Below are 115,343 nucleotides of genomic sequence, written 5' to 3'. Positions count from 1 at the left end.
CAGTTTTTACTCCGTCTTCGTCTTCTACGAGCAGAATCGTCTCATTGCCTGTATAATTTTTTATACTTTCTTTTTCATGTAAAACATGCGCTTTGTCAAAAATTTGCGGAAAGTATATCCTGAAGCTTGTTCCTTTTCCGATCTCGCTGTAAACAGAAATGTGCCCTCCGCTCTGTTTTACTATTCCGTGTACAGTGGATAAACCAAGGCCTGTTCCTTTCCCGTATTCTTTGGTAGTATAAAAAGGTTCAAATATATGTGATAATACTTCTTGGGTCATTCCATGACCTGTATCAGCGACCTCCAGCTTGACGTAGGGGCCAGGATGTACTTCCGGGTGGATAATTGCATATTCTTCATCAAGCTCAACATTTTTTGTTTCAATAATAAGCAGCCCGCCTTTTGGCATAGCATCGCGGGCGTTTACGATAAGATTAAGAAGGACCTGTTCGATCTGAGCCGGGTCGACCTTAATGGAACCCAGGCTATTCTCAAGATTCAATTCGATTTTTATATTTTCACTTATAAGCTGACTGAGCATTTTTTTTATATCAGTTATCAACTCATTTAGGTTCAGGATCTTTGGAATGAGCACTTGTTTGCGAGCAAAGGCCATCAGCTGGCGTATTAATGATGCTGATTTTTCGCCGGCTTTTGTTATTTCTATCAGGTCCTGGCTTGCAGGATTGTCCGGGCCCAAGTCTCCTAAAGCTATATTACAAAACCCCAATATTGCAGTTAGTTGGTTATTGAAATCGTGAGCAATACCTCCGACCAGCCTTCCAATGGCGTCCATTTTCTGAGATTGCAGCAGCTGCTCGTGCAGTTTATTCTTTTCTTCTTCCGAATGCCTTTGTTCTGTGATATTTTGGAAAATAGCTAAAAAGTATCCTTTAGAAGAACTTAAAGTTGTTATATCCAGCCACTTATTTAAAAGATAAATTTCGGTTTTGAATTGTTCTGATTTTCCTGTCAAGGCCACCCTTCCAAAAACTTCAAATATCTCAGGGTTTGATTCTTTAAGGTAAGGCATAATTTCAGTTGTTTTTTTGCCGGTAATTTTTTTTATTCCGATAATTTCTTCAAAGGCCTTGTTGACATCTAAATATGTCCAATCCACTGGCTCGTTATGCCCGTTGTAAAGCATTTTACAGTTGGCATACCCCTCCCTAAGGTTGTCAATTAGCATAGAAGACCATTCCAAGGACGGTTTCAAATATACTTTCGATGGCTTTGTACTGAAATCATCAGGCATAGTTTTCCTTTTTAACCAGACATCGATAAAATAATATATTTAACTTGGCCGGTTCTTATTGGTATTGCGGATATTTCCATTTAAGATTTCATCGACAAATTGGTCGTCGAAACTTTTAAGAGCGTCTTTTAGTTCAAGGTTGTCTTGTAACGCAGTATCTACTTTTTTTTCGATAAAGTCGTCAAGGCCGGAAGAAACAGTGTTTTCTCCGTTATTTGTATTTGCTTCTTCCTCTTTGCTCAGGGCTTGATTAACAACTCTACTAAATTCATTTATATTAAAAGGTTTACAGAAGAAGTCTATGACGCCTAACCGAAAGGATGCTGCGATATTTTTAATTTCTTCCATTCCGGATATCATTATTACAGGCAAAGAAGCATCAATGATCCTGAAATTTCTTAAGGCCTCAATTCCATCCATTCCGGGTAGATTGATATCAAGTACTACCAGGCCGGGTAAGTTCTCTTTAATAAGCTTCAGTCCTTCTTCTCCGCTTTCTGCTGTTGTTACTCTACAATCGTTCTGCAAAGCTACAGATAAAGATTCTCTTACGCCACATTCGTCATCAATAATCAATACGTTTTTGTTAATCATTGAATAACTCCTTTTTTCAATTTTCTCCCTTACATAATAATAAGCAAAAAGATTACCAGTAATTTTTAAATACAAGCATTCTATTAATTGCACAAATCTTTATGCATTATGCACAAAGATAGTACAATTAATATGGTATAATAGTACAAAAAGCTTGATATTTAAAGCTTATTTATTAGTTAATATAAATAAGTATAAATTGGGTTAACTATTGGTAAACAGGCAGTTTAACTATAAAGGTGGTCCCGCTATTAGGTATGCTCTCTACACTTATTGTCCCTTCATGTTCTCTTACGATCTTGCGGGTTATAGATAGGCCTAAACCTGTACCTTTTGGTTTAGTTGTATAAAAAGGTTTAAAGAGTTTATTCAAAGATTCTTTAGGTATTCCGCAGCCTGTATCTGTAACTGAAACTTCAATAAATTGAGTATTATTCTTGTCTTCCATGAGTTCTTTGATAGAGATAGATAAACTGCCTCCTTTTGGCATAGCCTGTATGGAGTTCAATATCAGGTTCATAAAGACTTGTTTTAATTGTTCTGCGTTCCCTTTTACTTCCAAAGAAGTTTCGGGATACTGTTTTTTTAACGCTATATTTTGTTTATAGATCTCGTAATATAACAAACCTATCAATTCCTCAAGTACCTGCTTAATGTCCACCTTGCCGAATGAGACATTTAAGGTTTTATTAAAATGCAGCATATTCTCCAGCACGTTTTCTAAACGTTCTATTTCTTTTGGGATTATGCTGTTAAATTTTTCAACGAATAATTTATCATTGAATTTATCGTAAAGGAGCTGGCAGAATGTTTTTATGGAAGTAAGAGGATTTTTTATTTCGTGCGCTATGTTTGCCGCGAAAGTGTCCAAAGCTGAGAACTTATCTGAGGATAGAAGGTCCTTTTCCGTATCCATTATTTGTCTGTGTAATTGTGCATTCTCAACTGCGATGGCTGCTTGATTGGATATTGTTGTAAGGAGCTCTATATCTTCTTTTGTGTATTGGTCCTCGGATAATCTATAACCAAGATTTAAAATGCCCACTAAATTGCCTTTTGTGATGAGAGGCACGCATAAGGACATAGTCAACTGTTTTAAAGGCACAACAAAACTGTCTTGTATTTCATCCAGATAAACTATTTTCTTGTTTTTGGCAAGAAAAGAAATAAACTTATCATTTTTATCAATAGAAAAATTTAAAATAGCTTCCTTATCCATGCCCAGCTGGCTAATTGTACTAAAAACTTCTTTTTGTCTGTCAAAGAGCATTATAAATCCTTTTTGAACCTGCATTGTTTCTACGACCTGAGTAACCAATAATTCAAGCAAATTCTCCAGCCTGATTATGGAAGTCAGCTCTGCGCTTAGATTCGATAGGGTCTGATGATAATCATACCTGACTTTAAAGAATAATTTATCTATAACAAGCTGTATTTTTTCTCTCATCGGTAAAAACAGAACAGCTATGGAAAGGCCAGCTATTCCGTTGATGAACCAACTGCCAGAATGTCCTACTACTCCAAAAACAGCAGTTAAACCGCCTACTATAAGCGCATAAATACCTATTAATGATATAGTTAAAGTACCATAGATAGCGCTTTTTCGGATAATTACCTGAATATCAAGAAGCTGATGCTTAACAATAGCGTATGCCAAAATTGCAGGTGTAATGATATTTGCAAAACCTCCTATAGGGTATATTTTAAAACCAAAGGAGGTTAGTAGATTCATTGACCCGAAAAATGTACCTACCGAAATAGCTAAGAAAAAATATTTAAGCTGATTCTTGATTTTATATGATTTCGCATTTTTGTAACTGCGAAAGACGTGTAGTAATGAAAATATCATCCAGAAAACAAAGTTAATTATATAAAATTTATAAACAATATACGGCTGCGGATAATACTTCCAGCCAATCCACGTAAATTCCTTAACAAATAAGCCGTTAAGGCTTAAAACATATAATATAACTGCAAAGATATATGCAATATTAAGGGCTTTCTTTAATGTTAGGTTCTTGCTCTGGGTAAGAATAATAACAAAATGTAAAAATGTCGGAGGAATAAAAATCATACCGATAGAAAAGAACCGGGTATAATTATATGCAAATCTTTCGCTGGGTGCTATATGCAGGATAAATGCCCCCAAAATCCATAGAGTACCACATAAATTAAATATGGTGAATATCCTGTTAACTTTGTTAAACCGGTTATTGAGATATACAAAAATACATAGGAATGCATTAAAGATAAAAGATAGAAACCAGGGAATAGAATGTGGGTTAGCCTTACCGACAAAAAAAAGAGCGTATATAAATACTCCAATTGCAAGAGATATTCCGATGTATTTTGATACCTGCAGATATTTATTATTCATAATTCGGGTATTTATTTAATTAAACCTGACTATTTCCCGTAGTTTGCTGCGGGGAGGTTATATAAGACGTCTTATTGCACCGCATAAGCACGTATTTACTAAAGAGAATTATATCATATTATGTGAGTTTAAAAAAAGGATTAATTGACCATGCAGGAATTAATTGAAGAGATGAGTTTTCCCATTGCAGCATAATCGCCGGTTGAAAGAAAAGAATGAGTTTGATTAGCCAGTTCTCCTGGCGGTATTCTGGCATAATCTGCTATTAAAAGCGTGCTGTCAAATAATTGCGTAACCAAACCGCTGTTCTTTAATTTTTGAACAAACCTTGAAGTTTCCGCTCCAAGTTCCTTAAATGTTTTACCGTCTAATGAATAACCGGACAAATCGCGCCATAATAAAGGCGGGCATAAGTGATTAACCCTGTGGGTCATTGCTATTTTAAAAACATCTTCCCGATTTTTAATAGTAAATCCGTATTTTTCATATTCTCTTTCCCATCTTGTGCCTAAAATCAATGTTGGGAAAAATACAACAGTTGAATCCGGTTTAAGTTCGAGCAATAACTGCATCGTCTCCTCTTGTGTTACTGCGGTTTCCATAGGAGCAGGAACTATTAAACTCACAACGGTTTTAATACCTGCCTGCTTACATAAAATGACTGCACTTTTTATCTGTTCAACAGACACTTTTTTATCCATACATTCATTTAAAATCCTTTGGCTTCCGGATTCAACTCCGAAGGCGAGGGCAGAGCAACCTGACTTTTTTAGCAGCTCAAAAAAATCTTTTGACACGCCTCTCACATGCATAAAGGATGAATAAATAATAGACAGGTTTCTTTTAAGTATTTCTTGCGCAATGCTTTTCATAAAAGAAGGCGGTGTATTTGTGCCGGCAAACCTGAAAGCTCTGGCCTTGTATTTTTTAGACAGGTATTCAATTTGATCAACAAATTTATTCGCATCTCTTGTCACCCATTTTTTTTTGTCTTTTCTTGAATGTATGCAAAAACTGCAAGAATTTGGGCACCCTCTGCTTTCATCAACTAAAAAAACTTTTACTTTCTGGTCTCCTTTCATGGCAGGATAAACGTCTTCGTCATATACAGGCATAGGCAGTTCGTCCGGATTTTCTATCCATTTTACAGGATTAGTCAATATGCTGCCATTTTCTCTATAAATTAGATTCGGAATATCTTTAAGTTTTGTCTTCCCCTGCACATGCTCTGCCAATTTTACAATAACTTCTTCGCCGTCCCCGTACACCAAAGCATCAAACACGTCGGTAACTTTATAGATCATTTCCTTAAACCAATCGACATGCGGCCCCCCGCCGAAAATAGGGATATTTGGATGGTCTTTTTTTATCTGTTTAGCAATTATCATCGCACCATAAAATCCCAAGCCTGTCCACAATTTCATGCCGACAAAATCTATAGAGTTTTTGCCGATATAACTGCTTAATTCAATGGCAATTTCATTCATTTTCTCATGTTGAAAAGCGTCTATTTCGTCTTCCAATTTATGAAATTCGTATAAATCTTTTCCTGAAAGATTGTCTCCACTTTTTAAATTACTTGTTATTTTTATCAGTGCATCTTGATATAACTTATTATACTGATACGGAAATAAGTTATTTATAATATCTACTTTCGAATAATCCCAAATAATTGTAGAATGATTTGCTTTTATCAAACACGCAGCCAAATTAGCAAGGCCGTTGTCCGGCACAAAGCTGTATGGTTCATTAGGGTAGCCTGAAAAGTTTATCAATAGACTCTTTGTCGACATATTAAATTCCTGTCAGTTTAGAATATTTTTGTTTATACCGCTTACCATTCGGCTGATAGCCTGGTAATTACCTTCGCTGAAATACTGGTCATTTTTATCCCTGAATTCTCTTGTGGAAAGCCCTGCATAATGCGCTAAAAGAAGTATCTCATCGCTGGCTTGAGTTGTTAATCCTCTGCTTTCTAATTTCCGCACAAACTCTGATGTCTCTTGGGCTATTTCGTTAAACGGCTTATTATTAAGCCGGTAGCCGGGCATCGGTTTCCACAAGAATTGCGGATAATAGTTTTTTAAGTTAAAAACAATTGCATCTTTCCAGAATTGCCGCTCATCTGGAATGTTAAAATTATATTTCAATAAGTCATCTCCCCATTTTGTACCAGGGATAGGCGTAGGTAAACAGACAGTAGTTGAATCAAGGACAAGCTCGTTAAGTAAATTCAATGTTTCGTTTTTTGTTACCTCGGATTCAAAAGGTGCCGGCACTATAACGCTTCCTACGGTTGCTATGCCGGATTTCTTGCACAAGGCAACAGCGTTTTTGACTTGCTCCAGGGTTACGTTCTTGTTCATGCTTCTATTTAAGATTTCCTGGCTGCCTGATTCAATGCCAAAAAGTATAGCAAAACATCCCGAGTTTTTCAAAAGCTCAAAATCTTCCAGTTTACCCCCTTTAACAGCACAAAAGGTAGTGTATTGAAAATCTAATTTCCTATCTAATAGCTCTTGCGCAATAAGTTTTTTATGCACCGGAGGCGGGCTTGAGCCGGCAAAACGAAATGCTTTTATGTCATGTTTTGTCTTCATTGATTCCATAATATCAACAACTGTCTTGTGGTTGCGTACCCGTACCTTTTTCCCGCTTTTAGACGGATGGCAGCAGAAATTGCATGCATTCGGGCATCCTCTGCTTTCGTCAATAAGTATCACCTTAACTTTCTGGTCGCCTTTCATAGCTGGATAAATTTCTTCATCATATACGGGATAAGGTAATGCATTCAAATCTTCGATTCTTTTCATCGGATTGATTACCACTTTTGTGCCTGAACGATACAATATATTTGGTATCTCTTCAAGCCTTTTCTTTCCTTCAACAAATTCTGCCAGCATAAATATTGTTTCTTCGCCTTCACCGTAAGCGAGAACGTCAAATACTTTTGTTATATCAAATATTCTCGACATAAAAGCATCAACATGGGGCCCGCCTGCAAAAATAGGCAGCCCGGGCTTCTTTATTTTCAGGTATTGAGCAATCCTGACAGAACCTTCAAAGGAATCGCCTAAAAATAATTTTATACCGACAAAATCAACTTTATGAGACTCAATATATTCAAAAATTTCCTGCGCAATTTCAAGCATTTTATCATACTCATATTTTTCTATCAGGTTATCAATAAAGCGAAAAGCTTCCAAATCTTTTCTATCAGGATCAATTCCTTGTCTAATATGTATTTTTATTCTTTCCGTTATTTTTTCCAATTCATCTTTATATTGGTGAGGAAATATTCTCTTAACAATATCTACTGTAGAATAGTCTAATATCGTAGTCGTGTGTCCTTTAGCCAATAGTGCCCCGGCTAAAGAAGCAACTCCGTTGTCAGGAACAAAGTTGCGCGTTGAACGCGGATATCCACCGTAATTTATCAAAATACTTTTTGTAGACATAAAGGCCGCCTTGTAATTTGTCAATTATAGAATTATTAATTCTTGTTTATATAAATCGATATAAGTATGATAAGGGACATAGCCACCAGTTCTTTTACCAAGAAGCCTGAATACCGTTTCCATAGCTAACAGGCTGCCGGCCAATGCGCATATAGGGCTTAAGGTAGGTACATGGTGTTTTCCTTTATAAATGTCTTCTATCAATTCTTTTGGTATATAGTCTAAGGCAACCGGGCACATTTTATTTAGAGGGATCTGAAATTTATCAAGTCTGTTTTTGTCCTTGGGGACATTAAAATATTCTTCCATAGTCATGCCTTCGGGCGAGAACACAAAAAGAGGTGCGCCGAAGCCGACCGCTCCTGAAAGCAGAATAATCTTCCCTGTTTTTCTGGCCTTTGGGTATAACAACATTCTTGGTCCAAATATAAAAAATTCTATAGCGTCTATGACGAGATCGGTCCCCTTGAGGAATTCATTAACATTATTTTCCTTAATACCGTCGCCGAATTTATTGACAACTATGTCCGGGTTTATTTCTTTTACTAATTTTTCAATTACGTCTACTTTCTTTTTACCTATGGTTTCCTTTGTAGCTCCGAACTGCCTGTTAATATCGGTTTCGGAAAAACTTTCCGGGTCCGCTATTTTCAAATGCCCAATACCTAAACGGGCTAAACGTTCTGCAGGGAACCCTCCGACTCCTCCAACCCCTGCTATAGCAACTGTTGAATTTTGAAGTTTATCCTGTTCTTTCTCGGATATTAGTCCGATATTCCTGCTAAAGCTTTTGGTCATAATGTAATCCCTCTCTTATTAATTTCGCTAACTTTTGAACCATGTTCCACCGCGTAGGTGGCACCTAATTTAAATATTGTTTGTAGATATTAATTATATCCCATTTTTGCTATTTTCATTTCTAAGATTTTATTAAAGAATTGTTTAATAAAAATCAATGTATCAATGGGATCATACCCCATGTTTCTTTTTTGTATTCAATATATTGTTCACCTAATTCTGCTAATAATACTTTTTCTTCGATATACATACGCGCTACAATTAATGAAACCAGCACCAGTGATGTAGAAACTAAAGTATAATATGCATTAACAAACAAAGGTATCCCTACCAATTCCATTGAAGCTGCGAAGTATACAGGATGACGCAGATACTTATACGGTCCAGATTTTATTACCATATGGTTACTACGTATCTTTACATGTGGGCTCCAGTATTGACCCAAAGTTTTTGCTGCCCAAAGTTTAATAGGAATCCTAATCAATGTTATCAAAAGGCCCATCCCTGAAATAATAGAATCAATTGTTCGGTTTACCGAATAAAATTCACTCAGGCTGCTAGCAAGCACAAGAACAAAACCCATACTTAGAGCCGGCAATGTCCATTTTGCATAGGTTTTTCCTTTTTCTTTGTTTTTTTCTAAATAAAATGTTTCAAATAGATGAATAAGACCTACTAAGAATAGTACAATGGGAGCAATTAAAGTAAACTGCATGGATAAGATTCCTCCTTATAACGTTAAATTAATTATGTCTAGCTTGAATTTTATAATTTCTGTTATATTCGCTAATAAAATTATAAGCATTATCAAAAATATTCTTATATTCTTCCCTGCTTATATTGTCCATAAATTTATGATTTCTATATATGTCAGAATTAGTGTTCATTAATTCATTTTGAGACATTATTTTATTATTTACAATGTATTCAAAGGCCATTGTTCCAGGATTCGCCTTAAAAGAAGACAAATAAATCTCATTAGGGCCGACTTCTTTCATTAAATTCAGGGATTTTTCTATGTCATTTTTCGACTCGGTTGGAATCCCAATCATAAAAAATGTAGTAAGCCAGATACCATTGGACTTTATCAACTTTGAAACCGCTTTAATTTTTTCTAAATCCTCTTTCTTGTCTAAAAATTCCAATATTTTATCACTGCCAGATTCTACGCCAAGCGCAATCGCAATACATCCTGCTTTTTTCATAAGCCTGATTATTTTATCATCTAAACAATCCGCCCTGCTTAGACATATCCATTTTATTTTTATTCCTTCATCAATTATTCTTTCACATAAACTTGATACAAAATCCTTATTGACACTAAATGTATCATCATAAAAAGATATTTTTTGCGCTCCATACTTATCAACAAGCATTCTTATTTCGCCAATTATATTGCTAATATTCCTAATTCGAACATTCCTTCCCCATATTGCTGAGCTGGAACAAAAGGTACATTTCCATGGGCAGCCTCTTCCTATACCCATTACGGAATTTTTAGTAAAAAGATCGGGGAATTTGTTTTTATTTATGAGCAAGTGCCTGGCTGGATATGGTATTGTATTTAAATCATTTATTAAACCTCTATTTCTATTATGAATTATCTTTCCATCCAATTTAAATGAGAGGCCATCAATTTCACTAAAATTATCGCTTTTTTGATTTATTTTGTTAACCAGCTCTTTTAAAGTTTCTTCACCTTCGCCCCTTATAACAAAGTCTACATCATTGTTCATCAGAGTCATTTCCGAATCAATAGTCGGATGATGCCCTCCAAATACGATTTTAACATCAGGTTTCCATTTTTTGCAAATTTCTGCAACTTTCAATGCCGCTTTAAAAGTCATAGTTGTAACTGAAATTCCAACAATATCAGGTATATAAATATTTAATGTTTCAAATATTTCGTGCCATACAATATGGCTATCATTATTTAACTCAGCTTCAATTTTATGCATTTGGTAATTTGCCTTTAGGTGTTCTTCACTGTTTAAAGCTGCATTTAGTTCGAAATTATTTTCATTAGGATCCATATCTATGTTGTAAATATGAGCATCATAGCCCTCTTTTTCCAAAACAGCAGCCAAATACCCTAATCCTACAGGGAAGATTTGTTCTTGAATTCCGATAAGCCTTTTACTTGGCGGCAATACTAATAATATTTTCATTTGTATACCTCACATTTTTTCAAAAAAGATTTAGTGCCCAGGGGAAACTTGCTTTTGGTTCTGAATACTTTTTCATAACCATTGAAACATTGTTCCCGCCGAGGCCAAACGAGTTGATAAGCGCAGTATTTGTTTGATAGGTCCTCGGTTTATTTGGGGTATAGTCCAGATCGCACTCGGGGTCCTGCTCTTCGTAATTAATTGTAGGTGATATCTTCGAATTGTAAATCGATAGGGCTGTTGCTATTACCTGTATCCCGCCTGATGCTCCTAAAGCCTGTCCAACCATTGATTTTACAGAGCTGATTGGAATCTTATATGCATATTCTCCGAAAACCTGTTTTATGGCGCTGGTTTCTCTTTTATCGGAGACTTGAGAAGAGCTCCCGTGTGCATTAATATAATCCACATCAGTCGGCTTTACATTACTGTTATTTAATGCGATTTTTATCGCCCTTGCAGCATCCCGGCCGGTAGGTTCCATTTTTACCAAGTTATAACCATCATTGGTAACTCCATACCCCCCTATCTCGGCATATATTTTTGCTTTTCTTTTAACCGCATGGTTTAAACTTTCCAATATCACAATTCCGCAGCCTTCAGAAAGAACATAACCGTTTCTTTTTTTGTCAAAAGGCCTGCTTGCCGATCCGGGCCTGTCGCCGTTATTTTGACTAAGCACCCCTGATGCGCAAAATGCGTTAAAGACAAAAGGCACCAGCGGAGCCTCTGTTCCGCCTGATAGGAAAATATCCGCAGTTCCATTTTTTATATTGTCAAATCCGTAAACGATTGCTGATGAAGCTGAGGAACATCCTGTACTGAATGTATTATTCGGCCCCCTGATACCCAGTTCGGAAGCAACAGCGCCCACCGCATAACTGTTGCTGATTAGAGACACCGAAAACGGGTGAATTTTTGACCAGCCGCTTTCGCTGGAAACTCTCTGCTGTTTTTCGTCTACTTCTTTACCGCCGATTGTATTACCTATCGCTATGCCGATACGATAAGGATCCTCCAGTGAAATATTAATTTTGGCGTCTTCGATTGCCATATTAGAAGCGGCTAATGCAAACTGGGCAAACCTGCTTAAATGGTTAGCTGTTTTTTTCTCCATATATTCCTTAGGCTCGAAATCATCGATTTCTCCTGCTATGTTAGTAGGGCAGTCGTGAGTATCGAAACGAGAGACTTTTTTTATCCCGGATATACCCGAACAAGTCGATTTCCAGAAATTATCTTTCCCCACTCCGTTTGGAGCAATGATACCTAAACCTGTAATAACCACTCTATTACTCATCAACTCCTCCTACTGCTAACTTTTTTAATGATAAGGCAGGATGGACTCCCCTAGGATAGCTTTGAGCTATGTCGTGAGAACTTAAATTTACTAAAAGCGGTGACACCCTGTCCCGCCGCCTTACTCCGTACTTGTCCCACAACATCCATAAATCATTCATTCTTTTAAAAATAGAATCATAGGAAAATATCTTTCTTATTAACCAGTTATAGCCGTTTTGAAGTGCTTCAGGGCTCATTAATTTAGGATAAAAACAAACATGACTGTTATCATATTTAGACCAATCTTTATGAATGAGTCTATTTTCTTGTTCAAACCTGCTAAAAAGGCGTGTTCCCGGGTACGGTGTAAGAATATTTATTACAACCGAAGCTATCCCGGAGGACTCAATAAAATTCGCAGTTTTTTCGAATACGGATTCATCATCGAAATCACAGCCAACAATAAAAGAACCCTTTACCTCAATGCCATAGGACTGTATTTTTTCTATGTCATTAATATATTTGTCAGATTTATAGGCTTTGGCCTTATTAAGCTGCTTTAGATTTGCCTCGCATAAAGATTCAAATCCTATTATTACTTTTTTACAGCCGCTTTTTGCCATAAGCTTTAGCATATTTTCATCATGAGCTATATCAATTGAAGATTGAGCACTATAAGCAATATTATACGGAGTAATTCCTTCAACCAGTTCTTTCCCAAATTCTTTATGCCCGATTAAATTGTCATCAGCAAAAAAAATAAGTTTTTTCCCTTTTTTGGAAATCAACTCAATTTCCCTTAATATGCTTTCGATCGGTTTCCGCCGGTAACTTAACCCGGAAAATGCTTTTACGGAACAAAATTCACAGTCATAAGGGCATCCCCTTGTGGTCTGCAATGAAATTAGAGCGTATTTATCTGTATGGACCAGATCCCATCGCGGAAAAGGCTGGTTTGATAACTCAGGCCTGCTGGAAGACTCATAATATTTTTTTAATTTATTATTTTTAAAATCATCAACCAAGCCTGCCCAGGTATTTTCAGCTTCACCTATTACGACCGCATCTGAATGCTTGATCGCTTCTTGAGGCAACATTGAAGCATGAATTCCTCCAAGTACTACTTTTTTGCCTTTTTCTCTGAACAGATCCGCGATTTCATAGGCCCTTAAAGATAAATGAGTATTAGTTGTTATGCCTACTAAGTCTGCAGTAGAATTAAAATCTATATTTTCAATATTTTCGTCATTTATTTCCACTTGAACGTCTGGAGGGGTTAATGCTGCTAAGGTAGGCAGGGCCAGGGATGCAAGACTATGCTGTTTTTCTCCAATAATCAAAGACATAAATTCGTAATCCCAAAACTCCTTTTCTGTGGTCCCTGATTTGCTTTTAGGTGTTATTAATAGAATCTTCATAATTATTAAGTCGAGTCAATTTAAAAATTATTGTCTTTGAGGATAGACCTCTTATAAAAGATTTGATGTCAAAAAAAGCTATTGCAATTAAATTATGCAAATTTATTGCCATTAGCTTAAGAGAGGTTTTAATATAGGTAATAAGTAACTGTTTCTATGTTTTTTGTGCAAGGAGCACAAAAACGTATGCAAGGGGTTTGGCATCTATTTTGAATTGTGAAATTTGGGGCGGAGGTTTAAAACATTTATTTTATATATTAAGGCGTTCCTGTGAATGTTGAGCAGTTTAGCGGCTTTTGTTTGATTCCAGTTGGTTTTTTCTAATACTTTTAAAATAAAGCGTTTTTCAAACTCAGCACGAGCCTTTTTCAATGAATTCAGCTCCTGAGATGAAACAGCATTTTCTTCACTTAACAAAATCTCGAACGGTAAGCGCGTATGCGATATAGTATCCTCGCTGCCCAATGCTACCAGCCTTTCTATTATATTACGTAATTCCCTTACATTCCCGGGCCAGTTATATTTCATCATAAGTTGTAATGCTTCCTTTGATATCCCTTTAACATTTTTTTTGAGTATTTTGTTAAAATACCCGATAAAGTGTTCAATCAGCAAGGGTATGTCTTCTTTCCTGTCCCGGAGAGGCGGAACTAATATAGGTATAACATTCAGCCTATAATAAAGATCCTCCCTGAATTTCCCGTCTTTAATGGCTTTTGTTAAATCGATATTTGTGGCAGTGATTATTCTTGCCCCGATATTAATGGTTTTATTACCCCCTACCCGTGTTATTTCCCTGGACTCTATGGCTCTGAGTATTTTACTCTGTATATCAAGAGGCAGGTTGCCTATTTCGTCCAGGAATATCGTGCCCTGGCCTGCCAGTTCGAATTTACCAAGCTTTTGGACCGTGGCATCAGTAAAGGCCCCTTTCTCATGCCCGAAAAGCTCGCTTTCAACAAGGTTTTCCGGGATAGCTGAACAGTCTACTGCGATAAACGGCTTGTTTTTCCTTGTCCCGTTTTTATGGATCGCCCGCGCAACCAGTTCTTTGCCTGTGCCGCTTTCTCCGGAGATCAGTATCGTAGATTGATTCTGTCCTGCCTGCGAGATCAAATCGAAAAGCCCAAGCATTTGCTTACTGTTGCCCAGCATATTTTCAAATGTATATTGTTCTAACTCAGATTTTAAATAGATTATTTCCCTTGTCAGATCACGCTTCTCTAAAGCTTTTTGTATTACTGCCAATAAATCAGCTACTTCAAACGGTTTAGGGATATAATCGTAGGCTCCGGACTTAATAGCCTGGATAGCTGTTTTCACTGCGTTTACAGCAGTGATCATGATAACTTCGGTATCGTGGTTCTTTTTAACCTCTTTAAGTACCTCAATACCGTCCATATCAGGCATAAGAATATCCAAAAGAACAATGTCAACCTGTTCGCGGTTCAATATCTCCAGCGCTTCTTTTCCGCCGGCACTTAAAAGGACATTGTACTTATCCTTAAGAATAATATTGTAGGACTCTCTCATGTTTTCTTCATCATCAACAACAAGAATGGTTGCTTTGTCGTCCATTATTTTAGTCCTTTACATGTGTTTCCTGCAGTAGGAGACCGTTCTTCTTGAAATATTGATCCCGTACTCATCTCTAAGGATGTGGCAGAACGTTTTATCTGAGCAATCGATTTTATTATCTGTCATTATATTTCTGAGAATGTTTTTACAAACATCTATTCTGCTCGGGAAGAAAAAATTTAGAGGTCTTTCGGAACCGTCCGGTATTTGGATGCTCCTTCCGTAAACGGCCCTGCTCACTACACTTTCATCGATGTTGATTTCATGAGCTAATTCTCTTTGAGTACAGGGCTTTAGTTTGGAACCATTACCGGATACTAAATAATCTTCTTGTTTTTCAATAATAAAATCCAATATCTTTTGAATCGTTGATTTTCTTTTATTAATCAACTCCAGGTCTTTTAATAGTTCCGTAATTTTTTTGTATTCAATTATACTAAAAACTGATTGTTTTTTCAATGATTCAAGCTTTGAATAATTAATAACATAAGTCCCCTGCACAAATTTTAGTGAACAAAAAATTGTGCGTAATTTTCCTGAAATATTGTCTATTACAGCTATTTTATAGGAATTAATGCCCGGGCTGACAGTTATATTTGATGGAAAATAAAATTCCGACCGCACGGATAATTCATCGACAAGGCCTTTAATTTCTTTTACGTCAGGTTCAGGTATTTTACATTTTCTGCTGATCTCCCTATCTGATAAAAGCCTATCTTCGTCAAATAGAAAATACTTCTCAAAATTCTTTAATCCCAGTTTTTGTATCTTTGCTGCAGCCTTATTGTTTATCAGCGAGCCGATATCGTAAAACGTGCCGTCTTTTTCGAAATTGATCTTAAGTTCATTGGAATAGGACAAATAGTTGTTTCTGTGGAATTTTTTTAAACTGATTATTCTTTGGTCTCTGTCCTTGGAGAAGCACAGTTTTTTGAACAGCGGGTCATTTTCAACTTTATTGATAAAATCCACGAATTCTTTTTCGTCACTCTTCATAAACGCAGAAAAGCGCATCTTTTCATAGATATTCTGCTTTAATTTGGATCCGGTGCTTTGTTTTAATTTAATTTTCATTGGAGTAATATGGTTTGTATGGTAAGATTATACCATAATTTTTAAAATAAACTAAATCATACGCATAATTAAAATCAACATACTGGAAGATTTAGGCAAAAACTTGCTTTTTTGATGCTATTTTGATTTAATTTAAAAAAATAAGTTTTAGGAAGGGAGATATGAAAATTGAAGAAAAGATCGTAAAGATAAACAAATGTTTTATTAATTTCGTTTCCAATCCGGATAAGAACATTGACAGCCTTATCAACTTATGCGGCGAACTTATGAACGCAGACTATGCCCTATATAATGTCCTTGAAGATGATATGCTCGTTACCATTGGCAAGTGGAATGTGCCCGATGTTTCTAATCCCAGGAGCAAAGCAAAAGGCCATATATGTTATGACCTGATAAAAAACGAAAAAGATAAAATATTTATAGTAAACAACCTTTCTAAAACAAAATATAATTTAACAGATGCGGGCGTGAAAAAATTAAAACTGGAAACATATATAGGTCATAAAGTTGAAATAGGCAATAAAATAATCGGGACAATGTGCGTGCTTTATTGTAAAAGTTATGAAGTTAACGAAGATGATAAATTGATAATGGGGATAATAGCATCTGCCGTAGGTATTGAAGAGCTTCACAAACGTACCTTAAATGAAAAGGACAGATTCTTAAAAGAGCTTATTAGAAAAGAAAAGATGGCCGGCATCGGTACGCTTGCAGCGGGTGTGGCTCATGAATTCAATAATATGCTGCAGGTCATAAACGGGTACATTGAACGGGCAAAAAAAGCCAAAACATCCAAAGAGGTGGAAGAAGCTTTGTCAGTCATCACTGAAACTTCTGAAGAAGCGGTAAAAATAGTAAGGAACTTATTGGTATTTTCCAGGCAGGAAAGGATCAATATAGAGCTTTGTAATCTTACGGATCTGATAGATTTTGTCCTTGTGATCACGGGAAGGTTTTTGAAAAAGAACAATATTAGTATCATAAAAAAATATGAAAGCCCGTCTTTTACTGTTTCTGTTAACAAAGACGAAATGCAGCAGGTTTTTTTAAACTTAATAATGAATGCAAATGACGCAATGTCTCCAAACGGCGGTGACTTGATAATCAGTGTTTCTAAAACAGATGGTTTCATAGAGATATCTTTTTTTGATACGGGCAAAGGTTTGGACGAAGAAAGCCAGAAAAGGGTTTTTGAACCTTTTTATTCTACCAAGGGTTCCATCGGGAGCGGAACTGTGCCCGGTACGGGGCTTGGCTTGTTTGTTTCATACGGGACCGTGCAAAATCACGGCGGTTCAATAGAGATCAAAAGTAAACCGGGGCAGGGATGCGAAGTCATTATTAGACTGCCGAACGAAAATACAGGAATGTCAAGCCCGAAGAAAGATATTTAACCTTTCTCCCCAAATGAAGGCCATCCTTAAGATAGCAGGTATTATTTTTTTAATCTATTAGTTTGCATTGTACGGGTTAATTTATTATAATGTTCAACAAATCTATGATAGAAAGGGATATAAAAATGAAATGCTATTTAACGATGTTTTTTGTGCTATGTTTTTCTTTAGTAAGTGCTTTTTGCGAAACAGTAAATACGCCTGCCCCGGATTTCAAGCTGCAGGAATACGGCACTGAAAATAGTGTCGCCTTAAGCAGTTTAGTTGACAATAAAAACATAATAATCCTGAATTTTTTTGATTCCCACTGCGAGCCGTGCAAAAAAGAGATACCTAAATTGAACACTCTTTCTAAAAAGCATGCAAATCTCGCCAAGATATATATGGTATGCCTCGATGAAAAGCCGGAAAACGTCATGCCGGAGTATTTAAAACAGAATAAAGTGGAAATTCCGATATTGTCAGACCCGTTAGGGTACCGGGCCGGAGAAAAATACGGCGTGATAAAGTTCGGAGCTGCGGAAATACCACAGTTGTTCGTTATAGGCAAAGACGGAAGGGTTCATCGGCATTATAAAGGCTATCATGAAGATATAGAAGAGCTGCTTTCAAAAGATATTACAGAATTAAGCGCACAAACTTACGTAAAGCCGAAAGAAACGGCGATCGAGATCGTTTATGCGGGTAGTTCTAACGGCCTGCTTGAGTCCTGTGATTGCCCTCAGAACCCCTTCGGCGGGATCGTAAGGAAGGTAGCTGCTTTAAATAAAATAAAAAGTGATAACCCTGACGCTATACTCCTTGATTCAGGCGATTATTTGCCTCCAAGGCCAGATAAGGTATTAGCTGAATACAGTTGTAACATGATAAAGATGATAGCTTACGATATGATATCAGTAGGCGACCAGGAAATACTGCAGGGCATTGACTACTTAAAGGATAAAGCAAAAGAAATTCCGTTCTATTCTTCGAATTTGACCACCTGCGATGATAAAATGTGCTATCCATTTAACAAAGACAGGTATATTATAAAAAAAGTGGGCGATGTAAAGATCGGAATAATAAGCGTACTAAATCCTGAAATATTCTTTCTATTCCCGAAAGATAAGCTCAAAGACGTCAAGATACTTAATATGATGGAATATTTAAAAGATATTATCCCCGGCATAAAGAAGGAAGCGGATATCGTAGTGCTGGTTTCGCACTGCGGGGATGAACAGGATAACAAAATAGCACAGGATATAGAGGGTATTGATTTGATAATAGGCGGCCATTCTCAGACATTTAATAAGATACCACTTAAGGTAAATAATACTTTAATAGTACAGGGCGGGCAGAACAGCCACAGAGTGGGAATAATAAAGTTCAAGCTCGGCGATAAAAAGCAGATACTTTCTTATAGTAACGACTTTGTACTTTTAAATAAGGATATTGCAGGAGATCCGAAAGCAGTCGTTTTATTAGAAAAGTACAAAAAAGAACTTAAAGAAAAAGCCAAAGAATTAGTTAAATGAGATCTTTGTCCAAATGACTCCTGCAGGCAAAGCTCTTTGATTACAGCGAATAATAAATTCAGATTACAGTGATACTCCCAAAACCCCTGAATTACTGTCCCAGTAAAGGAAATTCCATAAACTTATATTATCCCTCCTCAGAAGTGGGATCTGTGCTGAAATATGAGATATATTAAAATATTTTATCTGCTTATTTTGCTCCCGGTATGTTCCTATGCCCAGCCTAAAATTTCCTTATCAAAGGCTTATTGGGAGCCCGGAAAGATAAATAAAGGGACTATTCTCACAGAAACCCTCGCTGTACGTAATTCCGGGACAACTGACCTGGAAGTATCGGCAAGAAGTTCATGTCCCTGCATTTCAATTACACCTTCAAAATCTGCCATAAAACCCGGCCAAAAATATGATTTTAAGATTTCTTTTGATTCAAGAGAACAATCCCTTGGCAAAAAGAGCGAATATATTTTCATTGATACCAATGACCCTGCCAACGAATCCGTGACCTGGCTTATAGAAGGCGAGGTAGTAGAAAAAATAGTGACCAGTGACCAGTTACCGGTTACCAGGGGACAGGAGACAGACAACAGACTTCAAACTTCAAAACAAGAAACAGAACATATACAAAATACTGGAAACAAAATACCTATCGAGATCTATTCCACTCCCGGATGTTCATACTGCAAAAAATTAAAAGAAACTATCATTCCCGGGATTTCAAAAAAATACGGCCTGGAATTTAAAATAACAGAATATATGCTTAATGTTAAAGCGAATTATGAAAGGCTTTTGTTTGTAGAAAATAAGCTTAAGAAGAAAGGCAACAAGCTGCCTGCGATCGTTGTCGCGGGTGAGATATTCGGAGGAGAGGCAGAAATCGAAACGGAATTTGAAAAGTACTTATTGACATTAAAAAATAATCCCGGACAGGCAAAACAGGTTTTGTTCATGCCCGATGAAAAGATAGTAAAGCAGGAAACGGCTGAAAGAATAAGATCTATGAAAGTTTTGCCCATAATAGCCGCTGCCCTAATAGACGGGGTAAACCCGTGTGCATTTGCAGGTATTCTTTTTCTTGTGGCATACTTGAGCCTGATACAGAAAAAGCCTTTTTTTGAGGTTTTCTGGACAGGAATGATGTTTATCTTTGGTATCTTTGTTGTTTACTTCTTAATCGGGCTTGGCCTTGCAAAAGTATTTGTCGCGCTTAGCGCCTTAAAATATGTATCAAAGACTCTATATATAGTTATGGGTTGCATTACTTTGGTACTTGCCTATTTTAGTTTCCAGGACTATTTTTCGCTCAAAGGGGCTGAGCTTGGAAAAGAGGCAAAGGTCACTCTTCAGCTGCCTATGTGGTTAAAGGTCAGAATGCATGATTTCATACAAAAATATGCCAATGTACGGTACTTGATACCCTTTGGTTTTTTTCTCGGCGTTGTAATTTCGTTTATGGAGTTTTTTTGCACCGGACAGATCTATCTTCCAACAATAATGTACATGGCCAGTATCCCTGAGTTGATAGCGAAAGCTTTTTTTTATCTTATAATCTATTCATTCGTTTTTATTCTCCCCCTGGTTTTCATATTCGTTACAGTGCTGATCAGTTCAAGGTCAGGAAGGATGCAGGCTTTGGGAAGAAAAGATGTGAGGCTGGTTAAGCTTTTAACCGGGATTTTGTTCCTGGTTTTATCGGTATTAATGTTTGTTTTCCTTTAGTGTATTTTAGTTTGATTGACATCATGGGTCTTTTATTATATAATCAAAAAAGAAGTGTATATATTAAAAAAGGGAGGGTATTATGCTTAAGTATTTAGTTTGTATTTTGCTTCCTGTATGTTTTTTATTAAGTAGTTGTGCAACAGACGGTTCAAAAAGCCGTGTATCGAAAGACGGTGAGATCGCAAGAGAATGGACCGAACAGGGGATCACGGACAATTTTATTTTTGCAACAGGCATAGGTGCCGCTGACCAGACGATGACGAGTAAGACGCAGAAAATGGCCACTTCCCGCAACGCTGCTATAGTTGGTGCTCAATATAACTTGTTGTCGCTGGTTAAAGGAGTAAAACTTGAAGGCGGTATTACGGTAGAAAAAGCCATGGAAACAGATTCCCTCCTTGCTACAAAGATAGATGCAGAAATAAAAGGCGCTGAAGTGGTAAAGTCGGAATGGACAGCAGATGACGGCTGCGTAACTACCATAAGGCTTCCCAAAACCAGGCTAAAATCAATGGGCCTGAATGTAAAAGATTTTAAATAAGATCACTTCAAGCTCAAACTTTTAGGGTTCAAAAGAGATTTAAGGTGAATGTGTTTTGTTCACCTTAAATCTCAAATTATTTTATTTGGGGATACTGAATATGCTTAGATTGAACAACGTTAGTCCGTTATTGTGTGCTTTTATTGCGTTTGTTTTAATTACATCAGGTTGTGCCTCAGGGCAGGTTAAAACTGCACCGCAGGGCTATAAAGTGGAAGTTGTGGAGGCAGAAGGTTTGGCCCCTTTGGGGGATGACTTAGGGCTGGCACGTAAAAATGCCATAAACGAAGCACAAAAAAGGGCCGTAGAGTCAGTTGTAGGAGTTTATGTATCAGCAGCTTCGCTCGTTTCCAAAGCCCAGATGCTCGAAGACAATATTACCAGCCAGACCGAAGGGTATATTCAGGATTACAAAATAATAAAAGAGAAAAAAGACAATGATTTTTACAAAGTAAGCATAAAAGCCTGGGTTAAAAGCGAAGATTTGAGCAAAAAATTATCGGAAATGGACGTTAATCCCAAGAAATACGGCAACCCGCTTATGTCGTTCTGGATTAACGAGAAGATAGATTCACAATCTCAAAACTCGCATCTGGCAGAACTAAGCCTCATGAAATCATTCGTAGATGCGGGTTTTGTGGTCTCTGACCAGAAACCGCAGGAATACTACTCAAGCGCTTCTGCTATTTTAAATGACAATACAGATAACCTGCAGAAGTTGAAAGCAGATATCGTGGTTATCGGAGATGCGGATTCGACGTTTAACACTGACCAGGGCCTCGGCGGATTGGTGTCTTACAGGGCAAACCTCTCTTTGAAGATACTTATGACCGCTACAAAAGAGATAATCACAACAAAGAACACAGTCGCAAGCGGAATAGACATCAACAAGCCAGCGGCTGCAAAAAAAGCTTTAGAAGAAGTGGCCCAAAAAGTTTCTATAGGCATGCCTGATGAAGTCTTGAAATACTTGAAGGAACGGGCATTCTCGTCGATCGTTATTAAGAACGTGAAAGACATTGCTCAGGTAAAAAAGATGATCAACAGCATAAAGACCTTCCCGACCGTGAAGGACTGCTGGGTCAAGAACTACTCCGAAGGCGTAGCTGTTATCTCTCTTGACCTGAAACGCGGTGCTTTAGACGAGGTTTCTAAGATGCTTACCATAAATGAAAATTTTAACATTAAGATAGCGAACAGCGGTAAGTACGAAATAGAAGCTGAAATTCTTTCTGAGAAAAAATAGATGTAGATGTATAGGAAATGCAAAATGCAAAATGAAAAATGCAAAATTAAGGTGTCCGCTTTGGCGGATTTATTTAAATTAATCCCGCAAAGCGGGATACCACTATTTTTCATTTTACAATTATCATTTTGCATTTAAGTTATGCCGCCTTGGGCGGCTATAACTTGAGGGGTTTTTATATGAAAAAACAATGTTTTTTGTCAATGTTTATCAGTATGATCGTTTGTATTTTTACAGCTGTTGCATTTTCTCAACAGCAGTATTTTGTAGGATGCATTGATAATATGCGCGGAGATGTTAAGATATTCAAAGCTTCAAAGAACTTATGGGTGCCTGCCCAAAAGCTGATACCTGTTGAAGAAAAAGATACTATAAAAACCGGAAAACTATCTTTTTGCCAGCTTATATTAGATGATGGATCTGCATTCAGGCTTGATGCAGACAGCCAGTTAAACCTTCAGGAGCTTAAGATCGAAAAAAAGAATGATGTAAAGGTACAGACTTACCATCTAAAAGTAGATTTTGGAGTGCTTCTTTCGGTATTCAACAAAAAAGGAGACCAGGGCGCAAAATTCAAGGTCCGAACTCCTATCGCAGTCATGTCTATAAGAGGCACGGATTTCGCTGTTTCAGTGAAAGGCAATAAGACCCAGGTCGGATTATTTGACGGAGAGATGGGTGTGGCAAGTTCTGAAAATGAAAACCAGGAAATCGCCCTTAAACCTGACCAGGAAGTAAATATCGCAAAAGGCAAAAGCCCTGAAAAAAGCGATTTTTTATCGTCAAACATGCAGAAACAAAAAGCACGCTGTCAGAAACTGAAAGAATTTGCCGAAGAGCAGCGCAAGAAGCTGAAAGAACATAATAATTATATTCAGGACAGGATAGCGCAGAGAGAGAAACACCTGAAAGAATGGGAACAGAAAAGAGAAGAAAAATTACACGGTACTCCGGCTAAAGAGGAACAGCAAGAAGAAGCAGTACCTGCAGAAAATGAAAATAAAACATCTGGAACCGTAGTGCCTCCAGCTAATGAACCGGCGGCAGTCCCCCCTTCACAGGAGAATATGGGTGGTGATAGTAAGACGGAGCAGAAACCTGCAGATGCGCAGGAAAAGAAATAGGAACCATTAAAAAACCCAACAGTTCCTTAATTACGGTGATTAGCTTCTTTAGATTACAGTGATTAATTGAATATAAAAAGAACCGCAGAATTTTAATATTTCTACGGTTCTTTTTTTGTCGCAAAGAAAATACTTTTTAAGTGTCGAAGTATCACTGTAATCGGAAGTTAATCACAGTAATCAAAGGCCGCTGAATCTTTTGAAAAAGAGGTCTTTATTTAAGGAAACTGTTTGTTACTAGTTTTTCCCCGCTGGCGATTATGGTTTTTGTATGTTTTAAAGAGGGTGACTCGCAGTAGACACGAATGACGGGTTCTGTGCCCGAAGGCCTTAGGAGCAGCCAGGAATCGTCTTCCAGGACAAACTCTATGCCGTCATAATCTTTTACCTGTTTTATTTTAAGGCCTGCTATTTTGTCCGGGGTTTTTAATTTTAAGGTTTGGACGAACTCTTCTTTTGTCCAAGCCGCATTTTTGGGTTTTTGAAAGTCAGTCCTTAAATATGAAGATGTCCCGTAATCTTTTTCTATCTCTTTGCGTATCGCAGACAAAGACTTCTTTGTTGCGGCAAGCATTTCTATAAGTACAAGCGAATTCAATACTCCGTCGCGCTCAGGCAAAAAATTGCCGTAGCCGTAGCCGCCGCTTTCTTCGCCGCCTATCAGAATATTTTCGGTTAATATCTTATCTGCTATATATTTAAACCCTACGGAAACTTCTTCCCATTCAAGGCCGAAATCCTTTGCTATACGCTCGCTCAAATATCCGAGAGATATCGTTTGGACGACTTTGCCTTTTAGGTTTTTATATCTGCAAAGGTAATAAAGCAGGATCGGAAAAACCAGGTGAGGCGGATAATAAGTGCCCCTTTCATCTACAACACCTATCCTGTCAGCATCTCCGTCAGTTGCAAGGCCGATGTCGGCTCCGTTCTGCTTTACGGATATTTTCAGGTCTGAAAGATAACCTTCTATCGGTTCCGGGTGCAGGCCGCCGAAATTAGGGTCTAAAACACCGTGTATTTCTATAGCCTTGCATTTAGATTTGTTGAATATCGAAGGGATATAGCCTACAGCGGCCCCATACATAGGGTCAGATATTATTTTTAAATATTTTCTTTTTATAAGTTTTAGGTCAACAAAAGAAGAAATAGCTTTAAGGTATACGGCTGTAAGGTCCCTGGTTTCGATACTGCCGGTTTGTGGAGTTATGTCCGGTTTGCTGCTTAAAAGCTCTTCGATCCTTTTTGTTGCAGAAGACGGGGCTGAGGACCCGTTGCGGGTTTTAAACTTTATCCCGTTAAATTCTGAAGGGTTATGGCTTGCGGATATGACTACCCCCCCGTCCGCCTTGCTTTTTACGATATTTAAGGAAACCGCAGGGGTTGAAAGGAAATCGCTGCTTAAGATAACGATGCAGCCGGCTTTTACAAGCTCATTACCTGCTGCTGCGGCAAAATCTTTTGAAGCGAACCTTGTATCATAACCGACTATCACCTTAGGAGCTGATTTTGTATTTTCTTTAAGGTATAGCCCTATAGCGCCAGCTACTTGTCTTACGTTATCAAAAGTAAAATCGTCGGCAATTATTCCACGCCAGCCGTCGGTCCCGAATTTTATAGCTTTCATTATTTTTCCTGATTTTATTTTGCTTAATTCTTAGAGCTTATCACTTAATACTGATTCTATTGTAATCGTCGTCAATGCGGACTACATCCGTGAGTTGAGGAGTGGAGACTTCTATCAACCGGCAGTCTTTCAGTGCTTGCATCCTGTGGATAGTTTTTGGAGGCAGGTGAAATGCTGTACCAGGCCTTATTATTCTTGTTTTAAGCTGATCAGGTTTTTTTCCGATTTCCAATTTTAAAAGGCCATAGTCTAACAGCATGCTTTCTTCTTTTAATTTATGGTATTGGAGGCTTGAACGGTGGCCTTTTCTTATTATAAGGATCTTGCCTGCATATTTTTTTGACAAGGCAAACCACAATTCTCTTCCCCACGGTTTTTTTACGACCTTAACTTTTTGCATGTAATTCATCCTTTTATTGTTTTTAATTAAGCCCGGCAGGAAACTCTGGAAATAAATGCCCTAATAGCAGGACTCCTAACACTGTGGGCATATTTCCGCCAGAGCATGAGCCATTATTATAGAAAAATATCACTGATTTGACAATAGCTTTCATTTTTGGTTTAATTTCTCATCATGAAAAATACAAATAAAAAAACACAAAGGCCTGGCTGGGACGAGTATTTTATGAAGCTGGCTTTCCTTGTCAGCGAAAGGTCCACTTGCTTGAGGCATCATGTCGGAGCAGTCATTGTTGCCGACAAAAAGATTCTTACAACCGGGTATAACGGCGCTGCTGCAGGGGTAAGGGATTGTCTTGAGCTCGGTTGTTTAAGAGATAAGCTGAAGATACCTTCAGGTACACGGCACGAGATTTGCAGAGCCATACATGCTGAACAAAACGCCATAATCCAGGCCAGCCTCCACGGGATAAGCATAAGACATGCAACTATTTATTGCACACATTCCCCCTGCATTTTATGTGCTAAAATGTTAGTCAATGCAAGAATTAAAATATTTGTAGCATGTCAGGGTTATGCAGACCCGTCTTTTAAAGAGCTTTTCAAGGAAGCCGATATAGAGTATAAACAAATGAAAATGCCGGACCTGAAAATATCTGTACTAGAGTAACCAAGCCAATACCGATGCGGGATCGGTACTGGTTAGAGTGTAAAGAGAGAAAAAAATGTATATAGAAACAAAGGTAAAAAGAAACTTCATGGGACGCTTTAACTATGGCGATGATTTGCTTGATAAATTAAATAGTTTTTGCAAAGAACATGGTATAAAAATCGGGGCTGTTCAGGTGATAGGAGCTGTCCAGAAAGCAAAGATGGGTTATTACAGCCAAAGCGAGAAAAAATATACCGGTTGCGTGGAATTAGATAAAAAACTTGAGATCGCTTCCTGTATCGGGAATGTTTCTCTAAAAGATGAAAAGGTTTTTGTGCATGCGCACATAGTCCTGGCTGATTATGACGGAAAGGCATTTGGCGGGCATTTAATGCCCGGTACTATAGTTTTTGCAGCAGAGTTTTTTATACAGGAAATGGAAGGAGAAGCTTTAAAAAGAGTCCCTGATCCTTCCACAGGCCTGCCGTTGTGGAAATGAGTAAGTTCGGAGACGAGAGTTCGTAGTTAGTAGTAAAAACGAATTTTTTTATTTTTATCTCCGAACTAATCACTCCGGACTATTGTTACTGCCAGGTTATCAGCTTCGGAATATACAGGACCTGGCCTTCATATTTTGGAAGTATCCTTACCACATAACCGCAGTGCCCTATTCTATCGCCTTTAATGACAGCTTCATAAACATATGTTCCGTCCTGAGATTTTTCCGCAAGTTTCATTTCATTAATAATGGTATCGCTCATTCTGTTCCTGGAATCAAGGTACCCGAAATAAACCTGAACGCTCACATCTTCAGGCACCAGGACGTCACCGAGTTGTACTTTTGCACGTATATTAAATGTTTTTCCAAGGATCAGTTCACTGTTGAGGTTATCTTCAACCTTCAAGATATTCATTTGCTGCCAGTTATCGCATGCCTTCTTTTTCCACTCTGCCTTTCTTTTTGCAGGTTCAAAACCGTTTGCAGCCAACTTCCAAAACCGGGAGTTTGACGGGTTATAGAACTTCCTTGTATATTCTTCTATCATGCGGTTTGTGTTAAAGCCCGGGCATATCGAGCTCATTGATAATTTCATTTTGCTCGTCCACCCTCTCGGCAATCCGTCGGGCCCACGGGAGTAGAATAACGGAATAATATCTTTTTCAAGGATATCATACATCGCTTTGCTCTCAAGTTCATCCTGATAATCGGTATTTTCGTATTCTTCTCCAGAACCTATGGCCCAGCCGTTGTCAGGATTGTAAGCTTCGCACCACCAGCCGTCAAGAACGCTGAAATTCAGCGTTCCGTTGGCTGCGGCTTTCATGCCGCTTGTACCTGATGCTTCATACGGCCGTCTCGGGTTGTTTAACCATATATCCGCGCCCTGTACCATATAATGAGATACGCTCATATCATAATTTTCAAGGAAAACGATCCTGTCGCGCAGGTCAGGGTCTCTTGCAATATGAATTATACTTTTTATAAGCTCTTTGCCCACATTGTCATTCGGATGAGCCTTCCCGCCAAAAATGAACTGGACAGGCATATTTTTCTTTGTAACCATTGATTTTAGCCTGTTTATATCCCGGAATATAAGGTTTCCTCTTTTATATGATGCGAACCGCCTGCCAAAGCATATCGTCAAAGCTTCTGGGTCTAAAACCTCTTCGGCAAGGTCTATCTCGCTTGGAGAAGCGCCCCTGTTCTGAAGCTGGCTTTTCAGCCTCTTACGGGCAAATGTTACCAGTCTTTCTCTTCTTCTTTCATGGCTTCTCCACAGTTCGGCATCAGGTATCTGCATTATCCTTTCCCAGATGCTTTGGTCTTCGGGCTCATCTTTCCAGGTCGGCCCCAAATACCTGTCAAAGAGCTGTGCCATTTCCCTTGAGATCCAGGTAGTGGTATGGATCCCGTTCGTTATATGGGTAATCGGGACCTCTGATTTGGGCAGTTCCGGCCATATGCCCGTCCACATGTTCCTTGATATCGTTCCATGTAACCTGCTGACGCCGTTTGCGGAATCAACCATTTTTAAAGCAAGTATAGTCATGCAGAATAATTCATTTAGATTTGCCGGATTTTGACGTCCCAAAGCCAGGAACTCTTCTTTTTTCAGCCCGAGTTTTTTATAGAGAGGCGATAAGTATTTGTCTACCAGAACAGGGTCAAAAGTTTCATTGCCCGCAGGTACGGGTGTATGAGTAGTGAAAACGCAGGAAATCCTCACAACTTCCGCAGCCTGTTCAAATGTGATCTTTTGGTCGGCCATTAAGGACCTGATTTTCTCAAGCAAAAGGAATGCCGAATGCCCTTCGTTTATATGTATAACAGAAGGTTCAATGCCGAGAGCTTTAAGCGCTCGCATGCCGCCGACACCAAGCATTAATTCCTGCTTTATGCGCATCTCTCTGTCGCCGCCGTATAACTGGCCTGTTATTTCCCTGTCTTCCAGCTTGTTCTCTTGAACGTCCGTATCTATCAAATATAGCGGGATGCGGCCTATTTGAAGCCTCCAGATCTGGGCATAGATCTTCCCTGTAGGGATTTCAACGAATATTTTTAAAGGATTCCCCTGCTGGTCCTTTTCAAGCATGAGCGGCATTCTAAAAAAATGATTCTCTACATATTCTTCCTGCTGCCAGCCGTCATAGCTTAGGTACTGCTTAAAATAACCGTATCTGTAAAGCAAGCCTACACCTACCAGAGGAAGCCCCATGTCGCTTGCTGATTTTATATGGTCACCTGAAAGTATTCCTAACCCGCCGGAATATAAAGGAAGGCTGTCGTGCAGGCCGAATTCTGTTGAAAAATAAGCTATTTTGCAGTTTTTGTTATCAGGAAATTCTTTTTCATACCAGGTTGTAAATTCCATGTATCGTTTCATGTCATGTTTTATATGGTCTAAATGCGAAACAAAACTGTTGTCCTTGGATAATTCATTAAGGCGCTCTTCCTTTATTGCGCCAAGAAGCTGAATAGGGTTGTGGTTCACTTCTTCCCATAAGTCAAAGTCTACACGCCGGAAAAGTTCAAGAGCATCGCTGTTTGACACCCACCAGAGGTTATAAGCTATCTCAAGCAAAGGTTTCAGGTTATCAGGCAAAGACGGGATGATCACATAGCCCTTGGAGTTTTTTACCGGGTACTTTTCAAGTTCCTGATTAAATAAATCTTTTTTCATAATTGTTATCTCCGTTTTAAATTGAGATTGCTGAAAAAACCCAACAATCTCTGATTACAGATTTTACTGATTAAGTCCAGTCACTGTTTCTGTATAATCTGATTTTATAATATGTGTAATCAGACCGTTGAGGACTTTTTCAAAGGCCTTAAACTGATAATTTCTATTGAATTATCAGTTTAATAGGCTATAATTATATTAGTAGTTTACTAAATTATATTTTAAATTTCAATTTTTTTCATAACATTTTCTTAAATTTTACATATAATTTACAATTATTTTATATATATTATATATATTTTTATTAATATAATACTATGAATATTTTTAAAAACCCAAATATTATCCTTATAGTTTCAATTTCCATAATATTGGTTTTTAATACATTTTTTCCTGTATTAAATTATTCCGTTGAAACAAATATATTAAACAGTGCAGTAAAATGCCAGGAAGCTGTCCTGGAATATCTTACATTTTCAACCATCCCTATCACAATAGTAAACCGTATTTTCATTAATGATAATCACGGAAACAGTGTTCAACCAAGTGCTTCCCGGCCGGCAAATAAAGATAATAAAAAAAATGAAAAGCAGACTCCTGACTCTACTTTAACAACTACAAATACCGACAGTGTAAACGGCAGGCTAAGTTCGATAAATAAAAAATCAATATCTCCCAACCTAAACTTTTCAGACAAAAAACTCTTGACTAGATTTGACTATAGGACACTGTATGACCCAGGGCCGGTGCAATTTTTGCTTATCTTGCTTTTATTATTTTTGCTTCTTCCCAGGAGCGGTATTGAAGCTTCAGTAAGATATTCTTGCTTGACAGCCTATAAGGCCAAACAGATTTATTCTGTTTGGTTTTTTTATTTATTCAAAAAGACCTGCAGGGAATTTTTCATAAAATCAGTTGCTGTATTTACCCTTGTTTGTTTTATTATTTCTTCGGTCCTGGGCCAGGGCTATGCATCTCTGGTACGGGATGTTAAGGAAACAAGCAAAATTGTCAGCAGTTTAAATGAGTTTTCTATTCCCTATACTACAGGAAGGATAACTGACGCATACTCTGCAAAAGGGGCAGGGGACGGCCAGGAAACAATAGTTGTAAACATACAACAGCTGCACAACCACCCGGAAGTAGAAAGGAATATTTCTAAGATATTGACCATAATCGGGGATAAATATAATTTGTCTAAGGTCTATGTTGAAGGCAGTACCGGGAGATTAGACACTTCCTGGGTCAGGCTTATCAAGGATGAAAAACTAAGAAAAACCCTCATCGAGAACCTCCTTGACACAGGTATGCTGACCGGAACAGAGTATTACTCAATAATAAAAGACAAAGATGACCTGCTTCTGGGCCTTGAAGATAAACAATTGTATGACAGCAATATAGCCAGGCTGAATAAAATATTCAATAAAAAACATGAGATAAAAATGAAGCTGCCGCAGATAAACGATGAGCTTTTTACGCTTCAAGAACAATATTTTAGCAAAGGCAATAAAAAACTCGAAAAGATACTGAAAAAACACAAAGACGGAAAGATAGCTGCGAAAGAATATTATGGAAAACTGCTATTCCTTGCTGGTAAATCCGGCCTTGACCTCCATGCTTATAAGAATATCAGGTCTTACATTGAAGTTAGTAAGGTGCAAAAAGACCTTAAGTATAAAAAGATAGGAGAACAGCTAAGAGAGCTCTTAACTACTCTGAAAAGTAAACTGCCTTACAGTACTTACAGGGCCTTAATGTCCAAAACAGAAAACATGTCGCGCCTGGACGAGCTTTATGCCTGCCTTATAAGGATAACAAAAGAATCCCAATTTGATATGGCAGTAAAATATAAAGAACTGGGACAGTTTTTTACCTATATTGAATTAAATAACAAGATAAACCCTGTTGAACTTGTGGCCGAAGAAAAGAAAATTATCAGGGAGCTTCACTTCAGAATGTCGAAAAACAGGTCGGAAGAGGAAGTGGTTTTTGTAATCGATTTTTTCAAGAACTCTATGGAAAATTATCTTGATAATAAAATGTCAGCTCGCGATTATGAGTATTTCAGGCAGAATATCGATGAATTCAGAAAAACCTGGGATAAATACATCGAAAATAATAATATTACCGGCCTTGATTCATATTATTCTTTATTTGACGAGTTTTATAATACAAATATTGAAAGAAATAATGTTTTTGTAAACAGGATACTCGGCCAAAATACCCCACTCTCCGGTTCCTCGGCAACCGAAAGTGGAAAAAATACGGACAACGGCATACGTCTTATTCCACAATGCAATCACTCCAGGGAAGTAATAGTATCTCTTGATAATGCAAAGGAGATAATCGTAATAGTTTCAGGCGGTTTTCATACAGAAGGAATTTCAGATTTATTAAAAAGCAAGAGAATATCATACCTTACAGTCACCCCAAATGTTACAAAAGACACAAAATTTTCCGAGTCCCTTTATAATGAATTAATAGCAAAACAGGCAAAAGAGGCAAGCGTAGCAAGTGCGGAATTCGGGCAGGAATCGGAATTTGTGGATAATAAACCCGAAAGCCGAAAGCCGAAATCCGCAACACAGGAAGGTACGATAGCGGGCAGGCCCATTACTGAAGAAATACAGGGGCTTACTGAACAAAGAGCTCTCCAAATAGCTTTTCAATATTACCTTATGGGTGCAGTGGCGTACGGCAATGATATGACGAATGTTCAGCTGGCAGACTACTTTAGTAATTTAGAAAATAACAGGAAGATCGGTTTAAAAATTAAATATGACGAAAAAGCATCCTGTTTTACAGTCAATTATGGTGCGCAATATAATTTTACGTATTCAATAAAAGATCTTGATAGGGAGCTTAGAAATACGGGTAAGAAAACTAAAAAACCTGATGTCAAAAAAACTTCCCATGTCTCTCCTAAAAATTCATTGATAATGGCGGGCGTATTAATAGGAGTTGAGGTGGTGGTGTTGGCGGGTTTTATTACTTTTTTTGGCGTGCTAAGCACAATCTCGGCACTGGCAGTTGCGTTGTTAGCCGGAATAATTGGCGGCACATTCATTAATTCAAAAAATAAATTTAGCAAGTATTTCGTGATAGCGCTGACAACTATTTCGCTTTTGTCTATACCCATTACCGGTGCGGCCTTAATGGTTTATCAGGCTGCTGCAATAGATAAAGCCCAAAGGCAAGCAAAAGAGGTGATCAAAGGCAACACAGAATCATGGGCTGAAATTGTGAAAAGGATCACCGAGACCAGGGAATTCCTTGAAAAAAAATACAAGTCAAGAGACATAAATTTTGAGGATGCACCTTTAGCCGGGTTTGCCTTTGTAAAGGCTGCTGAAAAAAAGGCAAGGATAATCTATATAGATTATCTGGCATTTTCATATCTGCCTGATTTTCTAAAAGTAATGATAGTCGAGTACCATGAGAAAGTCCATTTCAGGACAAAAATAGAGCTAATTGCTTATTTACGAGAGGCGGCTCTTTCCTTGCCAGCTTCAGTTTCTCTTATGCTGGGCTCCTATAATAATTCCGAGATGCTTCAGGGAAGAGTCCGCTCTTTAATGGGTAACACAGCCCTTAAACAGGATGAGGTATCTCTGGATATCAGAGATGAAATGCTTGCAAATATAAAAGATGCAGAGCTTAGGATTGTGTTTGAGGACAATGTGTCTCCCAGGCACGAATTCAAAAAGAAAAAAGACAAAAAAGGCAAGCAAGAAGTGATATTATATCTGAATAAAGATGACATAAAAGCTTTAGAGAACGAGAAAATATCTCCCAGCTTAGGCCTCTTCATAAAAAAAATAATCAATTCCGAAGAAATCCTCCCGCGTGCACCCCCTCTTAATGCAAAGGGTGACAGAGACAAAATAATAGAGTTTATTAAATCAGGTGAAATTCAACTTTATGTCTCAGACATTGACGGTACCTTGCTGGCAAAGGGCATGGATAACAGAATATCTGATGATAACCTTGCATTCCTTCACGAGATCTTGTCACTCGGCATCCCTGTTGTCTTGATGACAAGTTCATCTTTGGAAAGAGCCCAGGTAAAGGTATTAAATTACATAAGAGAAGATTTAAGGAATAATATTTATTTATATGCATGTAACGGTGCGCAGAGATACAGATATAATAAAGAAAAGCAGGCTTTTGTAAGCGAAGAAGGGGACGTAGATGATTTTGAGCACGAACAAAAACTCCTATTTTATAAGCTGGCAGGGGAGTGCTGGAAGAAAGTTACCGGGATGGATGTTCCTAATACTCCTGTAATTGAAAGGATGCATGATAAAACAGAAGTTGCTCCTAACTACCCGTTTAACTGGGTTGATATTATGCCTGGAATAGTAAGGTTTGAAATAGAACCGGGAAAACTTAGGATATTCGTTCATGAGGACTATGCAGAGTATTCTAATTACAAAAAAGATGAAATTGATCCTGCAATTTTCTGTAATGAGTTTAAATATTCTAATAATTCTGAATCCATAATTGAAATTACAATTATAAATGAAATTTTAAAAAGAAAAGGTATTTTCTTAGAAAATCTAGAGCAAATTACAAAGGAACAATTGGCTGATGCTTTTAATGATTTGATCCATATACCGAACCTAACTGATATCCTTTCTGGTACAGCAGGTATTACAACATTTACTATAGATAAGGAATGTCCAATACCTACAATTATCAAGAATAAGCAAAGATTAGCTAAAATCTCCCCAGGTGCTTTGGCGCTAAGCCAGGAAAGGGCAGCCACTACAAATAGATATTGGAAGGAACTTAATAATAGTTTTGCAGAGCACGGCTTGGATATCCCGCTTGATTTTGATAAAGGCCACCCATTTGCCCAGGGGCACATGGTAGGCAATTATAGAGACCCGGTAAACCAGCTCATCTATGCAACCCCATACACAAAGGCAACAGGCCTGAAAATTGCAGCTAAGATGTTCGGTTGCAGCCGGCCAAAGATACTCTTTACCGGAGACAGAATGTCTAGTAAAGACGGGAACGATTATCATGCACGGGTTACCGGTGTAATAGGAGTTGAAGTTGAAGATTCAACCCAGACAGGCGAAATAATGGAGGCGCTTGCAGAATATAGAAAAGCAATATTGCTTGAAATATTAAAAGCTATGGATACTGATGTATTGACAAAAGAGCTTAATAAGATAAATGGAATCGGCCCGAAAATATCTGATTATATTGTTAGGAACAGGCAAAAGTTTACCGATATACACGAGCTTGAGACTATTCCCGGGTTTAGGAAAAAATATCGGGATGTTTTAAGACTGCTTGCAAATAACCTCAATGCTGCACGGACCATTAATAGCAAAGACGAGCTTGCTTATAGTCTCCTTGAAGTTCTGGAAAAAGAAATTCACTCATTATCTATTATTCCTGTCCCTGCCAGGACGGCTTTTTTAGAAAAACTAATGAGCTTGGACAGCCTTGACGTTGATAATTTCCTTATTTACTCGGAAATACCGAAAAGTATCTATGACTCAATTGATTTGATATTCGGCCTGGAAGGCGATTATCCCGATTTTAAAGAAGACATAGATCTGGTCAGGGAACAAACATACAAATTATTCTCCCAGCTTATAATCAACGTCAAACCCGAAGATAGGCTTGAGTTTCTTGTTAAGTATAAAAAATTTGAAAATATACTGATCCGCGACCTTATAGGCATATCGTTAAAGAGCAGAAAATTTGCTTTTGTTCCTCATAATATAAAACATATTATAAGAATGCATAACCAACTGCTTCAGATCACCCAACAAACACCGAGTAAATACCGCAATAGGCTTGAACAAAGGTATGGCAGCGGTTATATGGAACTGTTGTCATTTTTAGGGCTGCTTCATGGCATCGGTTATTCTAAGGTTGATCCCACCAACCCTTTCAGCTATGATGATTACCGGGCAAAAAGTGCAGAAATGATCAGGGATGACTATTTAGAAGAAATTCTTGATTTTTTACCGGAAGATTTGAAGGGGTATCAAAACTATAATATAAGGCATGATTTACTTGAGGCTGTAAAATATCTTGGCAAATTTAAAAACCAAAAATTCAATGTTGATAATACATTCCTTTTCATTCTTACCCTGGCAAATGAAGCGACTCAAAGTTCAAGAAGGCTTGAAAATTGGCAGAGAGAGCCTTACTATATAAGCCTGCTTGAAAGGATACAGCTTGATAAGAAATTTATTGAAAAATCATGGAATTTAGCGGAAATTTCAAAAGAAATTAAAGCGCTTGAAAAAGCAAGCCTGTTTATAAGGCTATTTAAGGTTTTAGAAATAAAAAAGTTAAAGGCTAAATACAGGGTTGATTTTGAAGATTATCGCAAATATACCATGGATCTGGGAATTAAGTCCCTTGATGAATACAGGTTGAAAAATCCAAAAGCAATTAGTGATGAGGATTATGAAAGAATCAAAGAATCATTTACCAATATAAGCCAGGAAGGGTACTTTTACTTCTTAGGTGCTGCAAATATAGCTGATATAAAAATTAATTTTAATGAAAAAACAGGCAAGTTTATTATGAATTATGAGCTTATAGAAAACCCCCTACATTATGGAAATCTTTTAAACCTGGAATTTTTAAGCGAATATTTAATTGACAGAGCCAGAAGAAGGATCTCTCAGCTAAATAAGATATACAAAAGGGATAAGGCTGAAGTGAAGACTTTCAGGCCAAGAGACGAAGACCCGGTGCGCGAATTTATCGAAACCCTTCCTAAAGCCGAGCTTCATTCGCATTTAACAGCCTCTGTGAATGCTCTTACCAGGTGGAAACAAGTGCTTGCAAAAGAGGATCCGCTCTCTTGGATAGAAGAAAGCAACGAAGAAGCAATATATATAGTTAAAAATGCCATTGAATGGCGTGAAATTGTAATTGATTCTGTTAATGAATATCTTGAAAAAGTAAATCTTCCGCCCATCAAAAGCGATATCGAAGAACAAGAACTTTATGACCTTATAAAAGGTTTGCCTGCGGATAAACCAGCCTTGGCCAGCCTAGTTAAAACCATAGAACTGAATTATAAATCTTATGCACTTTTCCTTCATAAATTCATTAACTTGGTTGAATACAAGAGTATGGGAGGAAGCTTGCCCGAGTTCCTGAAAGTAGCTGATTTTTCAAAATCCGTTACAAAGGGAAAAACGCCTGTACAAGTCAGGGCGGATATGAGAGAGAGTGCAAGGGTCATAGCTTTGACAAATTACAGGAACGGCGTACGCTATATGGAAGAAAGGACTTCATTTTATGGTGATTATACCGAAGAAATGCTTGTTGCAACATTCCTGGGCATGGCCGAAGGTTATGATGATGCTGAAAAAGAGATTGCACAAAACTTAAAACAAGGCGAAGCGGGACTGACGTGCAGGATCATCCCATCGTTTATGAAGCCTATAGGCCCGCTTAAAATGCCCTACCTAGAGCAATTCAGAATCCTTGGGAAGATACTTAAAGAAAACCCAAAAATAAGAAAAAGAGTGGTGGCAATAGATGCTGCACATAAGGAAGAAGGAAATCCGCCCCGGATATTTCTTGAAGCTGTCCGCCAGTTCAGCACTGAACTTGAAAAATACGGCTTAGAAACACTGCCGATGACCTATCATGTCGGGGAGAGTTTTGGAGATGCCCCCCTTGATTCAGCTTTGATGCATTTTGAAGAAGTGATGGCGCTTTCAACTGATAGAATGCCACTTAAAAGAATAGGCCATGGAGTAGCGATCGGCTTAAATTTTAAGAAATATATAGGGGATAATAAAATAAAGGATTGTGAAATCGAGGAAAGAATAGCGACTGTTAAATGGTTGTTAGATTTACAGGAAAAGCTGGCAAAATATAATCCCGGATTTAAAATGGATAGGAATGCCCTTCTTGAAGAACTTGACGATTTAAATATATTAAACGGTATTTTAACTAACCCGGGAAATAAATTCAAAGACAAAATAATAAGCGGTGAAACTACGATAGAAGCTGTGATATTAAATCTTGCGATATCAAAAAAAATATCAGCACAAAAGAGGAAATCTATTTTAAGCAGGATCAATTTTACGGTAGATAAAGAAAAGAAAAGATTGAAAGCGAATATAAAAGTACGCTATACTCCTGAATTGGTCTATAACCTTGAACTAATAAGGGAATATTTGCTTAATAAGATTATAGAAAAAGATATTTGTATAGAATCAAATCCATCTTCCAATGTTTTTATAGGTCCATTTCAATCTTATAAGGACCATGTAATAGGGTTTTTCCTAAATTACAAGCACACCGGCAGGTTCTCTGAAAATTCCGGTGAATATAAAGGAAGAGAACTGGAAGTGTCTGTAAATACTGACGATTCAGGAGTTTTTTCGACTACCATCAACCAGGAACTCTATGCCATAGCTAAAGCTTTTAACCTTACATATTCAAGGATTCTAAAACTTGCCCGTACCAGTTTTAAACACAAATTTGCTGATGTTAAGTCGAAGGATGAAGAGGAGATTATAGAAAGTAGATTCAAAAGAGCAACGGAGTTCATCCAATCATTTTCTTCTGAGGAAATTCAGGATACGGTTATAAGGGAATCTACCTCTATAGGAAGTGGAAGCTATATATTCGGAAATTTCAATACAACTCCGTGGAAATACGGTACTCAAAGCGAAATAGATAAAATAACCAAAGCTGTGCAGCGTTTAAGAGGCCAGACAGCAGTGTTTGATTATAATGATATTGATAAAATCGCTGTAGGAGAAAAGCTGACGGATATTGAAGCTTTCCTTATAGGCATTCAGGAAATTGATATCTGGGCCAGGGTGAAAAAAATAAACATTATTTTAATAGAACAGGACCAGGCTTCTGCGGCATTTGATATTCATTCGGGTGTAACGTTCAATACCATATATATTAGAAAAGAATATTTTAACAAACTCGAGCCTAGAGAACTGAGCGAAGTGATTAAAAATGAGATCATTAATCTTGTCATAAAAGAAAGGCTTTTAAAAGCTCATTGGAAACACTCACAAGGAGTAAAACCGGCATCTGTTAAGGGCTCCTGGATTGCGTTCGGTGCTGCAGCCGGGATAAGTGCCGCTGCTGTGATAGGTTTAATAGGTTTGTTCGGTTTAGCAGGTGCCTTGGGCGCGGTAGCTGTTTCTTTTCTTTCAGGGATATTTGCTGATAAGTTATCCAAGTCTGATAAGAGCTCTAAAGTAGTAATGGCTGTATTGACAGTCCTGTCGTTACTGATAACACCATTAACCGGTTCAGTTCTTATGGCCTATCAGGCTGTAAGCATTAAGAAAGCTCTAAATGACAGTTCCCCCACCCGGGCCGGGCCTAATAAGATTGCAGATGAATTAACACTCACGTATAAAGTTGAAATAAAAGATAAAAAAGACCTTCCAGCAGGCGAGGAGTTCAAAAAAGGCGAAATAGCAAAAGTAGTCGAGTCAGTGCCAAATGTAATTTTCATTGATGCCGCAGCGTTTAGTAAACTTTCCGAGCCTCTACAAAGAAGCATAATAGAACACCACGAAAAAAAACATTTTAAAACAAAACATGAATTTTTTGCCTATGGGAACCAAATAATACATTCACAATCCATTATATTTATAAAGTTCCAGGAACTGATCAATCTAATTAATTTTCATATAGTTCATACCGCTGCTTTTGCAGCAGGTAATGCAACTGGTTTGATAATGTATGCTACCGGAAGTAATTTAGCGAAAAAAGATGACATTATAGAAAAAATAAAAGAAGACAAATTTCTAAGAAAGAAATTATCTCCAGATAAATTTGAAACAGGCGATAAAAGGGAGCTCGGTAAAGGCGCTTTTGGAAAGGTTTTTGCAGGAGCGGCAGGTACCTATTATAAAACCGCATTTGTCGGTGCTCCCGGACTATTGCGTGCTAATAAGGATGCAATCGAAGAAGCAAGGATAGTGGCTGAACTAAATTCCAGGGGTTTGAAATTGGAGCAAGGATTTCCGGAATTAATTGAGATAGGAGTAGATGATGACGGAAAAGTGTGGACTAAGTATGCTGGCATAGAAAATGGAAAAGATTTATACAGCAGCTCATGGAAGTCGTTGGATAGCCGCAAGAAAATAGAAGTTCTTGTGAAGGCCTCAAAGACACTTGAGTCTATGCACCAAGCAGGTTATTGGCACAATGATTTTACAACAAAAAATATTTTGTTTAATGAATCTGGCGACGTGATGCTAATTGATTTTGGCATGGCAACAAAAATTGGTAATTTTAGCCTATTTGCCTTTTTAGAGAGATTGATCTTTTTTATGAATAAGACTGGTATTTTGGATGTATATTGGGCAGGTAAGACCATAAAGGAAGCTTTGAGCGAAGAACATTTTAAGAATGAAAGGTTAAATAGATTATTAGAAAGTATTAAAAGCTCAACCCTATTATTTAACGGCACTAATTTATTTAGGGCTGACAAAAGCCAACAAGCAACAATGACTTATGTAAGGGAACAGCTTGAAGAAGTCCTTATGGAACTAAACGGAAGCCCAAAGCAACAAAAACAAGATGAGGCAAGTCCTTTACTCAGCTCTATTAAAATCCCGGATGAAAACTATTCTGGTATTTCAAAACAGAAGCTGTCTTCAATAATTGATGCTGTATCACAATCCCGGCAAAAAAGAAATGTTGCTGCAACTCTGAAAAAAGTACTAAAGAGTATAACCGGGCCGAAGGCTGTGTTAACCGGAAAACTTAGTGAGGATTCTATCCTTGGGCTCATTAAGCGAATTTATCCTAATGCCAGAATTCCTATTAAAACAATTGCTCCGGGTTTGTACAAAACAAACTGGGTGGTATCTTCTTTGGAATTTAATGACGTAGATTTTAACAATACAAAAGTTTTAAAGGGTCTTGGTATTAATTCGTTTTATATAACAACAAAAGAATCTTTCTTGAGGGCAAGGCCGGATGCCAGGGTGGATAATCTGGCTATCAGGGGATTATCTATAGCCGAAATAGATAACGTTAAAGTTGTTTGCGTGGATTCCCCTCCTAATTTGGAAAATCTGAATTTGGTTTTTTCAAATGCCCTAAGAAACATTAATGAAAACCCCGTTATAAAAGAACGGCTTGGAATGAAAGACGGCAAGATAGATATAATTCAGGCAAGTTATGACATAGATGCAAATATGAAATATGATTTTTCCACAGAGGTGCTGGTCTATGACGGCAGCCGTTCGGATACTGACAAAGGGCCTAAAAACAAGAGCGATTATGACATGATTATAAATAAAGAAGATTCAATTAAGAAATATCATCTGATAGAAACGATGTTAAAGATGAAGTCATCCTCCGGCTACTCAAAACCAGGTTCGGTACTTTCTACAACTGTTGATTTACAAAAAGATTCATTGGATCATGTAAATTCTTTGGCTTTTATTGAAAACCTTAAACAAGAACACATAGATACGATAGTCTTATCTTCCCTTGCAATTGATGCCCTTAGCAGAGAAGAGCTCATAAATATAAAAGGAATAATTGAAAAAACCCGTAAGGAAGGAATGCGGGTGGCGATGGATTGTGGCCAAGTTGATTTGAAAGAAATAGGTGATAAGATCGATAAGCTCCAAGAAAAGCTTGGCGCCTTTGCCCTTGACGGCTATATTATGGATGCATCGGATACTACATTGACCATTGATGAAATCAAAGATCATTTAAAGGTAATAAGGACTAAAATAAGCAGGGGTAATCCTTTTAGTGATTTATCGGTAGAGTTTCCTCATGCGGTTCTGAATAACGACCTGTCAAAATTCTGTGAACTAAACAGCATAAAAGTAGTGTTAAGTATTTCGATAGATGATAATGTAGATGCAAGCCTTATAGATAAAAATACCTATTTGCGGTTTAAATCTGAAAAAGGCTACGATATTGATATTAAAGACCTGGCAGAGTTTAAAAATAAACTGCAGGATTTGCTTATTATAAGCCAATTTTCAATGAATTTGGAACTTCCTTATGAAGTAATTGAAAAGGGAGTTGAACTTTTCGGCTCTTCTAACAGTTTTTCAAGGTTTATTCTGGATAATTTAAAAGAAATAGAAAAGAAGTTATCGAAAGATCCAAAATATCAATTTGAAAGAGGTTATACAGAGGCTCTTAAGGTTCCTGATAAATTATTGCCGCCAGCCAGTGCTGAAATGGCCATAATCCTTATATTGAAAAAGTATTATGAGCTTAAAGAACATGCTAAACTTCCAAAAATAAAAACCGTTTCTGATTCATCCAGTTTAGAAAATGACATGTACCTGCTGGGTGATATAACTGCAGAATTCAAGAAGCATAAACAAATAGATGACCTGTTGAAATTATTGGATTCAAGGAAGGTTGAGTATGCCGTAGGTTATGTAAGAGGTCTATTTGAAAGACTTGAGCAAAATAAATACATTGAAAGTAACAGGCCTTTTGCTGATGAGAACGGTATATATACGAAATTCTTCGGGCAGTTAATAGCAGAGGCTAAACTTGCTTATGATATTTCCGCAAATGATAAAATAGAAGACATAATAAAGAAGTTAAATGATTCGGCACAAAAGCCAAGCGTTGATGCAGATGTCTTAAATATAGTCCGTAGATTGAAAATAGTTACTGAAGATGAAAACAGCCCGATAACTCCTATTGAAGTTCACCGCCTGGCTGTAAAAGCTCTAAACCCATTGATAGGCAATATTAGTTCTTCAAAATTTGATCCGGCAGCGATGCCTGATTCAATAGCCATATCTTTAGAGCTCCTTGCTTTCTATGTAGGCAGGGAAGAAAAAGGTTTAGTAGATAAATTCAAGAATAAGACACTTGAGGCAATGCCCGCTGCTATAAGAGCGATTAAGTCAGCAGCTTAAAGGCAGCACATAGGGCATAGTGCAAAGTACAAAGTATAAAAAATAAAAAGCGAAAAAGAATTCATTCCTATTTCGCTTTTTTTATATGCTATTAAGATGTAAGTATGTTGTGTTTTTTATGGTTTCACTAAGAACTATGTACTATGCACTGAAGTTAAGAGCGGGCGATGGGACTTGAACCCACGACCTTCTCGTTGGCAACGAGACGTTCTACCACTGAACTACACCCGCATGAACTACAGCAATAAGCTATAAATTATAAGTTTCAAGTAAAGGCAAAAAAGCCAACAGGAATCGGCTACTTCTTACTCCAGAATCCGCAAGATATATTTTTGTCTATAATTTCTGCCGGCATTAAATGCCCGTAACATTCGTTTTCAGCGTCAAGATTTTTGCATTCCCGGCACTTTACAGACCATTTTCCAGTAATAAAACCTAAAATCATGCAAAGGTATCTCATTTTACCCCTCCGAAATTAAGGTGTTTCTTTTGGTTTCACTCTAAACTCTAAACTTATTAAGTGCTGGGGGCGGGACTTGAACCCGCATCTCTTACGAGACACGCCCCTCAAACGTGCGCGTATGCCAATTCCGCCACCCCAGCATTTACAGTTAACAGTAATCAGTTACCAGTGACCAGAGGGACAACACCCAAAATCGTTCCCATTGACCAGTCTTTAAGGTTCATTGGTCACTGGTTACTGCTCACTGGTCTCTGTTAAGTTATTGTCCGGGTACCGGAGGCTGAGGAGCTTCTACCGGAATCGGGATCCTTGATGTAACAGAACTGAATTCTCTTCTAGAAGTCGATATAGTAAGGAAAAGCGACGTCAAAATGAACACAATAGCCATTACTACGGTAACTTTTTTAATAAAGATCATTCCTGAAGGTGCGCTAAACAGCTGGTCAGAACCGCCTCCTCCAAATAACCCGGCTATTCCTCCACCTTTTCCTGATTGAAGAAGAACTATTAATACAAGTCCTATACAAACAATTACATGAAGAACTACTACCATTACATACATAATATTACCTCACACGGTTTTATTCTATCAAAAAACTATATTTTAATCAATTAAGCACCGTATTTATTCAGTTTTCCGGCATTGGCCAGTGCTAATGCCATAATACTCTGAGCAGATATTCTCCCGAGCCCGCCTGTAATGCATTCTTTTTCATTAAAGCTCTTAGAGTTGTCTTTACGGCAGAACTTTGCACTTATCATTAAAGGAACAGGGTGCCAGGAATGCCCGTGCCATACAGCCGGAGTTGAATGGTCCCCGGTAACAACAACTACTGAAGGGTTCAATTCAACGAGGGTTTTTATAGAAGCATCAGCTTCCTCTATGGCTTTTACTTTTCTAGAGAAATCCCCATCCTCGCCTGATGAATCAGTTTGTTTTATATGAATAAAGAAAAAATCGTATTTATTAAAGTTTTCCTTTAAGGTTTGAAACTCACTTTCTATCGTTGTCCCGGTCTTTAACACTTCCATGCCTACCAGCCTTGCAAGCCCCCTATACATTGGATAAAGAGCTATAGCAGCTGATTTAAGCTGATATGTATCTGTAAATTGCGGTATATCTATCATCTTTGAGAAACCCCTTAGGAGTACTGTATTTGCCGGCTGCTCATTTTTCAATCTGTCATTGGCTATTTGAATGAATTTGGTGACTATTTTGGCAGAAAATTCGGCATTTTTGTCTAAGTTTTTTACTGGCAGGGCTTTCAATCCCTCTTTTTGAGGGTCTGTATCAGCCAATTTATCGCTTAAACCTTCACCGCGGAAAATAACAGAAAAACGGTGCTCTTTTACAGGCAAAACAAAGGTCTTTATGCCTTCGATAACTATGTCTTTTAATATTTCATTACAAAACCTGGCGCTTTTATCGCTTGCGATTCTTCCCGCTCTTCTATCTGTAATTATTCCGTTCTTATCACAGGTGGCAAAGTTGCCGCGGGCTGCCAGGTCTTGTTTTGTAAAATCAAAATCAATCCCTAAAGTATCCAAAAGCCCGCGGCCGATCTCGTGTTCCAACGGATTATAGCCGAATAAGGCCACATGAGCCGGGCCTGAACCAGGAGTTATGCCGGGTGCGATCGGATCCGAAAAGCCGCATATACCGTTTTCTATAAACTTATCAAGGTTCGGGTGTTTTGCGCTTTCAAGTTCAGTCTTTCCGGTTTCATTCGGCAAACCTCCTAGCCCGTCAAAGACAAGCATAACAATCTTGTTTTCGTTAGTAGTTACCAGTTTCTTTAAGAATTCCTGAGTTATCATGTTTTGCCTCTAATAATCACCGTAATCATTACAGTTATCACTGTAATTTAAAATTAGCGATGCTAATTTATTTGTCCGGGAGCACGGCTATGCCCGGGAGTTCCTTGCCTTCAAGGTATTCTAAAGAAGCGCCGCCGCCTGTAGATATATGCGTTATTTTTTTATCTACGCCGGCTTTCTTTACTGCGGATATGGAATCTCCTCCACCGATAACCGAAACCGCTCCTTTTTCTGTTGATTGAGCGACAAGTTTCGCTATCTCAATGGTGCCTTTTGAGAATTCATCTATTTCAAATACGCCCATGGGCCCGTTCCACACGATAGTCTTAGCCTCAAGTATTACCGGTGCTATCCGTGCAATGGTCATGGGACCAATGTCCACGCCTATGAAACCGTCCGGTATTTCCGCACCTTCGGTTGTTTTTATTACTCCAGAGGCGTCAACTTTCTTGTTTGCGAAATCTATTTTGTCTACTATTACGTGGTCAAGAGGAAGGAAAAGCCTTATCTTCTTATCTAAAGCGATCTGCATTATTTTTTTTGCTGTTTCGATCTTGTCAGGTTCAAGCAGGGAGTTGCCTATAGAAATCCCTTTTGCCAGTAAGAATGTGTACGCCATTCCTCCGCCAATTATCAAGGAATTTACTTTGTTCATCAGGTTTTCAATAATGCTTATTTTATCCGATACTTTTGCTCCGCCAAGAATGGCCAGGTACGGCTGTTTCGGGTTTTTTAGTTCATCGCCTAAAAACTTTATTTCCTTCTCCAGAAGGAAACCCGCAGCTTTTATTTTTATGTATTTAGCTATTCCTGCTGTGGAAGCGTGGGGCCTGTGGACTGACCCAAAAGCATCCTGGACAAAAACTTCCCCAAGTGATGCCAGTTCTTTTGAAAACTTGTCATCATTTTTTTCTTCTTCAGGGTGAAACCTTAAATTTTCAAGGAGTAAGACTTCGCCGTTTTTCAGCTGTACTGCCGTTTTTTTAACTTCTTCCCCGACACAATCCGGCGCAATTTTGACTTCTTTGCCAAGCAGTTCACTCAAGCGTTTTGCAGCAGGCTTAAGGCTCATCTTTGGATCTACTTTTCCTTTCGGCCTTCCAAGATGCGACATAAGGATTATAGATGCATTCTGTTCCAGAATATACTTGATCGTAGGAAGTGTGGCTACAATACGTTTATCGTTCGTGATCTGGCCTTTCTCATCCAAAGGAACATTGTAGTCGACTCTTACGAGCACCTTTTTACCTTTCAGGTTTATGTCTTTGATTGTTATTTTCATCTAATTTCCTCCTGCAAACTACGCTTAGTAATTTCGAAACTACAATTTCGAAATCCGAAAAAAACTGCAATATCAAATTGTCTAAATCCAAAAACACCAACTTACATGCTTGAATTTATCTTTTTTCTGTTTTGGTTATTGAATATTTTTTCGAAATTCGTGCTTTAATAATTGAACTTTACCCATCATTTTGCGGAAATATATTTAATCAGGTCAACTACTCTATTGGAATAGCCCCATTCATTGTCGTACCAGGAAAGAACCTTTAAGAAATCGCCTTCGATAATTTTGGTGCTTAAGGCATCTACTATGGAGCTTAAAGCGCAATGATTGAAATCTATTGAAACAAGGGGTTCCTCTGAATAGCCGAGAATACCTTTCATCTTGCCATTACAGGCTTCCTTGAAAGCTGCATTTATTTCTTCTACCGACGCTTTCTTGGAAAGTTTCATTGTAAGGTCTACAACGGACACATTGGCGACCGGTACTCTTATCGCAAATCCATCAAGCTTGCCTTTAAGTTCAGGTATAACAAGGCCGATTGCCTTTGCGGCTCCGGTTGAAGTGGGTATCATCGAAAGCCCGGCTGCCCGCGCTCTTCTTAGGTCAGAATGGACCATATCCTGTACTTTCTGGTCATTTGTGTAAGCATGGATAGTGGTCATTAAACCTTTTTCTATTCCCCAATTGTCATTGATCACTTTTGCAACCGGGCCAAGGCAGTTTGTGGTGCATGACGCGTTAGAAATTACATGATGGTTTTTAGGGTCATATTTATCTTCATTACAGCCCAGGACTATTGTGATGTCCTCACCCTGCGAAGGGGCAGAAATAATAACTTTCTTGGCCCCGCCTTTAGTGATGTGATTCTCTGCCCCTTTGACTACTTTCCCCTTTTTGTTTACTCCATCTTTTTTGATCGTAAAAAGCCCTGTTGATTCAACTACTATTTCAACCCCTGCATCCTTCCAGGGAAGCTCTGCCGGGTCCGTCTTCTTGAACACCTTTATTTTATTGCCGTCAACCATTAATTCATCTTCACCGCTTGCTTTTACTTCTCCAGAGTATGTCCCGTGAACCGAGTCATATTTAAAAAGGTGCGCATTTGTTTTTGAATCCGTTAAGTCATTTATAGCTACCAACTCCAGGTTGTTGTCCTTTCTCTCCAATATTGAACGAGCTACTAAACGTCCGATCCTGCCAAAACCATTAATGCCGATTTTAATTGCCATTTGCTTCCTCCCTTATTGTTTTTTTAGCCCTTTTTTATGAAAAAAGAGTATATAATAAAAATTCAGTAAAGTCAATAATAAGTTATTACATGCGACATGAAAACCTCCGACTTCTGTCGGAGGATGCCCGGCCTTCGTAGCCATAAAGGCTACTACGGCGGAGTAGGCAATGCAAAATGATGTAGTCCCTAAAGGGATTCCGTCAAATCAAATTAATGAAGTCACATTAGGCTGCGTTATTAAAGAAGCTTCCGGCTTCAACCGGAGGAGCATCACTAAAATTCATTGGCCTGGGGGTAAGCTTTGTTGTAAAACTCTTCATCAGGGGATTTCACTATTCTTGCCCGTGCAAAACGTTTGAGAAATCTTGAACTTCCAAGTGAATATGTGTCTTTAGCCAGAGGATCAATAAAATAAGCAAACATTGTGTTGATAAAGTATTCCAGAGTTACATTATATACCTTTCTTCCTGCTATATCCGTACTTTCGGTCCGGGCTTTTACAGGGACAAAGCTATTTAGGTTAAAATGAGGCAATAACAGGATTGCAGCAGCTGTTTTTACTCTATTGTCCAATGTGTTTTCATCTTTTGTCACAGAAGCAGCACGTGCAATTGAAAATGCAGCTTCATTTGATATCAAGTCATGGATAACGACAATACATAGCTGGATAGTCGCAAAACAAATAATAATAAGGAATACGGTGCATAGCAGCGTTTCGATTAGAGCCTGCCCCTTAGTATTCTTAAATTTATTCATTTTAGCTTTATCTCTAATGCCTGAGTATCTGTTTTAAATCCGATCATATCAGTCACAAGAAGGGCAATAGTGTAGTTGCCCGTCTTTAAGCCTTCAATGTTTTTCAAAGAAATTTCATTTACAAATTCCAGGGGTTTCCTGCTGATAAGGTCTTTCTGGTCTATGATACCTGCTTTTAACAGCACTATGGCATTCCTTGAATCCCTGACGGTAAGGTCTTCTCTAACCCAGTAATATTTTACATTTTTCTCTTTTACAGCGATAAGGTTTTTTGCACTGAAATTTAACCGGATTATTTCGCCGATTTTAAACTCGGTTTTCTCTATCTCTATTTTATTGTTTCCGGAGCCAATTTTCAGGTCAGTTATCTGGAAAGACTCCTTACTTCTTTCAGTTTTATCTTTAGAAGATGATTGTTTTAAGTTCTTGCAGGAAAGAAAACTAAAAAGAAAAACAAACAAAAATGATGTTGCTATGAATTGTTTTAGCATGTTATTTAAGGCCGTAACTGTTAACGACACCTGCTATTTGTGCATCTGCCAAAGATAAAGCGTTACCCGTGTTTTCTTCTATGTTTTGATAGGAGTTTTGGGCAGTATTTTTTATGCCTTCATTGTACACGTCTATTTTAGCCTGGTTTTCAGCTACCTCATCCTTAATACTGTCCTTTGATTTTACGATTTTATCATTATATTCTTGTATACTAATTTCAGCTGTTTGATTAGCTTCCCGGATTTTGCCCTGGTATATTTTTATCTCTGTGTCACAGGCACTTAGTTTATTTTGTGTTTCGTCCTGGATTTTTTGTATATCTTCATTTCCCGAAGCAACGGTTTCTTCTATTTCACTTTTATAATCTTCAACTTCTTTATTTATGTTGTTAACCATTGCGGTATCTGTACAATTTTCAAGCCTGTTTCTGGCCTCGCTGATTTTATAGTTCAACCCGGCTATGGTCTTTTCCGTATTTTCCCTGACACTCTCTATTTGAGACTCAGATTGTTTAATGGAATCGTTCAAAGATGCTTGAATTTCATTTATCCTGGTTTGATAATTATCTACTGTCTCTTTTAGTCCGGCTTCAGTGTTTTGAATTAAAGCCTGGTAATGGTTTACTTCAGCTTCTATACTTTTTTGGGTATCATATATTTTTTCTTTGTATTTTTCCACTTCAGTGTTTATTTTTGCTTCAGCTTTGTTTTTATAATCAACAATTGAATCTTCCAGATTATTTTTTACATTGTTTAAATCATCTTTGGCTGTTTCAATCCTGCCCTCAGCATCGTTTGCGAAGCTGTCTGCCATTTTTTTGTAAGAATCCACCGTAGCATAAATCCCTGCCTGCATATCGTCTATTTTGGCCTGGTACTCAGAAATGTTTTTTTCATATTCATTTTTAATGTCATTTAGGTGAGTTGCCTGGTTTGTTAATTCGTCTTCAAAACCGGATATTTCATTTTTGGCATCTGAAACTATGTCATCGAATTTCTTCTGATATCTGGCTATTTGTTCTTCAAGAGCTTTGGATATATTTACTTCTGATACGGTTTCCCATTCTTTTGAAAAACAGGTAAAATCCATAATAAAAGTCAGTAAAAGAGCGGTAGTAAAAAAATATAATTTTAGTTTCAGGGTCAAGGCATAACTCCTGCCGGCCCGCTCCTTAAAAATTTAATTTTATTGAATTTTGAAGCAAGGGCTGCAAGGAACAACTTAACAACCCCGTAGGAAGCAAGCGTGAGAATAGATAATATCAATACATATTCAACCATCGCCTGAGCGTTCTCATCATTGTAAAATCTGGATACAAATTTAATCATAATATACACCGTTTCTCTCTGCTGCTATTCAATTATTTTTGGGGTAACAAAAATTAGAACATTCGTTTTGGTGTCAACATCTATTTGCCGGCTGAAAAGGTAGCCCAATATAGGGATATCCATCAAAAGAGGGATACCGGTTTTTTGTTTCTCTTTTTTTGTTTCTATCATTCCGGCTAGAGCAAGCGTTTGCCCGTTTTTAATGACTAATTGAGATGTAGCCTTTCTTGAAGTAATGGCCGGGTTGCCCGCCACTGCGTTTGACCAGTCCAGGCGGCTGACTTCCGTAGTCATAGAAACATCTATCTGGTTATCATGAGTTATTTTTGGTAATATAATCATCTTAAGACCGAATTCCTTCCAGTTAATAGTACCTCCTCCGACCCCTGAAGCAACAATAGGCACTTCTCCTCCTACAAGAAAATCTGCGGTCGTACCGGATTTTGTTACCAATTTTGGCTTAGAAAGCACCTGGGCAGCGCCCTTTTGTTTCAATATTTTCAGGCTTGCAGTTAATGCGGTATACCGTTTCCAATCCCCTGCATCTATTAATGAAGGAACCTCAGGAAGAGCGGCAGGTATCCTTTTGGTTCCAACAAAGGATGGCTCCCAGGATATCTCTCCTGCCTGTAGAGTATCTGCCCATTGAATGCCGAGTTCGTTCGCTTTATTATTGTTTATTTCTGTAATTTCGATCTCTACTTCTATCATTTCAGATGAGAGACAGGGGACAGCAAAAATAAACAAAAATAAGACAAACATGAGCAACGAAACCGATGCGTTCAGCATTCTCTGATTTTGCATTTTTCCTCCCTATAGGTATATTGTGGTATGAATTAGTTTATAACGGCTTTTTGTGCAAGTCAACAATCAAGTTTGGAAGTACTTGAAAATAATGAAGATATTCTACTAAAAAAATCTTAGTTATTCAATAATTTTGGATAATTAGAATTAACAATAGAAATATAAAAATGTTGCTTTTTAAAAACAAAAATATTATAATTAATTAAGATTCTAAAAAACCTTATAGATAGTGTCAAAAGTAAAATGAAAAGTATGAAAATTAAAAGGGATGTCATTCCAGCATAAAGAGGAGGTTTTATGTCAGGTAAAATTAAAAAGTTGATTGATGAAATTGTGAAAAAGCGGGCAAGAGGTATTGAAACTATTATGGTGACCACAAGAACCAAGCTGTTCATGAAGGGGATAAATGTGGATACGTATACGGACACATCAGAAGACAATGTTGAGGTTGTTGATAAACTGCATAAAATTGCGGAAGAAATGGGTGTGCAACTATAATTCCAAAAAGGAGAATAAAATATGTCAATTAAAACAATTTACTCAACGAAAGCAGGTACAGAGGCTGTGTTGGCTGACTTAGCAGACAAAGCTAAAAACATAGAAAAAGCACTTAAACCCAGGATGGTATTGTTTTTTACTACTTCCAACCTTGACCTCCCCAAAGTCGGTTCAGGAATAAAAAATATATTTAAGGATGCGGATGTTTTTGGCTGCACTACTTCTGGAGAAATAGTAAGCGGCCTTGTCTTAAAAAACTCTGTTGTTGCCATGATTTTTGACAAGGATACTATTGAAGATGTAAAGGTTGAAATTGTTGAAAAAATCAAAGAAGGAAATAATGTAGAAAAGGCATTTAATAATTTCGAGGAATATTACAATTTTAAAATGAACTCAGTAGATACTAAGAAGTTTGTCGGTATAATTCTTGTCGATGGTTTAAGCGGCGCTGAAGAAAGGTTAATGGATAAAATAGGCGACCTTACAAATGTTAATTTCATCGGCGCTTCCGCCGGAGACGACCTGAAGTTCAAAGAGACCTTTGTTTTCTCAAACGGGCAGCTTTACTCAAATGCGGCGGTGCTGGCCTTGATAAAATCAAAGGTGGCCTTTGATTTTATCAAAACTCAAAGCTTTGATAAGAAGACTAATAAATTGACCGCGACAAAAGTTATAGAGTCCTCAAGAGAAGTTGTGGAATTCAATAATAAACCTGCTGCCGAAGCCTATGCTGAAGCATTGGGTGTTAAAGTTGAAGATGCTCCAACCAAATTTATGACTAACCCGGTAGGACTTATGGTAAATAACGAACCTTATGTACGCAGCCCCCAGCAGCTGGTAGGCAAAAATATCAAATTTTACTGTAATATTAAACAGGGGATGGAGCTTTCCTTGCTTGAATCTACAGATATCGTTACTGATACAAAGAGAGCGGTTGAAAATAAACTTAAAGAGATGGGCAAGGTTTCAGGCATAATAAATTTTCACTGCATATTAAGAACTCTGGAACTTGAGAACAAAAAACAAACAGAACCTTACGGCAAAATATTCACAGATGTTCAGACAATTGGTTTTAGCACGTACGGCGAACAGTTTGTCGGGCACATAAATCAGACCTCGACTATGCTTATATTTAAATAGGTTAAGGCTGGAATTAGGTATAAGAAATATTAATATAAGTAAGATTGCTTCGCTTTTAGAAAGCCATGACATTTTTATTAGTCATTGTCTGTAACTAAACTGCGAAATAATCTTACTTATTTTTTTAACCGAACAATTGTCAAGTTAAATTTGATGCACTTGGAATAATAATGATTATTGATTTTATTTTATTTGGTTTTATATTTTTCTCGATTTATTCTGACATAAGATTTAGAAAAATCTTTAATTATACGGTATTGTCTTCATCTATACTAGGATTCGGATTGAATTTTTATTTTTTCGGTATAAAAGGTTTAGAAACTTCATTTTATGGATTTATCGCAGGTTTTAGTTTTTTATTTGTTTTTTACCTTCTTAAAGGAGTCGGAGCAGGAGACGTAAAGTTCATGGCAGCAGTCGGTGCGCTTAAAGGTATGAAATTTGTACTTATAGGAGGATTGTACGGAGCCTTGGCAGGGGGTACAGCAGCTATATTTGTACTCATAACGAAGAAAAGATTTTTACCCGTAGTTAAGAAGGTGTTTTTTGCTATATTGCTTTTTCTATCGATAAAAACAAAAGAGTCTTTAGAATTCAACCCTAAAGACTCCATATATTTGCCTTATACGGTTTTCCTTTCAATCGGGATGGTCATACACTGGCTCGAATTATATTTTAAATAAGTTCTGCACCCTGAACCCTTGCCCCTATCCCCTGCTTTTTACGCCTTTTCCGTTTTTGCCTGACAGCTTATGCAATATCTGACCCACGGAAGTGCTTCAAGCCTCGGTATCGCTATTTTCTGCCCACAGGACTCGCATTTCCCAAAGGTTCCCTTCTCAATACGGCTTAGGGCTGATTCAATGTTGTCGAGCATCACCTTTTCATTGTCTGTCAACTCAAAAAGTATTTCTTTCTCCACGGATTGAGATGCGCTGTCTATTTCATCTCCGATTTCTACGTCCTGCAGGTCTCTTTCCTTTTTGCTTTTTACGACCTGAGTCAGGTCATCTCTTTTTTCAAGTAATAATTTCCTTAGCTTTTTCAGCTCTGTCTGGTTCATTGTTGTTTTATCTCCCTTTTTATTATTACCACATCGGCAAGATATATCACTAATGTGATGCGACTACTTTAATTGTGCGAAGTTCTTCTGTTTCCTGCCCGCTTATCCTTATATCTTTTGCGGATAAGTCCATAAGATAATCACATATTTCTTTTGTTATTCTTTCACCGGGTATCAAAATGGGTATTCCTGGAGGGTATGGAGTAAGTGTCTGGGCTGCGATCTGGCCTGCAGCCTTAGTTATATGTACACGCTTGGTTTTTCTTGACAAAAAAACCTCTCTTGGCATCATGACCATTTCAGTAGGTAGTGAAGGTATCTGTAATATCCAGTTTTCCTGATGTCCGTGGTATTTTTGTTCTATGTCCGTAAGGGCATCGACAAGGGTTTTTACGTCGCTTAAGTCTGAGCCTATTCCCATAATCGCTATTAAATTGAAGATGTCTGCACAATCAACTTGGATATTATACTCTTTTGCTAAAATATCCGCAATATAGTAACCGGAAAATCCTGTCCGGGTCACATTTATGGTTAATTTTGTTACATCGAGGTCAAAGCCGTGTTTATTTATCTCTTGTCTTGTGAAACAGGAATAGCTTTTTAACTGGTTTATTCTTTTTCTGCCGTATTCTGCGGCTTTTATAACCTTATCAAGCATTTGTTCGCCCTGAAGTACAGCTTGTCTGCGCGCCAGGTCTAAACTTGCAAGGATCAAATAATTCGGGCTGGTTGTCTGGTAAAGTGATACTATTTTTTTTACGCGTTTTATATCAAGTAATTCAGAATTGAAATGAAGGGCAGAACCCTGGGACAAGGCAGACAGCATTTTGTGCGTGGATTGAACACAGAGATCAGCGCCTACTTCTGTGGCGGAAACCGGCAGGTTTGAGTGGAACCTTAAATGAGCTCCGTGAGCTTCATCGACCAATAGTACTTTTCCGTTTTCATGGCAGATCTCGGCTATTTTTGCCAGGTTAGTTGTTATTCCGTTGTACGTAGGGCTTGTTACAAAAACTGCTTTTGATTCAGGGTATTGCTTTATAGCCGCTTCTATCTGTTCAGGCGATGAATCGAATACTATGTCCAGGTTTTGGTCGACTTTAGGTTGTAGCCAAATTGGCCAAAGCCCGGATTGTATCACTCCGGACATAACGGATTTGTGTGCATTCCTTGAAATTATCACCGAATCGCCGGGTTTGCAGGCAGACATGAACATGATCATATTACCTACAGAAGATCCGTTTACAAGAAAGAACGAATGAGAAACCCCGTAAGCGAGGGCCATCAGCTCCTGAGCCTTCTTTATTATTCCTGTTGGGTCATGCAAAGAATCAACTTCAGGAAAAACAGTTACATCAAAATAATAGGCGCTCTTGCCCGTAAAGGAGCGTAAACGTTTATCTATGCTGCGCCCATTTTTATGGCCTGGGGTATGGAATGATGTTACATGCCTTTTGGAGCGTGAAAGAAGGGTTTCAAAAAGAGGTGCCCTGTTCTGTTTTTTCATTTAATTAGAAATTTCCTTTTTCTTGCTTCAATGTAATGGTAAATTCTACAAAATAAAAAAATAAAATGCAAAGTAATTAATAAAATTATTTTTATGATAAAAAATAATAAATTTATGGACGTTGGTTGGATGTTCAACAGCCTTAACTACGATAGGTAGACAAAGTCAAAAAGGTGTATAGGTGCTAAAATAAATTATTATATTAGGGTTTAATATCCTTTATTTGCGTAGGAAGCCCCATTTTATTCAATAATTCTATGAAAGGATCAGGGTTCAATTCTTCAACATTGACCATCGTTTTTGTTTCCCAGTCGCCTTTTGCCACGAGTATAGCTGCTGCGACGGGCGGCACGCCCGCTGTATAGCTGATTGCCTGGGATTCGACTTCTTTGTAGCACTCCTGGTGGTCACAAGTGTTATATATGAATATTTCCTTGTTTTTTCCGTTTTTCTCTCCTTTGATCAGGTTCCCGATACAGGTTTTTCCTGTATAGTTCGGTGCAAGAGAAAGCGGGTCCGGGAGTACAGCCTTTAAAAGCTTTAATGGTACGACCTGCATCCTGTCAACTGTTACCGGTTTTTCTGAAGTAAGCCCTATGTTTGAAAGAACGCTGAAAACATTTATATAATGCTCGCTAAAACCCATCCAAAACCGTATGCTGTTTGCATCAATATTTTTTGACAATGAATGCAGCTCATCATGCCCGTTGAGATAAATAGGCATTTTCCCTACGACGGGGAAATCATATAGCTGCTTTACAGTGTGTATCTTTTCTTCAACCCATTTCCTGTCTAGCCAGGTCCAGACTTTCTTGAATTCCCTAAGGTTTATTTCAGGGTCGAAATTCGTTGCAAAATACTTACCGTGGATGCCGGCATTAACATCCATTATATCGATGGTATCTATTTTGTCAAAATGGTGTTTGACGGCAAGTGCACACCAGGCGTTTACTACGCCGGGGTCAAAACCAACTCCAAGAATAGCCGTTACCCCTTTTCTTTTACAGCGGTCTTTGCGTTTCCATTCATAATTAGCATACCACGGCGGGTTTTCGCATACTTTGCCGGGTTCTTCATGAATAGCTGTATCCATATAAACTACCCTTGCTCCAAGGCAGGCTTCAAGGACAGACATGTTTATGAAGGCAACTCCAAGGTTAATTACTATCTCTGTATTTGTCTCTTTGATCAAATCCACCATCGCAGGTATATTGTATGCATCTATTTTTCGCGAATAGATTTTTTTAGTCTTATCCCTCATACTGTTTTTTCTTTTGACACTTTCAATTATTGCATCGCATTTATTTAAATGCCTTGATGCTATGCAAATATCTCCAAGGATATCATTGTTTTGAGCACATTTGTGCGCGGCAACATGGGCTACTCCGCCTGCCCCTATGATCATTACATTTTTCTTCATAATAGAAAAACCTCCAAAAAGTAACAACTTATAGCACTACTTCGTTAAGTCGAATATCATACGACACTCTTTCTTCTTCGGTGTCTTTGCGAGGAGCGAAGCGACGTGGCAATCTCCAAAACGTCGAGATTGCTTCGCCTCTGGCTCGCAATGACAAACCTCACTTAACGAAGTAGTGATAGATTAAGACAAAGATAAAGAACTTCAAAAATATATTTTTTCTTAATCTCTATCTTTATCTGTTTTTGTTAAGAAAGACTATCTAAATAATCCTTATATGTAAAAGCACGAACTATTTTCACAGAACCATTCAGCTTCTTGACCACAATCGACGGCATTTGAAGACCGTTAAACCAGTTTTTTTTCACCATAGTGTATCCTGCTGCATCCGATAGCCTGACCATACTGCCTACTTTTAATCTTGACTTGAAATTAAAGGTCCCGAAAGTATCTCCGGCAAGGCATGAACGGCCGGCTATAATATATTTAAAATACCCTTTGCCTGAATTTAATATTTTTGCGGGTATTCGGTATATAAGTAAATCCAGCATATGGGCTTCGGCCGAAGCGTCTACAATGGCTATATCTACTTCGTTATGGACTATGTCAAGGACTGACGTCACAAGTTCGGCAGAGTTAGTAATAGCTGTTTCTCCTGGCTCAAGATAAACCTGCACATCGAATTTCTTGCTGAATTCCTTTAATTTAGCACAGAAGTTGTCAATAGGATAGCCGTCTTTAGTAAAATAGAGCCCTCCGCCTAGGCTTACCCAGCGCAGTTTCTCAATGGTTTCTCCATAATTTTTTCCTATATGGTCAAGAGTAGAAGAAAAATTATTGAAATCATCATTCTCGCAGTTAAAGTGGAACATTAAGCCGTCTATCAGGGGAATTGCTTCTTGCAGGGATCTTTTGTCAATCACGCCAAGCCTGGAATATTTTCTTGCCGGGTCTGCGAGGTCAAAATGAGAATAACTGGTTCCCGGGTTGACGCGTAATCCCAGTTTGATGCCTTTTACAGTGTCGTAAAAAAACTTTAATTGAGATAAGGAATTAAATATTATTTTATCGGCGTATTGTTTTATACTGTTGATGTCGCTTTTAGAAAAAGCCACGCAGTAGGCATGTACCTCTTTGCCAAACTTATCATGCCCCAGCTTTGCTTCGTACAGAGAACTGCCGGTGGTGCCGTCCAGGTATTTGTTCATAAGGCTAAATACCGACCAGGTGGAAAAACATTTAAGTGCAAGGACGGATTTTGCACCGGAGGTGTTGCGGACATATTTAATTTTTAATAAATTTTTTAGAAGTTTTGATTCGTCGATTAGATAGTATGGGGTTGTGAGCTGCATTATTTGATTACCGGGTTTTTTTAATTTAATTGTAAGAAAATATTACTAAATTATTTTATCTTTGTAAATAGGCTTTCTTCTTCTAAGAAGAAAGCCGCGATTACAGTTATTCAAAACTGCGATAGTTCGGCAAGCTCACCATCCTGAACGAAGCCGAAGGATTGCAATGATACTTAAAGGCCTTATCACTGTCATCATGTAGTCAAGCACAGTAATCAAGGGGTGCTTTTGGTCACCCCTAAAAGATATTCAGACTTCCAGTCCGGTAACCATCTATATCGACCGCAATGTAATGCCAGCCTAAATTTTTTAAACATGCAGATATTTTCTGGATATTTTTATTTCTAAAGATATCCCTTATCTCGGTCTTGCCAAGCTCTATTCGAGCTATATCTCCATGGTGCCTTACGCGTAGATTCATGAAGCCAAGTTTTTTTAGGAAATTTTCTGCTGCCTCAATTCTTTTAAGGGTCTTAGCAGTTATCTTTGTGTGATAGGGAATCCTTGATGCAAGGCAGGCCTGAGCTGGCAAGTTCCACGTTGAGAGGCCGCATTCCTTACTGTATTTTCTTATGTCTTTTTTTAAAAAACCCGATGACTTTAGGGGCGACTTTACATTCCATTTTTTTACGGCTTTTTGTCCGGGCCTGTAGTCTTTGAGGTCGGAATAATTCGTTGCATCACACAGCACCATTTTTTGTTTTTTTGCGATAAATGAAAGTTTGCGGAAAAGTTCATCTTTGCAATAAAAACACCTGTTAAACGGATTTTTGGAAAATCTGTCATTTTGAAGTTCTCTGGTCTTTATAATTACGTGCTTAATTTTTAATTTATTTGAAAAAGACCTGGAAAGTTTCAATTCGTTTGACGGATATGTTTCGCTTAAAGCAGTGACTGCAAGAACATTGCCTGGTCCAAGGGTTTTTGCAGCAAAATAGAGAAGAAAAGATGAATCAACTCCGCCGGAGTATGCGATAAGGACTCGTTTATATTTTAATAGTAAATTTTTGAGAATATTTAACCTATTCTTTAACATAAGTGTTTTCATTATATCAAATTTGACGGTTGAATAAAAATTTGCTATTTTTACTTATATTTATTAGAAGAATCCATCCGGCAGGAGACATCTCTAATGATAAAAACAAATTGCATCCATTTTTCTCTGGACAGGCCGTGTAAATTCCACAAAAAAAGCGGGATTCATTGCTCCGACTGCAAAAACTATATTACGATATCTTCGAATTTAAAAAAACATACAAGGATATTAATAGTAAAACTCGATGCTATGGGAGATGTTTTAAGGACTACATTTTTACTGCCGGGCCTGAAGGATAAATACAAAAACTCATACATAACCTGGCTTGTTGCTCCTGAATCCGTGGATATCCTTGACGGGAACCCTTATGTTGACAGGATATGGACGCTTGATAAGGATATCTTCTCCCATATTACTGCCGAAAAATTTGACATAGCGGTCAATCTCGATCTTTCGCCAACAAGCCTGAGCCTGGCTACGTTGGCGATCGCAAATATAAAAATAGGCTTTTACCTGGATAAGTGCAGGAATGTCAAATATTCAAATGCTTATGCGAAAAAATGGCTTGAAATGAGCGCATTTGATGATCTTAAGAAAGCAAATAAAAAAACTTACCAATACTACATGTCAAAGATAACCGGCTTGCCTAAATCCGATTACGAGATATGTACTATTTTAAAAAAAGAATCTATGGAAAAAGCTGAAAAGTTTGCCCAGAGGCACGGCCTTAAAGGCAGGGTTGTTGTAGGTATCAATCCTGGGGCAGGTAAAAGATGGGTCATGAAAAAGTGGACTGTGAACGGATACCTTGAGATAATAAAGCGTATCAATGCGACGGGCGGCAAGGTACTTCTTTTTGGAAATAAAAATGAAGAAGAGCTTATAGCTGAAATAATAAAAAGATCTGCGAACAAAGCTGTAAATACGGGTGTTAATTCCATTCATGATTTTTTTGCCCTGCTTAACCTTTGCGATATAGTCATTACAGGCGATACCTTGGCCCTGCATGCGGCCCTGGGGTTAAAAAAGAATGTCGTGGCGCTCTTCGGCCCGACCTCTGCAAGTGAGATCGAGGCCTACGGCCGCTGCATGAAAATAGTCTCCCCTGCCGGCTGTGTCTGTTGTTACATAGCTGACTGTAAAAAGAAACCTAGTTGTATGGAATTAATTGAACCTGCTGCGGTGTGGAAAGCATTTTTAAGTTCCTTCGGTCAAAACATATTAGTAGTTTAACTATAAATTTTCTATGGATATAGTAGTTGTCATACCTACTTATAACGAATCAGGGAACATCGGGCAGCTTATAAAAGAAATACTTGATATCCCTCTTGAAATAGAGATACTTGTCGTTGACGATTTTTCTCCGGACAAAACTTACCAGACAGTGGAAAGCTTATCAAATGAAAACAAACGGGTTCATTTACTGCTCAGAAAAGAAAATAGAGGAAGAGGCTGGGCAGGCATTGACGGGTTTAAGAAAGCGCTTGGAATGGGAGCAAACCTCATAGTTGAGATGGACGCTGACTTTTCACACCCCCCCAGATTTATCCGGAGTTTTAAAGAAAAAATAAAAGACGCAGATATAGTAATAGGCTCCCGCTACGTAAAAGAAGGGAAAGATGAAAAACGGACCGCTTTAAGAAGGTTAATAAGCGCATTCGCAAGGAATTACCTGTCTATGGTTCTTGGAATAAACATTTGTGACCCTACTTCTGGATTTAGAATGTTTAAAAAAGAAGCACTGTTAAAAATACTCCCGCATTTAAAAGCAGGGGATCCTTTCATTGTAACCGAGGTCCTTTTTTATGCAAAGAAATATAACCTCAGATTGCTTGAAGTGCCTATAGAATTCATGCCCCGGCTAAGTGGAGAATCAAAGTTAAAAACATCCACTTTGCTAAAATACTTATTCAGGGTATGGAAACTGAAACTACTATCATAGAAAAGGTATCAGGCATCAGGTTTCAGGCTTCAGTAAAAATAGCTATTTTTGTCTTTACTGACTCCTGCTGCCAGATGCCTGAAACCTTCTACAGCAGACGCTAAAGAATATGAAAATACTCAATCGATCAATCAAATACACCGCTTCATTTTGGCTCTTGATATCAGCCACAGCATTGCTGCGTTTATTTGTAATTGGCCGTATCGGCCTTGGCGACGATGAAGCACATTATTTTGCATTCAGCCAGAATCTGCAGCTTTCTTATTTTGACCACCCGCCGATGATCGCTTATATAATAAAGCTATTCGGTTCTGTATTAGGAATAAACGAATTTGCAGTCCGTTTTCCTGCCGTAGCCCTGTTTTTTTTAACGAGCATCATAATTTTTATTCTGGCAAAGGATATGTTTGATGATAAAATAGCATTTTTTAGCATACTTCTGATAAACATAACTCCTGTCTTTTCTTTTTTAGGTGCAGTCTTAACCGTGCCGGATTCACCGCTTGCCTTTTTCTGGATGCTCTACATCTATCTGTTTTGGAAACTGATTAAAACCTCCGCATCTTTAAACTGGTATTTGATGGGTGTAGTTCTGGGGCTTGGGCTCTTAAGCAAGTATAATATGGTGCTTTTGATACCGTCTTCTCTTGTTTTCCTTATTTGTTCTAAAAAATATCTAAACCAGTTGAAAAGAACGGACCTTTACCTGTCCCTAATAATTGCATTTTTTATTTTTAGCCCTGTAGTGATCTGGAATTTAACTAACAGCTGGGCTTCTTTCGGTTACCAGCTGCAGCATGGTTTCGGTAAACAGACGCCAAAGTTTTCATTCATGCTTTTAGGCAAATGCCTCGGTGCTCAGGCAGGATATATATCTCCTTTTCTTTTCCTTATTTATTGGTTTGTACTATTTTATATTGCCGCAAGGTCTTTTGAGCTAATAAAGGCCAGGTTTTTTAAAAAGGGGCCTTCTTTAGAAGTCACTTCAGAAGAACTGAACGAAAAGTACCTGTTCCTCTTTTCTTTTTCTTTCCCGACGCTTTTCCTGTTCAACGGCATTGCAAGTTTCAATGAAATACTCCCCCATTGGCCTGCCACAGGATACCTTGTTTTGGTGATAGGTGTTGCCCATTTTACAGTATCGAACTGGAATAAGAGATGGCTCAGGGTAACCACTTATTTTACCTGGGGGTTTGGTTTATTTCTGACGGCTTTAGTCCCGCTGCAGGCGATGTACAAGATACTTCCACCTGAGATGTTTTTGACCAAGAAAGAAGCTATGAAAATAGAAGACGGTATAACAAAAGCCGAAAAAGTGGATATAACTAATGATACGTACGGCTGGGATCTTGCCGGGGAAAGAATAAACGAAATCCTTCGACAAGCTCAGGATGAAAGGAAATCTGTCCCTTTCATATTTACTCACAGGCATTATCTGGCAAGCCAGCTTAAGTTCTATGTACCGCAAAACCCCAGGATATATTGTTTCAGCGGGAGGATAGATGCCTATGGTTTCTGGCAGAGAGATATATCGGAACTTAAAGACAAAGACGGCATTTTTGTCTGTAACAGCAATTTTTATCAGGACCCGACCGTACTCTTCCCTTTTAAATCGTGGCAAAAGCTTGAGCCGGTAGAGATATTTAGAAAAGGAAGAAAAATAAGGATTTTTTGGCTGTGGTACGGAAAGGGTTTTATGCCTGAAAAAATGGAAATGACATATACATCTGCCATATTGCCACCGCAATTGACATTAAAGCAGGCGCTTCTTAACCTGGACTATAAGTTTTTCTGGATAATAAACAGGGGTATAAGATCCAAAATACTGGACTATATTATGATGGCTTTCTCTTTTATAGGCAACGGGCTTCCTCTGGCAGTTATAGTCGGGTTCATCTTATGGCATTACAGGCGACAGTATTTTATGCAAGAGTTTATCATCGGTTTAGTGATAGTCCTTGCAGGAGCTATAATTGTTCACAGTCTTAAGGAAATGTGTGCCAGGGTAAGACCATTGACATTATGGGGCGATCAAGTACATGTACTTGGAGAAAAGCTTTACAGGTGTTCATTTCCGTCCGGCCATACACAATCTTCGTTCGGTGCAGCTGTTTTCCTAAGCTCCAGGTTCAAAAACTACCGGATCCTATTCTTTCTAATAGCAATTCTTGTTGGAATTTCAAGGATTTATTTAGGAGCTCATTTTCCGATAGATGTTTTATTTGGAGCTCTCGTAGGTTTGCTCTGCGGTTGGATTATATTGGCAGTACTAAAGTATAAAAAGATAGCTCATAATAATTAATGTATAACTTTATATATTTTAAATTAATCATTTAAAATACAACACATTAAATCATTACACAACATTTTTTAGCATATTTTCTTTATCGATATCCTGCTTGGCTCTTTTAAGGCCATCTAAAACGCTATAAGGGACATTGACCTTTCCCATTATCGCGGATCCATCCACCATTTGTCCATGGCAATCAGAACCGCCTGTCAAAACAAGCCCTAATTTATTGCCTATCTGAGTAAACTCTTCAGTAATAACTGGAGGGTGTTTTATATGCCAGACTTCTATGCCTTTAAGACCGAAATTTACAAGGTCCTTTAGAATATTTTTGACGTGGTAACTTCCTATTACAGGGTGAGCAAGGACAGGAATGCCGCCTACTCTTAATATCATTTTTATGGCTTCTTCAACTTTTAAACGGTATTTTGGCACATAGGCGGGTTTGTTATAGCCAAGGTACTTTTTAAATGCTTCAGATATATCTTTTACATACTCCTGTTCGAGCATTACCTTGGCAAAATGAAGCCTTCCTATAGACCCTTTTTCATGGTCCTTGAAAATATCTGATTCTTTAAGGTAGACGCCTTCTTTACTGAGTTTTTTTAGGATATTCTGTGCCCTTACTAAACGGGCTTTTCTGAAATTAAGCAGTGTTTCCTGAAATGGCTGGTCTTCAAAATTAATGAAGTAACCCAAGATATGCAGCTCCAATTCCTGGTTGTTTCCTATGCCGGATGACAGTTCAACTCCTGGAATGATTTCAATACCTTGAGTTTTTCCCTCCTCTATAGCCTCCGGTATGCCGTCGGTTATGTCGTGGTCTGTTATGCCTATGGCAGCTAGATCCATTTTTTTTGCATATTGTACAGCTTCAGCGGGTTTAAAGGAGCCGTCAGAATAAGTGGTATGTACGTGAAGGTCGATATTCTTTAGAATAGGTTCCATATTATTTCTAGCGTACAGCGGATAGCGTTTAGGGTTTAGAAAAGCTAAAACCTATCAGACTTTGATATTCCTATTCGCTCTACGCTCTACGCTAAACGCTGTGCATTTAGAAATTGCAGGCTAGAAATAAGCCTAGATCGTTGGATTTGGATGTTAAACCAATTAATAAGGAAGCGGATAATGTATGCTTCTTTTTCCAGAAGTAGTTAACTCCAGGGGCAAAATACATTTCTTGATATGAATCCAAAAACTCCACTCCGTTAATTTTGGTGTTGCTGTGGTTATAACCTTTAAGTTCGGTGTGTAACCTGTATTTATTCTTATAGGGGAAGCTTGTTCCGATATGGTACATAAATATATTGCCTTGCTTGACCTTATCGCTGTTTTCGCCGAAAATCCCGAGCCCCAGGCCAAAATAACCTACGATATTTTCAAACTTTTTTTCTAACGCCCAATGCACATAAAATCCCGCAGAGCCAAGCCCAAGCTCCCGGGTAGAGTCTGCCGTAGGAAGCGACGCTGCTATTTCTCCTAGCACCGCCGGCTTATTTCCTAGCCCGTCCATTAATTGGTATTTAATGCCTAATTGGAGGTCATTAATCCCTGTTTTACCACCTGCTGATTTTATTCCCCAGGCACCGCCTGCTTCTGTTTTGTCGGTTGCAATGTAAGTGAAATGTACAGGAAGTTCAAAGAAATTTGTTCCGCTTTTAAAAGTAAATACAGATTGATACGAATTGACATCTCCAATTGCGGAATCCTGCCCCGGATGCCAAGGGTCAAAAATATTTATTCTTGCCTGAGAAAGGCCTGGCAGGAATAACATGAAAGATAGCAATATATAAAATAAAACTTTAAAATTCATTTATTATTCTCTATAATTCTTATAGTCCTGTCTTTTCCAAGTATCATTAAAACCGTTATTATTAAGAATATTAAAGTACTTTGAAAAAGAACTATGAATGTGTACCTGGTTTCGGTATCCCTTACCACAATAGCTCCAAGGCCGATGCAAAGATTAACAGCCAGGATAAAAATAACCGTCTGGACTTCGGATAAACCAAGATGCATAAGCCTGTGATGGAAATGGTCTCTTCCGGTATATTCGAGCCATTGGGTGAATGTTTTTACCTGCCCGTTCTTTATCCTTGAAATCGTAATATATATCATGTCAAAAATAGGTATACCTAGTATTAATATAGGCGTAGCGCAGGATACCAACGGGCTGTTATAGGCCCAGCCGCCCATTATTGAAAGTCCTGCAAGTAAAAACCCCAAGAAGGTGGCGCCTGCATCGCCCATATATACCACAGCAGGTTTCCAGTTATATGTCAAAAAACCAAGGCATGAACCGGTAATTGCTATTGATAAATAACCAAGGTGCTTCTGATGGGTGGGAAGTGAAATAACAAAGAAAAGGGAAGCGCACAAAGCCGTCATTCCGGCGGCCAGGCCGTCAACTCCGTCTAAAAAATTCAGGGCATTTGCTATCCCTATAAGCCAGATTACGGTCAGAACTACTTCTATGGTTTTTTTAAAAGGAACGCCATAGGGAATAATCGTCATGCAAATCCCGCTGTTTATAACTATAAAACATGCGATAAGCTGTGCGATTATGCGCGTCATTGCTGAAAGAGGATGGATATCGTCAATAAATCCCGTCAGGTAGATAATGGAACTTCCTATTATCAGGCTTGTGAACTCCGGGGTAAACTTAAAATTTCTTAAGCAGGTAAGGATGATGGCTAAAAATATCGCGGTGCCTCCTATCCTCGGGATAGGGGATTTATGTATTTTCCTTTCTTGGTCAGGATGGTCTAAAACTCCGTATTTAAAGGCAAGCTTTATCGTAACAGGTACCAGAAGCTGTGCACAGACGAAGGAAAGCATTAGGATATATAACCACCGCACACCCAATAAAAAAGCCCAGGTTCCGCCGCTCGGCTGAATTAAAATGACAAGAAGTATTGCTAATAATACATAATACGCTTTCCGCCAGTGATCGTTATCTTTCATAAATACCTTCAGCTGTAAGCTGGTTCTACAAAAATACTTGCATCCTTAACGGTACGAAGCTTTCGGCAAATTTAACCCTGTTTTGCAGGCCTCGAAAAACTGCAGTAGCATGAACGCTCTCCAGGATTGAGAGGTCAGCTATCCTTGTAGCAAAAACCTGTGATTTATGCGCTTTAAGGAGCTTAAGTTTATTATTGAATACAGAACCTATATCTACAAAAACGCTTGCCGGCGAGAAATTGACGGTCGTTGGCCCTTCGTAGAACAGGACATTCTTTATATATCTCGTAGCCGTAAGGGTCGCACGGGAAACCGCCCTGTGGTCCTGGTGGGTATCTTCCCGGAACGGCACAAAAATAATATCCGGTTGTATTTCTTTGATGTGGTGTTCGATGAGGTTTATTGTACTTTTTACTATCGGAATCTGAGTGTCTGTGAACCCTCCCCAGATCAATTTCGCATTTAGCATCTTTGCGGATTTTTCCTGCTCTTTTTCCCTTATTCTTTCATCCCCGCCGTGATGCCCTTTTGTCATAACAAGAATATTTATCTTATGCCCGTTTCTTGAAAGTTTGCATAACGTACCCCCGCAGCCAAACTCAATATCGTCCGGATGTGATCCTATGGCAAGAATTTTCATGATCATCTCCATTGACTTCAGGGATAAGGTGTAAAGAGTAAGGTGTAAGAAAAACCTCGGTCTCACTTATCCCTTACACCTTACCCCCTATCCCTGGTTTTATTCTATTCAGTGTCACAATGACAAACTGCTTATTGTTTCCTGAACTATATCTTTATCGATAGTTTTCGCCTCTTTTCCGTAGCCTGTAAGCAAAGACGTATCGCATAACTGGTTTATCCTTCTTGGTATACCCCCTGAGCGTTCATGTATCAAAGCCATGGCCTCGGCTGTGAATAGGTCCTGGTTCCCTCCGGCTTTTTTAAGCCTGAACCTTATGTAATTGTCAGTGTCATTTTTTTCCAGGGCCTGCAGAAAAAAACGCATCGCTATCCTCTGGTTCAACTGCTTGTTCGCTTCGATTTTTTCTTTGAGTTCCGGCTGGCCCAGGATAAGGAGCGTAAGAAGGAATTTATCTTCCAGCTGATAATTCAAGAGAAGCCGTATTTCTTCAAAGATATTCTTGTCTTCTATAGCATGCGCCTCATCAATAACTACAACTGTTTTTTTGCCATCGCTTAAATTATTCCGAAATATCTTTTCAAGAGTTATAAGTACATCCGCTTTATGGGTCGGGGGTTGGGTCGTGCCCAAGTGGTAAGCTATCATCCTCAGCATCTCGATGTCGTCAAGCCTCGGGTTTGTAAGTATCGCCACTTTATAAATCGAGCTCTCAAGCTCTTTCATAAGTGCCCGTGCAAGCAGCGTTTTCCCGCAGCCGTAAACACCGGTCAAAAGGCCTGCTCCTTTTCCTTCTTTTACTACATAAAGCATACGGTTGAGCCCCTCTTCATGTTGGAGGGAGTTGTAAAGGAATTTAGTATCAGGAGTGTTCTCAAAAGGGTTTTCATTTAAGTTCCAATATTTTTCGTACATAGCATCCTGGTTGATTACAGCGATTTTTAAAAACTGATTACGGTGCTACGTCAAAGATTTATCACTATAATCTTGCCGTTTAATCACCGTAATCAAGGAACAATATTTATCGTCCCTATTATATCATAAAAATCAAATAAATTCACTTTTTAACGAAAACGGGGTTGAGCGCTATATGGCAATTTGTCTGGCCTTCAACGACAAGCCGGTAATAACTTTTTCCCGCATCAAAATTTGACGTATCATCGTAGATTATTTTCAGGGGTGTGGCGCCTTCGAACACCCTCAGTATTTCTCCGTTTTTTATCAGCTTAATGCTGAGTTTATGTTCTTTGTTGTCTGTCGAGCCTACGGATAAACTTATCCTTGGCGGGCCGAGATATTGTATTTCCTGCCCGCAGACTGCGGTATCTTTCCCGTTTGAAACATAAAAATCATCAAGAGTTAAACCCCAGTCGGGTGTTTTCCAGACGGTATAACAATTCCCGTTTTTAAGGCTCTCCATGACCGATTCTTTGGTTTTGTCTTTTACCCAGAGCTCATTAAATAACGCAGCTAATATTGTTTTATCCGTGCTATAATCACGTTCGCCGATAGCCCAGACAGGCTTTGCCCTTTTTCCACTGCAATACTCTAATAAAGCCTGGTCCCAGAAGCCTCCAGGCTGGCCGACAGCCCTATAGCCTTCCGCATAAATGGCAAAGCCGGTATAATCCAAGGTATTTAAAATGCTTTCCGGGTATTTTTTTGTAATAGCATTCACAGGGCCAAGATTTTGAGGATTGTCGTAATTCGGAGCTTCAGGATGAGCCCAATAGGTTAAAGCTCCTTTCTGGTTGGCATAGTTTATCAGGTTTTGATACGGTTTTTCACCTTTGTGCCCGTAATACTGGTTAAATTCGGCGCTGGTAAAAGGGTAGTTTATTAATAGAAACAGCATTCCGGTGACTATAATAAATAAGGAAAATATATTTTTATATCCTAATACAAACCCTACAAAAATCAGGATAACAGGCCATAAAAGGATAGCATTGAATTTTTTGTAATGAGGGTTGGCAAGAATGGGTAAACTATAATAATCGGAAGGTTTCTCCAGCCCGATTATAAGCATGTGCTTATTCCAATCATTTAAGGTAAGCTTTCCGCGGAACGGGTTTCCTGTCCAGTAGTAGAATACATTTGCTTCAACCCCCGGAATTATCATCAGGCCTGGATTATCAATTTCAGCTTTCTTTATTTCTAAAAAGTATTTTTCCGGGCCCGCTTTTATAACGGAATTATCAGAATACGTTCTTTTTAACAAATTTTCAAATGGCCATAGCCCGTATTCAAGGTGTACGGACGCATGGTCGGTCAGCATTAATACGTCGATGTTTTTATTGTGCAGTTCACCTGCTATTTCCGCTAAAGACAGGAATTTGTCGTAGCTGAAAGAAGAATGTAGATGAATAATACATGATACTCTCTGCATCCCGGCATTTAAAACCTCGGCCAAAAGTAGCAGTATAAATAGGAGTGCCAACACACGTTTCATCAGTTATCCATATATTATTTAGCGTTCATGGTACAGATTAAAATAAAGGTAAAGAGATTAAACTAACTGTAAAAATTCTTATTTTTCCATAATCTATATCTTAACCCTTATCTAATAAGTATATCCCTGCTGTCCGGGCCGCAATTGAATAACAGGTCAATGGCCGATAGGTTTGAAATGAATTCTCCGAAACACTGTGGATAAACAGGATGTTTGAACTCCTGGAAAATAACCTTGATATTAGCTTCGGAAAACTTGTTTTCCTCAAGGTAATCTTTCCCGCCCGCTCCAGATAGATATATGTCAGCTTCTAATTGCCGGCAGATGCTCACCAGCCTTTCTGTTGAAGTGCCCGTGGTTTCCATTTCTGAGGAGCGTAATGTTTTAGTTTTTATTCCCAGGTATCCCATTAGCTTAAGGGTAACTTGAATGTTAAGTTCTGATAAATATTCCCAGTCTTTTCCATAAACATCAGAAAAAAGCATTACAATATCGTTAGAATACTTTGCCTTTGTATAATTTGTAATAAAAGCATTGTTGTGATTTTTTTTCCAGTTTGTTTCGTTATTGATCTTTACTTCTGTTATTTTTTCAGGAAAGTGGAATGAAACGGGGACGGTCAGCCATTGAGGCCCTTGAGCGGTTTTTATACGGTTCCTGTTTTGCCATTCATTTTTCTTAAATTGCACATCATCAAGGAATACAAAAATATCGGACTTAAGTATTTTGTCCAGATAACCCAACCAGGGCATAAACTGCGGCTGATGAATACCTACTATCATTAAGAATCCTTTATTAGCGTGCAGCGGAAAGCGTATAAAAACATGGATAAGGAACAAGGTGTAAGGGGTAAGTTTTAAATCTTAGACCTTAGACCTTATCCCTTACACCTTAAACATGGGGATTCTATACGCTATAAAATATCGTCTGCAATCTCTATTACTTTATCTATCTCTTTATTTGTCATTTGCGGGTAGATTGGAAGTGATATAGAAGTATTCCAGGCTTTTTCGGAATTGATAAAACCTTTCTTTTTCAAGTATAGGTGTAAAGGCATGAAAATAGGTCTTCGCACCGTAACACCCTTTTTTTGAAAAGCTGAAAGCTTTTTATCTATCTTAGCTACATTGCCGATAACGTACCTGAAAAAAGTATGTTCTTTTTCCGGATAAGAGACAGGTAGCAGTAATCCCTTTTCTGAGAATGCTTTGTTGTATTTGTTTGCTATGATTTTACGCATTTTAAGAAAATCAGGTAACCGTTTAAGCTGGATTATGCCCAGCCCGGCCTGGAAGTCAGTCATTTTAAAGTTAAACCTTGGTTCTAAATCCGTTTTTTCATCATAATTGATGTAATCGATAATAAATTCAGTATATTTCTTATTGTTTGACAGGGCCATCCCGCCTTCACCTGTCGTAAAAGGTTTTGTTGCATAAAATGAATATATCGATATTTCTCCCCACTGGCCAGCTTTTTTGCCGTAACAATCCGCCGAAAGAGTTTGAGCGCAGTCTTCAATTACCGGTATGCCAAAAGAACATATTGTTTTAATATCAGCAGGCAAGCCGAACAAGTGCGGAACTATAATAGCTTTTGTCCTTGTTGTGATCTTTTTTTTAGTGTCTTCTGCCGATATGTTATAATCATCACTGTTGCAATCAGCAAACACAGGTTTAGCATTTGAGAGGGTAACGGCATTTAATACCGCAGTGCATACGTAACTCGGTATTATTACTTCGTCATTATTTTTTATTTTAAGCGCAAGGAGCGCCAGGTAGAGAGCTGCCGTTCCGGATGAAACAGCTGCGGCATTTTTTAGCCCCATAAATTTTGAGAAATATTTTTCAAACAAAGATACTTGGGTGCCGGCAGCAATTTTCCCGGAAGCAAGTATTTTGCATACTTGTTCAATCTCCGAACTGCCGATAAATGGTTTTGAATGAGGAATAATATTCATTTCATTCATATTGAGTACAGTGATTTCTTACTTCTGATTACGGTGATTAACTTCAAGATCACAATGATTAATCACCGTCGAAGTGTCACTGTAAACGCAGTTACTAATCACTGTAATCAAAGATTATTGGTTTCCCAATAATCTTATTATACTAATTTATCCAGAATTTTGCTAAACTGTAAAATAAATCTCTCCTTAGAGAACATCATACTCCTAATATAAGCATTTTTAGAAAAAGCATTTAAAACTTCCGGCTTATTTATCAATAAAAGAGTCGCCTGCCTGAACTCGTCCAGGTTGCTTATAAGAAATCCGGATATATTGTTTTCCACTATTTCTTTTTGCCCTCCCTCATTTAGAGCAACAGGGACGCACTGATTATTCATAGCTTCAACCGTAGGCATGCCAAAGGGTTCGAAATGTTCCGGATTTTTATCAACATGGCTTCCGTACCCTGTAATTTGCCAGAATATTTTTGACATTCCGTACAGGTCCGAAAGTCTTTCATTGGATAGATTTATATGAAAATAAACAGGATACCCCTGTGCCAAAGACCTTAAATGCTCTATATAACGTATTATTTTTTCATTACCGCTATGCCTAATTCCGAGCGCAATATGAAAAGACCAGCCTTTTGCTTCGCTCTTGTGCAGAATTTTAAAACTATCTATCATTCTATCCAGGTGCTGTGAGTAATGCGAGCGGAACCTTAAAACTGAACATATAACATTCTTTTTTTCTGTTTTCTTGTTTTCCGCCATAATGTCTATCCAGGGGTATATCACAGAGACTTCTTTGAAATTCCAGAACTTCTGGACTAACTTTTTGCTAAAATCGCTTACTGTAACGGTCTGTTGGTATTGGTCTGCAAAGTCGTATTTTTTAGGCGAGCTTAAGAGTAATTTTCTTAAGGTATTTTTTATGAATTTATGCGGCTCCTCCTGCAGGTACCTGTGGTAAGGGTTGAGAGGGAAGTAAATAAGGCCGATATTTTGTTTTGCCCTGGGTTTTATTTCCCAATGGTTTTCGTACTTGTTATTTATAAATACATCATAATTTTCTGTTATTTCAGATATTTGGCCACATTTTTTGATATGCTGCCAGTGCGAGATAAGGTTTATGCCGGAATGTCTATAATCCAGGTATTGCGGGTTTACATCTTTTAAAGCTATGCCATAATGCATCTTGAAATCATTAGGATCGAAATAACTATCTCCTAATAGGGTAATATCATGTTTTTTGGATAAAAGCTCAACAACCGGCAGTATGTATTTAACGGTACCGTAAATGTTATGAAAGTTTTCATCGTATATAAGGATGTTCATGCTTTTGTAAGTTTAAACTTCCTGTATCATTTCTTCATACAACTTCTCATGCATCTTTATCATTCTTTCAGGGCTAAAACGCCTGCAGCCGTCTATGGTTTCACAAACCCAGATCTTTGCCCGAGCGCTCATGTTTTTTCTTAAATCCACGTTTTCAATCAGTTTTAAAACAGCTTTAGATAAAGCTGCCGGGTCTTTTGGAGGGATAAGCATGCCTGTTTCATTTTCTTTTATTGCATTAGGGATACCCTGTACTCTTGACGCAACTATAGGAAGCCCTACGGCTTGTGCCTGGATAAGGGTTATTCCCATTCCTTCATTGAGAGAAGGCTGGACATAGATATCCATTGCGGACATTAACTCGTATATGTCATTTCTCATGCCGGTAAGGATTATATTTTCTTCTAGGTTCAACTCCTTTATTCTTTTTTCTATGGCATCTTTTTGCAATCCGTCTCCCACTATAAGGAATTTAAGGCTGTTTTTATATGATTTTAGTATCAAAGGGACAGCTTCGATCAAATACATAATGCCTTTTACCGGTACAAGCCTTGCAACTGTCCCTATAACCAAGATATTGGACCCAATGCCTAACTCTTTCCTTTTTTCCTGAATTTTCATGCAGCTTTGCTCTATCAAAGCGTCATCAAGCCCGACACCGCTGTTTATCACTTCCCATTTTTTTGGGTTAACCCGGCAGAACTTAACGGACTCATTTTTCTCCCCTTCAGTTAACGCTATAAACCTATCCGTGATAGGTGAAGTAAGACATTCCAATAAAATGAAAAGCCTGGTTTTTAGCCTGCCAAATTCATAACCGTAAAAAACATGTCCGTGGGGCGTATGAACGATCTTAATTTTGGAATGCTGAATGCGGAATGTAGCTAGTAGATTAAAAAGCCAGGCAGCCCACCTTCCTAAAAAACCGGATTTGGATGAGTGGGTATGTAGTATCGCAGGTTTTTCATCATTTATTATGTTGTATATTTTCCAAAACGAAACAAAATCGTCCATTAACGATAGTTCTCTTTTTAATTCGGGTATCCTGTAATTTCGTACTGTGTCGCCTAAATCAACCTGTCCCGGCCCGTAGATAAGTATCTGCTCGTATTTGTTCTTATCAAGCTTATTGAAAATAGTTGTAATATCATCAGCAGTCCCTCCGACATCAATGCGCGTAATAATATGTATTATTTTTATTTTATTATTCATATTTTTATGCATTCAGCGTATACAAGACAAAAAGCTTTTTCTATTCGCTCTACGCTAAACGCTATCCGCTGATAAGTGTTTCTATTAGTTTTATAAATTCATTTGAGCTATTCGTAATTGAAAAATGGGATGCACGCTTAAGGCCTTTTTCCCTTAATTCCTCTAAAAGCGAAGTAGTGTTAAGGATTGTATGGATTTTCTTTGACAGCTCTTCTATGTTGTTAGGGTTGAAATATGAGCAGGCATCATTTAATATTTCAGGCATTGAGGATGTATTGGAGCTTAGTACCGGGCAGCCGCAGGCTATGGCTTCAAGAGGCGCAAAGCAAAAACCCTCGTATAATGACGGAAATACGAATAATTTCGCACCGCTGTATAAAGAAGGGAGGTCATCGTTGTTGTGCCGGATAAAATCTATAGTAATGCAGTTTTTCAAGCCTGTTTTAAATTCCCCTACACCAGCCAGCACCAGGTTATATTCGTCCCGGAAGGTTTTAGGCAATTTTTCAAAAGCTTTGACTAAGTTATCGACGTTCTTATAAGGCCTTGAATTTCCGACGTATAAAATATATGGTTTCGTTACGGCATATTTCTTCATTACCGCCGTAATGTTTTCTTCGTTTTGAGGCATAAAGTTATTGCTTATACTTGGAGAAACAACGGATATTTTATCTTCCCGTATTTTCAAAATATTTACAATATCATTTGCGGAATTCTGGGATTGGGCAACTATCTTAGAGGCACTGTCAGCCAGTATTTTTTTCCAGGCAATATTTAATTTTATGCTTTGGCTGACATCTTTTTCCGCATAAAGGACTTTCAGGACTAAATAAGTGAAGTTATGGATAGTTATGATTTTGCGTGCCTTTGAAAGAACGGGGCACCTGAAATACGGAGAATAAAACACATCGATATTGTGGCGTTTTAAAAGCCGGGGTATCGCGATCTGGTCTGCCGCTAAAGATAGGAATTCTTTTATGGATAAGGTATTTACGTTCGGTAAAACAGGTTTAAACTCACCGAACTGGTTCAGGATTACAAGCAACTCCCAATCTTTTCTGATACCGGCTATAGAATTAACAGCCTCAGAGAGTTCACTGCCGATACTGTCGGGTTTATATTTATTTAGCGCCCTGCCGTCTATTGCTATCCTCATTATTTATCCCTGCAAAAAAACATTTTTATAATCTTCCTGGGAGCTCTTAAAAGCATGGAAGGTTTTCTTAATTTTATCATTTTGACTATCTGGCTCATGAACTCATTTAAAAGAGATGATGTTCTTCCGCCGATTTTAGTTTTTCCGGTTAAGATAGAATTCTTTAACTCTGTCATATCTGAAGCAGTATCTATTGTACAGACTGACCTACCTATCTCGAATAAAAAGTGAGCATCACTGCCGCAGATTACAGGCAGGCTATATTTTTTTGCAAGCTCAAAGGCCCTTTCATTGTTTTTGCTTGCCCTTGAATTTTCGCCTCTTGAATTGAATGCTTCTATGGCGTCAATATTTTCAAGGATATTTTCACTGATCGTTGCTGCTCTTTTATAAGGATGAGGAAGTACGGCTATTCCGCCTTGTTTTTTTATCTCATTTATGGCTTCCATAACGTTATTTGCATGAACCTCTTCTTTCAGGAAAAGCCCTATTATTTCACATTCTTTTGTATATATTTCTTCACCGTTTATTACGAAAAAATCACTGCCTGCATACTTTTGCGCTTCAAGGGCTCCCTTAATAGAGTCATGGTCCACAATAGCTATGCCGTTTAACCCGATTTTTCTGGCGGTTTTAACTATAGCTTCCGGTTCGGAAAACGAGTCATAGGAATATTTTGAATGGATATGAAGATCAAACATCATGTTCGTGTTTCCCTTGAAGCCTGAATAAAAATGATATCGCCTTTCCGAAATAAATTATCCCGGGTTTAATATCATATAGCTTAATTATCCCGTCTTTTATTTTAAAATCAAAAATGTCTTTTATAAAACCTAAAAAGTATTCTCTGGTTTTATTAATTTTTGTTAAAGAACTTAATGCAGCCTGCATATCATTAAGAAAAAATCGTAATTTTACCCCTTCTTTAAATGAAGTAGTTTGGGGTATTTCTTCCTCCATAGCCAGTTTATACCATAAATACGGGAAATCAATCCCGCTTTCTATAGCAAGAGGCATAGAGCCCCAGACCCGGGGGTTAATTTCCATCAGTTTCGGCATATTATCTTTAATATCCATTTTAAACTCAACCATTGCAAGCCCGTACCAGTTCAGTTTCTTAAGAAGTTTTTCGCCGTATTCCATAACTTTCGGGTCACGGTAGCTTTCACAACAGGTGCTTGGCCCGTTATCTACCGGATATTCCCGTATTCTTCTATGCCCGAATACAGCTTTTGGGTGTGAATTCTTATCAAAGAGAGCAAAATACCCCATCCCGCGGCCTTCAATAAATTCCTGTATCATAGGGAACGGCTGCATATTATGGATTTGCCTGTATTTATCTAAAAGTTCGCCTGCATTGGATACCTTAATATGTCTTTGAAAAGGGGCCAATGCCAGTTCTTCTTTAACTTTTATAAAGACAGGGTAATTTAGAATACCTTTAAGTTCTTTTACCTGGTCAAGGTTTTCAATAAAATATGTTTTTGGGGTCGGAATATCGCATTCATTTGCAAGTCTAAGCGCTGTTTCAGTATTGTTTGCCCTATTAAGTGTATCAACATCAGCTACGGCCACTTTTATTACTTTTTTGAATTCATCAAGGTGCTCTGATACCAGCTTAAGCGAATACATGGTGATAGGTAAAAGAACGTCGTGTTCTTTGCAAAGCTCAAGCAGTTTTTTGCGGTGAGCTTCAGGTTCAGATATCACATTAGGCATTATAATCCTGTTTTTTACATACTTTGACGCAAAACCTAAGTTTAGCCACTTACTTAGGTGTGCTTCTACCGCAGTTATTTCGAACCCTCTTATCCCAAGGGACCGGATAACGTATAAGGCGGTCCTTTGCCTTGCCCCTGTTACTAATACTCTGCTTTTATTCGTTCTTATTTTATAGTATTGCAAAGGAGCTTTTAAAAGATGTTCTCCGGCCCTGATCGCCTCTTCCGGTGAAATGATGTTCATGCATTCCATGTAATTACTTTTCGGGCATTTCCAATAACTGCATGGGTTACAATCGATTTTTTTCCAAAGAAGTATCATTTTATTTTCTTCGCCGCTTGGTTTGTCCCTCCAGGGGTTACCCGACCCTGCAGGTGCAACAAAAGGGACACCGCAGATACCCGCGATATGCATTGAAGCACTGTTTGTCGTAAAGGCTATCTTAGAACGCCTTATCAGGCTTATCAACCCGCCTATTTTTACTTTTCCCGCTGCAGAATAAACTGAGACTGATGAAAGCCTGCGGATTTCATCAGCAATAGATTGTTCGTCAAAACTCCCTACGATGACCGGTTTAAATGAATATTTTATTGCAAAATGTTCTATCACCTTTACAAAATATTCTTTTGGCCAGCGCCTGGTTAATCTGTCAGAAGCCGGATTTATCAATAATATATTATCTGTTGCTTTAAACCCCCAGCTTAGAAGCAAGGAATCGACGGATGCTTTATCTCCATCGGATATCCAGGGCATAGTCGTTTTGGAGATGTTTTTATCGCCGCTTAGAAGCTTTGCGAGGCGGTCAAAATAATGCGCCTGGTTAAATATGTCATCGGTATTATCCTCAATGCTTTTTGAAAAAATAAATCCTTTCCCATCCGAATTCCTGCCTATGGAATATTTGGCTCCTATTATTTTAAGAAGCAAGGCCATCCTTACAGCTCCACCCCAGGTAGATACTTCAAACAAATTCAATGCAACCTGAAAGGATTTGCTTCTCAGTCCCCTAAAAATACGTATGATAGTACCTAAATTATAAAAATTATACCCTTTACCCTTGGAAACAGGGAATGAGTAGACATTATTTACAAAAGGGCATTCTTTGGCATAATCGTAGACTTTTGATGAGACAAGAAGAGAGATAGAGGTTTGAGGATTTGAGTCTCTGATAGTTTTTATGGCGTTGATAGATTCAAGAAAGTCGCCGATGCCTGCGACTATTATTAATAAGATATTACTGTAATTATGCTTTAAATCAGTTTGTGAGTTCATGCGCTCTCTGCAATGATAGAAATAAAATCCAATGCCCTCTTCTGATTATTTAGAAATAGCTTTGCCTGCCGCCTACCTTTATCCTTAAGCGTTTTTAGTTGACTTGTATCCGTTAAGACTGAATAAATAACATTAGTTATTTCAGATCTATTGTATGGGTCAAAATAAATACATGCATCGCCGAGTACTTCAGGCAAAGATGAAGTGTTTGAACTTACTACAGGGCACCCGCAGGCCATAGCTTCAAGCGGTGGAAATCCAAAACCCTCATATAGAGAAGGGAATACGAAAAGTTCAGCGCCGCTGTAGAGGGCTGGCAGGTCACTTTCATCTACAAAATAAATTGGCAGGCATTTAATTTTATTGTTGTTCAGGGTAAAGTCTTTTCCGATTCCAGCTAAGACGAGGGTATGTTCATTTAAAGTATGTTCAGGTAATTCGTTGCATGCATCCATAAGGTTACGTAAATTCTTATGCGGGTTTGAATTTCCCACATAAAGCAGGTATTTTTTATTTATTCCATATTTTGATTTAATTTTGTTTACCTCTTCTTCGTTTTTATGCTCAAAAATAGAAGAAATTGTATTGTATATTACCTTAATTTTGTCCTTTGGTGTGGATAAAATATTGTTTATATCTGAAGCAGATGAATTTGATACTGTAATGATTTTTGAAGCACTGCCTGTATGCATTCTATACCACAATTTTGATATAAATTTAGCATGTTCCGAATGACTTTTTAGCGCGAAAAAAGTCAAGTCGTGTATTGTTATTATCTTTGGAGTTTTTGTCAATAGCGGGCATTTGTAATACGGCGAAAAAAAAATATCAGGATTAAGTTCATTGATTAGCAGTGGGATCTGAATTTGGTCGGTAAATAAAGTTATTTTTTCGTTAATTGTTATAATTTTGAGGTTAGAGTAAAGCCGGCCTTTATACTCGCAGTGCTGGTTTAGGATAAGAGTGAAATCCCAATCGGTTTTTAAAGGAATAGCTTCGTCCATCAAGGTTAGTAAAAAACGTCCTATCCCGGTCAACTTCCCCCTTATGAATTCCCTGCCGTCGATTATTATTTTCATTATTATCCCTTAAACTGAAGTATCACGGTAATCCTGTCATTTAAGCACCGGAATCATATTTTCTTAGCAGAAAAGTAAATAAAATAATCCTTTTCTGTTTGTGCTGGAGCAGTTAAATCATTCATGATCTCTTTTCTTGATTTTGCTTCAACAAACTCTAAACCTGCTGAATGTATATCATCTATCATTTCATTTACTGAATACATATGGAGAAAGCTTTTGCCTTTTGAAATAACGTTCCCGCTTACTTTCTTAGCCAACCTGTCTCCGGTTTCCATGGTTCTAATGAAAAACATATTAAGAACTCTGCGCAGATTGTCCATAACGATAAAATAAATTGTATATTTGTAGTTACAATGCTTGGAAGGTACTGAAATAAGTATACTTCCCCCTTTTTTTAATACTCTTTTTGCTTCAGTTAAAGCTTTTATCCTGTTTTGCCTGCCTGGTATATGGGCAATAGTAGATCCAAATATAACTATGGCGTCAAATTTATCATCAGTAAATCCCAAACTACAGGCATTCATTGTTTTAAAATCTATTTTTAAGCCTGATTTTTGAGCATTTATTTTAGACGATTCAACCATTTTAGGCTGAAAATCTGTGCCTGTCACAGAAAACCCTTTTTTTGCCAGATGAATTGATTCTCTTCCCGCACCGCACCCTTCCACAAGTATGTTGGCAGGGCTTTTTATATATTTATCAATAAATTTCTCTTCAAATCCAAGGCCGTCTTCAATTAAGCGCCTGGTGTATTCCTCCAGTTCTTCTTTTTCTCCGTATTTGTCAAAAGTGAGCTTGGTCATTTTATCCGCATAAGAAGCCGATGAAAAAATATTTAACAGCTTTTTAATTAAACCTGAAATAATCCCCGGCAGTTTTAATAGCTTACCTAAGAGCTCTCCTGCCATAACGTATAAAGAAAACAGCTTTTTATTGAAAACCATAAAGTATTCTCCTTGTATTTCGCAGAGTGACGAACCGAACCGCATTTTAAAATCATAGATCCCCCTGTTGGGATGGTTCGGTAAATCCCAGGCTCCTGCACCTCTGAAATCGAGGCTGGTAATACCTAATGATTTTGCCCATTTTATAACCTCAGTTACGAGGATGTAATTAGGTTTTGATTCAGTATGTTCCAGGGTTGACGCTGCATACATATACCAGCTCTTGCTGCCGAAATAAAAGATCATTTGCCCATAAATTATTTCGTTATTATATTTTGCAAAAATTATTTTCCCTTTTCCGTTAGCTATAATATTGTTAAATACTCTTTTTTGATAACTGAACGGGCGCACTAGGAAACGTTTTCTTGTGCCTGTTGCTTTGAGCATTTTGTAAAATATTTCCAGCGCCTCGTAATCATCTCTGGTTTCTACAGTAATATTGTTTTTTTGCGCAATTTTAATGTTCCGTTTGTGATGATGATGGAATTTACTATAAATTTCATCAAAAGCAGGGCTTATGTCCAATACTGCTACGTATTTTGGCTGTTCAATATAAAAATAACCGCATTTTCGCATAAAAAATCCGTTATTTGCCAAAAGGTTATGCAACTTATCATTGCGGATTACGTAGGGGTCTATCTGCAAGAAAATAGAATTCTTAAAAATAGGAAGTTTTATTAATTCAGAAATGAGAAAATTGAATGTCTCAGCATCATTGTAATCAAGAATTGGCCCCCTGGGTGCATATAAAATAGAATAAAATAATATTTTAAATTCAAGCAGCAAAATAGATGCTTTTATTTTCCCGTCTTCTGTTACAACATAGCGGTGAGGCATCCAGCCGTCGCCTCTCTTAACTTCTCCCCACTCGTAAGATTGGAAAATATGACAGCATCCGGAGTTAGCTGCAAAATTATTAAATATTTCCTTTTCTGATTCTTTAACCGCCAACAGTGTTTTCATGTTGAACCTTTATTTGTGCGGAGCCAGATGTAATATGTTCCGATTTTCTTTACTGAATAATTGTTTTTAATAATTTTCTGTATGTCAGGGTCAAATAGAATGGTTTTAATCTGATAAACAGTATTTGTGGGTATACTGTAAGCTATCCCCTGGGTAGCTGCATCAGAAAGCAAAGTCACTAAATTATTTTTATTACTCCAGACATCATTGTTGGAATAACCGGGATGGTTTGATTGTAAATAATAGCCTATTTCATTTGGAACAATAACTATTTTATTGTCCGAAGTATTCGCGCGAATATATTCGGATGCCTCAGCGGTGCCGATACAGCCGTAATTAAAACCCGTGTGATATTTTGCAATTGTTTGTTTTAAGGACATTGCCAGATTTGAACCCAGGGATAATATTAGTAAAATTATGATTAAATTTGACCTCAGGATAATATTTTTAAGATAAAATAAATAAAACATAAAGCATGCCGCGCAAAATAAAGTTAATCTGACTGCAATATTTTTTAACAGAGAGAACTTTTCTGGGACTCCAAAAACAATAGACTCTTTTAATAAATACCTTGCTGTATATAAAGGGTCTCCGACAATGAAGAATGTAATTAAAAATGAAAACACAGCAATGGTTAAATAATTCTTAATTCCGAATTTCGTTATATCACAACTGTTTTTAGATAATTCAATGCCAATATGAATGTATATTAAAGAGATCGCAGGTATCAGGTATTTAGGGTATCCAAAATTTGATCCGCCTATAAAACTGTAACCGATAAAAAGCGCAGTACCGCAGAAGATAAAAATATCTTCCTTATTTAAGGATTTTGTTTTTAAGCTATCAGATAATTTATTGATTAAAACTGCAGAAAATAATATCAAAGGAAATACTCCGATCCACATAAATAATTGAGAAACATTCTGGAAAATATCCCAGGAAGACATTTGCTTGGAGTTGGAAGAAAATGACAGGAAAAAATATTTAAAAGGCCCGGAAAATGTTACATTGGTGCTCTTGCAGTAAATATACCATGAAATAAGAAATAATAATACTCCTAACGATATTGCCAGCAGGATTCGGACAGCAGTAAGCAGGTTAGAGCTGAACAAAAAACTAAACGCCTTGCTTTTATCTTGAATCTTATTTTCTTCTATATCGTTACCCTGGCCCTGACCGGCAGATAACATGTAGAATAAAATAAAGGATAAAGAAAATGCAATAACAACAACAGATGTTATTAATTTAGCCCAGAGAGCTATGGCAGTAAAAATAATTAATAAAACACTCCACATAAAAGATTTATTATTCATATTTTTTGAAATCGCGAATAAGTAGAGTATTACCGAAGGAATTAGAGTTGTTGTATCCATTTGTAAAAGCAAAGCACCTTGGAGTACGGCAGGCGTTGAAGCGTAAATAAGGGTTACAATGGATGCCCACTGCAAGAAGTAATTGTGCAATTCATTTTTAGAATAAGAGAGCACAACAAAAAATATAAGGATTACGCCAACAAATGCAAATACAATACTGCTGAGCCTTGCAGAGACAATGTTTTTGCCAAATAATTTAAAGGAATAATAAATACTTCTTAAATTAAAATGAGGATTGGCTATTTCTAAAAGGTTTGGGTTGATATATGATATAGGAGCACCTTTCGTGTATAAATTATCAGCTGCTACAAGCAAAGGAAGCTCATCCTGACCGGGTGTTTGGCTGGCCCGCTTTAACGTGCTTGACAGGAAGAGAAATAATGCAATCACAAGTAATAAATACCAATTAAAGGGATTAGTTGTAGTCATTATAGCTACTCCTTTTAAAATCTTTATAAACAGAATAAATCTTATCCATAGTAAGTTTATGGGTGTAATTTACTGAAACATGAAGGCGGGCGTTTTTGCCAAGCCCTTCGGCAAATTTAGTGTCCTTTAATAAGGTTATTGTTTTTTCTGCGAGATCTGCAGGGTCATTTCTTCTGTATAAGAGAGCTGTTTTATTATGAGTTAATAATTCTGAATTTTCTTCTGTGTCGGAAGCAACGATGGGTTTTTCAAGTGCCATAGCTTCTAACAAACCTCTTGCCATTCCTTCGGAGAAAGACGGCATTATATAGATAGCAAAGCGGTTAAGAAGCTCTTTTGAGTTATTTAATTCTTCACCCCAGAATATAATATTCTCATAGACTTTTGATTTTTTAGACAAATCAACCAGATAATTTATAAAACCTTTTTCACCGCTGCCTGCTATCAGATATTTTACATCAGGGTATAACTTAACTACATAGGGTATGGATTGAACTAAAATATGAGTGCCCTTGGTTTGCACTAAATTGTTTAAATATCCAATAAGCGTTGTTCCCTCCTTTAGTTTATCTGAAAGCAGCCTGGGAGAATTAGGGTCATATTCAGTCACATCGATGCCGTTTTGTACAATAAAAACTTTTTGCGAATTTGGAAAACTTTTCGCAATTTTATTTGAAACACAGATAATCCTGTCACTGATAAATAAAGATACGAATTTCTGAAGAGGTGTATCCCAAAAGACTCTAACATGCCATATAGTCCTTATATTGAGCATAAGCCTGAAAATAGCAGTATATAAGACCGTTAATAGTTCTTCCGAATGAACTATTTTAACATCGTATTTTTTTAGGAGTTTCCAAAAATTGTATATGCACTTAATAATATCTATAATATTCTGCGGCCTTAATCGCGGAAGTTTTAATACTTCCGTTGGTATATTCAGTTTATTGGCAAAGTCAGTCAGCCCGCCAGTTTCCTGTGAAACTAAAACCGGCTGATATTTGCTTCTGTCTATATCCCTGAGTATGTAACTTAAGCTCTTTTGCCCCCCGCGAGTTAGTGCTGCATAATTTGACCAGTATAGAATATTTATCATTTTATTTATTTTTTGCCCTTAAAAGATATTGAAATACAAGTAAAGGCTGAAAAACTTTAAATGTGAGTGTGTTTAACAATTTCCTAGATCCTCTAATTGATGGGGTGTGAATAATTTCAATTTGGAATCCGGAATTAGTAATCATTTCACGCAGAGTCCGGCCAGTAAAAAATCGCAGGTGTGTCTTGTCCAGAGTCCCGGACCCTGAATAATCCCATTGCCCTTTAAAAAATAAAGGCAATACGATCGAAAAATGCTGTACATTAGGTATGCTTACTATTAAGGTGCCGTTAGGAGACATAAGGTCCTTTAGTTTTTTTAATGCAGCCCAGGGGTCGAAAAGATGTTCCAGCACATCAAGGCACAAAAGCAGGTCTATGCTCCCGGCTGCTATAGGCACATCCATTTTCTCAATGTTCCCGTGATATGCGCCGTCCAGTCGCTGACTTGCGATCTTTGCCGCATTCTCATTAATCTCTATGCCAAATGCCTTTTTACAGTATCCTTCCTGCTTCAGCCAGGACAGAGTGTTGCCATAGCTGCACCCGACTTCAAGTGCTGTATCCACTTTTTCCCTTATAAGCGGTAGTATATCTTTTCTTATACTTTCTGTATAAAGATAATCAGATGGTTTTATTTCTTCAATCATAATATGTTCCTGCCCCTGCCTCATTAAATCACAGTTCAATCAGTTAGTCGCTTCAGGGGCCAATTTGGTAATTCCAGATCTGGGCAAAAACCTTGGGTCTTTCCCGAGTTTTCGGGATATACCATTACAAAAACCTTGTATAATTGCACTTAAGTATCTATTTTTATCTTTTATAGGCAGCATTATTAGACAGATAAGGATTTTTGCAATGTAACCGATTAGTTTAAAAAGTTCTAAGAAAAGGAAATATTTAATAAAGGTTACTGTTGAATTTCGAATGCCGTAGAATAACCTGGCAGGGTCATCATAAAAACTTATTTTCAAACCAAGCACGCTGTAAACAGTCTGGTTCGGCCTGGAAATTTCCATCCTGCTGTCGGATATGTAATACATTTTATACCCAGCCCTTTTGATTCTTAAGGAATATTCTACGTCCTCATTATACATGAAATAATCTTTGTTTGGAAATCCGATTTCCTTTATAACAGCGCTGTTAATAAGTGTTCCTCGCCATGCAAAACCATCCATTTTAAAATAGTTTCTGATACCGGCTTCGAATGTGCAGCGAACAGCACCGATTTTATCTATAGTTATTAGATGTTCTATCCCTTCTACTAAGCGCAGGAGAGTTTCAGGAAAAATAATAAGGTCATCATCCAAAGTCCAAACATAATCATTTTTTGCAGAAGCGTATTTAATCCCTTCGTAATAGCCTCCGGCACTTCCTATATTTTCCGGCATCTTAAGATAAATTACTTTGTCAAAACTCTCTTTTATCATAATCTTGGTATCATCATTAGTTGAATTGTCTACAACAATGATTTCTTCAAGCTGATATTTCTGTAAGTATAAAGAATTCAAAAGAGCCTTGAGCCCTTTGCAATTGTTATATGCAACAATAACAGCGCCTACTGTAATGCCCATCTTAATTGTTTTCCTCTTTTGCAGATGGATTGCCGGCAGCCTTAATGGTATTCCAAAAACCCTTTGCGATATATTCAGTAAAAACTAATGCGGTTTCGCCGTTAAAATGATCTACGGTTTTTGAAAGCTTGCCCGCCGGTACTAAATAGAAATCCGATGTTAAAAGAAAAACATTTTTATTAGTTTTTGGTAAATTTTTTACAAAACTCTCGTACTCTACAACATAAGGATTTGCAGAAATCCTGTCATAAAGCTCCCTTAACAGCGGAGGACAGCAGATGAAAACCTTAATATTGTTTTTGGCCGTATCGTTAAAGAATAATTGAAGATAGAACTTGTTAAAACCGGAGATGGAGAAATTATTACCTGCCATAAGCTGCAGGTGCCCTTCTTTATCCTCCTTAATAAGGTTTTCATCAGTTTCGTCGTAAATTGAACTTCCTTTGTCTCTTAACAGCTGTGCATACAATTCTTCTTGATTATTATCGTAAAAAGTGCGTAAACCCCCTAAGCCTTTTCTTTCCGTTATGATTTTAGCAACCAATTTCCTTATTTCATATTTATAACGCTGGGAAGGAAGCAAGTGATTGATAACTTTCTTAAAATTACTTATATTTATATGCGCCTTGTTCCAGAAATATGGATTAAAAAATGTGCTGATGGCACCTAAAGGAAAGTTAGTAAATAGTACGTATACAACATCGACGTAGTTGAAGTCTCTGTACCACATATCATAAGTATTCATCATTATTATGTATTTAAGGCTTTTGTTAACTCTAAGCGATTCTTTGAGCAGGAAATATTCGCCTGCCATGGTTGCAGAAGCGGGCAATGAGAGATTAAATGCTGTTAACCCTGTATTTTTCTCTAGCAATGCAGCATTTATTGCAGCCGCACAGGAATCTCCAAAGACCAATACGTCATTATTTATCTTTCCTTTTTTTACTAAATTAAGTTTAGCTTGGACTTTAGCGGTAGTTGGATTTGTTATAAATCTAACTAAAACTCTATCCAATAACAACTCTGTAATAACACAAAGGAATATAAAAAACAAAAGAGTTTTAGGAATTGTTTTTAATGCATTAAAACTGAAAATAGATAAATTCCCTTCCATGGGTTACTCCGAAAATCAGAATTAAATAAAACAGAATATAACAGGCTGTACCCGTAATTACGAAGTTGCTTTTATAGATAACCATTAAATCATTTTTCCAGAACTGGATAGTTTCTATTATAAGCAATACGGAAGTGAAAAATAACAAAGAAGAAAACGTTTGCCACAAGCCGATACCTCTTAAAAAATGAAAGTTGAAAAATATGCTTGTGAGCATATCGTATATCTGCCCGGCTGATTGTGCCCTGAACATCAACCAGCCTAGGCACACAAATTGGAAGAACACGGTTACTTTTACTAAGAACAATAATTTATCAATAAAGTAATTTTTGAACGAAAATGTAAATTTTACCACGTTATCGAATAAGCGGTAGATAATCAAAAGGATTCCCTGGTAAATTCCCCAAATTACGAATGTCCATGCGGCCCCGTGCCATAAACCGCCCAGAAGCATGGTAATAAACAGGTTCTTGTATGTAGCGAAATTACCTTTTCTATTTCCCCCAAGAGATATATAAAGGTAATCTTTCAGCCAAGAGGACAGGCTTATATGCCACCTCTTCCAGAAATCAGAAGGGTTTGTGGCAAAATACGGCAAATTAAAATTAACCATAAGCTCAAAACCCAGACACTTGGCAAGACCCCTGGCCATGTTTGAATACCCGGCAAAATCGCAATAAATCTGGAAAGCAAAAGCATAAAGTCCTAAGACCACCATTACGCCGTTGTATGGAGGTTTTGAGGCAAATACCGGGTCAACCAAAAGAGCGAGGTTATCCGCAACGAATACTTTTTGGAACAGGCCCCAGAAAATAAGGTATATACCTTCGTAAAACTTATCTAGAGTTACTTTCCTTGGATTAACTAATTGGGGTAAAAGGTGCCAGGCCCGCTCGATGGGCCCTGCTACCAATTGAGGAAAGAACATTACATAAAGGGCATAAGTTAAAAAATGCCTTTCTGCTTTCTGTCTGCCCCTGTACACTTCAACAACATAGCTCAGGCTTTGAAATGTATGGAACGATAAGCCTATTGGTAATATAATGTTTAAAATACCAATCGGGTAATTCCATCCGAAAAACTTTGCTATCAACGCAAAATTCCCGTTAAAGAAATTAAAATATTTAAATACGAATAAGACCAGGCAGGTGGAAACTATACTGATTATAAGAAATAACTTTTTTTTACCACCCTTGTCATCTTCTATCCACATTCCGGCAAAATAATCTATAAATATGAGTAAGAACAATATGAGTATGTAGGCAGGAATGAAAGCCATATAAAATATACAGCTTGCAACAAGCAGCATGTGGTTTTGCCACTTGTGATTTAAAATCAGGTATAACGAATAAACGACAGTAAAAAATATTAAGAATTCTACTGTGTTAAATAACATTCAAGCCTCTTTTTTTCTGCAACTTTACAAAAATAGATTCATATAACGAGATTATCTTATCAGGACAAAAATATTCAAAAAGGCGCTCTGATGAGCTTAGCCTGCCTGCTTTAGAGCCCTCGTAAAGCTCTCCTAATAGCGAAGCGATTTCATCAGCTGAAGCGCCAGGGTCAACAACCGTGCCTCCTCCATTTGAAAGGACATCGTTTACTGCTCCTGTTTTTGGAGAAAGAGCAAGGATATGATGGCCTGTCTGAACATAATCTGACAACTTTGATGGAAGAAATATCCCTTCCTTAAGCTGAGCTTCTATAATTAATAATATATCCGAGCCTGACATAGCTTTTAATGAATCTATATAAGAAAGTTGCCCTGTAAATTCAATATTTCCTGCGATTCCGCTGTTTTGGGCAAGTTCTAACAATTTTGCATCATTATCACAAATAATACGGAGTTTTGCACAATCAGACAGATTGTATTTTTTGATAAAAATACTAAAAGCCTTTAAAAATGTATCTATTTTCCTTATCTTATGATCAAGATAACCTGCATAACTTATAATAAAACTTCGTTTATCTCTTGTTTGGCCAGACTTAATATCAAACTTCATTGCAACATGAGGAACTGTCAAACTTTTATCAGATATGTCTTCATCGATATATGCAGCTATATATTTTCCCAATCTATCCGAAGGGAATGTGTGATAATCTGCAGCTAAAGAAACTCTTTTAAGAAATAACTTATGAAAAAAACTTTGCTTTTCTTTTATATAGGGTTCAGGGAAATAAGACGGAGCCGGGTCATTCCAGTTAGCTATCCATGGTGCCCCTGTCTTCCGTGAGAAAAATAGAGCCGGCAAATGTGCAGATTCCGGATTTGCGCGTGAAATGACAAAATCATAAGGTTCTTTATTGTGAAGTTTTAAAGCAAGGGCAATTTCTTTGTCAAGAATGCCTATTCCTTTAAGTATAAAACCGTAACGTACAGAGTTAAACGCGATTTTTGCAATGCCATTCAGCGTTCTTGACATCCCGTTTTTGTAAGGTAATTCGTGGGTATGGTTTTTTAACGGGATCCAAGGTTCATCCCAGCTTGATTCAACTACCGGTTTCCCGATGTTCTGTACATTCCATGTTATTATATCAATATCCCACCCTGCATTAAGCATTACAAGCGCAAGCTTGCGGTTTACCAAGGCCTCGGCCGATATCTCCTTAGCCAAAGGCCTGAACCTGGGTGCAAACATCAGAATTCTGGGACGGATAGAAATATTGTTCATTTATTCCAACTCTATTATTTTTTTCCTACTGTAACCAATAAATACCCCTGTCTGAATGGTTTTAAAAGAATAGACGGTATCATATTCAAGAGTTTTACTGCTATGCTTGAAAAAATAAATGGTTTTATCGGGTAAAGGAAGCTGTTTGATTTTTTTATATCTACAGTAAATTCATTTATTTTTTTCAGGCCGGACACCTCGAACAGCCGGCTTAGGGATTTTTTTGGATCTTCGTATCCCCACGGCCATATTCCATGTTTTTCCTGATACCACTTTCCTATCCTGTAGGTGCATGAATATGCGTTTGGTACAAGTGAGACCACATATTTCCGCGAAATTCTTTTTGATTCCTTCAATATATTGACAATATTTTCATCAGAGAAATGCTCAAGCAAACCGCAGCTCCACACACAGTCAAAGGAATTCTCTTTCAAGGACAATGTTTTAAGAACATCAGCCACTAAAAATGAAGCTTCCAGCCCGGCACACCCGAATACATTTTTACAAAAATCGATAGTATCCGGGCTGTAATCAATAAGTGTTACGGACCTGCCTTTTTTAGCCAACACTCCGGATAAAGTACCGGTTCCACAACCTAACTCAATAACAGAATCACCGGTTTTTGTAAGTTCAAGTATAGGTTTGACCCATTCCGGAGTGTCCCTATGCATTATTTGATCTGAAATTTCATTGCAGGAGACATTGCCAATGATCGCTTTGTGCCAGTGTTTACTGTCAAGCTGTTCGTTCGGCATTTTTGTTATCTCCGGGTTAGAGTTGTATTGCATTTTTCTTAGGAATAACTGCAAGAATCCTATTGATTATTTTAAGCGAATAGGTTTTTCCTAACACTATATATGAAACTATCATACTGAACAGCATGAACGGCGCAAAAAAAATAAACCTGTTTTTGATTGAAAGATTAAGGCTAAACATAGTAAGTAAACTGAGATAAACTATAGAAGAAATCATTAAGAGTAGAGTATGTTTACTGAATATGCTTTTAAGGTACAAGAACATTAGCCCGAAAAGTGCTGCATAAGCTACGGCATAGCCAAGAGCATAAGCCTTTGCACCTCCGATGGCCGCATATTTATATACAAAGCCTACGAATATTAGCCCCCAAGCCAGATTATAGAAAAGCCCTGTCCACATCCTTCCTGATGCAGTTAAGCTGGTTCCTCCCACATTTGCTATTGCCATCAGGCAAATGGCAAAGGTAATTCCAACAAGTACCGGATAACCGGCAGAAAATGACTTGCCGTACAGGCCCATAATAAAATCTCCCAGGAATAGTGTAATTGTGAAGAACGGCAATATTATAGAAATCGTGACTTTTTGGGTAATATCCAGTGTTCCGCAGTTCCCAGGTTTTGAATTCTGTTCGGAAGAGAGAATCGGCAACGCAGCGCTGCAAAATATTGATGGAAGCATAACTATAAAGTTTCTCCACTGGTTAGAAGCATTGACGAGTCCCAGCTCTCCGTAGCCTCCTGGTTGGTTGGCAAGTATTGTGTTGGCTATCCAGAGGACAGGACCCACCAGTGCACCGCCTATGAATGCAGGTAAGGTAAATTTCCAGAGTATTGGAAGTTCATCGAAAATGTTTCCTGTGTCAATAGGTAAATTAGCTTTTTTGCATTCTGATTTGAGAGCTATATGGTTTAGGAACCATCCTACGAAACCCCAGACAACTACACTGGCCACTGCACCGGAAAGACCAAAAAAATATGTGCCGATAATAACGATCGGGCAATAGAGGATCCCTTTTAGAGCGTTTATTTTTGCTATTACCTTAAATGATTCCAGCCCTGAAAGAGCTCCGGTTTGGGTACCGTTAAGAGTGTTAAAAAATAGTAAAAATGTTCCCAGGCGCAGCATAGTGGCGAGCTCCGGAGCATTTAGAACCCGCGAGGAAAGCGGCTCAGCGAAAATAAAAAGCGCTAACGAAATGGCACCCCCGGAAAAAATAGTTATTTTATTGGTAATATCCATAATTCTTGATGCCCTGGAGGGGTCAGTGGACTTAAATTCAGCGACATATTTCAAGGTTGTAAGCCCAAGCCCAAGCCCGGTAAATGTACCAAGCATAGAGATAGTGTTTACGACCATGCCGAATTGTCCGAACAAGGTTTTATCGAGCATACGTGCTATAAGTATGGATGATATCATTCCTAGTAGAAGGGAGACAATCGTGCTTGTAGTCAGCCAGAATGTCCCGCGCATAAACCGGGCATTGGATGTATCTCCGCTCAGTAATTGTTCTTCCTTGTCGTTAATCCAGTTTATTATTGGAATATTCATATATGCTTATTAAATGTTTCCTACTTTCTTGTTATCCAAAAAGAAGTGGGTTCACTGGTGCTTTCTAATTTCAATATAGGGCATTTTTCAGCAAGTTTGTCGAAGTAATGATGCCGTAGATAGTTTAGCGACCCTATTAGCTTAAAATCTGTGTTAAAGGAAAGGAAAGCCTCAAGCAAGTATTGTTCGTTCCAGAAAAAGAATCTACCCAGGCCCCAGTCCGGCAAGTAATCCCTTGGTGTAAAAATATCGTGTATATGCACATAAACACCGTACTTTAATTTTGGTATCACTTCCTGATATTCGAACAGCACGTCTCCCTGGGGCCGTATTATATGAGAAGAGTCAATAAAAAGGATATCGTTTTTCCCAAGCTCTTCAAATATATTTTTCGGAACATTTTCTACTTTGTTTCTTATGAGGTCTATATTGAGCTTTTCAAGCCATGGCTGTTCGTAAGGCTCGATGCAAGTATGCCGGCACTTATAGTTCGTGTTTTCGTCCCTGTTTTTCCTCAATGCGTGGAGGATAAGTAAAGTAGTATTGCCACAGCCGATCTCTATGATGCGGGACGGTTTAAGGAACCTGATCAGGTTGTATAGGTATTCTGCATCACCTGCAAGAAAAGTTCCGTTGTGATAATTAAATTCGTCCATAGAACGTTTTTCCAAGGGAAATGAGGCAAGTTCATTATTGAAATGGAATTTTGAAAGCAAATCCAGCTGTTCCGCGATATTGAAATCTATCCCAGAGAGTTCACGGTCCTTAACCAGCAGAGCTTTGTTGATGCGGTTGTCATTGAAGAGAGGGTCGTAATAGTGATCCCTTATAGGATAAATGCCTATGGTATTGAATATCCAGCGGTTGACCGGGTGCCTCTCAATGCAATACTTGCGCACAAAAAAGAAAAAAAGGCTTGCAAGCGCAACCAGCGGGCTCATAATTAATATAGCGGCATTGGAAGTAATTATCCTATTTATCAGTCTTTTAACTAAGCTCATTTTGCAGGTCTTCCATCTTAAAATAGTTCCTGTAAGCAACTTACCGTACGCTTTTGGCCCGGAATTATCGGTACTGCATAAAAACTACAATTTTCTTCCTACAAAAAGAAGGTTATAAGTAAAATGTTTATCTAAGTAGTTGCGGTTATCTTCAATATCGCCTGAAAAATCCAATTTTTCTAATTTTAAAAGAGTTGAAGGATTAGATCCTTTATGGTTTATTTTAAATAGTTTGTTGAAAAATCCTTTGATATTTCCCAAAATCCAATAATTAAAATCTTTTGACAGAGTATCTACGCAATCAAGCTCAAGTATTTCGATATTACATTTTTTTGCGTAATTGGCCAGCTCGGAATGTAAAAAAGCTTCTTCATAGAAAAATTCTGGAAACAGGTTTAAGAGTTTTCTTATGGAAAATGGTATCTGATAGAAAATGCCCAAATAATTAGGGACACTAAAAAAAAGGATACCCCCTTTGCGTAAAAGCTTTACATTGGCTTCAAAGGCTGATTTCCTGTTTTCGCCTGAAAAGTGCTCCAGTGTCCCAAAAGAACAGACTAAATCATATTTTTCATTTAGACTTGGATCGATCTGCAGCAAATCCCCGACTATAGAATTAGGCTTTAATCCAATCAAATTAAAGGCTTTTTCTGCATTTTTAATGGTAGATTCATTATAGTCGAATATTGCCACATCATTGCCGGTTAAGCCTAAAAGCATGCTGAACTTTCCGTATCCGCAGCCTAACTCAATGGTTCTGGCAGGCTTTGAAAAATCAAGGCGGCTTTTCCAAAACAAAAATCTTTTCCAAAGTATACTTTTAGAAATACCGTTTATCCATGTGACGATTTGATCTAGGCTTGCTTCACTTGTCCCCCAGCTATTCGACATCTTTTTATTTATTATATCCATTATTAAAACCAAGTACAGATTAATTAGGTATTAAATTGTCAGCTTTGTTTGCATAGATTACACCAACCACCAACCCTGTTAAAAACCAAAATGGTTCCATTATGCGCACTATAATAAAAGTGTTAACTGCCACAGATTGCATTAATAATGCCGTTAAGGCGCCCATAAGGCCGAGTGCTAAACCTTGATCGATCTTTGAAATTGAATTTTTGAGAATGTGCCATGAAGTTGTATATATGGTGAACAATACATATACAAAGGTGAAGAATCCAACTAAGCCTATTTCTCCAAGGAACAAAGGGAATTGTGTATCTACAAGACCTACACCGGTAACTCCATGTCCGAAGAACGGCCTTCTTGGCAGCCATTCTTCAAAGCAACGTTCCCAATTTAATACCCTTGCGTTTGCTGATCCTTCAAGTTTTATCTTACGGCCTCCGACTTGATAAGTTCCAGCAAAACTATCTTCGCCTTTAAATGTATAAGCTAACCGTTCTTTCAAAGGTTGATAAACTTCGGGCATTATTATAGGAAAGAGCATTATACCGAGACTGAAAATAATCAATAGCTTAAGCTTCTTTTGGGGCGATAGAACTAATATAGTGATTAACATTAAGGCAAAACCGAAAATGCTAGCGCGTGAAAGCGTAAGCATAAGCGGCGGTATTAAAAATATAAATAATGCCAGGTAAAAGTATGTTTTTCTTTGCATGGTGATAAACATGCTTATTATTACAGCCATTACTATAAGAAGATATCCACCCAGGCTTGCAGGTTCTCCGCTGGGGTTGCTCAAATCTGTTGGTGCATCAAACGGAGCATACACCCTTTCTGAAAGTGACATCAAACTATATGCATATAATGCTACAATTATGCATGTAATAAGGGCAGCTATCAAATAACGAGGAATATCCTTAGTTGAAGTAATGATATTTGCAGTAATCCAGTATAAAACAAAATACTCAAAATATTTTAATACATAAAATATAGCTCTAAAAAGGTTTATTTCACCTCTAAATACTCCAAGAATTGTGCTGAAAAAATATATTGAAAATAGTAATAATAATGGAAAATCAAGAGGTGTTTTAACAAAGCCTTTCCAGTCTTTATCAAATGAAATATGAGCAAGCCATGCCAAAAACACTGTTATTAAAAGTAAATCATCTACCCGTAAAACAACATTTCGTCCAGGCATTGAAACTAATTTTATCTCAGGTGAAAGGAGCATGGAAAAAACGAGGATAATAAGCCCATCTGCGGGTTTTCTGAAGGTTATCATGGCAATTGCCATGGCTCCCACAATGCCGCCGATAAGGGTCGGGTGTGCAGTAAAATATTTGCCGATAAATATGGAAAGAATAACTAAGATGATGATAATGATGTATTCAAAGTTTGGCTTCATAAAGTTTAGTCCCTAAACTTGATTACGGTAATACAAGCAAAATACTGATTAGAGGCTTTTGCCTAGTCCGGCAACAGCCTCAGTTTATAATGATAAACCAACATCTGATTACATTGATAAAACGTAAATAATGATTTTGATAATTTTTGACGTAGCCCTGTAATCTTGTTGGTAATCACTGTAATCAAAACTGGCTATACCAATTTTAGTTTCTTGAATACTTTTATGTTGTAATAATTATCATTATCATAATCGTCAAACAGGTCCTTATGTTCGTAGAGATCTATAATGGTATCTTTTATGGAATACTCAGGCTGGAAACTTAAGAGGGTTTTCGCTTTTTCTATAGCGACTTTGTAATTCCGCACATCGGGCAGGTTGTTTATTCTTATGGAAATGCCTTTACCGGTCAATTCCTCTATTTCATTTTTTACATAATCTCCGACCTGGCCTACTGTGAAGTTCCCAGAGGTCATATTAAAGATTCCGTTTACGGCCTGATTAGCCTGAATCGCCCGTATAATACCTGTAACAGCATCCCTCATGTCGTAAATAGGCCTCCAGATAGAAGGGTTGTTGATGAATATTTTTTGCTCGGCCATGGCGGTTTTGAACATAGTATTTACTATGAGATCAAGCCTCATCCTGGGGCTGTACCCGCAGATCGTGCCCTGGCGGAGCGAGATAACGGAAAAATCAGGGCAGTTTAATTGAAGGATACCTTGTTCACCCTGAAGTTTCGATATGCCGTAAGGATAACTGCATATAGGCGATGAATTTTCATCATAAAACTGGTCAATCGTATAACCGTAAACTGAACAGGTGGAACCGTATATAAACCTTTTGACTTTTGCCTTTCTTGCTTCATAAGCCAGGAATGACGGCAATGCTGCGTTATATATGAAATTTTTTACCGGGCTGTACTCTGCCATGGGATCATTTGAAAGGCCTGCCAAAAAGATTATCTGGTCATAACCTTTTAAGTCTTTTGACGTGCATTCAAGGATATCCTTTTGTATTAATTGAATGTTTTTGGGCAGGTGTTTGCCGAACCATAAAAGGTCGATGACTGTAACTTCATACCCGTGTTCTATTAAAACGGGAACTAAAGCTGAGCCGATATACCCGCCGCCGCCTGCGACTAAAATTTTCATAAGAACCCCGCTTACAGTGATTTTAAAGGATGATTACGGTGATACGGCAATAATCTGATCACAATTATTGATTCTACGTATTTGGCAACTCTTATTTCCAAAAATTATCAATAATCCTATCGTTTACATTTTATGTAAATAAAATTGTCAGATTTCGGGTCTTTCTGCCAGGTTCTTAAGGAATAACTGTTTTTATCCTTGTCGGTTACTAACAACTTCCCGTTTATTAAAGACTCGAATTCTTTTTTTAATCCCGGATCGCACAAAGACCAATCCAGATGTTTTGAAAGCGGCGATATACCGGCTTCATTGCCTGGGCTGTATTCACTTGTACAAAAATACTCGATTATTGTATTTTCAGTAAAAAAGTTTCCATGTGCAAAACCTTCCGGGACCCAGATAAACCGGTTAAAATCAAGGGCGTCTTTTGCAGGCATATCATACATGATGATCTTTCCGAAGGTCGGAGAGCCTTTCCTTATATCAAGGATAATATCTACCATTCTTCCTGTAATTGTCCGGATCAGTTTCCCCATGCAAGGGTCCCATTGGAAATGCAGCCCTCTGACAGTACCCGGTCTTGAAAAACTTTCATTGCATTGGAAAAACTCCATTTCTTTAAGGAAAGACAGTTCCTGTCTTTTATTGAAGTCGCTTTTACGGAATACCTCACTGAAATACCCACGCTCGTCAAGATACCTTCCGAACGTGATAACCTTTACTTCGGGCAGTTTAAGTTCTTCTACGCTGATGATTTTCATTTTAAATGCCTCAGTTTATTTCAGCCAGGCGGACGGCAAGTTCTTTTCTATTTCTATATTTTTAAACTTTTTGCTTTGTTTTGCCCCGGCTTTTTTTGCCCAGCCGGCCATCCTTCTTATCCCCTCGGAAAGGCTGACCCTGTTTCTCAAAGAGAAATATTTTGAAACCTTCCTGTGGTCAGAATAGGCATGAATTACTTCATTTCTTGCAGGAAAATATGTTATTTCAGGTTTTATTCCCATTTCCCTGCTTACAGCTTTTGTCAACTGGTTTATAGTGTAAGGTTTGTCAGCCCCTATGTTAAAGACCTGATTGTAGGCTTTTTTTACTAAAGGCGACTTAGCAATGACAGGAGCTACATCGCCGATATATGAAAAAGCCCTGGTCTGTTTTCCGTTGCCGAAAACTGAAAGGGGCTTGTTTTGCATCAGCTGGTTCATGAATATCCCTATAACGTTCCGGTATTTGTCGCCGATATTCTGTTTTTCCCCGTAAACATTATGCGGACGGAAAATTATGTAATCAAGCCCGAAAATCTCATGCGAGGTTTTTAATTCCAGTTCAACGGCATATTTTGATATGCCGTAGGAGTCTTCCGGCAAGGGCTGCATAGCTTCTCTCATCGGGAGCTGATTTTTACCGTAAACGGCGATAGATGAAGTAAATACGAAACATTTAACCCCGTGATTCACAGATGCATTGATGAGGTTTATGCTTCCTATCAGGTTATTTTCATAATTGAATTTTTTGATGAAATGGCTTAAACCTTCAGCTGCATAAGCGGCCAGATGGTACACATAGGAAAACCTGTATTTTTTAAAAAGTTTGTTTATAAGTCCAACATTATTAACCGAGCCTTTTATGAACTTTGCTTTTGGGTTGAGGTTTTCCCTGAAACCGCCGCTCAGGTCGTCAAGCGTTACAACCTCAAACCCTAATTTAAGAGCTTCGTCAACTACATGGGAACCCATAAATCCGGCTCCTCCAGTAACCAATACTTTCATTATTTAATCTCCGGTAATATAATATTTATACGTTTTATGCGGGATTGTTTGGTTTTTTAATGTTCCCATTTATATTTTGAATATTTTTATCGTCAATTTCGCCTTTTGCGTAATATTTATACGAATAATAATATCCGTAACCGTAATAAGAGCCCATTTCTGATGTCTTGACATTGTTTAAAACCACACCAATTATCGGTGCTTTTACATTGGCAAGCTGGTCCTTTGCCCGTTTTAAGGCTCTCCTTGCCATTCTGCCGACCTGATAGACCAGGATATTACCATCGGTATGAGTGCCTATTATCAAAGCATCCGCAAAAAGGAGCACAGGCGGGCAGTCCAGGATGACCAGGTCATAGGTTTGGGCAAGTTCTTTGATCATAGATTTAGTTTTCGGCGAGTTTAAAAGGTCTATAGGGTTTGAAACCATAGGCCCTGATGTTATCAGCGAAAGATTTTCAATTCCCGGTATTTTCAATATTTTTTCCATACCCAGGTCTCCAAGAAGAAAATCCGTGGTAGTTTTTACGACCTCAGGCCAGTTTTTGTTGCCGACTATACAGTCTGAAAATCCCGGGGTACGGGGCAAACCAAAAACCCAGTGTATGGAAGGCCTTCTTAAGTCAGTTTCCATCACGAGGGTCTTTATACCGGATTGAGCTGCTGCAATAGCAAAGTTCACGGCAGTTAAGGTCTTTCCTTCGCTGATACCGGCGCTGGTAAAGGCAAGGATCTTTCCGTTTTCCTTTAGAAAGGTCAGTTTAAGGTTTGTCCGCAGAGTATGATAAGATTCTACGAACGGCGATTTTGAGGAATGATAGGCAATGAGCTTTCCCCGCAGGTAGTCGGTCCTTTCGTGGCGACCTCTTTCCTTAATGAACAACGATTTTATACTGGAATCAACTTCTACATGAGGTATGATCCCAAGTACCGGAAGATCCAGGAATTTTTCAACGTCTTCTATAGTGCCGATAGAAGTGTCGAGGTTTTCAATTATTAATGCAAAGATAAACCCAAGAAAAATGCCGAGGAAGGCGCCGACTGTTATGTTCAGACGTTTATTCGGGCTGATAGGAGAGGTCGGTTCAACAGCAGGTGTTACCACAAAGGCGTTCTGGACCCTGTCCGCTTCCGATATCTGTGCTTCTTTGTATCGTTTTGCAAGCAGCGTATAAAGCTGTTCATTGATAGCAAGTTCCCTGGATAACCTTGCATATTCAAGCTCATTTGCAGGCAGTGATTTCATCTGTTCTTTTGTTTCCTCTAGCTGCTGGGTTATAAGCTTAATTTCAGGGTGTTCTTCGGTATACTTTTCGGACAGTTCGCTTTTTCTTGTTTCAAGACTGATAAGCCTCGAAGACAAGTAGCTGCCAAGCCCTTTTGTTTTCGATTTTTCGGTATAAACTTTAAGGGTATCTTCAGAATTTTTCAGTTTTTCCTGCGCTTCCTTCATTTGAACTTCAATGAACTCTCTTAATTCTTTGGCACGCCTGCTTTTATCTTCTATGCCTTTTTCTATATAAACTTCTGCGGTAGCATTTGCGATTTTTACAGTTTCCTGAGGGTTTGAGGAAGTTACATTGATGATTATCAGGTTGGTGTCTCCTATTTTATCGGCATTAACTTTTGCCTGTATGCTCCCGATTATTGCCTGCCTGGTATTTTCAGGGGTATTATCGTTTATTAGCCCGAGTTTACGTGCTGTTCTTTCTGACATTATGGAACTTTTAATTATTTTTACTTCTGTGGTCAACGCAGTATACATATCCCAACCGGATTGGTCGCCTACTCCGCGAGTTGACGGCGGTTCTACTTTCACAGTGGTTGAAGCCTGGTAGATCGGAATCTGCAAATTTGTAAATACGATCACAGAACCTAAAACTGCCAGGGCAGTAAATATTATTATCAATTTGCGTTTCTTTAAGATGCGCAAATAATCAGTAAAATTTAATTCATACTGAGCCATAAGAACCTCTTTAATGCAAAATTAACAGTTAGCATCTATCAATGTAAAGTTTTTATAATTTTGCAATGTTAATTGCTAAATTTGAACTTTGCAATTATTAGTTGGTTACACTTTCCCGCCGAGAGCTATAACCAGTGCGATCAAAGTCATCCAGGGCAATATGTTATTTATAAACCAGTTTGCTTTTACTATGTTTAATCTCGGTATATAGACCGTATCTCCGGTTTTAAGCACAACGTCGTCCGCCTTTCCGGATAGTATTTTTTTTAAATTAACTTTAATAACATTTTTAATTTGTACAGGTTTTCCTGATTCATCCGTAATTGATTCATTGCGTATTATCCTGATATCAGCTATCCCTGCGGTTTCGCCGAAGCCGTGCGCCGTAGAGATAAGCTCAGTGAGGGTCATGTTGTTTTTGTATTCGTAATACCCGGGAGAGGAAACATCTCCGAGCAGCGACACTTTTTCGCTTCCTCTGGGTACTTCTATTATGTCGCCCGGCTCAAGAAGAAAATCTTTTGAAAAATCCCCGCTTTTGAGTACCTCTTCAATGTTGACCACGAAAGTTTGTTTTTTATTTGAAGGGCCGCGGTAAACCTTGATTTCTGAACGGTTTGCATCGGTATTAAAACCTCCCAGGGAAGAAATGAATTCCATAAGGCGCATGTTTTCTTTGTAGTCGAACGTGCCCAGCGAATGGACCTCTCCTGTAACGAATATCTGCCTTCTTGAGAACTTTCTTACAGAGATAGTAACCTTCGGGTTTGAAAGGTATTTGGAAAAAGACTTTGTAAGCAATGTCTGCAATTGTTCTGTAGTTAAACCCTTTGCTTTTAACGTCCCCACAAGAGGCAGGTTTATCTGGCCGTCAGGCTGGACTACAACCTCCCTGGTAAGTTCTTCTGCAGGGAAAATAGTCACTCCGAGCACATCCCCTGTTTCTATCCTGTAATTAGGGATGGTTTGATTTTTTTGCGTGGATGTTTTTTGTCCTGGTGTTACAAGAGCTGAAACGGCTGGAACTTGTACCGCGGGCAGGGTTTCGGTTTGTTCGCTTTTATCTTTTTGTGCTATTATAAGCCAAGTATTATTTTCATATTTAATATTGTAGGGCCTTTCATTCCTGAAATCTGCTATTACCCGCACTATTTTATCAGGTTTTTCTTCAAATTGCCCGGACAATATACGAGAGAAAACCCCTGATTTGATTTCTATATCCTTTGATCCTTCAGGGATATTATCATCGGCAGCATAAAGATCGAAGATCAATTTGGGCCGTTTTTTGGGGTCAGGGTCCCGCAGCAGGAAATAATTAGAGCGAGTGACATTATCAACAGAAATCAATATTTCAGACGTTTTAGGTGTTTCATTTACCGTGATATTGTTTACCGAACCTGTTCTCCCTGCCTGTTCTTTTGGTTTGGAAGATTGAGGAGTTTGTGTTTTTTTTATTTCATTATTAAGAGGAGTTAAATCTATCTTTGAGCCCTCATATTTTTTCTGCAGGCGCAGCAGTATATAATAGCGGTCATTGTCATTCAGTTTGTTCTGGTTAGAGATTTTCTGGTAGTACTTCAGGTCGTTTTGAAGAGTATTACTGTTTAGTTGTTCACCATAGAGAGGGCCTAAGGATAAAAATATTATTAAAACCATTACCCAGTAGCATAGGATTCTCCATTTTGGTAAAGCTACTGATGAGAAAAGGCAATTTTTAAACACTATTTCTTCTCTCTTTCATTTTAAAGGCTTAACCCTCAGTAAAGAATTGATGAAACCTCTCCCGACATTGCTTGTTTTAGGATTATTCGGATCCCTCATAGGCCGGCCGTCAATAACGAAGTTATAGGCATATTCACCAGGCTGTATAGCAATATCTATCAGCCAGGTATTTGCATCAGATTTTTTCATTGGCTGTGGCACCCAGCTGTTGAACTCGCCGATTATTTCAGCTTTTTTTGCTTTTGAATGTCTTAAAGTAAACCGTATATTCCTTGTTGAAACGCTTGATGCAGGTTTTGCAGGCGCTGTTTCAGGATTTGAAGCTATTGTAGAAGGTTCTATGGCTGGGGCCTGTTTTGCGGGTACAGATTGTTTTTCGACTTGTTTTTCGGCCAGCGGTTTTTCTTTTATTTTTTCCGTTGCTCGGACAGCTAATGATTTTTTTATATTTCCAGCGTTATTGTCAAAGTTTTTCAGTGTTTTTTCGTTCATTAGCTCCGGAAGGCAGGATAGAGTACTATACCTATAAAATAATAAAGCTGAAGCAAACAGCATCACAACTACATCAAGTATTATCAAAGAGATCAGGTTTTTACGGTTCATCATTATTCACTCGGTTTATTGCTTTCAGAAAGAAGCACTAATAATTTTCTTACTGAATCCAGTTTAGATTCGATCCTGTCCATATCTTCTTTGCCGGGGCCACCCCCGCCTCCACCGCTCCCTGTATTTGAAGCTATGGAATCAATCTTTGAATTAAGAGAATCGAGTTTTGCCGAGAGTTTTTCAATTTCGGGAGAAGGCTGAAGGGTTGAAATAGTATCGTCAAACGATTTTTTATCATGGCTGTTTTTTTCCATCACTCCGATCAGTCTTGCAATTTCATTCACCTGGCTGGCAATTTCATTTATCTTTGCTTCAAAAAGCCCTGAATTATCATTTGGTTGAGGTTCGGCCTGGATATCCTCATCAAAAGGCAGTTTTTCTTCTTCCGGTAATCTTATCACTTGTAAGTTCTTAATTGCCCAGACAAGTATTACGATAGCTGCTAATATAATAAGGCAGGAGACAAGAATTATTGGGTCTTGAAAGCACGGAGCCATAATTTCCTCTTACTCTTAAATTGGTTTTATTATCAACGATTTTATAAAAATAAAATTGATAAGTCAAGGAAAAATTGCTAAAATGTGAATAGGTAAAGGTTACAAATTTATGACTATATATATAAGAAACCTGATTAAAACATATTATCTAAAAAATGAATGTAAAAATGTATTGACTGGAGTAAACCTTGAAATAAGGGCCGGACAGATATTTGGCCTAATGGGCCAAAACGGGTCGGGTAAAACGACTCTTCTTAAAATACTTTCTACCTTGATCCTGCCCACGAACGGGAATGTAGAGATTTGTGGTTTTAATATCGAAGACCATCCGGCTAAAACACGCCAGAGCATTGGCTTGTCGGCTGATCCAGATACCAGTTTTTACCAGATATTAAGTTTAAGGGAAAATATAAAGTTTTATGGAAGGCTGCTAGATGTCGAAAAAGATATCCTTGACAAAAGAATTGATGAATTTTGCGAAATATTCGGATTAAAAGAGTTTTTTGACGTTAAATTAAGCCAATGTCCGTCAGGCATAAAACAGAAACTTGCGGTAATCCGTGCATTTTTGCATGAGCCTGAAGTGCTATTGATAGACGAACCCGCACGCAGCCTTGACGAAGGGTCCAAACTTAAAATCCTGGAATTTATCAGGTCTGTTGTTAAAGAAAAAAACAAAACCTGTATCATGGTAACTCATGCTCTGGATGAAGCAAAGAGATTTGCCGACAGGATAGGGTATTTAGAGAACGGGAAGATAACAGAATAAATTCCAAAAGGATAAATCCCAAAAAAGAATGAAAAAATAGCAAAATTTCAAAATTACAAATCAAAACGAGAAAATTATTACATGCGACATGAAAACCCCGACTTCTGTCGGGGGATGAATGCATAATGATGTCGCAGTAGGCCGCGTTATCAAAGAAGCCTCCGGCTTCAGACGGAGGAGCGTCACTGATTTTGTTTGTAATTGAGATTTGTTTTGTCAGTCATTAGCTGGTTTAAAAACATGAATCTAATATTGGCTTTTTTATTAAGGGATCTTGCGATTGAAAAAACTTATAAATTCCACTTTGTAGTTAAAGTGCTGAACATTTTTTTTCAGCTGGTTCTTTTTTATTTCTTAAGCAAGCTGGTCCCTGATATTAAGTATTTTTCTTTTGTCCTTATAGGATTGATATTCAGCAGGCATTTCCAGTTCTGGCTTGATGTTTTCTCGAACAACATAAGACAGGAACAGCATTGGGGTACAGCTGAATTAATATTTCTTTCTCCGCACAGCCCGTTCAAGGTACTGCTGGGCACGATAAGTGCTAAATTAATAATATTGATTTTTGAAATAGTAATTTTTATTTTTTTGGGCAGTTTAATGTTTAATGCTGAAGTATTTTTTAACCCCGGGGGCGTTTTGCCTCTCGTTGTTTTAAATACAGTTATGTTTTTAGGTCTAGGGCTTATTTCAGCTTCTTTTATAATGTATTATAAAAGAGGCGATCCTGTTAACTGGATCGTTCTGCTCGCTTCCGATATATTATGCGGCGTATATTTCCCGGTAAATTTGCTTCCTTCTGAAATTCAAGGTTTATCATACATGCTTCCTACAACCCTATCTCTGCAGATCTTCAGGGATGCGCTGTTGAATAACGCTGCCCCTCCTGTCTCAAAACTGCTTGTTTTAACTGCCTGGTCTGTCCCGCTGTTTTTGGCCGGTATTTTCTGTTTCAGGAAAGCATTTAACAAAGCAAGAGAAGAAGGAAATCTGGGAAGCTACTAAGCTTTAATGCAAAATGTAAAATGCAAAATGAAAAATCAAGGTACTGCCTTTGGCGACTTATTTAAAATAATCCCGCAAAGCGGGATACAATAATTTTGCATTTTACAATCTTCATTTTGCATTTTCTCTGTACATATGTAGGCAGTAATTAAACGGCATTTGAAGCAGTTTGAAGAAAAGAAGAACCGGCCTGATAATCCTGAAAATCAAAATTTGAAAAGCATTTTTTAGGTTATATCTATAGGTAAGAAAATCAGTTGATGGAAAAAGTGTACGGGTAAGGTAAGAAAATTTTTTATTGAGAGGCAAAAACAGGAACCTTAAAATATGGCCTTTTAACGGAATGCTCCGTTTCAGGAACCAGGAGTAAACGAGCGGACTGAAACCTTCACCGGCCGGTTGGCCCAAGAATACATCAGAGACAGAACTCAAACCGTATTTTATTAATTTATTATCCAAAATCTGCGGATTAATCTCTTTCCCCCATTTTATTTTAATTACCTCAAGGTCTCTAAGCCACGCTGTCTCCTTAATTCCATGATGCAAGGCTGCATGCGCAAGTACATGGATATAAAACTCATCAGGAGGAAGGTGGTATACCATGGGCGAGATTTCATGGTTTTTGCTGTTTTGCCATAACTGTTCAATTTCTTTTTTGCTTAAATACCACAAGTTATCAGTGATGTCAATATAGGCGGGTTTTGAATTGCTGCAGAAACTTCCAGAGTCGCTGTTAAAAGCGGAATAGCCGAGCGAATTAAGGGTATTCCTTGTTTTTATCATGTCACCTGGTTTTAAAAGCAGATCAATATCGTCCATTATGCGTTCAGAAGCATAATCCTCGACAGTATTGATAAGAGCTGCTCCTTTAAGAAGTATCACAGGAACCCCTTCATTTTCAAGGACCCAGGCAAGCTCTTTTAGCTGATGAAGGATCAACAGGTTTCGGGTAAGAATTGCTTTGTTTAACGGTTTAGCTAAATTCATTATTGTTTTATATGTGCATTAACGTTTTGTACAAGAGTTTCAGTCAACTTTTTTAGTTCGTCTGGTGTTAGTTCCTTGCATGCTACCTGTTCTGAATATATTATTTCGCCGGTTTGTACGTTTATAATATTAAGAGCAAGTAAATAATCCTGCCCCAATTTTCCGAAACTGCCCGAAATTATTTTACTTACATTAAGGAGCTTGCCTATCTGTACTGCGCGCTCTGTTGTTGTACTGCCTGTTTGCTGGAACCCCTGCTCGGTCAATATTTTCTCCATACTATTTCTGTCAACCAGGGTGTATAATTTTGTTTCTGAAAGCAAATAACGAAAGCTTTCTGTAACAGAGGTTGATACAGCTAAAGAAACCGGAGGCATTGCCTGAAAGTCAAGAATAGCGATATTAAGTGAATTTGTGTCGATCTCTACTTTGTCGGCATTTGGAGTCACAAGGTTTTTTTCTATATAGAACGGTTCAAGGGTGTCCAGGGCAAAAGCGTATTTTATATATGCCTGGTCTTCGGATATTTTCTTAAGTTCTATTACGGCATCTCCGTACGTTTTAAGCACAACGTTTCCAAGTTTAACAGGTAGGCGGATCTCACAGTCAACTTTTTGAACTGGGATATTTAAACTGCCGTTAAAGTAATAGTGTTTGTAAATATCATCTTTTCCGGGTTTTTCCCCTATTTCAAACTTAAGTTTATTTGTTCCAAACCCTCTTAATATGCCCCTGACCAGGTAAACATCGCATTCCTTTGATTCTATATCTATTTTATATATAGACATGGGGCCTACGGTTGTCTTAAGTACTACGGAAACCTGAGCAGGAAAAAAAACAAACCCTTCGACCTTGGAGCTGTCGGCCGGAGAAGAGTAAATCTTGGGTTCTTTATTAAGGTCAGGTTTTGGAGTTTCATTTACGGCTATTTCTGTTTTTTTCTCTTTCTTTTTGGAGTTTCCAAAAAATGAAGTAAGGGAGAACCTCTGTGAATTGCCGAGTACGCCGTAAGGCGTAAATGCATAATCAAACCTGAAATTCACGCTTGAGATCATGAAGTTAATTCCCAGGCCGGCGGAAAGCCCTGAAAGGTCGTCAAGTTCCTCGCCGTACCAACGGTATTTGTAGCCTGTCCTTATAGCAAGAAAATCAACCGGAGTATATTCGGCTCCGGCAGATACAAAAACAAAATTATCTATAGGTTTTGCCAGATCAAGTGTTGAAACCAGGCTCTTGTTCCATCTATATGCGCTCCCGGCTCTCACTGTAAAAGGCGGGTAATAGCCTTCGTTCAGGAATTTAATTTTAGTACCGATATTTTCAAGGACAAAAGCAAGAGAAAGCGGCTGTTCAGGGAATTTATAAAGTGTGCCGAAGTCGGCAGCAAGTCCGTAAGCTGAGAAGTTATCGATATTCTGCTGGATAATTTTAAAACTTGCTCCTCCGGACAGGTTGTCTTTGAGCTCTTTAGCGTATGAAACGTGAACAGCCGCATCATAGGCTCCAAAGGTTCCTTCGGAGACCGTGAGAGGTTCAAACGGATTGCCTTCAAAAAGGCCAGAGCGCCTTTCAAGGTCTTTGGGGATCGTTATCCCGTAAACTCCGAGCGCCAGAGTTCCTTTTTTAAGAGGCGCCGCATAACCGAAGAACTCATGTTTTATGCCTTCAAACGACTCGTTATGAGTTATGTGCATCTGGTTTCCATCAAGCTGAACAAGCCCTGCAGGGTTCCAGTATAAGGCAGTAATGTCATCGCTCAAAGCAGAGAAAGCTTCACCCATTCCAATCGCCCTGCTTCCAAGCCCCAGCTTTAAAAATGTAGCTGAAGTCGTACCGGCGTTCGGATGGATCTTTACTTCACAAAAGGCAGGGGTAAGTGATAAGGTGTAAGTTGTAAGTAATACCAGAAGCAATTTTATATAAGTTCTTAAATTTACAATAATTATATTCACATTTATCTCCAAATAAATTTTTGTTTTTCTTACCCCTTATCCCTTACACCTTACCACTGCCGTTAATGAACAATCGCAAGTTTCTTCTTTAGATACCTGGTTCCGTACGGGGTTTTTGCGGCAAACCTGTATATGTAGACGCCGCTTGCGATGCCGGAAATGTTCCATTCAATTTCCGAGAATATCCCCGCGGGGCATCCGTCTTTTGTAAGATGGGCTATCAATTCACCCGCTATGTCATAGACGTCTATCGTTATATCGGCCTTGTCGCCAAGATAATATTTAAAAAACAATTTGTTGCCTGTTGCCGGGTTGGGGTATGTATAAACCTTATTGCCTGAGATCAGGTCTTCTTTTCCGGGCAGGTATTCCATGATCCTGTAATAGGAAAAATGCGGAATGACTGCCCAGACGCGGCCGTTTTCGAGTGTCGCGTCCGAGGTGTTTACGGTCTTCCACGTGTTATTGGAAATATCAGCCCAGAATATCCTAAGGTTTTCCTTTTTCATGTCTACAACATCTGAATTCATATAAGGGATTTTTATTAAGATGTTCTTAAAGAAAATAGTAGTTGATGGTATTATGATAAAATCTCTTAGGATATCGGTTGCTTTTGAAAATGACGGGATGTTAAGCTGCGGGCTTGACCTAGGGATCTTTATCCCCACTCTAGCATCATTGGAAAGCCCGCCGGCTTCTATTATGACGGTAGTTGTAGAACCGTTCACTATCAAGTCTATTGTCGCTCCCGCAGCAGCCAATACAGGGTAGCCGTCCATTTCAGAAAAGGCCGATACTGTGCTTGAGTATGCATAGTTGCCGCTTGTATCGACAGCGCTCAGTTTGTAATAATAAAGGATATAAACAGGGCATGCGCTGTCTACGTAAACAGTTGTCCCGGAGGAGACCTCTGTATAATAACTCATAGTAAGTGAGGATGTGCCCTTGAATATTCTATAAATACTTACATCGCCTGCACCTGCTCCGTCATCGCTTGATTTCGTCCAGTTAAGTACTAATACCCCACCTGGATCAAGGGGCTTATCGATGGCGGTCAAATTTGTGGGCGGGTTCGGCGCCGTTGTGTCGGCGCCTGGCGGATTCGAAGGCGGTGGGTTCGAAGGCGGTGGATTTGAAGGCGGTGGGTTCGAAGGCGGTGGATTCGAGCCCGTGCTTGAAGCCAGTGTATATTCCAGTATCCTGTGATATGAGAAATGGGTAACCTGAGCCTTAACGTATTTAGCTGTCGTATATGCGGACGAATTTATAACAGACCATTGGCCGTTTGTGTTATCCCAGGTGGATATCCTCAGATTGTATTCGTTTGTTATACCTGTTATATCGGAATTCTTATAATGAATCTTAATAGTTGCGGGTTTTAGAAAAGTCATAGTTGCAGGGTAGATAGTGAAATCTCTTACGATGTTCGTCCCTTTCATGGTAGAAGGGAGTGTTACGTTTGTATGAGCTGTCGATATCTTTATTCCTATCCAAACTTTGTTTGAGAATGTCCCGGAGGCGACGGTTACTTCAGTCATATAGCCGCCGCTTGTAAGAGTTACGGTCGAAGACTGGTTGATGTAGACCAAAGAGCCGTCAAGTTCAGAATGTGCACTGGCAATGCCTGACTCCAGTGATTCGTTCAGCCCATCATAAGAAGTCATCCTGTAATAATAAGTCTGGTAAACAGGGCACTGGTTGTCTGTATATGTTGTTGTTCCTGCATTTACCTGTGTGTAATAACCGAGTAAGTAGGGTGTTGTTCCTCTATAGATTCTGTAAACTATAACATCTTCATTGCCGGAGCCGTCATCTCCAGATTTAGTCCAGTTCAAAGAAATGCTTCCTCCGCTGTCAAACGGGGTGTCACGCGCAGCAAGCCCTGACGGGCCAAGAGGTATGTTGTTTACGACAGCTTTATTAACCGCCCTGTACGCAGAGGAGTTAATGTTTGCAGTTAAACGTAAAGTATAAATGCCGTCCTTTACCTTTGTGACATCCCAGGTTGCCAGTTTTTTGTTAACCACCTGGGTTGTCCCGCTGCTTAAATAAGTCCAATTTGTATCGACATCAGCTTTATAATCAACCTGGTAGTTTTGCAGCTCTGGATGCATTACCGTACCTGATACCGGCGTAACGGTATAAAGCTGGTCGCTGTCAAAGGGTTTAGATAAATAAAAAGTCGAGCTTGCTTTAAAGCAATAAAACTTATCGCTTGCTACGTACATTTTGCCGTTTGAAAGATTTACCGTTGAAGAAATTGGTTCTTTCGAAATATAATACTTGGTAACTATATTCCCCGTTACTTTATTTAAAATATATACATAGCCGCTTCCCGAGCCTACATAAACATAATCGCCGGAGATCACGGGAGAAGAGAGCTGTTCTGTCTTGGGTGAAATGCCGGTCGTCGAACTGACCCAGAGGACATTGCCGTTGGCTTTATTCACGCATACTATTTTTGAGGAATCGGTGCTTTTTGACGCGTCATAATAGCTGTAGTTCAGGTACAGCCTGCTTTCATCCTGGGCGATGCTTGAAGAAACCGTATATGTATTTGATTGGTTGGATGTAAGAAGTTTATCGATCTCCTGTGTTTCCCAGGATTTCTGCCCGCCATTTAAAAGCAGGGAATAAATCTTTGTCGTTTCCCCGCAGCCCGGTATATAAACATTGTTCCCGTCAATGCTGCACCCTGCATACCTCATGCTTGAATCCGTCTGAAAAGGCGTCTGCCAGAGGGCAGTGCCGTTGCTGCTGTTCAGGCAGTGCCATTTCCCGTCGTTGGTTCCAACGACAAGGTAGTTGTCTTTTGCTGCCATTGAAGAGAATCCAAAGGCAGAGACGTCAAACTGTCCAATAAAGCTGCCGGTATTGACATTCAGTGAAAGCACCTTGCTGTTCGGATATCCAGTTAAAATGAAAACTTTGTCTCCGGTTATTACCGGGCTTGAATAGAGATAACTATGCGTATCGTAAGACCACCTGGGCTCGTTACCGGTCAGGGAATTATAGATAAAACCATATACATTTCCGTCGGTTGATGCAGCCACTATCGTGCTGCTTGACGCAAGGGGTGTAGAAACTATATCTCCTCCGGTTGAATATTGCCAGACGTCCTTGCCGCTGTTTGCATCAAAACACCAGACCGAACCGTCACCCGCGCAGATATAAACATAATCCCTGAACGTGATGGGAGAAGACCTAAGTCCTGCAAAAAGCTCCTTTTGCCACAGGGGAGTGAAGCCTTCAAAATAAACGTCGTTTATCTGCCCGTTCCTTGATTCATTCACCATAAACATCTTGTCTTCGGAAGCAAAGACAAACGATGCCATAAAAATAATAAATGAAATAATATGGAGATGTTTTCTATTCATAAAAAATACCTTTGTTTTCTTTTTGACTTCTTGCTTATTGTCTATTTTTTCTAATTTCGAGATTCGATATTCGAAATTTGTTTATTTTTATGGTTCATAAACAAAGCTATAAAAGCTGCCGTCTTCAGTGGTGACGTTGATTACAAGCCCGTCGCAGTAGATGCTCAGTACAGAACCAGAGAGTTTGATCGGGTAACCTTGTTTTATCGTTACCCCGTCACTGGCATTGACCGCATAGAACATTCCGCTTGCAGTCCCGAAATAAACCCAGCCGTCCCGGGAAATAATCGTTGACCTTATGGGTGCTTTATTATCTACGCTATATACCCATAAAGGAGTGCCGCCCGAGATTGCGTTGAATTTATATAGTTTACCATTTTCGCTTCCTGCATACAACGCAGAATCAGATAAGTCAAGGTAAGGATCGGATTTGATTCCTATGCCAGCGTTATAGTCCGTCCAGCCCTGGGGTTTGGTAGTAAGAGTCGAGGATTCCCTGCAGTTAATTGTCCCGTTTTCAGTAACAATGTATATATAATGTTTGTTCAGTTCCAGGTTCAGAAGGCCGGCATAATAAGACAATGGACGAATAGGGTTTTCAAATGAAGCAGAGGATGCGATGTCTCCAGTTAAATTGTTTATCTTTACAACGTCTCCGCCTGTTGTTACATACCAGAGGGCATTGGTTCCGGAAGTGAAATCATCTATAACAGGGATTTGATCGGCTGGTGTTGTCAGCGCCTGGCTCTGGTACCAATTCGGATGGAATTCTCCCGAGAAACTATAATGGTAAACTCTGTTGTTGGTAGTTGTTACCCAGACACCGGAGGATTTGCCTGTATCCCAGACTGTCATGGATTTAATGTTCCCGCCGGGGATTTTTGACCACTCAACCGAGCCGTCTAAAGAATTGATCTTTTTGACACTGCCGTTTTCCATGGCAACAAAAAGAGACCCTGGGGACCAGTAAGCATAATCACTGGTCTGAGGCTCGCAGACAGGTTTGCCGCCAAGATTGACGGGACTGGCCCAGAGAGGAGTACCAGCGTAATCATAGGCCCTTAAATTGTTGTCATCGGAGTTAATGAAGGAATTGCCCAAGAAATCAAGGCTGGCTTTTCCTATGGGTTTAGTTATTTTTCCCGGAGTAGTTTTTATTGACAGGGCCGGCTTTCTCGGCTTAAACAGAGTCAGGGCCGGGGTGGTTATAGAATCGGTCTCAAGTATGTCCTGTTTGATGTTTGAGAGTGTGTCATTTACGAAAACGTTGTTTGAGGCAGGCATTAAAACCTTAAAAGTCGTCAGGTAATTAGTAGCGTCTTCTACAAGGTCCGCTATGAAGAAGAACCTTCCTTCTTTTAATGAACCTATGGTAACAGCCGGAACATTGGTGTCTATGAATATAGTCTGAACGCCGGCTGTGCCGGACTCAAGGTCGATATTGGCATTAGCGATGTGAGCTACAACTGTAGTGTCGATATCTATTTCGTAATACCCTGTGGTGTATGATTGGTTATCTGCATAAACGTAAAGGTTGCTGAATATGTTTTTAGCTTCAGCTGTAGTCAGTGGCGTATCGTTTGCCTTTGTGAATTTTACTTTTACTTCGTTAAACGAAATATTATAATTTGAAATCAAAGACTGGTTCTTTACCCTTATTTTTAAAAGCTCGGTCTTTGTTCCGGTATTTGTATATTTCTGGTTAGCATAAGTGAAAGAAGAATAATGCAAAGTGGTATCGTACATTATGGAAGGCCTTGCTATCTGCGGCGCCCTTCCTCCCGGGCTGTCAGTGTTGAACATCATTTTATATTCCGTATCGCTGACCAGGGTGTTACCGTCAATATCAGGGTCGCTTATCCAGGTATGGGTTGATGTTTGCAGGATGGTTTTTGAAAGGTCAACTCCTATATCTGTCAGCCTGTAAATATGAGGCGATTTTGTGTCCTGTGAACCTCCGGTCCTTATAAACCATAAGGTATCATTGTTACTATTGCCGGAGGTTGAATCCAGGGCAAGTTTGACCTCAATTTTTGCATTTTTCGGCATGTAGGAATCGCTTATCGGGTAATTAAGCTCATTCGGGTTTGTCAGGGTTTTTATGTTGAACGTGCCGTAATTGGATTCGGAAAGTGCGGCAAAATCATTAGAATTTACGTCTGTATCAGTTTTTTCGTCTATCCGTCCTATACTTCCAGAGGTAACGTAAGGAGCAGGCGTAACGTAGGCGGAATAGGCGGCATTTAAGTTCATATACCTTGATGCCACTGCCGGGTTGTGCCAGCTTACCCTGTCCACTTCCTGGCCGAAATGGTTTTCAAGCACTAAGAAATCCGAGGAACTGTTCAGCCCGCCTGTTCCAAAACATTCAAGATAGGTTTTTCCGGAAGAATCAAAAGAAGTAGTGTCAACACCTGTAAAGGAGCCCGGGTAAGATTTCTTATTTAGGTTGAAAAGCATTCCGTTGTTGTTTCTTAAAGTGTATCCTGTTAAAGTAAAAGTTGCTATGCCGTTGTTATATATTTCAATGAGCTGGCCGGTTAAATAATTTACTTCATTTATTTTAATAGAATCAGTTGTTATGGAATTAGCATAGCCGCCAGTAGGTGTGACATCTATTTCAAAGAAATCAGAGCCCTTATCAATACGCGAGTAACTTTTGTTAGTGCCGATAGATGCCGGATACTTTATCGTTGATACAATTGAATTGATACTGTCTTTAAGGTACAGGTCATGCGGCGAAGACGAATCAAGGTCTGATGCAATAGTCAGCTTGGAAAAACCGTTGCTTTGAAGCGAAGATGAACCTGTCCAGATAGGTGTCGGATTATTATCGTAATAAATATGCCAGCCGTTAAGGTTTGCGCTGCTGTTTGTAAAGTTGGCAATTTCTATCCAGTCCTGACCTGCTGAACCGGACGTATAAACTTCGTTTATAGTTACATTCCCGGACTGCGGCCTTGTAGAAACCGAATTGCTGAAACCGGACACATTTATATTTCCCCTGTCATTAAGTTTATCAAGTGTTTTTATAGCATACCAATAGGTAACGTTCGGGCTAAGCCCTGTAATTACGTGTACTTCCTTGACTGTCCTTGCCTGCGGCACCCAGGCCTGGGTTATTATAGAGGCATTGTTCCATTTTGTTTCGCTGTCTATAGCTGTAAAGGTAGTGTACCTGACCCGGTAAGAGCCGCTCGTATTGTCTCCTGTAATACCGTTGTCCCCGGGCGATGTCCAGGTGAGCTTTATCTTACCGTAGCTGTCTCCCTTGAAGGCTTCGAGGTCGGTTACAGCAGCAGGCGGGACCGTGTCTTTCCTTACTGTAAATACGTCTTTATAGACAGTGTTACTTCCGGACATGTCGTAAACCATGACAGAGACGTAGTTAAACGTGCCCTGGTTCAAAGAATAAAATGCGTTATTGCTCAAACTCCAGTTAGCGGTGTAATTCTGCTGGTTTGCGCCTGTGAATGCAACTTCCCAGTCAACGACAGGGCTGCCGTGCATAGCGCTTGAACGGTAAACCGAATATTCCATTTTATCGACTTTGGATAAGCTGTCATTAAAGTCTACGTTGTAAAGCGAGCCTGAGGAATTCCTCCAGGTATAATCTCCGCCTGCTTCGCCGTTTGTCATAGCCGGAGGTGTGGTATCTTTCATTACGTAGAAACAGAGAGTACCGTTTGTGTTGTCAACATTGCCTACTCCGTCATAAACGCGGACGTAAACGTCGTTTTTGCCGTCTTTCATTTTATTAAATGTGTTGTTGAGCAATTGCCAGTCAGTTGTGTAAGCGTTTGAGTTAATGCCCGAAACAACGGTTGTCCAGTCTTCCAGGGTTGAACCTGTGGCGTTATATTTAACCTTCGTCTGAAAATAAGCTATATTTGAATTGCCGGTATCCTGGATGTTCACATCATAATAACCGTTGTTTGCGCTCCTGTAAGTGTCGTCACCTGCCTGATTGTCAGTAATAGAAGGTGGTGTCGTGTCAAATTTGTCAGGTGACAGGTTAAAACATTCGTAGTTATAATCGGACGCGCTGACGGATTGTATGGTCCCCTGTCCCCAGGCTGAACCGGTCCAGTTCAGGGTCCTGATGGTGTTGCCGGTTTCAACTGCTCCCAGGATAAGCTTGTTCACGTTAGGGTCGGACATAAGCCCAAGCCACATAAGTGTAGTGCCGAAGCTGTAGGAATTCTGGGTAGCATTGTTAAGGTCTGATATAATGCCTGAAGTGTTGTACCATTGGTTATTCTGCCAGTAAACCCAGTCAATGAGGTTGTTTGAATCTGCGCAGACTACAAAGAATTTTCCAGAACTCTTTTCCCATTTGCAGTCTGTAAGCCTCGTTGTATAGTTAGCCACATCGCTGTCTGCTGTGGGCCTGGCAAGCCAGCTTGAACCGTTCCATATACCTGCATTCCAACCTGCATTAGTACGGGAGTCAAGAACAGTATAGCCTATGTTATTTGAACCCGGGTCCGCAGCCATCCTTACCCAAGCTGCGGGATTGGCGAGGTTCAGGTTTGTGTCTGTATTGGATGTGCCCCACTGTGTACCGTTCCAGGTATTATAATACAAAACGTTTGCCTCTCCCCATAGAACCACGCACCTGCCGCTTAATGTTTCCCAGGCAAGGTCAAAGCATTCGTAAGCGCTGTTGTTTTGAGCAGCGGATGAAAGCTTGCTGTAATTGCCAAAAGAAGTACCGTTCCATCTATAAGCATATAAAGCATTATTTTCGTCAAGAGCTACAAGCATAAGTTCGTTTGTCCCGGGCCGCGCTTTCATTTTTACCCATCTGACTATTCCGATTGAATCGCCAAGGGTAAGAGAGGTCTCAGAACCTACCCAAACAGCTGCTGTTGACGACCAAACGCGGTATGAAACTGTTCCAGGGGAACCTCCCTTATAATAGACCACGACCGCCCTTCCTGAGTTCTGTTCATAAGCTATATCAAAACAGCGGTATGTAGAAAGCGTTGTAGCTGCAGTAAATTGGCTTGACCAGGATGTTGTTGTGTTGTCATATCTTTGTATATATAGGTTGTTGCCCGAAGAGAGTATCCCTGCCATTTTTTCTTTTCTGGCGCCGTTATTAGTCTCAAGCCTTACCCACCTTATTGTAGATCCGGATGCTGCTCCATTGTTCCCTGTTGTCCAGTTACCGGAGGTCCAAAGCTTTGTCTTATGATATGTAAGGGTGCCTTCACCGTAGGTAAGCATGGCATCTCTTTCTCCAGCCTGGCCGGGTGCTGCG

Annotated in this window: 86 protein-coding genes and 2 tRNA genes (2 of these 88 cut by a window edge); 18 read left to right on the top strand and 70 right to left on the bottom strand. The window is 38.5% G+C overall.

Annotation, left to right across the window (positions count from 1 at the left end; translation table 11 throughout):
- From LHV68_04010 to LHV68_03955, 12 genes are all read right to left on the bottom strand, one after another.
- A protein-coding gene (locus tag LHV68_04010) for a response regulator (GenBank protein ID MCB4791032.1) crosses the window boundary here: on the bottom strand, window positions 1–1,255 show its 5' portion. It extends 323 nt beyond the left edge of the window; only the first 1,255 of its 1,578 coding nucleotides appear in the window; its start codon is at window positions 1,253–1,255; its stop codon lies off the left edge, out of view.
- 39 nt (window positions 1,256–1,294) lie between these two features.
- Window positions 1,295–1,849, bottom strand: a complete 555-nt coding sequence (locus LHV68_04005) for a response regulator (protein ID MCB4791031.1) — start codon at window positions 1,847–1,849, stop codon at window positions 1,295–1,297.
- A gap of 208 nt (window positions 1,850–2,057) precedes the next feature.
- Window positions 2,058–4,226 (bottom strand): GAF domain-containing protein, encoded by a 2,169-nt coding sequence (locus LHV68_04000; protein MCB4791030.1) that lies wholly within the window; start codon window positions 4,224–4,226, stop codon window positions 2,058–2,060.
- Window positions 4,227–4,366: 140 nt separating this feature from the next.
- The gene (locus tag LHV68_03995) at window positions 4,367–6,019 is read right to left on the bottom strand and encodes a B12-binding domain-containing radical SAM protein (protein MCB4791029.1); all 1,653 of its coding nucleotides are present in this window, start codon (window positions 6,017–6,019) and stop codon (window positions 4,367–4,369) included.
- A 12-nt stretch (window positions 6,020–6,031) separates the two neighbouring features.
- Window positions 6,032–7,684, bottom strand: coding sequence for a B12-binding domain-containing radical SAM protein (locus LHV68_03990; GenBank protein MCB4791028.1), 1,653 nt, complete (start codon window positions 7,682–7,684; stop codon window positions 6,032–6,034).
- Between the two features lie 24 nt (window positions 7,685–7,708).
- Window positions 7,709–8,482, bottom strand: coding sequence for a ThiF family adenylyltransferase (locus LHV68_03985; protein MCB4791027.1), 774 nt, complete (start codon window positions 8,480–8,482; stop codon window positions 7,709–7,711).
- 154 nt (window positions 8,483–8,636) lie between these two features.
- A complete protein-coding gene (locus LHV68_03980; GenBank protein ID MCB4791026.1) occupies window positions 8,637–9,197 on the bottom strand; it encodes an isoprenylcysteine carboxylmethyltransferase family protein in 561 nt (186 codons plus the stop codon).
- Between the two features lie 28 nt (window positions 9,198–9,225).
- Window positions 9,226–10,650 carry a B12-binding domain-containing radical SAM protein gene (locus LHV68_03975; GenBank protein MCB4791025.1) on the bottom strand — a complete coding sequence of 475 codons (1,425 nt, stop codon included), beginning with the start codon at window positions 10,648–10,650 and terminating at the stop codon, window positions 9,226–9,228.
- Between the two features lie 19 nt (window positions 10,651–10,669).
- Complete coding sequence (locus LHV68_03970) at window positions 10,670–11,950, bottom strand: beta-ketoacyl-[acyl-carrier-protein] synthase family protein (GenBank protein ID MCB4791024.1); 1,281 nt, start codon at window positions 11,948–11,950, stop codon at window positions 10,670–10,672.
- Complete coding sequence (locus LHV68_03965) at window positions 11,943–13,349, bottom strand: B12-binding domain-containing radical SAM protein (GenBank protein MCB4791023.1); 1,407 nt, start codon at window positions 13,347–13,349, stop codon at window positions 11,943–11,945. Before LHV68_03965 ends, LHV68_03970 begins: the two co-directional genes overlap by 8 nt.
- A 204-nt stretch (window positions 13,350–13,553) precedes the next feature.
- Window positions 13,554–14,927 carry a sigma-54 dependent transcriptional regulator gene (locus LHV68_03960; GenBank protein ID MCB4791022.1) on the bottom strand — a complete coding sequence of 458 codons (1,374 nt, stop codon included), beginning with the start codon at window positions 14,925–14,927 and terminating at the stop codon, window positions 13,554–13,556.
- Window positions 14,928–14,939: 12 nt separating this feature from the next.
- Window positions 14,940–16,001: a hypothetical protein gene (locus tag LHV68_03955; GenBank protein ID MCB4791021.1), complete on the bottom strand. Its 1,062-nt coding sequence runs from the start codon at window positions 15,999–16,001 to the stop codon at window positions 14,940–14,942.
- 161 nt (window positions 16,002–16,162) lie between these two features.
- Here LHV68_03955 and LHV68_03950 point away from each other — a divergent pair, with 161 nt between their 5' ends.
- The 6 genes from LHV68_03950 (at window position 16,163) to LHV68_03925 (ending at window position 23,539) form a co-directional block, all read left to right on the top strand.
- Window positions 16,163–17,395, top strand: a complete 1,233-nt coding sequence (locus LHV68_03950) for a hypothetical protein (GenBank protein MCB4791020.1) — start codon at window positions 16,163–16,165, stop codon at window positions 17,393–17,395.
- Between the two features lie 89 nt (window positions 17,396–17,484).
- On the top strand, window positions 17,485–18,909 hold the full coding sequence (locus tag LHV68_03945; protein ID MCB4791019.1) for a redoxin domain-containing protein: 1,425 nt from the start codon (window positions 17,485–17,487) through the stop codon (window positions 18,907–18,909).
- A gap of 162 nt (window positions 18,910–19,071) precedes the next feature.
- On the top strand, window positions 19,072–20,625 hold the full coding sequence (locus tag LHV68_03940; protein ID MCB4791018.1) for a DUF1573 domain-containing protein: 1,554 nt from the start codon (window positions 19,072–19,074) through the stop codon (window positions 20,623–20,625).
- 82 nt (window positions 20,626–20,707) lie between these two features.
- Window positions 20,708–21,169: a hypothetical protein gene (locus LHV68_03935; protein ID MCB4791017.1), complete on the top strand. Its 462-nt coding sequence runs from the start codon at window positions 20,708–20,710 to the stop codon at window positions 21,167–21,169.
- A gap of 100 nt (window positions 21,170–21,269) precedes the next feature.
- Entirely contained in the window at window positions 21,270–22,415 is a 1,146-nt protein-coding gene (locus tag LHV68_03930; protein ID MCB4791016.1) for a hypothetical protein, read from the top strand.
- Between the two features lie 179 nt (window positions 22,416–22,594).
- Complete coding sequence (locus LHV68_03925) at window positions 22,595–23,539, top strand: FecR domain-containing protein (GenBank protein MCB4791015.1); 945 nt, start codon at window positions 22,595–22,597, stop codon at window positions 23,537–23,539.
- Window positions 23,540–23,753: 214 nt separating this feature from the next.
- Here LHV68_03925 and LHV68_03920 read toward each other — a convergent pair whose 3' ends face one another.
- Complete coding sequence (locus LHV68_03920) at window positions 23,754–25,166, bottom strand: phosphoglucomutase/phosphomannomutase family protein (GenBank protein ID MCB4791014.1); 1,413 nt, start codon at window positions 25,164–25,166, stop codon at window positions 23,754–23,756.
- 40 nt (window positions 25,167–25,206) lie between these two features.
- Entirely contained in the window at window positions 25,207–25,593 is a 387-nt protein-coding gene (locus tag LHV68_03915) for a cupin (protein MCB4791013.1), read from the bottom strand.
- A gap of 147 nt (window positions 25,594–25,740) precedes the next feature.
- On the opposite strand from LHV68_03915, the gene LHV68_03910 reads away from it, so the two are divergent.
- Together LHV68_03910 and LHV68_03905 are read left to right on the top strand one after the other, a co-directional pair.
- Window positions 25,741–26,235 carry a dCMP deaminase family protein gene (locus tag LHV68_03910; GenBank protein ID MCB4791012.1) on the top strand — a complete coding sequence of 165 codons (495 nt, stop codon included), beginning with the start codon at window positions 25,741–25,743 and terminating at the stop codon, window positions 26,233–26,235.
- 55 nt (window positions 26,236–26,290) lie between these two features.
- Window positions 26,291–26,716, top strand: coding sequence for a DNA-binding protein (locus tag LHV68_03905; protein ID MCB4791011.1), 426 nt, complete (start codon window positions 26,291–26,293; stop codon window positions 26,714–26,716).
- An 85-nt stretch (window positions 26,717–26,801) separates the two neighbouring features.
- Here LHV68_03905 and glgP read toward each other — a convergent pair whose 3' ends face one another.
- Window positions 26,802–29,399 (bottom strand): alpha-glucan family phosphorylase, encoded by a 2,598-nt coding sequence (gene glgP / locus LHV68_03900; GenBank protein MCB4791010.1) that lies wholly within the window; start codon window positions 29,397–29,399, stop codon window positions 26,802–26,804.
- Window positions 29,400–29,716: 317 nt separating this feature from the next.
- Here glgP and LHV68_03895 point away from each other — a divergent pair, with 317 nt between their 5' ends.
- Entirely contained in the window at window positions 29,717–42,286 is a 12,570-nt protein-coding gene (locus tag LHV68_03895; GenBank protein MCB4791009.1) for a protein kinase, read from the top strand.
- Between the two features lie 159 nt (window positions 42,287–42,445).
- Here the strand turns inward: LHV68_03895 and LHV68_03890 are convergent.
- From LHV68_03890 to LHV68_03835, 12 genes are all read right to left on the bottom strand, one after another.
- A tRNA-Gly gene (locus LHV68_03890) sits at window positions 42,446–42,517 on the bottom strand.
- Between the two features lie 67 nt (window positions 42,518–42,584).
- On the bottom strand, window positions 42,585–42,746 hold the full coding sequence (locus LHV68_03885) for a hypothetical protein (GenBank protein ID MCB4791008.1): 162 nt from the start codon (window positions 42,744–42,746) through the stop codon (window positions 42,585–42,587).
- Window positions 42,747–42,807: 61 nt separating this feature from the next.
- Window positions 42,808–42,889 (bottom strand) — tRNA-Leu (locus tag LHV68_03880).
- A gap of 119 nt (window positions 42,890–43,008) precedes the next feature.
- Entirely contained in the window at window positions 43,009–43,311 is a 303-nt protein-coding gene (gene secG, locus LHV68_03875; GenBank protein MCB4791007.1) for a preprotein translocase subunit SecG, read from the bottom strand.
- A 50-nt stretch (window positions 43,312–43,361) separates the two neighbouring features.
- On the bottom strand, window positions 43,362–44,567 hold the full coding sequence (locus tag LHV68_03870; protein MCB4791006.1) for a 2,3-bisphosphoglycerate-independent phosphoglycerate mutase: 1,206 nt from the start codon (window positions 44,565–44,567) through the stop codon (window positions 43,362–43,364).
- 67 nt (window positions 44,568–44,634) lie between these two features.
- Window positions 44,635–45,849 carry a phosphoglycerate kinase gene (locus tag LHV68_03865; GenBank protein ID MCB4791005.1) on the bottom strand — a complete coding sequence of 405 codons (1,215 nt, stop codon included), beginning with the start codon at window positions 45,847–45,849 and terminating at the stop codon, window positions 44,635–44,637.
- A gap of 185 nt (window positions 45,850–46,034) precedes the next feature.
- Window positions 46,035–47,081: a type I glyceraldehyde-3-phosphate dehydrogenase gene (gap, locus tag LHV68_03860; protein MCB4791004.1), complete on the bottom strand. Its 1,047-nt coding sequence runs from the start codon at window positions 47,079–47,081 to the stop codon at window positions 46,035–46,037.
- A gap of 275 nt (window positions 47,082–47,356) precedes the next feature.
- Entirely contained in the window at window positions 47,357–47,839 is a 483-nt protein-coding gene (locus LHV68_03855) for a hypothetical protein (GenBank protein MCB4791003.1), read from the bottom strand.
- Window positions 47,836–48,330: a hypothetical protein gene (locus tag LHV68_03850; GenBank protein ID MCB4791002.1), complete on the bottom strand. Its 495-nt coding sequence runs from the start codon at window positions 48,328–48,330 to the stop codon at window positions 47,836–47,838. The genes LHV68_03855 and LHV68_03850 overlap by 4 nt, the downstream gene beginning before the upstream one ends.
- Window position 48,331: 1 nt before the next feature.
- Entirely contained in the window at window positions 48,332–49,477 is a 1,146-nt protein-coding gene (locus tag LHV68_03845) for a hypothetical protein (protein ID MCB4791001.1), read from the bottom strand.
- Entirely contained in the window at window positions 49,474–49,659 is a 186-nt protein-coding gene (locus LHV68_03840) for a hypothetical protein (GenBank protein MCB4791000.1), read from the bottom strand. The genes LHV68_03845 and LHV68_03840 overlap by 4 nt, the downstream gene beginning before the upstream one ends.
- 24 nt (window positions 49,660–49,683) lie before the next feature.
- Entirely contained in the window at window positions 49,684–50,463 is a 780-nt protein-coding gene (locus tag LHV68_03835) for a type II and III secretion system protein (GenBank protein MCB4790999.1), read from the bottom strand.
- Window positions 50,464–50,760: 297 nt separating this feature from the next.
- Here LHV68_03835 and LHV68_03830 point away from each other — a divergent pair, with 297 nt between their 5' ends.
- The 3 genes from LHV68_03830 (at window position 50,761) to LHV68_03820 (ending at window position 52,784) form a co-directional block, all read left to right on the top strand.
- Window positions 50,761–50,961 (top strand): hypothetical protein, encoded by a 201-nt coding sequence (locus LHV68_03830; protein ID MCB4790998.1) that lies wholly within the window; start codon window positions 50,761–50,763, stop codon window positions 50,959–50,961.
- A gap of 21 nt (window positions 50,962–50,982) precedes the next feature.
- Window positions 50,983–52,101, top strand: coding sequence for an FIST C-terminal domain-containing protein (locus tag LHV68_03825; protein MCB4790997.1), 1,119 nt, complete (start codon window positions 50,983–50,985; stop codon window positions 52,099–52,101).
- Between the two features lie 170 nt (window positions 52,102–52,271).
- Entirely contained in the window at window positions 52,272–52,784 is a 513-nt protein-coding gene (locus LHV68_03820; GenBank protein ID MCB4790996.1) for an A24 family peptidase, read from the top strand.
- A 38-nt stretch (window positions 52,785–52,822) separates the two neighbouring features.
- On the opposite strand, the gene LHV68_03815 is transcribed toward LHV68_03820, so the two are convergent.
- The 5 genes from LHV68_03815 to larE form a co-directional block, all read right to left on the bottom strand.
- A complete protein-coding gene (locus tag LHV68_03815; protein MCB4790995.1) occupies window positions 52,823–53,164 on the bottom strand; it encodes a TraR/DksA family transcriptional regulator in 342 nt (113 codons plus the stop codon).
- Between the two features lie 49 nt (window positions 53,165–53,213).
- Window positions 53,214–54,671 carry an aminotransferase class I/II-fold pyridoxal phosphate-dependent enzyme gene (locus LHV68_03810; protein MCB4790994.1) on the bottom strand — a complete coding sequence of 486 codons (1,458 nt, stop codon included), beginning with the start codon at window positions 54,669–54,671 and terminating at the stop codon, window positions 53,214–53,216.
- 202 nt (window positions 54,672–54,873) lie between these two features.
- Window positions 54,874–56,091, bottom strand: coding sequence for a saccharopine dehydrogenase family protein (locus LHV68_03805; protein ID MCB4790993.1), 1,218 nt, complete (start codon window positions 56,089–56,091; stop codon window positions 54,874–54,876).
- A 248-nt stretch (window positions 56,092–56,339) separates the two neighbouring features.
- Window positions 56,340–57,443, bottom strand: a complete 1,104-nt coding sequence (nspC, locus tag LHV68_03800) for a carboxynorspermidine decarboxylase (GenBank protein ID MCB4790992.1) — start codon at window positions 57,441–57,443, stop codon at window positions 56,340–56,342.
- 238 nt (window positions 57,444–57,681) lie between these two features.
- A complete protein-coding gene (gene larE, locus LHV68_03795; protein ID MCB4790991.1) occupies window positions 57,682–58,479 on the bottom strand; it encodes an ATP-dependent sacrificial sulfur transferase LarE in 798 nt (265 codons plus the stop codon).
- 96 nt (window positions 58,480–58,575) lie between these two features.
- On the opposite strand from larE, the gene LHV68_03790 reads away from it, so the two are divergent.
- From LHV68_03790 to LHV68_03780, 3 genes are all read left to right on the top strand, one after another.
- Window positions 58,576–59,712, top strand: coding sequence for a glycosyltransferase family 9 protein (locus LHV68_03790; GenBank protein MCB4790990.1), 1,137 nt, complete (start codon window positions 58,576–58,578; stop codon window positions 59,710–59,712).
- 13 nt (window positions 59,713–59,725) lie between these two features.
- Window positions 59,726–60,421 carry a polyprenol monophosphomannose synthase gene (locus LHV68_03785; GenBank protein MCB4790989.1) on the top strand — a complete coding sequence of 232 codons (696 nt, stop codon included), beginning with the start codon at window positions 59,726–59,728 and terminating at the stop codon, window positions 60,419–60,421.
- Between the two features lie 109 nt (window positions 60,422–60,530).
- Entirely contained in the window at window positions 60,531–62,723 is a 2,193-nt protein-coding gene (locus LHV68_03780) for a glycosyltransferase family 39 protein (GenBank protein MCB4790988.1), read from the top strand.
- A 54-nt stretch (window positions 62,724–62,777) separates the two neighbouring features.
- On the opposite strand, the gene LHV68_03775 is transcribed toward LHV68_03780, so the two are convergent.
- From LHV68_03775 to LHV68_03645, 27 genes are all read right to left on the bottom strand, one after another.
- The gene (locus LHV68_03775) at window positions 62,778–63,659 is read right to left on the bottom strand and encodes a PHP domain-containing protein (GenBank protein MCB4790987.1); all 882 of its coding nucleotides are present in this window, start codon (window positions 63,657–63,659) and stop codon (window positions 62,778–62,780) included.
- 106 nt (window positions 63,660–63,765) lie between these two features.
- Window positions 63,766–64,524, bottom strand: a complete 759-nt coding sequence (locus LHV68_03770) for a transporter (GenBank protein ID MCB4790986.1) — start codon at window positions 64,522–64,524, stop codon at window positions 63,766–63,768.
- The gene (locus LHV68_03765; protein MCB4790985.1) at window positions 64,521–65,675 is read right to left on the bottom strand and encodes an undecaprenyl/decaprenyl-phosphate alpha-N-acetylglucosaminyl 1-phosphate transferase; all 1,155 of its coding nucleotides are present in this window, start codon (window positions 65,673–65,675) and stop codon (window positions 64,521–64,523) included. Before LHV68_03765 ends, LHV68_03770 begins: the two co-directional genes overlap by 4 nt.
- Before the next feature lie 25 nt (window positions 65,676–65,700).
- A complete protein-coding gene (locus LHV68_03760) occupies window positions 65,701–66,315 on the bottom strand; it encodes a PIG-L family deacetylase (protein ID MCB4790984.1) in 615 nt (204 codons plus the stop codon).
- Window positions 66,316–66,429: 114 nt separating this feature from the next.
- Window positions 66,430–67,230 (bottom strand): AAA family ATPase, encoded by an 801-nt coding sequence (locus LHV68_03755; protein ID MCB4790983.1) that lies wholly within the window; start codon window positions 67,228–67,230, stop codon window positions 66,430–66,432.
- Between the two features lie 142 nt (window positions 67,231–67,372).
- A complete protein-coding gene (locus LHV68_03750; GenBank protein ID MCB4790982.1) occupies window positions 67,373–68,764 on the bottom strand; it encodes a PHP domain-containing protein in 1,392 nt (463 codons plus the stop codon).
- Between the two features lie 107 nt (window positions 68,765–68,871).
- Window positions 68,872–69,546, bottom strand: a complete 675-nt coding sequence (locus LHV68_03745) for a WbqC family protein (GenBank protein ID MCB4790981.1) — start codon at window positions 69,544–69,546, stop codon at window positions 68,872–68,874.
- Between the two features lie 131 nt (window positions 69,547–69,677).
- The gene (locus tag LHV68_03740) at window positions 69,678–70,730 is read right to left on the bottom strand and encodes a DegT/DnrJ/EryC1/StrS aminotransferase family protein (GenBank protein MCB4790980.1); all 1,053 of its coding nucleotides are present in this window, start codon (window positions 70,728–70,730) and stop codon (window positions 69,678–69,680) included.
- A gap of 137 nt (window positions 70,731–70,867) precedes the next feature.
- Window positions 70,868–72,046, bottom strand: coding sequence for a glycosyltransferase (locus LHV68_03735; protein MCB4790979.1), 1,179 nt, complete (start codon window positions 72,044–72,046; stop codon window positions 70,868–70,870).
- Between the two features lie 12 nt (window positions 72,047–72,058).
- Entirely contained in the window at window positions 72,059–73,258 is a 1,200-nt protein-coding gene (locus LHV68_03730; GenBank protein MCB4790978.1) for a glycosyltransferase, read from the bottom strand.
- 61 nt (window positions 73,259–73,319) lie between these two features.
- Complete coding sequence (locus LHV68_03725; protein MCB4790977.1) at window positions 73,320–74,414, bottom strand: glycosyltransferase family 4 protein; 1,095 nt, start codon at window positions 74,412–74,414, stop codon at window positions 73,320–73,322.
- Window positions 74,414–75,118 (bottom strand): PHP domain-containing protein, encoded by a 705-nt coding sequence (locus LHV68_03720; protein ID MCB4790976.1) that lies wholly within the window; start codon window positions 75,116–75,118, stop codon window positions 74,414–74,416. Before LHV68_03720 ends, LHV68_03725 begins: the two co-directional genes overlap by 1 nt.
- Window positions 75,108–77,408, bottom strand: coding sequence for an ATP-grasp domain-containing protein (locus LHV68_03715; protein MCB4790975.1), 2,301 nt, complete (start codon window positions 77,406–77,408; stop codon window positions 75,108–75,110). Before LHV68_03715 ends, LHV68_03720 begins: the two co-directional genes overlap by 11 nt.
- The gene (locus LHV68_03710; protein ID MCB4790974.1) at window positions 77,405–78,487 is read right to left on the bottom strand and encodes a glycosyltransferase family 4 protein; all 1,083 of its coding nucleotides are present in this window, start codon (window positions 78,485–78,487) and stop codon (window positions 77,405–77,407) included. Before LHV68_03710 ends, LHV68_03715 begins: the two co-directional genes overlap by 4 nt.
- A 53-nt stretch (window positions 78,488–78,540) precedes the next feature.
- A complete protein-coding gene (locus tag LHV68_03705; GenBank protein MCB4790973.1) occupies window positions 78,541–80,397 on the bottom strand; it encodes a bifunctional GNAT family N-acetyltransferase/class I SAM-dependent methyltransferase in 1,857 nt (618 codons plus the stop codon).
- Window positions 80,394–82,199, bottom strand: a complete 1,806-nt coding sequence (locus LHV68_03700) for a glycosyltransferase family 39 protein (GenBank protein MCB4790972.1) — start codon at window positions 82,197–82,199, stop codon at window positions 80,394–80,396. Before LHV68_03700 ends, LHV68_03705 begins: the two co-directional genes overlap by 4 nt.
- On the bottom strand, window positions 82,186–83,295 hold the full coding sequence (locus LHV68_03695; GenBank protein MCB4790971.1) for a glycosyltransferase family 4 protein: 1,110 nt from the start codon (window positions 83,293–83,295) through the stop codon (window positions 82,186–82,188). Before LHV68_03695 ends, LHV68_03700 begins: the two co-directional genes overlap by 14 nt.
- Window position 83,296: 1 nt before the next feature.
- Complete coding sequence (locus tag LHV68_03690; GenBank protein ID MCB4790970.1) at window positions 83,297–83,944, bottom strand: class I SAM-dependent methyltransferase; 648 nt, start codon at window positions 83,942–83,944, stop codon at window positions 83,297–83,299.
- Between the two features lie 39 nt (window positions 83,945–83,983).
- Window positions 83,984–84,868 carry a glycosyltransferase gene (locus tag LHV68_03685; protein ID MCB4790969.1) on the bottom strand — a complete coding sequence of 295 codons (885 nt, stop codon included), beginning with the start codon at window positions 84,866–84,868 and terminating at the stop codon, window positions 83,984–83,986.
- Window position 84,869: 1 nt separating this feature from the next.
- Window positions 84,870–85,982 carry a DUF1574 domain-containing protein gene (locus tag LHV68_03680; protein MCB4790968.1) on the bottom strand — a complete coding sequence of 371 codons (1,113 nt, stop codon included), beginning with the start codon at window positions 85,980–85,982 and terminating at the stop codon, window positions 84,870–84,872.
- Window positions 85,951–87,378: an MBOAT family protein gene (locus LHV68_03675; GenBank protein ID MCB4790967.1), complete on the bottom strand. Its 1,428-nt coding sequence runs from the start codon at window positions 87,376–87,378 to the stop codon at window positions 85,951–85,953. Before LHV68_03675 ends, LHV68_03680 begins: the two co-directional genes overlap by 32 nt.
- Complete coding sequence (locus LHV68_03670; GenBank protein ID MCB4790966.1) at window positions 87,368–88,657, bottom strand: hypothetical protein; 1,290 nt, start codon at window positions 88,655–88,657, stop codon at window positions 87,368–87,370. Before LHV68_03670 ends, LHV68_03675 begins: the two co-directional genes overlap by 11 nt.
- A 14-nt stretch (window positions 88,658–88,671) precedes the next feature.
- Entirely contained in the window at window positions 88,672–89,445 is a 774-nt protein-coding gene (locus LHV68_03665; GenBank protein ID MCB4790965.1) for a class I SAM-dependent methyltransferase, read from the bottom strand.
- Window positions 89,429–90,961 (bottom strand): oligosaccharide flippase family protein, encoded by a 1,533-nt coding sequence (locus LHV68_03660; GenBank protein ID MCB4790964.1) that lies wholly within the window; start codon window positions 90,959–90,961, stop codon window positions 89,429–89,431. Before LHV68_03660 ends, LHV68_03665 begins: the two co-directional genes overlap by 17 nt.
- A gap of 20 nt (window positions 90,962–90,981) precedes the next feature.
- Window positions 90,982–91,962: a class I SAM-dependent methyltransferase gene (locus tag LHV68_03655; protein ID MCB4790963.1), complete on the bottom strand. Its 981-nt coding sequence runs from the start codon at window positions 91,960–91,962 to the stop codon at window positions 90,982–90,984.
- Window positions 91,963–92,046: 84 nt separating this feature from the next.
- Entirely contained in the window at window positions 92,047–92,874 is an 828-nt protein-coding gene (locus LHV68_03650; GenBank protein MCB4790962.1) for a class I SAM-dependent methyltransferase, read from the bottom strand.
- A 19-nt stretch (window positions 92,875–92,893) separates the two neighbouring features.
- Entirely contained in the window at window positions 92,894–94,165 is a 1,272-nt protein-coding gene (locus LHV68_03645) for an O-antigen ligase family protein (protein MCB4790961.1), read from the bottom strand.
- Here LHV68_03645 and LHV68_03640 point away from each other — a divergent pair.
- Complete coding sequence (locus tag LHV68_03640) at window positions 94,152–94,292, top strand: hypothetical protein (GenBank protein ID MCB4790960.1); 141 nt, start codon at window positions 94,152–94,154, stop codon at window positions 94,290–94,292. The genes LHV68_03645 and LHV68_03640 overlap by 14 nt on opposite strands.
- A 178-nt stretch (window positions 94,293–94,470) precedes the next feature.
- On the opposite strand, the gene LHV68_03635 is transcribed toward LHV68_03640, so the two are convergent.
- The 7 genes from LHV68_03635 to LHV68_03605 all read right to left on the bottom strand — a co-directional run bounded on the left by LHV68_03635 (window position 94,471) and on the right by LHV68_03605 (window position 101,987).
- Entirely contained in the window at window positions 94,471–95,430 is a 960-nt protein-coding gene (locus LHV68_03635) for an NAD(P)-dependent oxidoreductase (GenBank protein ID MCB4790959.1), read from the bottom strand.
- Window positions 95,431–95,546: 116 nt separating this feature from the next.
- Complete coding sequence (locus tag LHV68_03630) at window positions 95,547–96,191, bottom strand: dTDP-4-dehydrorhamnose 3,5-epimerase family protein (protein MCB4790958.1); 645 nt, start codon at window positions 96,189–96,191, stop codon at window positions 95,547–95,549.
- 15 nt (window positions 96,192–96,206) lie between these two features.
- The gene (locus LHV68_03625) at window positions 96,207–97,196 is read right to left on the bottom strand and encodes an NAD-dependent epimerase/dehydratase family protein (GenBank protein ID MCB4790957.1); all 990 of its coding nucleotides are present in this window, start codon (window positions 97,194–97,196) and stop codon (window positions 96,207–96,209) included.
- A gap of 34 nt (window positions 97,197–97,230) precedes the next feature.
- Complete coding sequence (locus tag LHV68_03620; protein MCB4790956.1) at window positions 97,231–99,162, bottom strand: polysaccharide biosynthesis tyrosine autokinase; 1,932 nt, start codon at window positions 99,160–99,162, stop codon at window positions 97,231–97,233.
- Between the two features lie 105 nt (window positions 99,163–99,267).
- Window positions 99,268–100,884: a polysaccharide biosynthesis/export family protein gene (locus LHV68_03615; GenBank protein MCB4790955.1), complete on the bottom strand. Its 1,617-nt coding sequence runs from the start codon at window positions 100,882–100,884 to the stop codon at window positions 99,268–99,270.
- Window positions 100,885–100,899: 15 nt separating this feature from the next.
- Window positions 100,900–101,490: a glycogen-binding domain-containing protein gene (locus LHV68_03610; GenBank protein MCB4790954.1), complete on the bottom strand. Its 591-nt coding sequence runs from the start codon at window positions 101,488–101,490 to the stop codon at window positions 100,900–100,902.
- Window positions 101,490–101,987, bottom strand: coding sequence for a hypothetical protein (locus tag LHV68_03605; GenBank protein MCB4790953.1), 498 nt, complete (start codon window positions 101,985–101,987; stop codon window positions 101,490–101,492). Before LHV68_03605 ends, LHV68_03610 begins: the two co-directional genes overlap by 1 nt.
- Window positions 101,988–102,096: 109 nt before the next feature.
- On the opposite strand from LHV68_03605, the gene LHV68_03600 reads away from it, so the two are divergent.
- Window positions 102,097–102,756, top strand: a complete 660-nt coding sequence (locus LHV68_03600) for an ABC transporter ATP-binding protein (protein ID MCB4790952.1) — start codon at window positions 102,097–102,099, stop codon at window positions 102,754–102,756.
- 240 nt (window positions 102,757–102,996) lie between these two features.
- The gene (locus tag LHV68_03595; protein MCB4790951.1) at window positions 102,997–103,761 is read left to right on the top strand and encodes an ABC transporter permease; all 765 of its coding nucleotides are present in this window, start codon (window positions 102,997–102,999) and stop codon (window positions 103,759–103,761) included.
- Between the two features lie 111 nt (window positions 103,762–103,872).
- Here the strand turns inward: LHV68_03595 and LHV68_03590 are convergent, their stop codons facing one another.
- From LHV68_03590 to LHV68_03575, 4 genes are all read right to left on the bottom strand, one after another.
- On the bottom strand, window positions 103,873–104,748 hold the full coding sequence (locus tag LHV68_03590; protein ID MCB4790950.1) for a nucleotidyltransferase family protein: 876 nt from the start codon (window positions 104,746–104,748) through the stop codon (window positions 103,873–103,875).
- Window positions 104,748–106,700: a PorV/PorQ family protein gene (locus LHV68_03585; protein ID MCB4790949.1), complete on the bottom strand. Its 1,953-nt coding sequence runs from the start codon at window positions 106,698–106,700 to the stop codon at window positions 104,748–104,750. Before LHV68_03585 ends, LHV68_03590 begins: the two co-directional genes overlap by 1 nt.
- A gap of 62 nt (window positions 106,701–106,762) precedes the next feature.
- The gene (locus LHV68_03580) at window positions 106,763–110,077 is read right to left on the bottom strand and encodes a PQQ-binding-like beta-propeller repeat protein (protein MCB4790948.1); all 3,315 of its coding nucleotides are present in this window, start codon (window positions 110,075–110,077) and stop codon (window positions 106,763–106,765) included.
- Window positions 110,078–110,164: 87 nt separating this feature from the next.
- Window positions 110,165–115,343 carry the end of a hypothetical protein gene (locus LHV68_03575; GenBank protein MCB4790947.1) on the bottom strand. The gene runs 26,198 nt beyond the window's last position, so the window shows 5,179 of its 31,377 coding nt (coding positions 26,199–31,377); its start codon lies beyond the right edge, outside the window; its stop codon occupies window positions 110,165–110,167.

The sequence above is a fragment of the Candidatus Liberimonas magnetica genome (assembly GCA_020523885.1).
Classification (GTDB): Bacteria; Elusimicrobiota; Endomicrobiia; order Endomicrobiales; family JAFGIL01; genus Liberimonas; species Liberimonas magnetica.
This window is presented reverse-complemented; position numbering and strand designations above follow the sequence as displayed.

Coding starts and splice junctions, on each gene's coding strand:
- LHV68_03865 (MCB4791005.1), bottom strand. CDS start 45,849: ATGAAAATAACAATCAAAGACATAAACCTGAAAGGTAAAAAGGTGCTC.
- LHV68_03885 (MCB4791008.1), bottom strand. CDS start 42,746: ATGAGATACCTTTGCATGATTTTAGGTTTTATTACTGGAAAATGGTCT.
- LHV68_03580 (MCB4790948.1), bottom strand. CDS start 110,077: ATGAATAGAAAACATCTCCATATTATTTCATTTATTATTTTTATGGCA.
- LHV68_03630 (MCB4790958.1), bottom strand. CDS start 96,191: ATGAAAATCATCAGCGTAGAAGAACTTAAACTGCCCGAAGTAAAGGTT.
- LHV68_04000 (MCB4791030.1), bottom strand. CDS start 4,226: ATGAATAATAAATATCTGCAGGTATCAAAATACATCGGAATATCTCTT.
- LHV68_03835 (MCB4790999.1), bottom strand. CDS start 50,463: ATGCAAAATCAGAGAATGCTGAACGCATCGGTTTCGTTGCTCATGTTT.
- LHV68_03815 (MCB4790995.1), bottom strand. CDS start 53,164: ATGAACCAGACAGAGCTGAAAAAGCTAAGGAAATTATTACTTGAAAAA.
- LHV68_03960 (MCB4791022.1), bottom strand. CDS start 14,927: ATGGACGACAAAGCAACCATTCTTGTTGTTGATGATGAAGAAAACATG.
- LHV68_03695 (MCB4790971.1), bottom strand. CDS start 83,295: ATGATAAATATTCTATACTGGTCAAATTATGCAGCACTAACTCGCGGG.
- LHV68_03930 (MCB4791016.1), top strand. CDS start 21,270: ATGCTTAGATTGAACAACGTTAGTCCGTTATTGTGTGCTTTTATTGCG.
- LHV68_03935 (MCB4791017.1), top strand. CDS start 20,708: ATGCTTAAGTATTTAGTTTGTATTTTGCTTCCTGTATGTTTTTTATTA.
- LHV68_03755 (MCB4790983.1), bottom strand. CDS start 67,230: ATGTACGAAAAATATTGGAACTTAAATGAAAACCCTTTTGAGAACACT.
- LHV68_03625 (MCB4790957.1), bottom strand. CDS start 97,196: ATGAAAGTATTGGTTACTGGAGGAGCCGGATTTATGGGTTCCCATGTA.
- LHV68_03895 (MCB4791009.1), top strand. CDS start 29,717: ATGAATATTTTTAAAAACCCAAATATTATCCTTATAGTTTCAATTTCC.
- LHV68_03965 (MCB4791023.1), bottom strand. CDS start 13,349: ATGAAGATTCTATTAATAACACCTAAAAGCAAATCAGGGACCACAGAA.
- LHV68_03710 (MCB4790974.1), bottom strand. CDS start 78,487: ATGAAAATAATAATCGACGGCAGGGAATTCATAAGGGGGAAGTTGACC.
- LHV68_03785 (MCB4790989.1), top strand. CDS start 59,726: ATGGATATAGTAGTTGTCATACCTACTTATAACGAATCAGGGAACATC.
- LHV68_03855 (MCB4791003.1), bottom strand. CDS start 47,839: ATGAATAAATTTAAGAATACTAAGGGGCAGGCTCTAATCGAAACGCTG.
- nspC (MCB4790992.1), bottom strand. CDS start 57,443: ATGCAGCTCACAACCCCATACTATCTAATCGACGAATCAAAACTTCTA.
- LHV68_03650 (MCB4790962.1), bottom strand. CDS start 92,874: ATGGATATAATAAATAAAAAGATGTCGAATAGCTGGGGGACAAGTGAA.
- LHV68_03765 (MCB4790985.1), bottom strand. CDS start 65,675: ATGAAAGATAACGATCACTGGCGGAAAGCGTATTATGTATTATTAGCA.
- LHV68_03730 (MCB4790978.1), bottom strand. CDS start 73,258: ATGAATAATAAAATAAAAATAATACATATTATTACGCGCATTGATGTC.
- LHV68_03940 (MCB4791018.1), top strand. CDS start 19,072: ATGAGATATATTAAAATATTTTATCTGCTTATTTTGCTCCCGGTATGT.
- LHV68_03920 (MCB4791014.1), bottom strand. CDS start 25,166: ATGAAAGCTATAAAATTCGGGACCGACGGCTGGCGTGGAATAATTGCC.
- LHV68_03945 (MCB4791019.1), top strand. CDS start 17,485: ATGTTCAACAAATCTATGATAGAAAGGGATATAAAAATGAAATGCTAT.
- LHV68_03590 (MCB4790950.1), bottom strand. CDS start 104,748: ATGAATTTAGCTAAACCGTTAAACAAAGCAATTCTTACCCGAAACCTG.
- LHV68_03870 (MCB4791006.1), bottom strand. CDS start 44,567: ATGATAACTCAGGAATTCTTAAAGAAACTGGTAACTACTAACGAAAAC.
- gap (MCB4791004.1), bottom strand. CDS start 47,081: ATGGCAATTAAAATCGGCATTAATGGTTTTGGCAGGATCGGACGTTTA.
- LHV68_03770 (MCB4790986.1), bottom strand. CDS start 64,524: ATGAATTTTAAAGTTTTATTTTATATATTGCTATCTTTCATGTTATTC.
- LHV68_03640 (MCB4790960.1), top strand. CDS start 94,152: ATGGCAATTGCCATGGCTCCCACAATGCCGCCGATAAGGGTCGGGTGT.
- secG (MCB4791007.1), bottom strand. CDS start 43,311: ATGTATGTAATGGTAGTAGTTCTTCATGTAATTGTTTGTATAGGACTT.
- LHV68_03980 (MCB4791026.1), bottom strand. CDS start 9,197: ATGCAGTTTACTTTAATTGCTCCCATTGTACTATTCTTAGTAGGTCTT.
- LHV68_03685 (MCB4790969.1), bottom strand. CDS start 84,868: ATGGGCATTACAGTAGGCGCTGTTATTGTTGCATATAACAATTGCAAA.
- LHV68_03775 (MCB4790987.1), bottom strand. CDS start 63,659: ATGGAACCTATTCTAAAGAATATCGACCTTCACGTACATACCACTTAT.
- LHV68_03735 (MCB4790979.1), bottom strand. CDS start 72,046: ATGAACATCCTTATATACGATGAAAACTTTCATAACATTTACGGTACC.
- LHV68_03905 (MCB4791011.1), top strand. CDS start 26,291: ATGTATATAGAAACAAAGGTAAAAAGAAACTTCATGGGACGCTTTAAC.
- LHV68_03840 (MCB4791000.1), bottom strand. CDS start 49,659: ATGATTAAATTTGTATCCAGATTTTACAATGATGAGAACGCTCAGGCG.
- LHV68_03975 (MCB4791025.1), bottom strand. CDS start 10,650: ATGAAAATATTATTAGTATTGCCGCCAAGTAAAAGGCTTATCGGAATT.
- LHV68_03810 (MCB4790994.1), bottom strand. CDS start 54,671: ATGAAAAAACAGAACAGGGCACCTCTTTTTGAAACCCTTCTTTCACGC.
- LHV68_03595 (MCB4790951.1), top strand. CDS start 102,997: ATGAATCTAATATTGGCTTTTTTATTAAGGGATCTTGCGATTGAAAAA.
- LHV68_03955 (MCB4791021.1), bottom strand. CDS start 16,001: ATGAAAATTAAATTAAAACAAAGCACCGGATCCAAATTAAAGCAGAAT.
- LHV68_03750 (MCB4790982.1), bottom strand. CDS start 68,764: ATGAAACGTGTGTTGGCACTCCTATTTATACTGCTACTTTTGGCCGAG.
- LHV68_03925 (MCB4791015.1), top strand. CDS start 22,595: ATGAAAAAACAATGTTTTTTGTCAATGTTTATCAGTATGATCGTTTGT.
- LHV68_03660 (MCB4790964.1), bottom strand. CDS start 90,961: ATGAATATTCCAATAATAAACTGGATTAACGACAAGGAAGAACAATTA.
- LHV68_03825 (MCB4790997.1), top strand. CDS start 50,983: ATGTCAATTAAAACAATTTACTCAACGAAAGCAGGTACAGAGGCTGTG.
- LHV68_03700 (MCB4790972.1), bottom strand. CDS start 82,199: ATGACTACAACTAATCCCTTTAATTGGTATTTATTACTTGTGATTGCA.
- LHV68_03830 (MCB4790998.1), top strand. CDS start 50,761: ATGTCAGGTAAAATTAAAAAGTTGATTGATGAAATTGTGAAAAAGCGG.
- LHV68_03950 (MCB4791020.1), top strand. CDS start 16,163: ATGAAAATTGAAGAAAAGATCGTAAAGATAAACAAATGTTTTATTAAT.
- larE (MCB4790991.1), bottom strand. CDS start 58,479: ATGTTAAAGAATAGGTTAAATATTCTCAAAAATTTACTATTAAAATAT.
- LHV68_03645 (MCB4790961.1), bottom strand. CDS start 94,165: ATGGCAATTGCCATGATAACCTTCAGAAAACCCGCAGATGGGCTTATT.
- LHV68_03600 (MCB4790952.1), top strand. CDS start 102,097: ATGACTATATATATAAGAAACCTGATTAAAACATATTATCTAAAAAAT.
- LHV68_03850 (MCB4791002.1), bottom strand. CDS start 48,330: ATGCTAAAACAATTCATAGCAACATCATTTTTGTTTGTTTTTCTTTTT.
- LHV68_03970 (MCB4791024.1), bottom strand. CDS start 11,950: ATGAGTAATAGAGTGGTTATTACAGGTTTAGGTATCATTGCTCCAAAC.
- LHV68_03820 (MCB4790996.1), top strand. CDS start 52,272: ATGATTATTGATTTTATTTTATTTGGTTTTATATTTTTCTCGATTTAT.
- LHV68_03745 (MCB4790981.1), bottom strand. CDS start 69,546: ATGATAGTAGGTATTCATCAGCCGCAGTTTATGCCCTGGTTGGGTTAT.
- LHV68_03985 (MCB4791027.1), bottom strand. CDS start 8,482: ATGACCAAAAGCTTTAGCAGGAATATCGGACTAATATCCGAGAAAGAA.
- LHV68_03720 (MCB4790976.1), bottom strand. CDS start 75,118: ATGATGTTTGATCTTCATATCCATTCAAAATATTCCTATGACTCGTTT.
- LHV68_03790 (MCB4790990.1), top strand. CDS start 58,576: ATGATAAAAACAAATTGCATCCATTTTTCTCTGGACAGGCCGTGTAAA.
- LHV68_03605 (MCB4790953.1), bottom strand. CDS start 101,987: ATGGCTCCGTGCTTTCAAGACCCAATAATTCTTGTCTCCTGCCTTATT.
- LHV68_03910 (MCB4791012.1), top strand. CDS start 25,741: ATGAAAAATACAAATAAAAAAACACAAAGGCCTGGCTGGGACGAGTAT.
- LHV68_03760 (MCB4790984.1), bottom strand. CDS start 66,315: ATGAAAATTCTTGCCATAGGATCACATCCGGACGATATTGAGTTTGGC.
- glgP (MCB4791010.1), bottom strand. CDS start 29,399: ATGAAAAAAGATTTATTTAATCAGGAACTTGAAAAGTACCCGGTAAAA.
- LHV68_03635 (MCB4790959.1), bottom strand. CDS start 95,430: ATGAAAATTTTAGTCGCAGGCGGCGGCGGGTATATCGGCTCAGCTTTA.
- LHV68_03655 (MCB4790963.1), bottom strand. CDS start 91,962: ATGAGCTTAGTTAAAAGACTGATAAATAGGATAATTACTTCCAATGCC.
- LHV68_03740 (MCB4790980.1), bottom strand. CDS start 70,730: ATGAATGAAATGAATATTATTCCTCATTCAAAACCATTTATCGGCAGT.
- LHV68_03995 (MCB4791029.1), bottom strand. CDS start 6,019: ATGTCGACAAAGAGTCTATTGATAAACTTTTCAGGCTACCCTAATGAA.
- LHV68_03705 (MCB4790973.1), bottom strand. CDS start 80,397: ATGAAAACACTGTTGGCGGTTAAAGAATCAGAAAAGGAAATATTTAAT.
- LHV68_03620 (MCB4790956.1), bottom strand. CDS start 99,162: ATGGCTCAGTATGAATTAAATTTTACTGATTATTTGCGCATCTTAAAG.
- LHV68_03715 (MCB4790975.1), bottom strand. CDS start 77,408: ATGAACTCACAAACTGATTTAAAGCATAATTACAGTAATATCTTATTA.
- LHV68_03675 (MCB4790967.1), bottom strand. CDS start 87,378: ATGTTATTTAACACAGTAGAATTCTTAATATTTTTTACTGTCGTTTAT.
- LHV68_04005 (MCB4791031.1), bottom strand. CDS start 1,849: ATGATTAACAAAAACGTATTGATTATTGATGACGAATGTGGCGTAAGA.
- LHV68_03680 (MCB4790968.1), bottom strand. CDS start 85,982: ATGGAAGGGAATTTATCTATTTTCAGTTTTAATGCATTAAAAACAATT.
- LHV68_03665 (MCB4790965.1), bottom strand. CDS start 89,445: ATGCAATACAACTCTAACCCGGAGATAACAAAAATGCCGAACGAACAG.
- LHV68_03690 (MCB4790970.1), bottom strand. CDS start 83,944: ATGATTGAAGAAATAAAACCATCTGATTATCTTTATACAGAAAGTATA.
- LHV68_03610 (MCB4790954.1), bottom strand. CDS start 101,490: ATGATGAACCGTAAAAACCTGATCTCTTTGATAATACTTGATGTAGTT.
- LHV68_03670 (MCB4790966.1), bottom strand. CDS start 88,657: ATGAACAATATTTCTATCCGTCCCAGAATTCTGATGTTTGCACCCAGG.
- LHV68_03725 (MCB4790977.1), bottom strand. CDS start 74,414: ATGAGGATAGCAATAGACGGCAGGGCGCTAAATAAATATAAACCCGAC.
- LHV68_03805 (MCB4790993.1), bottom strand. CDS start 56,091: ATGAAGAAAAATGTAATGATCATAGGGGCAGGCGGAGTAGCCCATGTT.
- LHV68_03990 (MCB4791028.1), bottom strand. CDS start 7,684: ATGTCTACAAAAAGTATTTTGATAAATTACGGTGGATATCCGCGTTCA.
- LHV68_03780 (MCB4790988.1), top strand. CDS start 60,531: ATGAAAATACTCAATCGATCAATCAAATACACCGCTTCATTTTGGCTC.